Raw genomic sequence first — 115,343 nt, forward strand, 5'->3', positions numbered from 1 at the left:
GCTAACAGTCTTGCGTAGCAAGCTACGCAAGATAGTCCGCTCGACTTGCATGTATTAGGCACGCCGCCAGCGTTCGTCCTGAGCCAGGATCAAACTCTCCATAAAAGAAGTTTCAACGGCAGGGTTCCGAAGGAATCCCGAGAGTTGAAAGCTTCAGGTTACAGAGCCTTTGAGGCTCATTTCTTGCTGGTTATCGTCTTTCGACGATGCTTTGTTTCTTACGCTCAATGTTCAGTTTTCAAAGAACAATCGGTGTTGCTTGTCCCGCCTCGTTTCCGAAAGCAGGAATCTCATCATACCATGCTGAGACTTGACATGCAACTCTTTTTTTCAGCGCCCGTTTTGTCTATCTTTTTGTATAGAAGCGCGGGCGAATCTATCGTTTTCACAACAGTTATAAACAATATCACAGACTCAATGGACTTGCAACTGGAAAAATACCACATTGCCATAAAAAATAACTTGCGACAATTGCGCGCCGCCTCCGCCAACCGGACCTTCTTGCCCGAAGCCCGGTTGGCGAACACCTGCGCGCCCTCGTCTAACTCCGCCGCCTCATCGCACTCCGTCCCGCCCCGTTGCAAGCTCCAGCCGCAAGCCAGGAGCGGCGCGAGCTTCCAGCACATAATCCGCGGGTCCCTCGAACTCGCAGAAGACGGTGTCCCCTTCTCTCCTCCAGGACAGACGGATGTCGCCGCCCGCCGCAGGAATCGTTCCGGAACAGATCTCCAGCCCGCATGAACCGACTTCCGCGACGACGCGGCGACGATCGTGCTCGACCTCGCGCAAACCGAGAACGTCCCGGTACAGCCATTGAATAACATGCGAAGCAAACCCGTGGTTCAGGCTGGCCGACGTATCCTTATGCTCCCACAGCGTTCCCGTCCGCTCCGCCATATACAGAAAATACGACTCGATCTCCCGCAGCAGCCGCTCGACCTCGCCATAGCGGGACAGCAGGTCCAGCCGCAGGTAATTGCCGATAAAGGCGTTGGCCGGATAGACCGACGAATGGCTGACGGCCGCGTCCCGCTCCGGCCCGAATTCCTCCAGCAGCGTCCGCCACAGCTCGGCATCGGTATCCGGGGACGCCACTCCGAAATAAAAGGCGTAATACTGGCACACCTCCGTCGTCTCCCCGGTCGGAACCAGACATCCGTCTTTTCTCACCGCATTGTCGGTAAAAAACCGTCCCGCAAGCGCAAGCTGCCGGATCGCGGGACGCAGCCGCGCGGCCTTGTCGAGCCATATCCGCTCCCCGTACAAGCGTCCGGCCGCATCCAAAGCTCCGGCATAGAGCATGTTGATCGGAAAATTGACGTCTTGAACGAAATCGTTGGCCTTCGACCATTCCACGAAAACCCAGCCTTCCAGCTTCTCCAGCAGGCCGAACTCGTTTTCGAAGCGTTCGAAATAATTCAAGTAATCGCGGATTCGCGGCTCCATCTCCCGCACCAGAGTCCGATCGCCGTTACGTTGCCTGGCATACTCCTCCAGCTCAAGCACCAGCCAGAAGCCCCAATTCGGAATGTTCCCGTGCGGCGTCCAGTCGATATCGGCGGGATAGCACATCGGCAGCATGCCTTCCTCCACTCCGGGGAACGAATCGGGCAGCCGGAAGTTCTCGATGAAGTTCCGCTCCACCGCGGCTTCTCCCGTCAACCAGTATTCCACGCGTGCCGTAAAATAGCTGTCGCACAGCCAGCCGGCCCGCTCCCGCGACGGACAATCCATATAAATGTCGGTGACGTTCTGCTTGAAGGTTTCCCGGGCGGCTTCGAAAATGACGTTCAGCTCCCGGCTTGCGCTGCGGAAGATGGCATCGTCAACGTCCGGATTGCCAAGCTCCCGCAAGCCGGTCCCTTCGATCCGCACCGCTCCTTCGAAAGCGGCCAGCGTCAAATAACGGAACGTATACGGCTCCATGCTCTCCAACTCGTATTCGCCCGGCTCAAGCTCGTATACGATGGCGTTGACGCTTCCGCTGCGCAGCGGATCGGGCTCTCCGTTCGGGGCGAGAATTTCGTCGAACAGCAAAACCAGCTTCGTCCGCTCCGCACAGCTTGCCCGAACCCCGGGAAACCCCGTCAAATTCAGCCCCATGTCGAACGTCCGATACTCCCCGCCCGTAAGCCCGATCGGACGATCGGCCTCGTACGGCACGCCCGTCTCGCGCCGTTCGGCCGCTTCCCATGCCTGAAGCTCGTCCGACATCCCGACCTCCAGTTCGTCCTCCGGATACCCCCGCAGCTCCTGCCCGATCTCCAGCAGAGCTCCGAGACGACGGCGCTTGGCCGAAGCGTTGCGCTGCATCCGCCCCTCCGACAGCAGCCGGACCGGGATCCGCAGCTCGAAACGGGACGGATTCACGCCGCGTTCGAGCAGCCGCTTGGGCTCCGTCTCGGCGCAGGCCGCGACCTCCTCCGTCTTATCCGCCGCCAGCCGCCACCGCTGCGCGCCGGCATCCATCCGGTAATATTCGGCAAAGGTCCGCTGGTACATATAACGCTGTATCCGCTGCACCCGCTGGGGCAGGATGCGCGCTTCGAAAGCGGCCGCTCCCCCGGCTGCCGAAGTCATCGCCGCAATCTCCTCTCCGACGACAACTTCGGCTTGCAGGAACGACGGCTGATCGAGCGTATAATAGCTGTTGATATTGGCGCCGTTCACCTCGATCGCCACGACGTTGAGCGGTTCCGTCAGCAGTCCGCTCAAATCCCATTCGTCCACCCGATAGTAGCCGTGCGGACCGCGGGCCGGGCCATGGGCGACAAAACGCCCATTTACGTAACAGCGATACAGCGTCGAAGCCGCCAGCCGCAGCCGCGCCCGCTTGCCCCCGGCCGCTCCGACGACCGCCCGGAAACCGACCGTCAAATTCATTTCCCGTTCCCGGCCCGCCGGCCATACCGGACGCGCGGCAGCGAACGATACCGAGCTTTTCGTCATAAGTCCGTTCTCCTCTCCAGCTTGAGCGTTTTCCCTTCCGTATCAGCCTTTGACCGCTCCCTGTACCATGCCGGACACGATATATTTCTGCGCGGTCAGGAACAGCACGACGACCGGCAGCGCGGACAGGAGCAGATCGGCGAACACATAGTTCCAATCGCTGAAATACTGCCCGAAGAAATTGTACACCGTCAGCGGCATCGTCCATTTGCTGCTGTCCAGAAAATAGAGCGGGAGCATAATGTCGTTCCAGATGCTCAGCACCAGGAAAATGACGTTCGAGACAACGACCGGCAGCAGCAAAGGCAGCAAAATCCTTCCGTAAATCCGATAAGAGCCGCAGCCGTCGATCGCCGCCGCTTCGTCGATGTCGCGGGGAACCCCCTTAATGAAACTGCTGTACAGAAATACGCTGAATGGCATCTGCACCGCGGCGTTGACGAGCACGACTCCGAGAATCGAGCCCATCAGCCCGAGCGCCTTGAGCACCGCATACGTCGTAATGATCTGCATCGGCGCGATCAGCCCCAGCAGGAAAAAGACGTACATGAAGCCGGTCGTTCTGCCTCCCCTGCGAGCGATGACGAACGCCGCGGCGGAGGACAGGAATACCGTTATGCCGGTGGACAGGAAGGTGAGCAGCACGCTGTTTCCGAAAGCCCGTCCGAGGTCCGCCGAACGAATCACGAACGCATAGTTGTCGAAGCGCCAGTCCGACGGCAGCCGGATATTGAACAGCGAAGCTTCCGCCGACGTTTTCAGCGATCCGAACACAACCATGAGCAGAGGAACGACGATGATAAGGCTGGCCAGCACGGCAACGATCTCCAGACCCAGCAGTCCGGCCCTGTTTTTAGAGGTCACCATTACATTTCCACCTCTTTCCTGCGCAAATAATGGTTCAGCAGAAGCGTAATCGCCGCCACCATCACGGTCAGCACCAGCGACATCGCGCTCGACTTGCCGAGCAGTCCGGAGGAGAACGCCTGATAAATATAGGTGGCCAGCACCTGGGTGGAGAAGCCGGGACCGCCGTTGGTCAGCACATATACGTTGCCGAACACCTTCAGCCCGCCGATCAGATTCATCGTCACCGCGATCGTCGTGGCCGGCGCGAGCAGCGGCAGCGTCACATGGCGGAACCGCGCGAACGACGAAGCTCCGTCGATGACCGCCGCTTCATAATAGTCGCCCGGAATGCCCTGCAGCCCGGCGATGTAAATAATCATCGAGAAGCCGCTCCACTGCCAGATTTCCGTCGCGATAATAATCGACATCGCCGTATTCCCCTGTCCCAGCCAGTCGATTTCCGGATTCACGCCGAACAGCTGCAGAAACTGATCGAACAAGCCGCCCATTTGAAAGACGGAAGTGAACATGACGCCGATGACGACGATGCTCAGCATGGCGGGAAAGAAGAAAATCGAACGATAGACCGCCCTGAGCTTCAACGGTTTGATCATCAGCAGCGCCAGCAGCAGGCCGAGCAGCACCTTGAATACCGTAGTAAAGAACGCAAAGGATAGCGTATTGGTCAACGATTTCGCAAAACGTTCGTCTCCGAGCACCGATCGGAAATTGTATAGCCCGTTCAACTTCGGGTGCAGCAGCCTTTGCAGATCCCAGTCCGTAAAAGCCATGAAAATGCCGGCGATAACCGGAAGCGCAAAAAATACGAAATAAACGAGCAGGGCCGGGAACGTGAGGGAATAGCTGTATAAATTCAGTTTGCGGTTCATGTATGGCGCACCCCCTCCCGCAGCGCGGGTCAAAATCGGACGGCGCCGCCGGGCAGCGCCGTCCTGTCGTTGCATGCGAAGCGATCAGAAGCCGGGAATGCCTTTTTCCCTGCCCATCTGCTGGAAGCTCTTGTCGATATCCTGAATCATGTCGTCGGCTTTTTTGCCGAGCAGCACTTCGATGTAAGCCGGATGGAGCGCATCGCCCAACCAAGCGCCGGCGCCGACCAGATCGAAATAATCGTTCATCTGGATCGTCGATTTGCCCTGCTTCAAATAATCGTCGTACGCGGTTTGCAGAGCCGGGGGCAGGCTGCCGCCATCGACATCGCCCGCTGCGGGCAGTCCCGGGTTTTCCTTGAAGTAGAGGTCCTGATATTTCGGCTGCGACCACAAGTCGAGCCATTTTTTGACTTCGTCCACGTGCTTGCCGTTTTTCATGACGACAACGCTCCAGGAAATGTCCGCCGATACAATCTTGTCGGTATCGTTGTAAGGAACTCCGAAAAATCCGATATCCGCGTCCGGCCATTTCGTGGCAATGTCCTTAATCGCGTATTCGCCGCTGATCATCATGCCGGCTTTGCCGGTCGCAACGGCTTCCTTGGCCATATCGTACGTGGCCGTCACGTGGTTCTTGTTGACGTAGCCGTCCGTCACCAATGCCCGATAGTCGCCGAGCGCCTGCTTGAATTCGGGAATGTCGGCGAACTTTTTCTTGTTCTGCACAAGCTCCTCCCAGTTCTGCTGCGCCCGGTCGCCCAGCAGCGCGTTCGTATAGACGAGCATCGGAATTTGCGTCGTCCACGTATCCTTATTGGAGAGATAGAGCGGATCTTTGCCCGACTCCTTGATTTTGGCCAGAACGTTCAGGAAATCGCCGTAAGTCGTCGGAACCTCCAGACCGAGATCGGCAAATACTTGCTTGTTGTAAATTGCCCCGATGACGTTGCCCGGAGCGACGTACGGGAACGAGTAGATTTTGCCGTCCGCCCGGAAGGAATCGGCGTTGTTCAGCCGTGCGACCCACGGCTCGCCGCTCAGGTCCTCGAAATTGTCGCGGTAGTTAAACGTCTCGTAGCTGGCCGGCGTGTTCAGATCGACGACGTCCGGAACTTCTCCGGAAGCGATCTTGGTCAGCAGCAGGCTGTTGAACTGCGGATCGGGAACGACCTGGAACTCCACGTTGTAGTTTTCGTCCTGCTTCATCAGTTCCGCCATTTGCTTCTGCGCTTCCTTGATGCGCGCCTGCGTCGTCATGTACGTAATCGTGATCGGCTTGTCCGTCCCGGCTTCCGCTGAAGCGTTTGCATTGGAATTCGCGTTATTTTTGCCGCCGCAAGCGCTTAATGCGATTAGCGCAGCCGTTATCGTCAGCAGCAGGGTCGTGTTTCGGATTCGTTTGAATGACATTTTGTATCCCCCTTGTTGGTTATGATCCGCGGAGCAACATCGGCCGGAGTTGCAACCCCATTATAGGCCGCCCGCCCAAAGCCGAGAAATGGATAATTAGGACCCGCTTATGGATAAAAATAAAAACGGGTCAGCCGCCCTTGTAATCGGTCGGCCAAATTCCCGTTTCTTTCTTGAACACCCGACTGAAATACAACGCATCGTTAAATCCGACCAGATCCGCCACTTCCCTCACCCGCAAGTCCGGGTCCGCGGCGATCATTTCTTTCGCTTTTTCGATCCGGAGTTTGGTCAAATATTGGGACGGAGACATTCTCATATGCGTGCGGAAAAGCTTGCTGATATAAGAAGACACGAAGCCGAACGTGCGGGACAACGTCTCGTTCGTGATCGCTTCGGCGTAGTGTTCTTTCAGAAACCGCTCCACGTCGCGTACGACGGGAGGAACAAGCTCGGCGTCCCGCGACGCGAACATATTCTGGAACACGCTCAGCAGATTGGCCCGCAAGTCGTCGTAACCGCTCGCATTGGTGATCGCTTCGCGAATGTCGAACTGCAGCTCCGCCACCGGAAACGACGCCTGAAAGGGAGATTCGTAAATTTTGACGGCAAGCAAATTCAGCGCCTGCTCCAGATCGATCTGGGGCAGACGTCTGCGAGCAAATTCCGCGAACAATTCCCGCAGCCCGTCGTCGAGCCCGTCCCAGTTTTTGCGGGCCAGCTCGGAGAGCAGCACCTCCGTCATATCCGGAGCCGCGGGGCGGCCCCCCTCTCCAGCCAGGACGGGACGGCGGGATTCGCAGCGGATAAGCTTCGCCCGCTCCAGCTCGACCTGCTGGTAGAGCGCCAAGCGGGCGGCGGCATAGAACGACGCCACCTCGCGCACGCCGTCCAGCACGGGACTGGCTGTGACCGTCAAGGTCCGCTCTCCTTCGGCGAGCAGTTCCTCGCACAAGCCTTGCAGACGCGACGCAGATTCTTCGCCTTCGGCGCCGAGCAGCACGACTTTGTCCGCCCCGGACTTCCCGTCGAGTATCCAGACGTTGTCCTTCCTCTCCGCCAGACGCGACGCCCGTTCTTCCAGGCCGATTCTCTGCCAATAACCCTTGGCCGGAATCATGCTGCCCGCGGGAACGAGCGGGAACGGTCCGGCGCAAACGACTGCGGCGACGTACCGGCGGCCCGCCAGTCCGGCCGGGGGAGGCTCCGACAAATTCGCTTCGCCGCTCAGCAGTTCGAACAAATAATTGCGCCGGATTTCATCCGCCCTGGACCGTACCATTTCCTCCAGCTTGCCCAGCACCTTGCGCAGTTCCGTTCGTTCTACCGGTTTCAGCAAATAGTCGAGCGCCTGATGGCGAATCGCCTTGCGGGCGTACTCGAAGTCCTGATAGCCGCTGACGACGACTTTCGGCAGCTCGGGGTACTGCCGGTTCAGCCGGGACATCAGCTCGATGCCGTCCATGGAAGGCATGCGGATGTCGGTAAAGACGATGTCCGCCTCTTCCCGCTCCAGCCATTCCAGCGCCGCCTTGCCGTTGATGACGCAGGCCGTCACCTTGAAATCCGGCTTCTCCGCCTCGATCATCCGGGCCAGACTTCTGGCGATCGGCGGTTCGTCTTCGACAACCAGCACGCGTATACTCATTTTATCGCACCGCCTATTCGAATAATCGCGCCTCTCGGCTCGTTCGCTAGTATCCGGTATTGAAAATCGCTCTTGTACATCAGTTTAAGCCTCACAATCGTATTGACCAATCCGAGTCCGCCGAACCCCATTCCTTCGATTCCGGCGGGCAGATTGCCGATCGTATCCTGAATTTTCAGTTCCAGTTCCTCTATTGCGCGGGGAGCGAAGCCCGAGCCGTTGTCGGCCACCTCGATCGTCCACCCGGTCTCGTCCGACCGCACGGCAATGCCGATGAACCACGGCGGATCTACGGAGGCGAAAGCATGCTGAAAACAATTTTCCACGATCGGCTGAAGAATCAGCTTCGGAACTTTCACCGCGGACGACGCTTCGTCGGCTTCGATGCGGTACGAAAAATAATTTTCGTACCGTTCCTTCATCAGCTCCAAATAATTGACCGTATGCTCGAATTCGTCCTTCAGCGTCGTCTCCGCAGTTGCGTACGAGGACGCGTATCGAAGCATGCGCGAAAGCTTGCCGCACATCTCCGTCACCTTGTCGTTGCCGGCTTCCTCCGCCGTCGAGCCGATCACGGCCAGCATATTGAACAGAAAATGCGGATTCATCTGCGACTGCATCGCCAGAAAATGCGCTTTGATCTCCTGCCCGACGGATTCGTTAAGCCTGCGGAACATGGCGTCGAACGCGCGATTGAGCAGTACGAACTCGTTTTTGTTGCCGCCCGGATCAAGCTCGATCGACAGATTGTTAAGCGTAACGTCCTGCAGCGATCTTCTTAGCTGAACGAGCGGCTTGGTCAAATTGCGCGAGAGCAGGAACGTAATCGCCAGCGTCACCAGAACGAGGCTGAGCCCGGACAGCAGCACGATTTGCAGAGCTGTACGCTTGGAAGCGAACAGCTCGTCGCGCGATTGAATGAGAATCAGCCGCTGTTCGGTAAATTCGGAAGGGACGACGACGGCCACCTTCTGTCCGCCTTCGCCTCCGGGAAGCGGCAGCGAAGTCTCGAATGCCTCGCCCGGACGTTGTCCCTGCAGGCCGGCCAGCGCCCGTTCCCAGTCCGCCCCGTCCTCGGCGCGCGCCGTCGCCGCCATCATTCGTCCGTCGGCGGCAAGCAAGTACGCCTGAACGCTGCCCAGCCTCTGAAAATCGAGAATGTCGGCCAGCTTCGCGTACGGCTGCTGCACCTCGACCAGAGCGAAATTTTCTCCTGTCGTCAAGTTTTTGATCAGCCTGACCAGGGAGACGATGCGCTGCTGCCCGTTGGCCGACCAGAAGTCCTCATGCGGAGGCAGGAGCAGCTTCCGCCCCTTGAGCGGGTCGACCTGCCCGTAGATGGCGGCCAGCTCGTCCGACCGCAGGAAGGCGTGAATTTGATCGGATGTCTCCTCCAAAATGCCGGTGCTCGCGTAGTCCCCCTGCAGGTTATACACGCTTACCCGCGAGGCCGAGACGTTCGGCCCGTTGATGGCGGCCAGCAGCTTGCCGAAATCGGCGGTCGTCCTGGGGTCTTTCTCGAAATAATTGCCCTCGTCCGGGTCGCGCTTGATCCGTCCCATCGTCTGGATAATTTGCGGGTTGGACATCATTTGCAGCGCAATCTGGTCCATCCCCTGGAAGAGCGAATCGACCTGGTCGGACGTTTTCACCGCAAGCTGCTCCAGATTCCGCATGGCATCGGCTTCCGTCGTCTTCACGATATACTGATAGAAAGCGATCACCGAGCAAGAGACGATCAGCATGGCGACAATCGAATATTGCAGAAACAGCTTCTTCTGGAACGCCAGACTATTGCGCATCCGATTCTCCTTCTTTCCGCGGATCGCCGCCCGCAAGCACGGTTTTCCGGTACAGATGCGGAGCTTGTCCCTGATATTTCTTGAAAGCGCGGCTGAACACCGCCAGATCCTGATAACCCGAAGCGCCGGCGATGTCCCGAACTTGACGGCGAGTGCCGATCAGCAGCCGCTTGGCATGCTCCATGCGCAGCCGCGTCAGCGCCTCCGCGATCGGCACGCCGTAGCGCGAGCGGAAGCATTTGGTCAAATAATCGGCCGAGAAATGAAATTCGGCGGACAGCCGTTCCATTGTCGGCGATTCATGGTAATGACTCTGCAAATAGTCGTAGATTCTGTCTGCCAGCGCATGGGCGGGCAGAACGTCCCGATACGTATGGAGCTGCCGCATCTCGTGCAGGAGCCGCAAAAACCGTCCCTGCGCTGCCACCCACTGCTGCCGGCCGTAATCGTCGATCAGCTTCTCGAGCTGCCGCCGCCATTCCTCTACAGGGAAGTAGGAGGAGCGCATCGGCACGGTAAATTCGAAGCGCGGAATGCGAATGCCGTCTCCGGAATCGGCCGTTCGAATTTGCGGGTCGCCCGATGCCGTTCCCGTGCCGCCGCCGTCTTCCGCAACTTCCCAGGCCCCCTCGGGCAAAAAATGAATCCAGTAAAACGAGGTTTTCGCGGAATGGGAACGATAGCCATGATGGCGCAGGCCCGGCGTCTGAATAAACCATTGTCCCTCCGTCAACTCGTATTCGCGCCCGTCTTCGGCGAAATACAGCGCTCCTTCGACCACGAACATCGCGACGAAGGCGGGAAATATCCGCTCGACATGCCTTTCGCCGGGTTGGAATTCCGACTTGCCCGCGCTGATAAAGGACGGAAGCGGCATTCCGTCCATGCGCAGCAAAGGCTTCGCTCCGAGTGCCATCCAAGCCCCTCCATCACATCGGAAATAATCAAATAATGAATGGTTTTAGATCTTCATTGAACCTTATTATAGCTGCTATTATAAGATTCATGCAAACTCTTTCGAAATCGGATATTGCATACTATATACCCATATAAACGGAGGTATTTGATGATGAGCCAAGCTCGCGCCGACGACTATGCAACCCCTTATCGCCTCGGCAGACCCGTATTGACCGGCTCCGGCCGCCCCGGAGCGTTCGACAGCCATGCGGTGGACATCCCTTTTGTTTTTGCCCATCGCGGCCGTTTTTATATGACCTATGTCGGTTTTGACGGGCTCGGGTATCAGACGGCGCTGGCGGTCAGCGACGACCTGCTGAATTGGGAGCCGCAGGGGCTGCTGCTGCGCAGGGAAGAAAACAGCGGACGCTGGGACCGGATCGGAGCGGCCGGCACCTGGATTTTGAAGGAAACGAACGGACTCCGCGAGCTGCCGACGCTGAAAAAAGTAAACGGGCGTTACTGGATGGCGTATCATTCCTACCCGGATTTCGGCTACGAGGAAGGGGCCGCCGAAATCGGCCTGGCCTGGTGCGAGGACGAAAATCTGCTGGAGTGGCATCGCTTGGAGCAGCCCGTGCTGAGCTGGAAGGACGGCGCGGATTGGGAGAAGGGCGGACTGTACAAAATTTGCCTGTTGGAGCATGAAGGAGCTTTCTACCTGTTCTACAATGCCAAAAACATCACGTACGGAGACTGGAAGGAGCAGATCGGCGGCGCCGTCTCCCGCGATTTGCTCGGCTGGGAACGGCTTGCGCACAACCCGGTGCTGAAGGTGTCGCCGGGAAGATGGGACAGCCAGTTCGTCTCTGAGCCGTGCATCGTCAGAGACGGGGACGCATGGCTGAACTTCACCTTCGGCTTCGACGGCGTCCATGCGCAAGACGGACTCGCGTTCTCCTCCGATCTGCTGCACTGGACCAAGCATCCGGACCCGATTCTGCCCGCCGGAGAGCCGGGATCCCTGGACGAGACGCACGCGCACAAAGCGAGCGTCATCTATTGGAAAGATACGCTGTACCATTTCTACTGCGCGGTCCGGCCTTATCGCGAAGGCGATCCGACGGTGCGGGAATACAACGAATTCCGCTGCATTACCGTCGCCGCCTCCAAGCCGTTCGCCTGAGCGCGCGCGGTGTCTGCGGTCCATTGCCTGCCAAAGAGCCGGATCGGGCTATCGATCCGGCTCTTGCGATCTATGCAGCGCCCCGAACAAACGGGACAGCCCGCGGATCATTTCATTTCCCCTTCGATCCGCTTCATGAACTCTTCGGCCGCGCTGTACCCCTGCTGCTTCAAGTACCAGCTGTTGGCCGCGGCCTCGATCATGCCGGCGACGTCCCTGCCCGGCTGGAGCTGTATCTCCAGGTGGGGAATTTTGACGCCGAGATAATCGGTATATTTCTGCTCGATCTCCAGCTCGTTGTTCAGCGCTTGGTCCTTCCACGGAGACAGCTCGATGTCCAGAACGATGCGCGTCTCGTCCTGGAACGCCCGCCTGCCGTACAGGCGAACGACGTTGACCAGTCCGATGCTGCGCAGCGCGAGAAACTCCCGCGTCGTCTCGTTGTGCGTGCCGAGAATCGTTTTGGAGCTCAGCTTTTTCAGCACGACGATGTCGTCCGCGACCAGTCGATGCCCTCTGCGAATAAGCGTGTGGGCCGTCTCGCTCTTGCCGATGCCGGATTTCCCCCGCAGCAGAATGCCGATGCCCGACACGTTGATGCAGACTCCGTGAATGGCGATTTCCGGAGCCAGCGCCTGCGTCAGATAAGCGTCCAGCTTGCCGAGAAATTCCGTCGTCGCATCCGGCGTCCGCAGCAGCGGAATGCCTTCCTGCTGGCAATAGATCATTAAATACTTCAAGCCGTCCTGGTTGGCGGTAACGATAAAGCAGGGAGGATGATACTTCACCACGTTGCCGATGTGCAGCTTCCTCTCGTCCTCCGTCTGCTTGTGCAAATAGTTGATTTCCTTCCGGCCGAGCACCTGAACCCGGTTCATCGGGAAGAAATCGAAATAACCGACGAATTCAAGCCCCGGACGATGGGCTCTCGAACGCGTTACAACTCGGTCCAGGCTTTCCTCTCCGGCCAAAATCTCCAGCCTGAATTTCTCCTGCAATTGCTTCACCGTAATGGATTTCAATCGAGTCCCCCCTAACGCCTCCATTATAGCAAAAATAACCGAAGCTTCCATCATCTCCGTCCGCTTTCATAAGTTCTTGCCCGCTTTCATATCCATGAATATCGAGAAACAGGAGGTTATGGAATGAACGTTGACAAGCTCGCCCGGTATTGCCGGTTAAAAGCTCAAATCAAGCAGACGGAAGACGAACTCGAGCAGCTTCGGCGGGAGATTACGAACGAATTCTCGCAGGACGCGGAATTCAGCATCGGCGATTATACGCTGAAGATCGTTTACCAGGAAAAAAGACACTACAACGATCAGCAATTGGCCGCCGCGCTGCCCGACCCCGAGCTGTGGAAGGCGCTGTTCAAAGCCGATCCGGCCAAAATATCCGCGCTCGTCAAGACGGGACTGCTAAGCGAGAAATCGCTCGAAGGCACCTATACGACGGCCCGCACGCCCTATTTATACGTAACGCCGACGCTTCGCGAGACGCAGACGTAGAGGGTGTCTCATAAGCCAACCAAGTTGCTTAAAAAGATAATCGATGAACAAGGTGCAAGGGGGATGTACCTCCTTCCGATGCTATACGCTCCTGAAATGGGAATGATAAACCCGTCAATCGGTGATTTCAGGAGCGTATGAGGCATTCTCCAGGAGATACATCCCCCTACTTTATCTATCGATCATTTCAAGCAACTCTGCTGATGAGACAGCCCCTCCGCTTTGTCGGTGGGATTTTTAACGCTCCGACGTTATCCCTTGCGCTCAGCCGCGATTCTGTCCGCCAGCTGCGCCAGGTCCATGCCCTTCAGCGCTCCCTCGATCAGCTCCGGCAGCCGGTCCGGGGAGCAGCCGAAGCAGGGGATGCCGAGCTTGGCTAATCTCTTGGCGATTCCCTCGTCATAGGAAGGCACGCCGTCGTCGGACAGCGCGAGCAGACAGATCGCCTGCACGCCGGCCTGCCGCATCTCGCCCAGGCGCCGGATCATCTCCGCCTGGTTGCCCCCCTCGTACAGATCCGACACGAGAAGGAACAGCGTCTTCTTCGGCTCGCGAATGAAGGCTTCGCAATAAGCGAGCGACTTGTTGATGTCCGTCCCGCCCCCGAGCTGCACGCCGAACAGCATATCGACCGGATCTTCTGCGCACTGCTCCGTCAGATCGACAACCTCGGTGTCGAACACGACGACGCGGGTATCGAGCGAGGGCATGCTCGCGAAGATGGAGCCAACGATCGAAGCGTAGATGACGGAGCCCGCCATCGAGCCGCTCTGGTCGATGTCGAGAATAACCGTCCATTCCTTGCTTCTGCGGGCGCGATCATAGAAGAACACTCTGTCGGGGATCAGCAGCCCTCTTTCACTGTCGTAGTTTTTCAAGTTTTTGCGGATCGTCGTTTTCCAATCCAGCCCGCTGGCCGAAGGCAGGGGAGAATGCTGCCGCCGGTTCAGCGCCCCGGTGACGGCCCGCCTCATCTCCTGCTCCAGCCGTCTCAGGATGTCTTCAACCACCGTCTTCACCAACTGCCGCGCGGCTTCCTTGCCCTTCTCGGGAATTTGTCCCTTCAGCGCAAGCAGCGTCGCCACCATCTGAATGTCCGGCTTGACCTTGGACAGCAGCTCCGGCTCGAACAGCAGCTGGTTCAGCCCTTTGCGCTCGATGGCGTCCGACTGAATGACCGACACGATGTCGGACGGAAACAGCGAGCGGACGTCTCCCAGCCACTTGGCCAGACGCGGAGACGACTTGCCGAGCCCGGCGGACCGCGAGGAAGATCCGCTCGCGTTCCCGCCGCTGCCTCCGGCCGCTCCGTCCTTCCCGGTATCGTCATAGATCGCCGCCAGCGCCTCGTCTCTCAGCAGATCCTCGGGGTCCAGCAGGCCGCCGGGCCCGGAGGCGCCCATCGCCTCCAGCTTCTCCTCCGCCGCCGCTCCGAGAATGAGCCGCCAGCGCTTCAGCTTCTCTCGATCGAGATCGCTCATAGGCTACAAATCTCCAAAATCGAATTCGTTGAGTTCATCCAGCTTCTTCTTCTCCTCTTCACCGAGCGGCTGCAGCAGCTCCTCGCTCGTTTGTTCCGCTCCCGCTCCCCACAGGTCTCCCAGCAGCTCGGTCACAGCGGCCCGTTCCCGCGGCTCGAAGTCCGCGAACGCCCTGCGCAGGAACACCAGGGAACGGTAAAACGGTTCGTCCTCCAGCGACTGAACGTACAGATCCAACTGCTCCCACAGGGCGGCTCGAGACAGCAGCGCGTAGCGGTTGCGCATCGACAGCCCTTCGAACCAGCCGGCTCCCAGATCGGCGGGAACGCCCGGGGACAGACGGCGCGACACCTCCTGCGAGCATTCGTCCGCGGAGATTTCGTCCCGCTCCAGCAGGATGGCGAAGGCGAAGCCGGACAGCTTGGGGTTGCGGTCGTCCCGCGTGGCCAGCTCGCGCAGCCGCGCCCGCCACAGCGCTTCGTCCACTTCCTCGTAATGCTCCTGCGCGACCGCATGCAGCTGCTGAATCGCCGCGGCCATGCCTCTCGCCGCATCGTCGTTGCAATTCGCCGAATCCACCAGCAGCAAGGCGCCCCGGAGAAACAGCTGCTTCAGCAGCGGCACCAGCGATTCCGTCTCCAGACGGCGAACCGAGCCGTAACGGACGAGCGCGGACAGCTCGAACGCCGCGCCCGCGATCTGCTCGAAGTTGCCGGCTTCCGCCGCCAGCTCCTGCAGGGTCCGCGTCGACTCGGCCATCGCCTCGACTAGCCGGCACTCGCAAGATACGCGAATCAGCTTGGCCGCCTCGGCCAAATTCTCGCATTGCTGCAGCCGCTCATGAATGACGTAAGCCGCCGCAATTTGAATCGTCTCGCCCTTCAGCGTCGACTCGACCGCCTGAATTTCGGCCTCCGGCGTCCACTGCAGCGCCCAGCGCTCCGCCCAGGAGGCCGACTCCTGGCGGACCGCCTGCTTGCGCGCAAACCCGATGCCGAGAACCTCAAGCCGGTGAAGCAGCACCGAGCGGTTCAGGTCCAGGAACGCCGCATCCTCGGACTTCACCCGGCGATTCTCGCGCAGGTCCAAGTCCAAATCCTGCGCGACGGCGCTTTTGTACTTTTCCAGCTTCAGCCGCTTCAGCTCGCGGTTCAGATCGTCCTGAATCGGCGTCTGGCTGACCCCTTCGGGCAGCTTGCCGATCTCCGTTCCGACGTCGATCCGCGCGAGCGCCTCCGCGACGACCGCATAATCCCCGTTGCCCAGGCAGACGACCGCGGCGTCGCGCAGATCCTTCCAGGTCGGCCTGCTGCCTCCCTTTAAGGAAGCCAGCGCCTCGGACATCCGCACCGCTTCGATAACCGAGGCCGTCGAACGGTACGTTCCCGCTTCGCGCAGCAGCGTCGCCAGACGGGTCATATAGATCGTCGGCAGCTCCTCCGACTTGCCCCCGTTCAGACACTCCCAGAACAACTGGTAATAAGCGGGCGCCTGATTGCCCGCTCCGTAGCCGGAATGCGAGGACAGCTTGTAATACGTGTAGGGCATCAGCGTCAGGCTTGTCGGCACGGACGGCAGCTTGGCAAGCTCCGCGTCCGTCATCGCCGGAAGCGACAGGTCGACCGCCGAAGCGTGATGCGCGCCGACGATAACCACGATGCGGTCCGGCTCGTGTCCGGCCGCCATCACTTCGCGAATCCGGCGGCGCATGAACGCTTCGCGCAGCTCGTTATAGGCCAGCTCCTGCGGCGCGGACTCCCGCTCCTCCGCCTCCGTCAGCTCGCGCATGCTCGCCGAAAAGGCATGAATCGCCTGACGATAAGCTCCCTGGCTTCCGGCATGCTCGTAGTGGCGCTCCCAGTAAGCCTCGTAATCGGGCTCATCCGCCAGCTCGGCGATAGATTCGTACAGCGAATGCTGCCAGCCCGCATACGCCCTGCGCTTCTCCGCTGCGTCCTCCGCCGCGTCGTCCTCGCCGCCTTTTTCCCGCAATCCGAGCAGCGCCAGCGACCGGTCCGTCGGCAGATCAATGAACTCGCACGGCACGCCGCGCTTGTTCGCCCAGACGAAAGCCTGATACTCGGGAGAATAGGCCGCAAGCGGAAAAAGCAGCGTACGCACCGGAAGGCTGTCGGTATACGCCAGCAAAGCGACGGGCGGCTTTACGCCGCCTTTGGTCAGTTGGCCGATAAACGCGTTCGCGTCGCTCGGCCCCTCGACCAGCACGGCGGTCGGCTTGATCTCGTCGAGGTACGACCGCAGGTGATAAGCGCCCGCCGGGGACAGGTGTCTGACGCCGAAGACGCGCACCTGCTCCCCGTTCAACCGTTCAGCTCCTTGCAAGCGTTGTACAGGCTGCGCCATTCCGATCCCCGCTTTTTCATCACATTGTCGAGATACTCCTTCCAGACGAGCCGGTCCTTCTCCTCGTCCTTGACGACCGCCCCCTGCAGGCAAGCGGCGATGTCCTCGTCCGCAATCTCCCCCGTGCCGAAGCTGGCGGCCAGCGCCATGCTTCCGGTAAGCAGCGAGATCGCCTCCGCCGTCGAAATGACGCCGCTCGGCGGCTTCAGCTTCTCCTTGTTGTCGAGCGTCGCGCCGCCGCGCAGCTCGCGGAAAATCGTGACCACCTTGCGCACCGCCTCCTCGTCGGGAAGCGCGGCCTGCAGCTCGTAGCTGGCGGCGATCTCGGCGACGCGGCGGTTGACGATGTCGACCTCGGTCTCGATGCTGGAAGGCGCCGGCAGAACAATAATGTTGAACCGGCGCTTCAGCGCCGCCGACATCTCGTTGACGCCGCGGTCCCGCGTGTTGGCGGTCGCGATGACGGAGAAGCCTTTGGAAGCGGACAGCTCGCGACCGAGCTCGGGGATCGAGATCGTTTTCTCCGACAAAATGGAGATCAGCGCGTCCTGCACCTCCGAGGCGCAGCGGGAAATTTCCTCGAACCTCGCAATGCCGCCGTCCTCCATCGCCCGATAAATCGGGCTCTTGATCAGCGCCTGGTCGGAAGGCCCCTGCGCCAGCAGCATCGCGTAGTTCCAGGAATAGCGAACATGCTCCTCGCTCGTGCCCGCCGTTCCTTGTATTACCTTGGACGAGTCGCCGTAGATGGCGGCGGTCAAATTTTCCGACAGCCACGACTTGGCCGTACCCGGCTCGCCGATCAGCAGCAGCGCCCGATCGGTCAGCAAGGTGGCGATCGCCATCTCGACAAGCCGCTTGTTGCCGATATATTTCGGCCGGATCGGTACGCCGCCCGCTTCGCCGCCCGTAATGAACGTCAGCACCGCGCGCGGAGACAGCCTCCACCCCGGCGGCCTGGCTCCCGTGTCGGCAGCGGCCAGCGCCTCAAGCTCGTGGGCGTAAAGCCTCTCCGCAGATAATCTTAAGACATTCGCTGCTTGATCCATTCGATAATCCCCTTCCCGCCGCCGGAGACTTCCTCCGGCTTTCCTCTCAGCTCTTGCACAATCTCCTGCACCTGCTCCCGCACGCTCGGATAATGAAGCTTCTCGGCATGCTGCTCAAGCTTATCCGCGTAAGAGCCCGGGAGCAGTCCGAGCAGCAGACGCTGCTGCGGATACAAGTAATAGATCGTGCGTCTCTTTCCGGCCTCCAATACATGCATCAGCGTATCCGGCGCCTGCTTGCTGCCGATGTTGAACAGAGCCAGCAGAGCATGAATAATGACATCTTCGGTGAAATCCGGCTTCGCTTCGCATTTCTCCAGCAAATACTTCTCCGTCCGCTTGTCGAATTCGTCGGCCAGCCTCGTCACGACCTCCGGTTCGTCCTGCTCGACGAACAGCGCCAGCCAGCGCGGATCCAACGCGGGAATCGGCTCCTCCGGCTCCTCGCGCATCAGGCGATCCGCGATCGTCGGCAGCAGCATCTGCAGGCTTTCCGCCAGCGCTTTTCTTTTCCCCGTCAGCTTATATTTCGAGAAGCGATCGTACACCTCCGCGGGAGGCAGGCTGCGCATGGCGGCATACAGGCTGATCTCCAAATACCGCCCCCGATTGTTGTCCGCGAGCGCCACGGCAAAGCTCCGGGCGTCCTGTCCGTCGTCCGCCTTAAGACGCTCTCCCGCCGTCCGCTGCAGCCAATACGGCGCATGGGCGACAAACAGCGGGCTGGAGAACAGCTCCTTGAGCAGCTCCGTCGCTTCGGGGAACCTCCGGTCTCCGAGCGCATCGAGCACGGCCTGCACCGGAGCCCACGCCTCCTCCTTTTTCGGCTCTTCCTCCGCCAGCTCGCCGCTCACCGTTCTTGCATACGCAATGGCGCGGCGAATCAAATCGGCGTCCGCGGATATTCGGAGCGGTTCTACGGCAAGCTCGCGGTCCTTGGAGACGAGCGCCTTGTAGATTCGTTCGGATGCCGCCGGCGTGCCTATATTCGCCAGCGCCAGCAGCGCCGCGCGGCGAATCTCCTTGCGCTTCTCGCCCGCCTGAGCGAGCAGAAAGCTTTCCTGGTCGGCATAGCTTCCGAGCAGCTCGACCGCCGTTGCCCGCACCTCCGGCGAGCCTTCCTCAGCGGTTCGGAGCAGCAGCGGCTTCGCCGCCTCCCCCTGCAGCCCGTGAATAAGGCGAAGCCGGCGCGAGTCCCCTTTGCCGCCCTCCGGGCGGAAGGCGGCGAGCAGCGCCGGGAGGGCGGCCTGCCCGAATCCGGGCATGATTTTCTCCTCGACGACCTCGGGAATTTCCGCGTAGCTGTCGTCCAGCGCGGCCACCGCGGGGAGCACCAGCCGATAGTCATGAACCGAGCCTTCCTCGCAGGCCTGGCGAATGACCTCCATTCTTCCTTGGCCCTTCACGGTCAGCGCCTCGATCACCGGCTTCAGCTTGCGATAGGGCTGCATGGCGTAATCGAAAGTATCCGCGCCTTCCAGCGCAGCGGTCTCTCCCGGAACGTCCGTCCGCCCTTGGGTGAGCAGAATCGATTGCAGCAGCGCCGACAGGTCGAGCAAACGGATATCCGCTTCGTCCTGCCCGGCTTCCAGCGTCAGCTCAACGGCCTGCGCGACCCGCGCAAATACGGGCGAAGCCTCCCCCAGCTTCTTGACGGCGGGCAGCAGCTTCGTCAATCTCAGATCGCCGCGGGCCAGCTTGCTCCCGGCGATGAATAATCTTCTTGTCTCTCTGTCCAGTTCATGCAGCGTCTCTATGCTCATTCTCCGGTCCTCCCTTGCAAGCTAGTACAGCAAACGAACGACGGCTCTGTCCGTCACAACGCTGAGCGGCTGCGCGCTCAGCCTGCCGCTCTCCGCGTCGTGCCCGAACATCGCCAGCAGCGCCTGGCCCTTGACGTCGCGCCGATGCAGAAGCGGCAGCAGATGTGTCGTCGGCTGCTCCAGATAAGCGATATCCGCCAGCGGAAGCTTGTTCTCTTGTTCGTCGACCAGCGCGTACCGGCCTTCCCCGTCGACGGCGATTTCCTTGAACGCCAGCAGCAGAACCGGATGCTTGTCGGACAGCGGGTTTTTGATCTGGTTTTTCACCTGCTTGATCGCTTCGGGGAACGAACGCATCGCCGCGGACAGCGCCGAATCGTAAGCCGGCGCGTCCGGCCGCTCGAACGTCTGCGTCTCCCAGCGCACCCGGGCGTTCAGCTCGCCCGGATACACGAGCAGCTCACCGGTATGCACGACGTCGAATACGGAGTCCTCTTCCCGAATATGCTTGGCGGCGCGAAACGGCCGATAAGTGCGGGTAACGCGGATGCGTCCGGTCGCGAGCTCGATCCAGTAGCCTTCGTCGACGTATTCGCCCCGCGCCGGATCTTCGAACGAGCGGAAAGCGAGCTGCAGCAGCCGCGTATCGCCAAGCGCCAGCCCGCGCTCACGCAGCTCGGCGATCTGCCAGGCATGGCCGATCTTTTCCTCCAGCGGGGAGTCGACGTCCAGCGGCAGATCGGGATTTTCCAGCCGCGCGGTTAAATGCTCCCGGCTTTTCTTCAGCAGGGAATGCAGCAGCGTCATGCGCGACGCCGCCCGGGTATACATCGTCTCGCGCTCCCCGCCGCCGTCCAATTCGGACAGCAGTCCGCGGAATGCGATCTGGATGCCCGGTATGTAATAATTGCCGAGCTGCTTGCACTGCTCGGACAGCAGCTTGATCGTTTTCTTGTCCGCGCTTCCGAGGCCCGACTGGACGAGGCTGCGGAGCAGCTTCTCGGCGATCTCCAGCCCTTCCAGCTGCGCGGCCGTCTTCTTGACAAGCGCGGATTTGTTCGTTTTGCGCTTGGCCGGCGCGGTTCCTTCGACGTTCGCCGCTTCGCGTTTTTTCTTCTCGCGCTTTTCGGCCTTCTCCCGTTTGTCCGCAATGTCCTGCGGCACCTCGGCGACGGCGAACGGCGATCCGGAGACGTAAGCGTACATCAGGCCGAGCAGATGCTTGCAGGGAAACTGCCGGCTCGGACACGAGCAGCGAAACACCGGACTTTCGGGATTGACGAAGTCCGCCGAGCAGCGGTAAGGCTCCTTGCCGCTTCCCTTGCATTCTCCGAACAGCAGCGTGCCGTCCTCGGCGCGGCCGAGCTGCTGAAAGCTGTTTTTTCTCGCCAGCTCCTTGCCGTTCTTGATGGCGGCGGCGTTAAGCGCGAGACTGTCCACATAGGACTCGGTTAACTGATTCATAGGATCGATCCCCCGCATTGTCGTAGTCACTCGCATGATCATAGTCGTCCTTCAATAAGTTACTTCCCGATCGCCACGGAGATTTCCTCTCCGTGCGGGAAAGTTGGGAAGATGGTCGCAACTTATATAGATTCGCAACTTTGGGAGAATAGAATCGTTCAATAAGTAAAAAGCCTTATTTCGTGAGGAGACTGCGTCCGATGTACCTGAAAGAAGTCACGATCCTGCAGGATCGCTTCCCGGCCCGGGGCGGCTATCCGTTCTCCGTTCCCGCGCTCCGCGCAACCGAGAGGCTGCGCTTCGACGCGCCGGTCACGTTTTTCGTCGGGGAAAACGGCTCCGGCAAGTCCACGCTACTCGAAGCGATCGCCTGGCAGTGCGGCTTTCATACGGGAGGCGGGGGCATCAACCAGGCTTACGAGCTGGAAAGCAGCGAGGCCGCCTTCGGCCCTTATATCCGCCTTTCCTGGCTGCCGAAGGTGCGCAGCGGCTTCTTCCTGCGCGCGGAATCGTTCTTCGACTTTGCCAGCCACTTGGACCGGGAAGTCAGGGAGCAGCCCCAGTATCGCGAGCAGATCTACGCCTCCTACGGAGGAAAGTCGCTGCACGAGCAATCGCACGGCGAATCGTTCCTGAGCCTGTTCCGCAGCCGCTTCGGCAAGCAGGCGATCTATTTGCTGGACGAGCCCGAGGCCGCCTTGTCGCCCGCGCGCCAGCTGAACCTGCTCTCGATCCTCCACGGAATGCGCTCGAGCGCCCAGTTCGTGATCGCCACGCACTCGCCGATTCTGCTCGGCTTTCCGGACGCGCGCATCTATTCGTTCGACGAAGCTCCGATCGCCGGCATCGCCTACGAAGATACGCCGCATTATCAGCTGACGAGAAGATTCCTCGAAAACCGCAAAGCCGTGTTCCGCGACTTGTTCGGCGACGACTGAGCCGCCCCGTCAATCCAGCGGAATCACGACGCTGAAGCGGCTGCCCGTACCGACCGCGCTCTCCACCTCGATGGAGCCGCCCATCTGCTCGATCAGCCGCCGGGCGATCGGCAGACCGATCCCCGTTCCTTCTTCGTTCACGGGAACCTCCTTGATTCTATAGAAGGAATCGAAGATTTTCTCCAGCTTGTCGGGCGCGATGCCGTAGCCGGTATCGGAAATATGGATTTTCAGCCGGCGGTTCGCCTGCTCGTAATGAATCGAGACGCCGCCCTTCGCCTTGTTGTATTTAACCGCATTGGAGAGCAGGTTAAGCAAAATATCCTTTAATCTCTTCCGGTCGAGGGTCACCTCCAGCCCGGTCACATCCGCGGAAACCCGATGCTGCAGCGTAATTCCCTTATCCGCAGCCATCGGCTCGATCATGCCCAGGCAATCCTCCACTACGGTCAGCACGGGGGTTAATTCCATGTCCAGATGAATGACGCCGGCTTCGATTCGCGACAAGTCCAGCACATCGTTGATCAACGCGAGCAGGTGATGGCCCGCCTTCAAAATTTCCACGACGTTCTCCGCTTGGTCCTCGTTCAACTCTTCGTATTCCAGCAATTGCGCAAATCCGAGAATCGCGTTCATCGGCGTTCTCAGCTGATGGCTCATGTTGGACAGAAACTCCGATTTCGCCTTGCTGGCCAGCTCCGCTTCCTCCTTCGCCTTGACGAGCGACGCTTCCAGCTCCTTGCTCTCCGTAATATCCTTGGAGAAGACGGACACCGTCCGCACGATGCCGTCGCCGTCCCGGATCGGCGCCAGCCTTCCCAGCCTCCAGCGCCAGCCCTGCACCGTCTCGACCCGGTATTCGGCCTGCGCCGGCTTGCCGCTCTCGAATACCTGGCGCAGCACTCCCCGATACTCCTCGACCAGGCGCGCTTCCACGAAACGGGCAAACGGCAAACCGATCATCCGCTCGGGGGGAGCCGCCAGATTGCAGGCCTCGTTCGACCAAATATTGACGATGATCCCGTCCTCGTTCAAAATAATGACAACATCATCCAGTGATTGCACGATGGAGGTCAAATTGTTTTTGGCCGCTTCCGTTTCGGTGCGGACCGATTCCAGCTGTCCCATCGTATGCCGCAGCTGCTCTCCCATCTTCACGATCTGTACGGACGTATCCTGCAATTCCCGAATCGAATACGACGGGTACCGCTGCACGTAGTTTCCGTTGCTGATCTCCAGCGCCATCCTCTTCATATGGATCAACGGCTTGACAATTTCCGTCGTCATGGTCTGCAGCAGCTTGTAGAAGATCGCAATGACCAGAATATAAAACACGACCACAATCCCCAGCATCCAAATTCCGACGCTGGAGACTTGATCGCTGACTTCGTTCGCGTTTTTCGCAATGCCTGCGACTGGGGTGAACAGAATAAGTTTCCAGCCGGTATCCGGCAGCGTCGACCAGGCTACGACATGGTCTTTGCCGGATAAGGTAGTCTGGATAACGCCTTGCACCGAGTTTCCGATCCCCGTATCCTGACCGATGAATTGCTTCAAGCCCAACAACGTCTCTTCGCGAGGGGACATGGACAGGATCATGCCCTCGTTATCGATCAGCACCCCGAAGCCTTTCCAGGGCACCGCGAGATTCACGACGGGGTTCACGAAGCTCCCGATCACGATATCGACGCCGACGACCCCTTCCAGCAGATTGCCGTCGTACACCGGAGCGACTCTGGACACCGTCCATCCGTTGCCGGCGGAAGCCATGCGCGGGCTTGTCCACTTGATGCCCGTGTCCGGCGCTAACGCGGAGGCCGACCCCTGGAAGCTTCGGACTTGTCTCGCAAAGTCGGGCATGGCGGTCGGATCGAATCCGTCCGCGCCCGGATAGATCATGCTGATGGAATCCTGGGAATTGAAGTACATCTCTCCGATGGAAGGATACACGGCTTTCAGATTTTCCATTAAACCTTCCAGGGTCAACAGCCGAAATACTTTCTTAAGCTTCTCTTCCGTCATCGGGGAATCCGCCGGAATATAGATGGCCGCTCCCCCCTCGGCGCGATCCGTATAGACCTGATAATCGCCCTGGACCGACAGCTGCAGCCGTTCAAGGTACGCCGTCTCGTCCGGAGCGGGGCTTTGCAACGCTTTGGCGGTCTGTTCCCTATATATTTCCGCAACCTGCGTCGTGCTCAGCAGCTGCTTATCGATCATATCCGCTTCGTTAAGCGCCTGCCCCAGCAAGCTGAGGGTCATATCGACGCGGTCCAGATGAATATTTTGCTGCCGGGTCCATTCGTTCGCCAGGAAGAACAGAAGCATGCACAGAAATCCGAGTATCAGGAGCGGCACCAACAGCGTTTTGGAAATCGTTTTCCATACCCATTGAAACAATGAGGTTTTTTTCATACTAACCCCCACACTAAGGAGAATGAATGCCTGTGTCCGGAAAATCCTATCGGATTCTCATTGCAGAAGACAATGCGGTCAATTTGAAGCTGATTCATAAAATTCTGATCAAGCTGAAGCATCTGCCCGAAACCGCGCATAACGGCCTTGAAGTGCTCCAATCGCTGAAGCGGGGACGCTTCGATTTCGTGCTGATGGACGTTCATATGCCGCAATTGGACGGCCTGGAGACGACCCGACGGATTTTGGCGGCTTACGAGACCGCGGAGCGGCCCGTCATTATCGCCATGACGGCAAATGCCATGAAAGGAGACAGAGAGCGATGCCTGGGAGCGGGAATGGACGATTATTTAAGCAAGCCGATTATCATCAAGGAGCTGGAGGAGAAATTGAACGATTGGGGCCAGCGGCGAACGGAAAAGCTGGAGGCGGCGACAAACGATCCCTTGCGGCTTCATCGGCCTGACGAATCGATCCGGATCATGGACCTGGACAGATTGGATCTGCTGCGTTCGATTCAACCTCGCCTTTCGGAGCTTCTCGACCTGTTTCGCGTATACGTCTCTCAGAGCCGGGAGCTTGTCGCCAAGCTTCGTCTGCAATGGCTGGAAGGAAACGTCGTCGGAATGGCCGAAAGCGCGCACAGCTTAAAAGGCGCAGCCTTGAATTACGGCGCCTGGCAGGTTGCCGAATTATGCGACCGGTTGGAGCGGTCGATTCAGCGCGGCCGAGCGCTCGACCTTCCGGAGCACCTCCGTCGAATCGAGACCAGCCTGGAGCTCGCTTCCAGAGAGATGGCGGACTGGGTCCGCGCTCAAACTTGATCGATATCGCCCAAATAAACGATTCTTACCTGGTCCAAGTACGCCGCAAGCTCTTGAACGGCCTCCGCGATAATCGCCGCCTGCTCGAATGCCGCCGCCTCCGCTATTTTCTGGCCCAGTCGGCTGACGGCATCCATGCCGTACCCGCTGCCGCTCCCCTTCATGCGATGACCGATCAGTCCGATCCGCTCATAATCTCCCAGCTCAAGAGAGACGGAAATCTGGTGCAGGTCCAGATAACGGTTATCGATGTAGCCGGGAATCAGCTCCTTCAAATCCTCCTTTAGAAGAACAAGATGAACGGGCTCGACCCGAATCCGGTTCAGCAGCTCCCACAGCTTCTGATGGGAGAACGGCTTGTGCAGAAAATGATTGCAGCCGGCCCGCTCGCATCTGAGAATCTGCTCCTTGCGCGTATGAGCCGTAAGCGCAACGATATGGGCGGGCTCCCTGTGCTGGTCTTTCTCGATTCGGCGAATATCCCGGGTGGCCAAATAGCCGTCTCTGACGGGCATGACCATATCCATCAATACGACATCGTAGCTTTTGCGGGCGTACATCCGAACCGCTTCTTCGCCGTTCTCGGCAAAATCGATCCGGCAAGGGTATTCCTTCAAGAACAGCTGCAGGAGCAATTGATTGTCCCGCCCGTCCTCCGCGATCAAAATGTCCAATTGTTCCGGGTAGAGCAGTTTCATCTGTTCTCACTGCTTTCCTAGCTTTCTCTTGTTGCGAAAATCGGGTTTCGGAGCCCTCGTTTTCCCCTCGGCAGCCAGATGCCTCATTCGACACAAACCAACATCATTCTTACTAAAATGAGAATAATTATGGTAAAATAATTTCATAATCATGAAGGAGAAATAGCCATGCACAAACATAAGATTCTGATTGCAGACGATGACATGGACATTATCCTCTTATTAAGAAAAGCGCTCGAATCGGAGGGCTATCTGACCACCTATGCGTTAAACGGCAACGACGCGATCATGAAAGCGAAGGATCCCGAGTTGTCCCTTATTTTATTGGATATTGTCATGCCGGATCTGAACGGTCTTCATGTTTGTAGAAGAATTCGCGACGAAATCTCCGTCCCCCTCATCTTCCTGAGCGCCAAAGATCGCGAGATCGATATTATTATCGGCTTGGAGCTTGGCGCGGACGACTATATTACGAAGCCGTTCAGCGTGGACGAGGTGATCGCGCGCGTCAAGTCGCATCTTCGCCGGGAGACGCGAAAGAAGAAGGAGGCCGAGAGTCGTTCCCTTCTTCGATCGGGACAATTAACGATTAATAAAGATACATACGAGGTCGCGATCGACGATCTGAAAATTACGCTGTCTACGAAGGAGTTCCAAATTCTCGTCTACCTGGTCGAGAACAAAAATCGGGTATTAAGCCGCGAGCAAATCTACGAAGCCATCTGGGGCTTTAATGAAATCGGGGATCTTAATACCGTAACCGTTCATCTGAAAAATATTCGTCTGAAGATGGATCCCGAACGCCGCTTCATCAAAACCGTATGGGGCGCCGGCTATAAATTCGTAGGCTGACCGCGTCAGAGGGAGCCGAGCAGCCGCGGAATTTCCCGCAGCGGAAGCTGCCTTTGGACGGCGCCGATATCGTAAGCCACCTTGGGCATGCCGTACACGACGGACGACCGCTCGTCTTGTCCGAACGTTCTCGCCCCCTTCCGCCGCATCGCGAGCAGCCCTTTGGCCCCGTCGTAGCCCATGCCCGTCAGGATGACGCCGATCGCGCTTCCGCCCGCCTCCCTCGCGACCGACTCGAACAAAATATCCACGGACGGGCAATGTCCGTTTACTTTCTCCCCTTCCGCGCATTCCAACCTGAACGTATGTCCCGACCGCTTCACCCGCATATGCTTGTCGCCGGGCGCGACGTACGCGCATCCCGCCCTCACCTCGTCTCCCGTCCGCGCTTCCTTGACCGTTAGCTGCGTCTGCTGATGAAGGCGTTCCGCGAACATTCTCGAGAAAACGGGGGGAATGTGCTGGGCGATCACAATCCCGGGTACGGAGACGGGCAGGTTGCTCAGAATATGGAAGATCGCCTCGGTTCCCCCCGTCGAGGCCCCGATCGCAATCAGCTTGGCGGGGCCCGCTTCCGTCCCGGTCGCCCCCGGCGCTCCGGGGGCGGACGGCTCCTGCGGCGCCACCTTCGATTTCGCGGCGATTTTGACTTTGATGATCAGCTCTTGAATAAAGCGCGGCAGCGCCTGGGGAGACGCCATATTCGGCTTGGCGACGAAATCCACCGCCCCGGCGGCCAACGCATCGAACACCGCTTCGCTCACGGAACTCACGACAACGACCGGAATCGGATATTGCGGCAGCAGCCTTCGCAGGAATTCAATGCCGTTCATTCCAGGCATCTCGACGTCGCACGTCATGGCGTCGGGCCTGTGCTTCAGAATCTGGTCCCGCGCCTCGAACGGGTCGGCCGCGGAAGCGACGACAACGATGGACGGATCCAGCGCCAGCGCCCGGGCAAGCAGCTCGCGGAATACGGGCGAATCGTCCACAATCAGTATTTTAATCGGTGCGTCAGCGCGCAATCGGCTCACCTCGTCTGCTCCAAGAGCCGTTATTATAGCTTGCGATATACGGCGGGCATGACGTACTTAAACCGGGTGGAATCGCGGTTTAACGATTCGGATTGCCCGATGAACAAATACCCGCCGTATTCCGTCATCTCATACAGACGGTCGACAAGCTCCTCCTTCGTCGCATTGTCGAAGTAGATCATGACGTTGCGGCAGAAAATGACGTGAAACTTCCTCTTGAAAGGGCATCCCTTGTCCATCAAGTTGTATTTGCGATAGATGACTTGATTGCGAATACGGTCGACGAGCACGAACTGATTCGAATCGTACCGGTTGAAATACCGCGTTTTCCAGCTGTCGGGCAGCGGAGCGATCTTGTCGCTGCCGTAGATTCCTTCCTTCGCCGCATCCAATATCGCGTTCGAGATGTCCGTCGCCAGCACCCTGGTGTCCCATAACGCCCGCTCGTTTCCGAAATATTCGTCCATAATCATCGCCAGCGTATAGGGCTCTTCGCCGGAGGAGCAGGCGGCGGACCAAATTCGCAAATCGCGATCTTTGCACACGTGCTCCAGGAAGGGAAGGACGTAATCGCGAAAGTAATCGAAATGCGCCGTTTCTCTCATGAAAAACGTATGATTGGTCGTCATCTTGTCCACCAGCGTCGCCACGGCTTCCCCGGTCCGGTCGCCGACGAGGTAATTAAAATACTCCGAGAAGCTGGTCATGCCGAGCTTCGTCAGAACGGGGTACAGCCTCCCGGTCACCAGCGCCCGCTTCTCGTCCTTCAGATGAATGCCGTAGTGCGAATGAATAAAATCGGCGATTCGTTTGAATTCCTGGTCCGATATCGTAATCATGCTCTCAATATTTGCCGAACTCTTGATCGCTCAATTGAATGCGATATTTGGGAACGGCCGATTCTTCGTAGCTTTCGCCCGGAGAGCTTCTTCCCCTCAGGCTCTTCATATTCTCCAGCACTCGGATCATCTCCGGGCTAAGCGCCTCCAGGTCTGCGGCTCCGTGGGCATGAAGCTGCCTTCTCAGCCTGAAGCGGGACACCTGCTCCTTAAGCATTATCGCCTGACCGGACAGCTCCTCGCTGGCCGCCGCGCTCTCCTCCGAGGTCGCCGAATTCGTCTGCACGACCGACGAAACCTGGATGATGCCTTGATTCACCTGCGAGATGCCAATGGCCTGCTCGTTCGAGGCCGTAGCGATCTCGTGCACGAGAGTCGCCACCTGCGCAACGCCGTCGACGATCTGATTCAGCGCCGCGGCCGTCTCGTTCGCGATCCTCGTGCCGCCTTCCACTTTCCTGATCGAGCCCTCGATCATCGCCGTCGTTTCTTTCGCCGCGTTGGCCGAGCGAGCCGCCAAATTGCGAACCTCTTCCGCGACAACGGCAAAGCCTTTGCCGTGCTGCCCGGCTCTCGCCGCTTCCACCGCCGCGTTAAGCGCCAAAATATTCGTCTGGAACGCGATCTCGTCGATCACTTTAATGATTCGGGAAATATTGTTGGACGCTTCGTTGATCTCGTCCATCGCCTTGAGCATTTCCTTCATTTGCTCGTTCCCTTGCACGGCGTTCTTCTTGGCGCTCTCGGCAAGCTGGTTCGCCTGATTCGCACTGCCCGCGTTCTGCGTCGTCTGCGCGGATATTTCCTCCAGCGAAGCGGTCAGCTGCTCCACGGAGCTCGCCTGCTCGGTTGCCCCTTGCGACAGAGCGACGCTCGAATCCGACACCTGCTTCGCGCCGGCCGTCACCTGCTCGGCCGCGGAGGCGATGTTGCCCATGACGTCGTTAATGTTATTCGCCATCTTCTTGAACGCGGCCGACAATACACCCACCTCGTCCGTCGTTGCGGCTTCGATCTCGACGTCCAGATCGCCTTCCGCGAGCCGGTTGGCGGCCCCTACCAGCTTCTTCACCGGATTGCTGATCATTCGGGAGATGACGATTCCGAGCAGTACGGCGACGATCATCGCGATGACGACAATGACCAGCATAATCGTGACCGTGCTGTTCGTCGTTTGCGTATTGGCCTCCGATTCGCGTTGTCCGTCGGCGACCTTCATATCGAATAGCGTCTGAATCTGATCGTTGATGAGCAGCGCGATTTCGGTCGAATCTTCCAGCAGGTCGAAGGCTTGATCCCCCTGATTGGACAAAGCCAGACCGAGGATTTTCTCTTCTATCGGCGTGTACTCGTCCATATTCGCCTTCAGCGAAGCGAACGTCGCCTTGGCTTGATCGGACATCAGCGTTTTTTCGAATTTGGACAGGAGCGTCGGGATCTCTTCGTTAATGGCTTTGATATTGTCGGCATACTTGCCTCTGTCCGAGCTGCCGTCCTCCAGCAGAATATCCCGAAGGTTGACGCGCGAACGTTGATACAGGGTGGAAATCTTGCCGATATCGCTGCTGGCGATCCCGTAATTGATATACAGATCCGTGTAATTCTTATTGATTTTATTCAAATTGAGAATGCCGACAACGCCGACAATCCCCGCAATCAGGGCAACCAGTACAAAGCCGGAGATCAACTTCACGCCAACATTCAGATTGCCGAACGCTTTCCTCATCTCGATTCCTCCAATTGTTCGATATCCTTGTCGTTAATCAGCTTTTCGCAGTCCAGCAGCAGCTTCACTTCGTGGTTCACCTTGCCGATCCCCATAATGTACTTGTTGCCCGTCTGGTTCACTTCCGGCGGCGGGACGATCTCGGAGTCCGGAATCTCCATAACCTCCGATACGAGATCGACGATCAATCCGATCGAGATCCGCGAGATTTCGATGACGATGACGCACGTTCGGTCGTTATAGCCGACCGACGGCTTCTTGAATCTGAGCCTGACGTCCATGACGGGAATGATCTTGCCTCTTAAGTTGATGATGCCTTTAATGTAATCCGGCAGCTCCGGCACTTCGGAAATCGGCTGCAATCCGATAATCTCGGTCACGTACTTGATTTCGATCGCGTAATATTCCTGGCCCAGGGAGAAGGTCAAATACTTCCCTTTCTGCGTATCCTCCTGCGAAGCGTCCATCCATTCCGTCGCATCCATTCTCGTTGCTCCTCTCTAGGTATGTACCGGTTCCGGCTGCCAATCGTTCATCAGCCCCTCGACATCGAGGATCAGACTGATGCTTCCGTCGCCCAGCAGCGTGCAGCCCGCCAAGCCGTGAATGCTGCGCGTGTTCTTGATGTAATCCGGAAGGGCCTTCACGACGACCTGCTGCTGCCCGAGCAAGCTGTCCGCGAACACGCACATGGCGCGTTCGTCCTCCTCCAGAATAATCAGAATGCCCTCGGACATCGTCTTGACGTCCGTAGCCACGCGGTATCGTTCGTGAAGACGCAGAATAGGCAAGCATCTTCCGCGGACGACAATTACTTCGTTGCCGTCGGGATCGATAATAATGTCCTGCTCGGCCGGTCTGAACGACTCGCGGATCGCTATCGTCGGCAGCGTGTAGCAGGCCTCTCCGACCTTGATATTCATGCCGTCGATGATCGCCAGCGTAAGGGGAATTTTCAGCGTAATCGCCGTGCCGGCGTCTATCGCGCTCTCGACGGACACGGCCCCGCGGATCGCGTTCAAGTTTTTGGTGACGACATCCATTCCGACGCCTCTGCCGGAATACTCGGAGATGGTTTCCTGCGTCGAAAATCCCGGCAGGAAAATCAAGTTGTAAATTTCTTTGTCGCTCATCTCGCTTCCCGCCTTGTGCAGCAGGTCCTTCTCCGCCGCCTTCCGCAGGATGCGGGCTTTGTCGAGGCCTTTCCCGTCGTCCCTGACGACGATCTGCACCTCGCTCCCCGCCGTCTTCGCTTCCAGGGACAGCGTGCCGGCAAAGGGCTTCCCCTTCGCGGCCCGTTCCTCTCCCGTCTCGATGCCGTGATCCAGCGCGTTGCGCACCAGGTGCATCAGCGGGTCCGCGATATGCTCGATGATGTTCTTGTCCACTTCCGTCTCTTCGCCGGAAATCCGCAGCTGGATTTCCTTCCCCAGCTTACGGCTCATATCGCGCACGATGCGCTGCATCTTCTGGAAGGTGGAAGCGATCGGCACCATGCGGATCGACATGACCATATCCTGTATTTCCCCGGTAATCTTGCGCAGCTGTCTCGACGCCTTCTGGAAGCTTTCCAGTTCAAGCCCGGCGATGTCGGGATTTTGCGTAACCATCGCCTCGGCAATGACCATCTCTCCGACCAAATCCATTAGCCTGTCCAGCTTGTGGACATGTACGCTCAGCATGCTGTGCTGAAGCAGCGAGCCGTGCTCCGCAGCCTCCGGCCGATTCGACGCCGGATCGGGCCCGGACGAAGGCTCCGCGCCGTCCGGAGCTTCCTTGCTCTTCAGCTCGAAATCCTCGACATGGCTTGTCCTCATGAACGCATCGTAGATTTCCTCGTAGGCCTTCTCCGTGGTCAGCACAAGCTGCAGGCCCCGTTCTCTGATCCGCTGCGTGCTGGACTCGTGATCCTCCAGGTTTTCCGGCACGTGGGATACCTTTTCGCAAATTTCTTTCAGATTGCGCACCAGGGCGATGGCGCGCACATTTTCCATCTCGCAGCCGTCTTTATAGAACAGCACGGCCTCGTATACGCTGGCGCCCTTCGGTTCGTTCGCGGACCTTGCGGGCGCCGCGCCGGCGCCATCTTCGCCGCGCAAGCCGTCGATCCATTGCCCGATCTGCGCCGCGAGCCGGGAGCAGTCGCCGTCCGGTTGATCGCCGTTCTTTATTTTCTCGAGCTCGATCTTCAGGAAATCGATACACTCCAGCAGAAGATCGGACATCCTGACGTTATCCAGGGCCATTCCGTTCTTGGACCGAATCAGAGCAAAGAGGTCCTCGATATGATGCGCCAGAGCGGCGATATTTCCGAACAGCATCATGGCGGACGAGCCTTTGATCGTATGCATGATTCTGAATATTTCATTGACCGTATTCATCGGCAAAGCGCTCGATTTTTCGCTTTCCAGAATGATCGTCTCCAGCAATTCGATCTGCTGCGACGTCTCGAACAAGTACATCTCCAGCATTCCGTCATGGATGCTCTGATCACTCACGAATATTCCTCCTCGCGTTCGCGGCGATTCCCTTTCCTGTTTTCTTTATACAGGTCAGAAATGATAAAAAAATAAAAGATGATAAAGATTTATGAAGTTTTGCGGCCTCACGACAAAAAAGCATGCCTCCCGGTTCCGGAAGTCCGGATGGGAAGCATGCTCTCTGTCCGATTTGGAATCGCGGCCGTACGGCGGGGGCCCGGTCAGGCCGCTTCGGCTTTCTCCGCCTTGGCCGCTCTCGGCAGCAGGTTAACGATAAAGATTTTGACCAGCGCGAGCGCCAGCAGCAGGATGAAAATCGCGTGCATGCCGGCCGCCATCTGGGACGGAATATCCTCGGTCACGACCCGGTTGAACAGCATGCCGAATACGGCTACCGCCACCGTCTGCCCGAGCGTCCCCATGAAGGAGTTCGTGGAGGTGGCCACGCCGCGCATGCTGCTCGCGGCGGAATTCTGGATCGTCACGATTGCCGGAGTGCTAATGCAGCCCATGCCGAAGCCGACCAGAACGAGCAGCCCGATGATATGCCAGTAAGAGGAGCCCTCGTGCAGCGTGTACAGCCACAACGCTCCGCACGCGACGAAGATCGTTCCGAGCAGCATGAACCTTCCCGCGCCGAAGCGGAACATGTAGCGGCCCGACAGGTTCGAAGCGATCGGCCAGGCAAGCGACATCGGCATCAGCATCAATCCCGACGTCGTGGCGCTGAGTCCCATTACGTTCTGAATCCACAGCGGAATATAGATCGTTACGCCGGCGACGATGCAAAATCCGAAAAAGCCGAGCGCGTACGGAATCGTCAGCCGCCGCTCGCGGAACAGCGACAGAGGCAGCATCGGCTCCTTCGCCGCGGATTCGATAAACAGGAAAACGACCAGAAATACGACCGCTATCGCGAACAGGGCGACGATCTCGAGCGAATCCCAGGCGTATGACTCCCCGCCGGTCAGCAAAGCCAGCAGCAAACACGAGATGCTGATCGTAAACGTCAAAGCGCCCCAGTAATCGATTCTGCTCTTCGTCACCTTCTCGAACTTCTCATGCAAGAACCCGAGGACGAGGACAAAGGAGAGGACGCTGATCGGAATGTTCATATAGAAAATCCAACGCCACGTAATCGTATCGACGAAATAGCCGCCCACGAACGGACCGACCAGTCCGGCAATCGACCACATCGACGACAGCACGCCCTGCACCTTGCCCCGCTGGACGCCCGTATACATATCTCCGATAATCGTGAAAATGACGGGAGTGAGCGCGCCCGCTCCGATCCCTTGAATCGCCCGGAACCAGATCAGCTGGGTCATCGACTGCGCCGCTCCGCACAAAATGGAACCGATCAGAAACAGCGACAAGCCGATGGCAAAAATCGATTTTCTGCCGAACAAATCGGCCAGCTTGCCGAAAATCGGCGTCGTGACGCAGGTCGTCAGCGTATAGATCGAGAAAATCCAGCCGATCAGGCTCAGCCCCTGCAGGTCTTTGACAATGCTCGTCGTCGCCGTCGTCACGACCGTAGAGTCCAGCGCTCCGATAAACAGCGCCGACAGCAGCCCGATCGTAACGACGGTGCGGTTGGTTTGTTTTTGCGACATCTTGCTATCCTTCTTTCCCGCTTATCATGCTTGTTTCGGTGCTCCGGCGATCATGGGCGCCGCCCGCGGGCCGGAGTCCGACATTAAAGAGTCTACCACATTTTCCGCTCCCCGGACGACAAAAAAGAAGAGGCCGCCCCTAAGCGCTTCCTCCAGGAGAGATATCCCCCATCTTTGTCTATCGATCATCTTAGGCAGCTTTGCTTGAGGACCGGCCTCCGCTTAATGACGGGGGCTTTCCTCAATAACCTGTACCGCCTTCGTCAATTCGCGAAGAATGTCCGACTGAAGCTGCGGCTCCTGATAGATCGCTTTGATATAGGCTTCGCCGGCCTGACCGGACGTATAATGCGGCGGCAAATGATTCAGCGCCAGCAAAACGATGTCCATCTGGCACTGCTCGCAGCTGCATTTCAAAATTCCCGTTTTCACGTAATGCTCGTCGAATAAACCGCTGACGATCGGTTCCATCGCGTTAAAAATGGACAGCTCGCGCGAAAAAAACATAAGCACTCTCCCACTCGCATCCTTCCCGTCATGACGTTCGGATCGGAAACGGCCTCTCTCTGTTTCTCGTTATATCGGAAGAATGCCCGCAAATCTATAGATGTACCGCTCAAGAGAAAGCCTAGATCCGGCGGGCCGCATAAGCCTTTAAGCAGGCTTGGCAAATACAGGCTTTATTCCGCGTCCCCGGCGGGAGCAGGTCGAACAGGCCCGGAGGAAACTTCTCCCCGGCGCACCAGCAAGCGCCGGGCGGCTCGTTCGCCGCGCTCGCGCATGCGTTGCCTTGGCCGCACAGCGGACACTTGCCCGGATCGATCGCCTTCCCGTTATCCGTCCCCATATCCGCGCCTCCCTTTCGTCTGTCTCCCATTAGGATAGCAGATTTTATATTTGCCGAAATATCAAAAAAAGCCGTCCCCCGCAGCGGCGAGGAACGGCCATACCGTCAGATTCTGGCTTTCAGGAACTGCACCGCCGCCGCAATGTCCGCTTCCGGGTTCGCGCCGACCTCGCGCTCGATCGTCAGGTAGCCGCCGTAGCCGATGTCGCGAAGCGCCTGCAAATACGCGTCCCAATCGACGCCGCCCTCGCCGAGCGGCACCTCGCGGAACGAGTCGCCCGATTCGGCGTCCTGCGCGATCTTCTCGTGGTCGAGCGGGTCGAAGCCGAGCGCGCCGTAGACGAGGCGCGGGTCGACCTCGCGCAGCCGGATGCCGTCCTTCGCGTGCGTGTGCACGATGTAGTCACGCAGGTTGTAGACGCCTTGCGCCGGATCGTCGCCGGTCACCATGACCATGTTCGCCGGATCGAAATTGACGGAAACGCCTTTGGAGCTTAAGCCGTCGAGGAAGCTCTTCAGGTGCGCCGACGTTTCCGGACCGGTCTCGATCGCGAAATACGCGTTCATGCTCGTCGCGTACCGGCTCAGCTCGTCGCAAGCCAGATGCATCGCCTCGTAGACTTCGCCGTTCTTGTCGTCCGGCACGATGCCGATGTGCGTCGTGACGACGTTCGTGCCCAGCTCGACGGCCAGATCCAGAATGCGCTTGGACTTCTCGATTTTGGCCGGGTTCGCCAGCTTATCCTGAAAGCCGTGACCGCCCAGATCGCCGACAAGCGCGGAGATTTCCAGACCGAGCGACGCGATATACGATTTCCACTCTTTGCGGGCCGCGGCCGACAGATTCGCCGGGTCCATCTCGCCGGAGACGGCATAGATTTGCACGCCGTCCGCTCCTACGTGTTTCGCCTTTACCAAGCCTTCGCGCACGCCGACTCTGAAGCTGTCGACGATGACGCCGATTTTCCAAGGGGTTGCGATTCCGGACATTCCCTCTCACTCCTTCTTCAAATTTCGTTCCATATCCGCCTGGTGTTGTCCAGGGCGATTTTCGTCGCCCGCACGCAGGGCTCCATGCCTTCGAACTCGATGGACAGGTAGCCGTCGAAGCCCGATTCCTTCACGATGCGCAGCGCCCCGCGGGTGTCGAGATCGCCTTGACCGGCAATCGCGCCTCGCAGATACGCTCCGTTCGCCGATCTGAACCAGCCGTCGCCCGGGTCGGCCGTCGCCGGCCGAATATAGAAATCCTTGACGTGAACGATCGACGCCAGCTTGGCGTTGTTGCGCACGCCGGAGAGCGGATTTTCGTCGACGCAGACGAAGTTGCCGATATCTAGCGTCGTGCGGAAGTTGTCCCGCGCGACTTCGTTAACGATCGCCTGCACCCTGTCGCTCGCCTGCACGTAATAGCCGTGATTTTCGATGCTTGTCGTAATGCCGTACTGCGCCGCATAATCGGCGATCCGGCAGCAGGCCTCGGCCAGCCTCGGAAGGTCCTTCATAAATTGCCGGATGGAGCGGTCCTCGGAGTTCGCCACGTCGTGGCGCATCAGCTTGACGCCCAGCGCGGCGGCGACGTCCACCTCGCGCTTGACGCGGTCAATCTCCCGCTCGAACGCCTCGTCGTCCAGACTCGCGAAGTTCGCGCCGATCGCATAGTTGGAGATGTCGATGCCGACCGCCGCCGCCTTGCCGCGAATCGCTTCCACCAAAGCCGGCTCGGCGGTCAGATCGAGGCCGAGCGGCACAATCTCAACGTGCTCGCCGCCCAGCTCGGCCACCTTGCCGACGACGCCGACGAGATCCAGCTCGCCCTTCTCTACGGCCTGCCATAAGCTGTAAGAGCTGATCCCGAGCTTCATAGACGGACCTCCTCTCCTTTGGCCGCGGATTCGTAAATGCCGCACAAAATTTTCATGATCTCCACGCCGTCCCCGACCGGGCTGATCTGCTCCGTTCCGTTCGCGATGCAATCGACGAAGTGGTCGACCTCGTTCTGGAACGCCGCGTCTCCGGAAAACCCGGCCAAGCTGTCGGTCTGGGGCTGGATGTTCAAGATCGTATCGTGCTTCTCCGTCACGATGACAACCTCCGGATCGATCTCGAAGCTTCCTTTGTCCCCGTACAGCCGAACCATGCCTTCGTCTTTTTTCGCGTGCAGCGAATAGCTGACGTCGACCATGATCGAGGCGCCGTTCTCGAAACGGATGATCGCGCTTGCCAGGTCCTCGACCGTGTTTTTGGATGCGTCGTAATCGGCCGCTTTATAGAAGGAGAGGTGCTTGACATTGGAGCGGTTGCCCAGCTTCCGATACGTATTGGCGCTGACCGTCGTCGCCTTGGGCTTGCCCATCAAATACCAGCACAAATCGATGACGTGGACGCCGATGTCGATCAACGGACCGCCGCCCGAGCGCTCGACGTCCGCGAACCAGCCCCCCGGGTTGCCGAGCCGGCGAAGCGTCGACGCTTTGGCGTAATACAGCTCCCCGAACTCGCCCTGCTCCGCGAATTCCCGCAGCATCTTCACGTTCGGATCGTACCTGCGCACATAGCCGACCTGCAGCAGCTTGCCGGTTTCGCGCACCGCTTGCTCGACCTCGTACGCCTCTTCCATCGTGCGGCAGAGCGGCTTCTCCACGAGCACGTGCTTGCCCGCCCGCAGGGCGGCGATGCTGATCGGCGCGTGCGTATTGTTCCAGGTGCAGATGCTCACGGCGTCGATGTCCGCGTCCGCGAGCAGCTCGCGGTAGTCGGCGTACACCTTGCCCGCTCCGTACTTGTCCGCCACTTGGCGCGCCCTGGCTTCGTTCACGTCGCAGATCGCCGCGATCTCCGCGCCCGGATTGCGCGCGTACGAATTCAAATGCATCTCCGAAATCGATCCCGTACCGATGACGCCAATACGAATTTTTTGCATCAGTGCAGCACTCCCTAAGCTCACATTTGTTCTCAATTCGTATTATAATGGGATGAAAAGCCGATGCCATGCAGAAGCATGCTCATTATTTGCACGATCGTGCGGTCGGAGGGATACGATTGAAGAAACACGCCGCTTTCAAGGAACCGATGCCGATGCCCAATCCGTCCTTTCCCATTAAAGTCCATCCGCCGTCGGGCCGCAAAATCGTCAGCGGGCAGACGCTATTCGTCCCTCATTGGCACGAGCATATGGAATTTCTATTTTTCGTCTCGGGCGGCGCGACCATTGAATGCGGTTCCAACCCGGTCGTATGCCGGAGCGGCGATCTGTGCGTCGTGAACAGCAACGAACTGCACTACGGCTTCAGCACCTCGGACGATTTATCCTATTATGCGATGATCGTTGACATCTCCCTGCTTCACAGCCATGCGATGGACGCGGTGGAAACGAAATTCATTACGCCGATTATCCGCAACCGGATTTTGTTCCAGAATCTCGTCTCAAGCGACGAGGAGATGAACCGCTGCATGCGGGCCATCATCGACGAACTGCAGCAGGAGGAGCTTGGCTACGAGCTGTCCGTCAAATCCCATCTCTACCGGATGCTCTCCCTGCTCGTACGCCAATACGTCGCCACGACGTCCGAGCTCGACGAGTACCGCCACCGGCTTCGGGAGCTGGAGCGGCTGGCGCCGGTTTTCACTTATATCGACGAGCGCTACAAGGAGAAGCTGACCGTTCAGCAGCTCGCGGACATCGCCGGACTAAGCCGCTACCACTTCAGCCGGCTGTTCAAGGAGGCGACGGACAAGTCCCTGATCGAATACGTCAACATGATCCGGATCAACAAAGCCGAGAACATGCTGCGAAGCAAAAGCATGAATATATCGGAGATCGCCCTGGAGACCGGCTTCAGCGATATTTATTATTTCAGCCGGACGTTCAAGAAGCTGAAGAAGGTGTCGCCGACGGAATGGCGGAACGGCGATCTCTAGGGCGTGTATGCAAACCCGCTCAGGTGCATCTTTCACCGCCTTTTCGCCCCTTGCTTCGACCCTTTGACGTACCCCCCGGTACGCCTTCGCAAAAGTTCCTTGCAGGGAACGAAAATTCGGCCATATCTGCTGTCCTCGGAGTAGGCATACACGCCCTAGCGATCAGCTCTCTTCGGCCAGCTCGCCTTCCATCTGCCGCTTCCACTCCTCCAGCTTGCGAACGGACACGGCGTCCCTGGATTCGCCCAGAAGCAGCCGCAGCCGTTCGTACACGTCGCTCCGGTAAGGGTCGAGCTCGAGGAGCTTCCACAGCAGCCGTTCCTTCACGGACGCGTCCGCCGTCTCGGACAGCCGGTCCAGATGACGGATATACGCCGTCTTCAATTCGATTCTCCGGCTTTCCGCCCAATCGTAATGCTCGGTCTCCAGAAAATCCCCCCTGTACAGCTCCAGCAGTTCGTTCGCGTCCCCGCCGTCTCCGCCGCGCATGACGGCGTTCAGCCGTTCGGCATCGCTGGTGACGTGGTCCGCGTTCATCCAGTAGCGCTCGTCCCCGAACGCCACCATGTCCGGAAAGCCTTCCGTCCGCAGCAGATTGCGAACGTTGTACAGCGTCGTATGGAACAGCGACTTGGCGCGTTCGGAATCGACGTCGGGCCAGAGATGATCGAGAATATGGTAGCGGTAAACCGGCTTTCCGCCATGGCTCCACAAATAAGCGAACAGTTCTTTCGTCTTCCGCGTCCGCCAAGTGACGAGCCGCCCTTCTCCGCCGTACAGCTCCAGGCTCCCCATCACTCTCAGGCTCAGCTCCTGCCGCGCGGCCGCCGGCGCGCTCTCGCCCGGACCCGCTCCGCCTTCGGCCGCCGAATCCGCCCTTCTCGCCGCTCTCGTCCGCAGCGCCTCGTATCGTCCCAGCGCCTTGCGGAGACGATCCTTCGCGACCGGCTTGAGCAAATAGCCGATCGCGTTCTTCTCAAACGCCTCCAGCGCGTATTGATGGTAAGCGGTCACGAAGACGATCTCCGCTTCGGGACAGCGCGCGCTCAGCAGCTCCCCCGCGACCAGTCCGCTCGTTCCGGGCATCTCGATGTCCAGGAAGATCAGATCGGGACGCAGCTTGGCCGCTTCCTCCACCGCCAAGGATACTTTGCTATACTTTCCGACGACCTCGACATCCCCGATTTCTCTCAGCAAAATTTCCAGCACGTCGAGGGCGATCTCCTCGTCGTCGATTAACAGCGCTCTTATCATAGGCTCCCTCCCGGTATGCGAAGCTTGACTTGCGTGCCGTGTCCGACCAGACTGCGATATTCCAGCCTGCCTCCGTACAGCATCTGCAGCCGCCGATTCACGTTGCGAATGCCGACTCCCCCGCTTTTCCCTTTATCCAGGGCGTCGAGCGTATCCCCGTCCATGCCGATCCCGTCGTCTTCGACGACAATCTCTATGCCCGCGCCGAAGCGGCCGACCGTAACGGTCAACGTGCCTCCCTCGGGCTTGGGTCCGATGCCGTGCCGCACGGCGTTCTCCACGATCGGCTGCAGCGTAAGCGGCGGCAGCAGACAGCGAATTCCCTCTTCGATCCGATAACGGACCAGCAGCCGGTCGCCGAAACGAAGCTGCTCGATGGCGAGATAGGCTTTGACCAGCTCCAGCTCCCGCTCCAGTTCAACCCGTTCCCCCTGGAAGACAAAGGTGAACTTCGCCCGCAGGTAGGTTGTCAGATGATGAATCGTCTCCCGCAGCTTGTCCACGTCCTTGTAGCTGAGACCGACCAGCGCGTTCATGCTGTTGTACAGAAAATGCGGAGTAATCTGCGCCTGCAGGAAGTCCATCTCCCGGCGCACGGCCTGCTCGGACGAGCTTTTCATCGCCAGCAGCGATTGCACCCTCGCCTTCAGCTCCGCCAGCTCGAAAGGCTTCTGCAAAATATCGTTCGCTCCCGCGACGAATGACGCCACCATATCCCCCGTCTGCCCGGAGGCGGTGAGCATCAGCACCGGCAGCTCCGCCAGACCGTGCAGCTTGCGAATTTCCCGGCATACGTCGAGTCCCGAGACGCCCGGCATCATCAGATCCAGGAGCACCAGATCCGGCTTCGGATGCCCGGACAACGCCGCGAGCGCTTCCGCGCCGCCGCCGACCGCCGTATAGCCGCATGCCATCGCGCCCGCCGCATGGATCAGAATTTTCAGGTTGGAGGGCTCGTCGTCCACGATCAGCACGTGGAACCGCTGCCCCGGCTCGCGGTGCGTCGTGCCGGCCAGCGCGTAGAACGGAGTCGTCTCCGGTTCGATCGCGGCGGCGACTTCTTCCGACTCGGAATCGACGGGCAGCGTAAACGTGAACCGCGAGCCGACGCCAACCTGGGATTCGACCTCCAGCCGGCCTCCTTGAAGCTCGGTCAGCTGCTTGGAGATGCTCAAGCCGAGCCCCAGGCCGGAATTGGAGGAGGCTCGTCCTTCCTCTTCCTCGTACTGCACGAACGGCTGGAACAAGCCGGCCAGCGCCTCGGGGGGAATGCCTCTGCCGGTATCCGTCACCGATATGGCCAGTTCCTCGCCGCGGCGTTCCGCCGTCACCTCGACCCGTCCTTTTTTCGTATTGTTCAGCCCGTTTTCCATTAAATTGTGCAAAATCTGCCTGAGCCGGTTTTCGTCCGCCTTCACCAGCGGAAGCACCGGAGGCAGCGCATTGACGAGCTTCACTTCCCGGTTCGTCGAGGCGATCGTCAGCGTCTCGATGACGAAGCGGACGGACATTCCCACGTCCACGGAAGTCGGCTGAATCGTCAGCTGCCCGTGGCGAATCCGGTTCAAGTCCAGAATATCGTGCACCAGTCCCGACAGCCGGCGGCCCAGCAGGTGCAGCATGTGGATGTTGTCGCGCTGCTCTCCGCGCAGAGGCGTCTCCCGGTCGTCCAGCAGCGCTTGCGACAGGTTCACGATTCCGTGGAGCGGCGTGCGCAGCTCGTGCGACGTCTTGGCCAGAAATTCGTCCTTCTGGCGGTCGTACTGCAGCAGCTTGGCCGTCAGCCGCTCGCTTCGCCGGAACGCCGTCCGCATCCGGTCCGACATCAGGAAGGCCTGGGAGAACACGAGCAGCATCGGAGTGACGATCATGTAATACGGATTGTCCAGCGCGAAATGATAGCGGGTCTGTCCGTAAATCCAGGTGGCGATCAGGAAAAAACAGCCCATCATCATATAATAGCTGTCGTGCGGGCTGCGGCGATGATTGCGGAAGATGGCGTAAAAAATCAATCCGAAGGCTACGATCTGCAGCACGATCGCCACCTGCCAGAAGAAGGACAAATAGTGATTCGGGGCCAGCACGAACAGCACCAAATAGACGAAGCCGAAGCGGCACAGCCACAAGTACGCGGAATTGTTCTTCTCGTCCAGGTAGCGGTAGACATAAAGGCCGAAGAAAACGAAGGTCAGATAGGCGAACAGGAAAACCAGCTTTTGCAGCCAGGAGAACGGAATGTCCGGCACGAGCGCGGTCGCCAGAATCTCGTTGTCGATCAAGAAAAACAACCCCGTCGACAGGCAGAAAAAGCAGAAATGCATCAGATGCCTTTCCCGGCGCCATTGCTTAAACATCCCCGCGTAGTACAGCCCGAACACCAGCATCGTCGTCACGAGGATCATGTCGGCCAGCCGCGAATGGTCGCGGCGCTCCATCACCGCCCCGGTCGGTCCGAACTCCGGCGCCTGCACCAGTCCTCCTTCGATAAACCGGAAGCTCGCCACCTGAATGACGATTTCCACCGTTCCGTCCGCGGAGGAGGGCGCCGTTCCGAAGAAAGGAAAGTTGCTGGGGACGAATCGCTCCTCGCTCAGTGCCGGGAGGCCGTTGCCGCCCAGATCCGCGCCGTTTATGTAAATATGGCTGGACAGCCGGATTTTCTTCGCTCTCAGGCTGAACGATTCCGCTCCGTCCACCCGCACGAGCAGACGATAGGTTCCCGCCCCGTAGCCGTTTTTTCCGTCGGAGCCGAGCACGCCCTTCCAGCCCCCCGGCACGTCGACGAGCGTTCGCTTTTCCTTCAGCCGGGACGAGTCCGGGCCGCGGAAATCCTCCGGTTCCAGCAGCAGCCCTTCGTAGAACTCCCATTCCCCGCGCAGCGGAATAATCCCGCGTTCGTCGTAGTTCCAACGGGACGAGTCCAGCACTCCGCCTTTCGCTTCCGGATAATCCTTCATCGGGGTCAGCCAGTTAAACATATTGACGCAGGTCACGATTCCGAATACGAGAATCGAACCGAGCAAAAACGACAGTTGTTTGTTCATGCCTCCATCATATAACAATCCGCGAGCCGTTTCGATCCTCTTTTGCGCCGTCGGCGGCGAATTTTACTCGCTTGAAGATGAGGACTATACTGAATGGAGACGATGTTGCGGCTGTGTACGGCCGCGGCAGCGGGGAGGAAAAATAATGTCCGGAAAAATATTGATCATGACCGCCGTCGAGGCGGAAAAGGAAGCGGTGCTGAGGGGACTGCGCGGAAATCCGCTCTGCGAGGTGCAGGCCGCCGGCGTCGGGCCGGCCGCCGCGGCCGCGAGCACGGCGCTCGCCCTGGCCGGGAAGGCCGGGGATTACGGCCTCGTCGTCAGCGCCGGCATTGCCGGCGGCTTCGCCGGGGCGGCCCCGGTCGGCTCGATCGTCGTCGCCAGCGAGGCGGTCGCGGCGGATCTCGGCGCCGAGACGCCGGAGGGATTTGCCGGAGTGGACAAGCTCGGCTTCGGAACGAATCGGCTGAAGGCCGATGCCCGAATCGCTTCGCGGCTTCTCGAAGCGCTTGGGGACGCGGGAATTCCGGCCAGTCTCGGACCCGTTCTGACGCTGTCGACGGTCACCGGCTCCGCCGCGACGGCGGACGCTCTGGCCGCAAGGGTGCCGGGCGCGGCCGCCGAAGCGATGGAAGGCTACGGCGTCGCGGAAGCGGCCAGCCGCTTCGGCATCCCGTTCATCGAAATCCGCGCGATCTCGAACGCCGTCGGACCGCGCGACAGAGCCGCCTGGCGCATCGGCGACGCCCTTGCCGCCCTGGAGGCGGCCAGCACTTATCTAACGGAGGTAATCTCGTCATGAAAATCGCTTACTCGCCTTGTCCCAACGATACGTTCGTCTTTCACGCGCTCGTGCACGGCCTCGTCCCGGGAACGCCGAAGTTCGACGTGACGTACGCCGACATCGACGTGACGAACGGTCTCGCCGCCAGCTCGACGGAGCTGGATATTCTGAAAATCTCCTATGCCGCCCTGCCGTGGGCGCTTCCCGAATACAAGCTGGTGCCGTGCGGCGGCGCGCTGGGCAGAGGATGCGGACCGCTCGTGCTGCGAGCCGGAGCGGACGAATCGACCCCCGCCGACGCCGCGGCGCTGTCCGGCAAACGCGTAGCGGTGCCGAGCGAGCGTTCGACCGCTTACTTGCTGTTCCGGCTGTGGGCGGCCCGCAGCGTGCCGGGAGGCGTGGGCGAGATCGTCGTCATGCCGTTCCACGAAATTATGCCCGCCGTGCGGGACGGCCGGATCGACGCCGGGCTCGTCATCCACGAGGCGCGGTTTACTTATCGGAACTACGGCCTGTCCCAGATCGTCGATCTGGGGAACTGGTGGGAGAGCGATACCGGCCTGCCGATCCCGCTCGGCGCGATTCTGGCCCGCCGCTCCCTCGACCTGGAGCAAATCCGCGAGTGGATTCAGGCCTCCGTCGCTTATGCGTGGCAACATCCCGAAGCTTCCCGGAGCTATGTAATGGAGCACGCGCAGGAGATGGACCCGCAGGTAGCCAAAGCGCATATCGATCTGTACGTCAACGAGTTCACCTCCAGCCTGGGAGACGACGGCTTCGCCGCCGTGACCACGCTGCTGGAGAGAGCCGTCGCGGAAGGTCTCGTTCCGGAGATGGATGTGGCGGCGCTTCGTTCGTAACGAACGGGGCGCGCGGCTCCGGATAACCGTCGGAGGAGCCGCGCGCCCTTATTTTAGATGAAGCTGTTGATCAGCAGCCCCGTCGTCGGAATTTGCAAATACGATTGCATCGTCGCCTGATAAGCGGCGAACTGCTGCAGAGCCAGCATATGCTTGTTTATGAGCGCGCTGGCCGGAACGTCCTGAAATCGGGCCGCTTCCTTCTCCAGGCTTCCGGCCCATCCGCCGACCGTTCTCGCCGTTCGTTCGGGAGCCGCGCTCAGGCTCTCCCGGAACGCCTTCTCGTCCAGCCGCAGCGTGCCGTCGCCGTTAGCGCGAATGCCGATCGCGGCGTACGAATCTTTGGAGGCCGCTTCCTCGAAGCTTTGGCGAATAAGCGGATTCAGGTAGCCCCCCGCTTCCTTCAGACGGGTTAGCGTTTCGTTATAGCTGTCGACCAGCTTGCCCGCCTTGGCGACCGAATCCGTGTCGCGCCCGAGCTCTTGGGCCGACAGCCGAAGCTCGCCGGCCGCCTCCAGGAAATCGGCAATGCCCGACGCGGCCTGCTTGACGAACTGTTCGTAAGGCGACGGATAAGATCTTGTCCCCATGCCGGACGGTTGACGGTATCCGGCCTGGTGAAATGGAGAATACATATAAGGGGAAACCGGAATGACGGCTCTGCTCTCGTTGGCGACCGAGTAGATCATCGCAATCCTCCTCCTTATCGCTTTGTTTCGTTATCCATCTGATTTCACTATATCATCCGCCCTATTTTTATACAATTAACCAGATCGCAGGAAAATCAAACCCGCTAAGACGACAGGCGGCGGACAAAAAAAGGGAGTCAAATCGAGCTTCGCGGCACAATCTAATCTTTATGGCGGAAATTCGCCGATCGATCTATTATCTAGATCATTCCTATGCCTAATAATGTCTATATCCGAACATAAAAATGAATTAGAATGGATACAGGTGCGCTTAATACGTATTGGCACCCGTGTATGACTAACATGAATGCAGAGGGATGCACAATGTCAGTGGACAATGAAAACATGCAAGAATTATGGCAGCAGTTTTTCGGCCCCAATCTTGGCTATGTCCAAGAGCAGTACGACATCTACCTTCAGGACCCTGAAGCGGTAAGCCCCCAATATCGCGAGCTCTTCTCGCAATACGGCGCTCCTCCGCGCGCGGACGCCGCAACGGCGTATCCGGTTAACGCACCGCAGGCTTCCGGCGCATCGGCCCCGTTCGACGCCAACCTGCTCAAGAAAGCCATTGCAGCCGGCCAATTGGCCTGGAATATACGTTCGTTCGGCCATCTGGCCGCCGATATCGATCCGCTCGAGCTCAGCCCGAAAGCCAATACGGAAATGATCGAGCCCGCTACTTACGGACTGACCGAAGCCGACTTGAAGCAGCTTCCTCCGGATTGCGTCTGGGAAGACGCCCCTTATCCACTGCGCAACGCCTGGGAAGGCGTGCAGAAGCTGCTCGAGGTCTACACGGGCCCGATCGCCTTCGACTTCGGCCACGTCCACGTCGAAGAAGAGCGCAAATGGCTCGGCAAGCAGGCCGAATCGGTTATCCCGTCTACGAAGCTGCTCGCCTCCGAGCGCGAATCTCTGCTGCGCAAGCTGTTCGAAGCCGAGCAGTTCGAAGATTTCCTGCAGCGCACCTTTGTCGGACAGAAACGTTTTTCCGCCGAAGGCATTGAAGCGCTCGTGCCTCTGACGGATGAAATCGTACATGAACTTACCAATGCAGGCGCTCGCAATGTCGTCATGGGAATGGCGCATCGCGGTCGTCTTAACGTGCTTGCGCACGTATTGGGCAAGCCTTACAGCACCATTTTCTCGGAATTCCATCATGCGCCGAACAAACAGCTCAATCCGGCGGAAGGTTCGCTCAGCATCAATTACGGCTGGACCGGCGACGTCAAATACCATCTCGGGGCCAATCGTTCGATTACGTCCGGCGAGACGGCGGAAACCCGCATCACGCTGGCCAACAACCCGAGCCACCTGGAATACGTCAATCCGGTCGTCGGCGGCTACGCCCGCGCGGCTCAGGAGGATCGCACGAAACCCGGCTATCCGGTGCAAAATTTCGATCAGGCGGCTTCCATCCTCATTCACGGGGACGCGGCGTTTATCGGCGAAGGCATTGTGGCGGAGACGCTGAATTTCAATAACATTTACGGCTACACGTGCGGCGGAACGATTCATATTATCGCCAACAACCGCATCGGCTTTACGACGGAAAGCCAGGACTCCCGTTCGACGCATTACGCGAGCGACTTGGCCAAAGGCTTCGAAATTCCGATCGTTCACGTCAACGCGGACGAGCCGGACGCCGTGATCGCCGCGGCGCGGATGGCCAGCGAATACCGCAGACGGTTCAAGAAAGACTTTGTGATCGATCTGATCGGTTACCGCAAATACGGACACAATGAAACCGACGATCCGGAAACGACCCAGCCGCTGATTTACAAGAAGGTAAGAGCCCATGCCAACGTCGCCCGTCTATACGGCGAGAAACTGGTTCGCGAAGGCGTCCTGAGCGAGGAAGCCGTCGAACAGGTCAAGCGCGACGTGCAGAATAAGCTGAAGGACGCGTACGAGGAAATCAAAAACCGCGAAGGCAACAGCCCGGTCCGGCAATCGCATGCTCCGGAATTCTCGCTCGACGCGCCGAAGCCCGTAACGGCCGTGCCGCTGGAGAAGCTGCGCAGCATCAACCGAGATCTGCTTCAATTCCCGGAATCGTTCCATGTATACGGCAAGCTCAAGCGGATTCTCGAACGCCGCGCGGACGCGCTGAACGACGGGGAGAAGGTGGATTGGAGCCATGCCGAGACGCTGGCGTTCGCCACGATTCTGGCCGACGGCACGCCGATCCGGCTCAGCGGACAAGACGCCGAGAGAGCGACGTTCGCGCACCGCAACCTCGTGCTGCACGATACGGAAACCGGCGCGACGTTCTGCCCGCTGCACGCGATTCCGGAAGCGAAGGCCTCGTTCGCGATCCACAACAGTCCGTTGTCCGAAGCCGGCGTACTCGGCCTGGAATACGGCTATAACGTGTTCGCGCCGGAGACGATGGTCATCTGGGAAGCGCAGTTCGGCGACTTCGCCAACTCGGCGCAGGTTCTGATTGACCAATTTATTTCGGCCGGCCAGTCCAAGTGGGCCCAGCATTCCGGCTTGACGATGCTGCTGCCGCACGGTTACGAAGGCCAGGGACCGGAGCACTCCAGCGCCAGGTTCGAGCGCTTCCTCCAGCTGTGCGGGGAAGGCAACTGGACGGTCGCTTACTTGTCCAGCGCGGCCCAATATTTCCATCTGCTGCGCCGGCAGGCGTCGGTGTTGAACACGGAACACGCGCGCCCGCTCGTCCTGATGGCTCCCAAGAGCATGATCCGCAACCCTTACGTGGCTTCGTCCGCGGCCGAGCTGAGCGAGGGAACGTTCCAGACGGTGCTTGAGCAGCCCGGTCTGGGCGACCAGCCTGCCAAGGTCGAGCGTCTCGTTCTCTGCACCGGCAAGGTCGCGATCGACTTGGCCGAAGAGCTCGCCAAGACGCCGGATACGAACCGCGACTGGCTGCACGTCGTTCGCGTCGAGCAGCTGTACCCGTTCCCGAGACAGGAGCTCAAGGCGATCTTCGATCGCTTCCCGAACCTGTCCGAAGTGCTGTGGGTTCAGGAAGAGCCGAAAAACATGGGCGCATGGGGCTTCGTCGAGTCTCGCCTGCGCGAGCTTGTCGATACGGAGAACGTGTCCGTCAGCTACAACGGCCGTCCGAAGCGTTCGAGCCCGGCAAGCGGCTACCAGCAAATCCATGCGTTCGAGCAGCAATTTATTATTAACCAGGCTCTGGTTCAGAAGAAAAAAAAGAAAACCGCAGTTAAATCCGGGAGGTAACTTCAATGCATGACATTCTTGTACCGGCGATGGGCGAATCCATTACGGAAGGAACGATCTCGAAATGGCTCGTCAAAGTAGGAGACAGCGTGAAACAAGGCGATCTCCTGCTGGAGCTGGAAACCGACAAAGTCAACCTGGAAATCAGCGCCGAACAGGACGGCGTGATCGCTGAAATTCTGGCCGGTGAAGGCGATACGGTCAAGATTGGCGAACCGGTGGGCAAAATCGGCGCGGCGGGCGCCGGTGCGCCTGCGCAGGCTCCGGCAGCTGCTCCCGCTCCGGCGCAGCAAGCCGCCAGCCCGGCCCCTGCTCCGCAGCCTGCGGCTGCAGCTTCGGCTTCGGCTTCGGCAGCCCCGGCAGCCGCTTCCTCGGCCAACGACGGCGCCGCACTGGCTACGCCTGCCGCCCGCAAGCTGGCCCGCGAGAAAGGCATCGATCTGACCGCGGTGCCCGCGCGCGATCCGATCGGCCGCATTCACGCCAGCGACGTCGCTTCCGCCGGTACGGCTCCGGCTCCGAAAGCAGCCCCGGCCGCTTCGGCCGCGATCGATAAGCCGACTTCGAATTCGAACAAGCCGGAGGAACGCAAGCGCATGTCCCGCCGGCGCATGACAATCGCCAAGCGTCTGGTCGAAGCGCAGCATACGGCAGCCATGTTGACCACCTTTAACGAAGTGGACATGAGCGCGATTATGGAAATTCGCAAGCGCCGTAAAGATTCTTTCAAGGAAAAGCACGAGGTCGGCCTCGGCTTCATGTCCTTCTTCACGAAAGCCGTCGTCGGCGCGCTTAAAGCGTTCCCTCACTTGAACGCGGAAATCAGCGGCGACGATATCATCGTCAAGAAATATTACGACATCGGCATCGCGGTATCGGCGAAGGAAGGCCTGGTCGTTCCGGTCGTACGGGATGCCGACCGCCTCGGCTTCGCGGAAATCGAGCGCTCTATCGTTCAATTGGCCTCCAAGGCTCGCAATAACACGCTGGAATTGTCCGAGCTTCAAGGCGGCACGTTTACGATTACGAACGGCGGCACATTCGGTTCCCTGCTGTCGACGCCGATTCTGAACGCGCCGCAAGTCGGCATTCTCGGCATGCACAAAATCCAGCTTCGTCCCGTCGCCATCGACGCGGAGCGCATGGAGAACCGTCCGATGATGTACATCGCCCTCTCCTACGACCACAGAATCGTCGACGGAGCGGAAGCCGTGCAATTCCTCGTCAAAATCAAGGAAATGCTCGAAGATCCGGAAACGCTGCTGCTCGAGGGCTAATGCCCAATGCAAAAACGGCTGCTTCTCGTCGAATCTCGTCCTCCAGAGGACGGCTTCGGCGAAAGGCGGCCGTTTTTTTCATGCTCCCTTAATTGGGGGTCGGATTGGCGGGAGATTTCAATGGGCTCCTGTCTTCAGATTTAATGGATGTTGCGGAAGAAATTCGAGGTTAGTTTGACTGACTTGATGGGGGGAATGCGCTGCCGGCCGTTAGCCCGATATCGCTCGCTTAAGCCTGTCGATTTCCAGTTCGTTTCGGCCCGTACGCGCCGCGAGGTATTCGACGTCCTCTTTGGTAGCCAGCGTCTCGATCTTGCCGTTGATGGATTCGAGCAGGGCGACTACGTCTTCGTTCGATTCGGCTTCGATCCGATCCAGTTGAACCTTAATCTCGTCAAGTCTGCCGTCCATGCCGTCAAGTCTGCCGTCAATACCGTCAAGTCTGCCATCAATGCCGTCAATTCTGCCGTCAATGCCGTTAAGCCTGCCGTCCACAGTGTCAAATCTGTGATTGACCTCTTTGGCGAACGTTTCTTGATTTTCCTTGACGGATTTCAGCTCGGTTTGGATCGACTCCAGTATCGTTTTCAGTTCCGGGTCCATGGCTTCATTTCTCCTTTCGTTTTGGTAGCTTTATTGTAGCAAATTGGACGGGAGTCGGCACCTTTTTTTCGGTGAAAAGCGACACTCCCGCCCCTCTCCTCAACTCCTCATCGCGATTGTGTTGCCCGAGGCGTATCTGCGCAGGCCCTTGCGGAAGAGCAGCGCTCCCGCGACGGTCAACCCGGCAGCCGCTCCGACGGCCCCCGACGCGAATACCGGGTCGAAGTTCCGCAGCAGGCCGATCGGCAAGTAGCTGATAAAGCCGGCCGGAACGAGCGAAAACAGCGCGAGCTTGACGAAGCCCCGGAAGATGTCGGACGGGTACGTCGTCAGGGCGATAAAGCTGTTGAACAGCTGCTGCGTCATCCCTTCCGCGTTGCCGATCCAGAAGGCCGAACAGCCCGCGAGCACCATGACGGCGATAAACAGCATGCCGCTGATCAGCAGCCCCAGCGCGAACAACAGGATGCCGCGCGGCGACGTATCCCCGACCATCAGGTAAACGACGATGCCGAAGAGAAAATCTCCCGCCGCGGTCACCGAGCAGCGGCTGACGAGCACGCTGAGCAGCACCGGTCTCGGCTGCGACAGATAGACGTCCAGATGCCCCGTCGCCACAATGCCGGCAATCCGCGGGAAATTGCCGAACAGCATCGCCGCCCAGCCGAAGCCGCCCGTGCTGACCGCCCACAGCAGCATGACGTCGTGAAGCTCCCAGCCCTGAACGATCGGAAAGCGGCCGAAAAACAATCCCCAGAAAAACAGCCATATCGCATTGTTCACGAACATCATCCCGGCCAGCAGCAGGAAGCTGAGCCGGTACTCCATCGCCGAAGCCAGGTTAACTTTCCAGCAGGCCCACACGTACCGGACGTTGGCTTTGCACTTATCCGCCGTTGACATGCAGCTTCGTCACTCCTCTCCGGTACATCCGGTTTACCGCGAACGCCAGCAAAGCGATCCAGCCGATCTGAATCCCCAACTGCTTGACAAGCAGCGCCGGGTCGAAATGAACGGCCATTCTCGCGGGAAAATACAGCGCCGCCTGAAACGGCAGCCAGGCGCATACGCGCTGCAGCCATTCCGGCATCAGATCGATCGGCAGCAGCATGCCCCCGATCGTGAACTGCAGCTTCTGCAGAACGAAGTACAAGCCGCTCGTCTCTTCGACCCAGAAGGCGCACAGCCCGACCAGCAGAAGCAGCAGGAACGTCACCGTCAGCGCTCCCGCGCTGAGCGCCAGCAAGCCGAGCCAGCCGCCGCCGAACGAAGGGGGTCCGACGAACGGCCAGGCGATGGCGCTGCCGATCAGCAAATGGACGGCAAAACGGGTGAGCGCCTCCGACGCGAAGACGGAGAAGTGATAGCCGACGTAAGACTGCGGACGAATCAGGCGGATCGCGACGTCGCCGTTCTTCACTTCCTCCTCGATCCGGGAGCACAGCGGCGGAGCCGCCATCGTCAGTGCCTCGGTGAAGACGAGATACCAGACGATCTGCTTCAGCGTAAAGCCGGAGATCGCTTTGTCGAAATCCCCTTCGTAAGCGGCCGTCCACAGCTGGATGAAGACGAACAGGATGAACAGCAGGAAAAAGCCCCGCAGCGCAAAATCCGTCTTGTACGCGAGCTGCTGGCGAAACGCGATCGTGCCGACCGCTGTCGCCTTGCGTCCCGATGCCGCCCACCGGTTGCTCTCGCCGCCCATCTAGTCCGCCCCCTTTTTCATCCCGTAAATATGCTTGATGATTTCCTCCAAGGAAGGGTCCTCGACGTTCACGTCCGTAAAGCCGACGCGGCCGATCAACTCGCCGAGAACGCGCTCGATCGTCGTCCGCTTCAGGTCGACCGACAACCGGCAGCCCTCCTCCGTCTCCCACTGCGCTCCGGCGATATCCGGCAGCTCGGTGCGAAGCGCGTCCTCCGCCAATTTAAGCGTGACGATCTTGCGGCTGAGCACTTCCCGCTTCATGCGCTCGACCGGCTCGTCGACGAGCACGCCACCGTGATGGATGACGACGGCCCGCGAGCAGAGCGACTCCACGTCCCCCGCGTCGTGCGAGGTCAGAAATACGGTCGTTCCTTCCTCGCGGTTCCTCTCGCGAATGAGCTCGCGAATCCGCTGCTTGACGACGGCGTCCAGCCCGATCGTCGGTTCGTCCATGAACAGCAGCCGCGGCCCGTGCAGGAATGAAGCGGCGATCTCGCAGCGCATCCGCTCTCCGAGCGACAGCTTGCGTACCGGCGTATGCAAATACGGCCCGAGCTCGAAGCGTTCGATCAACTCGTCCTTGCGCCGCGCGTATTCGTCCCGCTTCAGCTCGTAGATCCGGCTGATCAGCTCGAACGTATCGATCGGCGGCAGATGGTACCACAGCTGGGATTTCTGCCCGAAGACGGCGCCGATTCGGTAAGCGAGACGCTCCCGCTCCTTCCACGGCGTCAATCCGAGCACCTCGGCCTCGCCGTAGGAAGGATGCAGAATGCCGGTCAGCATTTTGATCGTCGTCGATTTGCCGGCTCCGTTGGGACCGAGGAAAGCGACGGTCTCTCCTTCGCGCACGCTCAGATCGATGCCCCGCACCGCCTCCTTCGTCTCCCAATTCGGCTTCCACAGCGACCGAAAGCTGCCGGACAACCCGGCTTCTTTCCTTTTGACGCGAAACGTCTTCCCCAATCCCCTGGTTCGCAAAGCCACCATCGTCATCCCCCCTTAGCTCTCTGCCTCGGTAAAGCAAAAAAGACCCCAGGCCCGATCCGCCGCAACGCAGCGGAACTTGCCGAAGGTCTTTTATCCCTCGCGGTGTAACGCGGCCGAAGCCGCAGCCGGTTTCGCTCGGTTCGGCGAGCCTGGCGCTGGCGCCCTCGCTCCCGGATCCCTAGAAACCCTTCCGTTTGATGTTAGATTGTACCTTGGCTCGCAGAGAATGGCAAGACTTTTTTAACCGCATTTTTTTGACGGCTGCGTTTTGGCCCGGGCCGGAGGGCCGCAAGGTGCCGGAAGATTGCCGACGGGCGGTTTACTCGCCCGAGTACGCTGCGACGACCGCGGATTCCCGTTCCCGAAAATAGCGGACGGAATCCCCGACCAGCCGATCCAGACGCTCCGGGTCCGGCTTCCCGTACATCGCCGGGTACGGAGCGCCTCCCGGCCCGAGCGGCTCGAAGCTGGCGAAGCGCGCTCCCTGGCCGAAGCCGGCGAGATGGAGGCTCATAATGATCGTATCCAGATCGATGGAGCCTTCCCCGAGCGCGCTGCGGTTGCTGTCCGCCAGATGCAGATTGACCAGGCGCTCCCCCGCCTCCAGAATCGCTTCTCCGATATGCGCCTCTTCGGACTGCATGTGGAAGACGTCGCCGTTAATATGGGCGATGGCCGGATGGCCGACCGCTGCGATGTACCGCTTGGCGTCTGCGACCGTGTGGACAAAGCTCACTTCCGCGGAGCGGATCGGCTCGATCGCCGCTTTGACGCCGCTGCGCGCGAACCCGTCCGCCGCCAGCGCGAGCGTCTCGACGCTCCGCTCGAACTCGGTGTCGTCGTACTTGTCCGGACGGCCGACCGCCCCCGGCACGACGAGCAAATACGCCGCGCCGACGGCGGACGCGAATTCCAGCTCGCGCTGCAAATAGTCGAGCGCCGCCTGGCGATGAATCGCCCGGTTGGACGACAGATCGTTGTCCGCCGAGAACATGCCGCAAATGCCCGATACCCGTATTCCGTAGGCGTCCAGCAGCTCCGTGACTTCCCGCGCCTTGTAGCCGAGCCCCGGTCCATAATGATTGCCGTGCAATTCGATATAAGACACGCCGAACCTGTGCAGCCGCTCGACCGACTGCCGCAGCGGCTCCATGCCGAAGCCCCAATTGCTCCAGGACAGCTTCAGCGCTTCCGGACGGGGATTCGGCTGCAGCCAATCCCGAAACCTTGCGCGTATGCGCTCGTTTTTCTGTTCGAAGTTTTGCATGCGTTCTCTCTCCCCCGTTCGCGAACCGGACCGGCGGAGCCTTCCCGCCGGCCGACCCGCCGTTATTAGCCGATAGGAAATCCTTCGTCCCCGTTGGGCAGCAGCACCGACTTGGCATGCTGCAGCGCGTGCATCTCGTCGAAGGCCCGCTCCCAATCGTCCATCCCGTACACCTTCGTCATCGGCAGCGGATCGAGCGCTTGTCTGGCCATCAGCTTGAGCACGTTCTCCCATTGGTAATATTTGTGGCTGAACGAGCCCTGCAGCCTCGCCGCTTTCTGGATCAACGGATCGAGCGAGAAGCCGACCGGCTGCGGTCCCCAGCCAACCTTCGTCACCTGGCCGCCATGGCGAACCATCTCGATGCTGGACTGCAAAGTGGCGGAAATGCCGACGCAATCGACGACCAGATCGGCTCCGAAGCCGTCGCCGACCGCCATCGTCCGGGCGACGGCATCCTCCTCCTCGACGACGATAACCTCGTCGGCGCCGAATCGCTCGGCCAGCGCGAGCCGCTGCGCGTCCCGCTTCGTGCCGACGATCGCGAGATGTCCCGGGGACGCCAGCTTGGCGACTTGCAGGCACATCAGTCCGATCGGACCCGGGCCGATAATGACGACGTGATCGCCCGGACGAATGTGCGAATGGTGCGCGACCGCGTTGTAGGCGACGGCCGCCGGCTCCGTCAGCGCCGCCTGGACGGGTGACAGTCCGTCCGGCACGCGGTGGCAGATCGCCTCCCGCGTCCGCACGTACTGCGCCATGCCGCCGTCGGCCGTCGCGCCGAACGCCAGCCGGCGCGGACAGAGGTCGAATTGACCGGAACGGCAATAGACGCAAGCGTCGCAGACGTAGACCGGCGTCTCGCTGACGATGCGGTCGCCCTTCCGGAACAGCCGAACCTCCGGTCCGACGTCGACGACAACGCCCGTGAATTCGTGCCCGAGCACGAGCCGCGGCTTGACCGGAAAGCCGTTCGTGCCATGGTAGATGTGCAGATCGCTGCCGCACACCCCGACCGCCTGAACGCGCATCAGAATGTCCTTGGGTCCCAGTTCGTCCGGAGCCGGAATCGTCTCCAGCCGAACCTTCCTGCTGCCTTTCTCGTATTGGACCAGAGCCTGCATGTTCATCCCGTCTGTTCCCGCCTCTCCCTGTCGTCTTGGCCGCGTACGCCCGTTACCATCTGGCCGTAACCATTTTCTTGCGCGTATAAAATTCCACTCCGTCCGTCCCGTTCGCATACAGGTCGCCGTAGAAGGAGTTTTTCCAGCCGGAGAAAGGGAAGAACGCCATCGGCGCCGGGACGCCCACGTTCACTCCCAGCATGCCCGCGTCCACGGTCTCCCGGAACTGCCGGACATGGCTTCCGTTGGTCGTGTAGATGCACGCACCGTTGGCGAACTCGGACCGGTTGACGATCGCGATCGCCTCCTCGAGAGATTCGGCCCGCATGACGGACAGCACCGGCGCGAAAATTTCGTCCCGCCAAATTTTCATCTCCGTGCCGACATGATCGAAGATCGTCGGGCCGAGGAAGTAACCCTCGCCCTTCGCCTGCGGATCTTCGCGGCCATCCCGCAGCAGCGTCGCGCCTTCCTCCAGCCCGCTCTCGATATACCCGAGCGTTCTCGTCTTGTGCGACTCGCGAATGAGCGGACCGAGAAACGTACCCTCCTCCAAGCCGCTGCCGATCTTGATCCGATCGCTTTCCTGAAGCAGGCCGTCGATAAGCCGGTCGGCGACGTCGCCGACCGCCACGACGACGGAGCACGCCATGCAGCGTTCCCCGGCCGAGCCGAAGGAGGCGTTGACGATCTGCCGCACCGTCAGCTCCAGATCGGCGTCGGGCATGACGATGCTGTGGTTTTTCGCGCCGGCCAGCGCCTGCACCCGCTTGCCGCTCGCCGATGCGGTCCGATGCACGTATTCAGCGACGGGCTGGGAGCCGACGAACGAGATCGCTTGCACCCCGCGATGATGCAGCAGCCCGTTCACGACGTCATTCGCGCCGTGCACGAGGTTGAATACCCCGTCCGGCAGACCGGCTTCCCGCAGCAGCTCGGCCAGACGGTTCGCCAGCAGCGGCGTTCGCTCCGAAGGCTTCAGCACGAAGACGTTGCCGCAGGCGATCGCCAGCGGGAACATCCAGCAGGGCACCATCATCGGGAAGTTAAACGGTGTAATTCCGCCGACGACGCCGATCGGATACCGGTACATGCCGGACTCCAGATTCGACGCGATGTCGGGAAGCTGCCTGCCCATCATCAGGGAAGGCGCGCCGGCCGCGAACTCCACGCATTCGATGCCGCGAAGCACTTCGCCGTACGCCTCCTCGTAGCTCTTGCCGTTCTCCGTCGTGATCAGCCTGGCCAGCTCATCCCAATGCTCGACGAGCAGCTGTTGGTAACGAAACAGCAGGCGCGCCCGCTTCGGCACCGGCGTTCGGCTCCAGATCGGATAGGCGGCCGCGGCCGCCTCCACCGCCCGGTCCACGTCCGCCTGCTCCGACAGCGGAACGTAAGCGAGCACCTCGCCCGTTGCCGGCTGGTAGACCGGTTCCGTTCTCCCGCAGGCGGATTCTACCCAGCGCCCTCCGATGAAATTGCGCAGCGTCGCGCTTTTCTCTATGCTTGTGCTCATTTCTCTCCACCTCGATCGAATCCGTTAAGGATGAATGATGACTTTAATCGCGTCGGACTTTTTGTCGAGCAGCGCTTCGAAGCCGCGCTCAATGTCCTCAAGCGGGTATTCGTGGGTAATGAGCGGCTTCACGTCGATGCGGCCGTCGGCGATCATATCGAGCACGACCGGCCCCTCGAAGGAGAAGCCCGTGCAGCCTACGATCGTCACCTCGTTGAACAGCAGCGGCTGAATCGGCAGCGTCACTTCGTTGGCCGCGAAGCCGAGCGCCATGACGGTGCCCTGCATCTTCGCCGCCCGGACCGCCGTCTCGTAAGTGGAGGGCAGGCCGACCATCTCCAGCACGACGTCTGCTCCGTAGCCGTCCGTCTCTTCCTTGACCGCGGCCAGTACGTCCTCGGTGAGCGGGTTGACGACCCGATCGGCTCCGAATTTCCTGGCCAGCTCCAGCTTGGCCGGAGAAGTATCGACCGCGATGATCTTGCCGGCTCCTCTCAGCCTGGCCAACTGCACCGCCACAAGGCCGATCGCCCCGGTGCCGATCACGAGGAAACAGTCTCCCAATTGACTGTTCGAACGATTCATCACGTGGAACGCGTTGCCGACAAAGTCGAGCGTCGCTCCCTCGTCGAAGCTCAGGTTGTCCGGAAGCTTGTAGATCTGGCGCGTCGGAACCGCGATATATTCGCGCATCGCCCCGTGCGTCAGCTGCTTGCGCGCCGAGCCCAGCGTCACTCCGTTCTCGCACAGGTTCGGCCAGCCTCTCCGGCAGGCATGGCAGTGTCCGCAGTAGAGCTGGGGATTAAGCGCCACTCGATCCCCGGCTTTCCACCCGTCTACACCCGCTCCGACGGCAACGATCTCGCCCGCCGCTTCGTGACCCATAATCAGGCCCGGCGGTCTTCTGCTCCCCCCGTCGGCTTCCATGCCGTGCACGTCCGATCCGCAAATGCCGACCGCGCGAACGCGGATCAGCACTTCTCCCGAAGCCGGGCTCGGCGCTTCGCGATCCTCGATGTTAAAACGATAAGGGGCGCTGATGACTGCTGCTTTCATGGCTCTCCGTCTCCTTTTCTGCTCTTCTCTGTATTCAAGAACGGGAAGCCGATTTTACCGTCGCGATAAACGAGGTCAGCTTCTCCAATGCGTTGTCGGAACTTAAGATCGGCTCTCCCTGCACGATGAAGGAAGCCCCGGCGGCCAGCGCCTCCAGCGCGTCCTCGATGCCGAAGGTGGATACGCCGATCGGAATGCCGACCGCCGCGGCCAGCTCCTTCACGCCGTCGGCGCACTTGCGCTCCGGGTAGTGCTTCGATTCGTCGATGCCGTAATGCTTCAGCACGTAATCGACGCCCAGCGCTTCCACTTCCTTGGCACGTTGAACCAGCCGATCCGCCGGAACGGAGAACAAATCCGCGCACACCTGGATGCCGTGCTCCTTCCCGGCTCTGACGGCCTCCTTGACGCTGCCGTCGTTCATCTGCGCCAGCACGGTCGCGACCTTGGCGCCCAACCGGGCCGCCTCCGCGAAATATTTGTATACGCCGTCCTGGGCTTTAAAGTCCGCGACGACGGGAACGTCGCCGCTGAACTCGACCATCCTGCCGATGACCGGAACGCCTTCGTAGTAGATTAACGGCGTGCCGGCCTCGATCCAATCCGCCCCCGCCTGCAGAGCGATTGCCGTATATTCGCGCGCCTTGTCGACGTTAAGCGTATCGACGGCGACTTGTACCCATGGTTTCCGCATTCCTATCCCTCTCCCGTTCTTTCTATCGTTAAGACTTCTGAATTTTGCGCAAGAAATAGAGGCTGATCACCAGGATGAACAGCAGCATGACGTTGGACAGCGCCGCGGCGTATCCGGTTTTCAGAAACTCGAAGGCCTGGTGGTACACGTAAATGTTGAGCGTCTCCGTCTTGTTGCCGGGACCGCCGCCGGTCATGATGTAGATCGTGTCGAACCGTTTGATCGCGTCCATCAGCCGGAACAGCAGCGCCATGTAGATGTAAGGCTTGAGCAGCGGCAGCGTAATATACCAGAACGTCTGGAAGCGGTTCGCGCCGTCCAGCTCCGCCGACTCGTAGGGGTCGGTGGGCAGCGTCTGCAAGCCCGCGAGCAAAATCATCGTCATGAACGGCGTCGACAGCCACACGTCGGACAGAATGATCGACGGCATCGCCCAGTTCGGATCGCCGAGCCAATTCGGCCCGGCAATCCCGATTTTGCCGAGGTAGTAGTTGATAAGGCCGAGCTCCGGGTTGAACAGCATTCGCCAGACGAGGCCGACCACGATCGGCGTCGTCATCATCGGCAGCAAATACAGCGCGCGAAGAACCTTGACTCCGCGGAAGGTGCGCGCCAGCAGCAGCGCGACGGCCAAGCCGACGATCAGTTGAATGCCGACGGTGCCGAATACCTGGTACAGCGTGTTCAGGAAGGCGTTCCAGAAATAGCTGTCCTGCACGATTTCCTTGTAGTTGCCGAAGCCGACGAACGTCTTGCCGGGCTTGGACATGTTCCAGTCGAACATGCCCGTGTAGATGCTATGAAGCAGCGGGCCCATGCTCAGCACCAGCAGAATAATAAACGCGGGCGCGATCAGCAGCAGCAGGACCAGGTTGTCCCGCGACCCGAGTCTGCCGCCAAGCTTTCTTCCGGCTCCGGGGTGCTTCATCGGGTAATTAGCCATAGCGGACTATGCGCCTCCTTTCCGAAGCGGGGAATGACGCCGTCATCCCCCGCTTATTCTCTCTGCGGCGGGCGGGTTAGCTGCCGCCCATCCGCTTGGCGATCCGGTCGTTCGCTTCCTTCAGGGCGCTCTCGACGCTTGCCTGGTTGGTCGCCGCCTTGGCGATGGCCACGGACAGCGCGTCGCGAATTTCGTTGCCTTCCGGCACGAGCGGCGTATAGCCGAAGTCCGCATGGTTAAGCGCCTGCTTGTTCGCCTCGGCCCATTCCGCGTTGAAATTGTTCTTGAACGTCTCGGAATCCAGGACGGAGGTGCGAGTCGCGTCGGAACGAAGCTTCTGGTCCGCCATCTCCTGCATCACTTCCTTGCTCGTCGCCCATTTCATGAACTCCCAGGCGACGTCCTTCTTCTCCGTATCCTTCGGCATGAAGATGCCCCATGTCGGCCCGACGGTATACTCGTCGCCGATGCCTTCCAGGACGCTGTAGCCGACCTGGCCGGCCACCGTCGATTTCTCCGGATTTTCCACTTCGGGCATAAACGTGTTGACGTCGATCATCATCGCGGCTTTGCCCTGCTGGAACGCCAGCAGCGATTCGTTAAAGCCGTAGCTATGAATGCCTTTAGGAGCGTAGTTGTTCACGAGCTCGATCCACAGATTGGTCGCGTCGATCGCTTCCTGCCTGTCGAGCACCGCGTACGGAGCCGGGGCCTCGGCCAGCCAGTTGCCTCCGAGCATTTTCCAGATCATAATCCAGGAGAAGCTGTTGGCGTTCCCCTCCCTCGTCGCGCGGAGCACGATGCCGGATTGGTCCTTGTCGCGGTTCGTCAGCTTTTCCGCATACGCTTTCAATTCATCCAGATTTTTCGGCGGAGCGGTCAAGCCGGCCTCTTCGAACATTTTCTTGTTATAGTACAGGATGTTGGCTTCGCCGTTGCCGGGAAGACCGTAAATGCTGCCGTCCATCGACAGGTTTTTGGCCAGCTTCGGAATGAAATCCCCGTAGTCGAACGAAGCGTCCGTCTTGGCGGAATCGTCGAGAAACGCGTTCAGCGGCTCGATCCAATCGCCGGAAATCATCGAGGGCAAGCTTTTGTTGTTTCCCCACACGACGTCGTATTCGCCGGTTCGGGCCGACAGCGACATCTCCAGCTTCTGAAAATACGATTTTTCCGGAAGTGAATCGAAGTTGACCTTGATGCCGGTCGCCTGCTCGAATTCGGACGCTTTCTTGACCAGCTCGTCCCATGCAGGCGTTTTCAAAATCAGAACGTTGATGCTCTCTCCCTCGTAAGGCTTGTCGGACTGCCCTTCCGCCGCGCTGCCGGACGGTCCCGACGCGTTCTCCTTCGTTCCCCCGCTGCACCCCGCCAATACGATGGAGACGGCCAGCGTCGTTATTGCGGTCATTTTCCATTTGCTCATGGTTTGAACCTCCCCGTTATATGTGGCCCAACTACAAAACCTGTCGATACCGCCTTCTGCTCTCCGGCCCTCACCTCCCCGACGTACCGCGGCGCCGCTTCTATTTCACGGCTCCGCCCGTAAGTCCTTTGACCAGCCCTTTCTGGAAAATAAACGAGATGACCAGCACGGGAAGGGTGACGAATACGCCCACGGCGGCCAGCTCTCCCCAGTTAATGCCCTCGAAGGTGATGAAGCCCTGCACCATAACCGGAGCCGTCCGCGTCCCTCTGCCCGAGATGATCAGCGCATACAGAAACTCGTTCCAGGCGTTGATGAAGGTGAAGATCGCGCACGTCGCGATGCCGGGCAGCACGAGCGGCAGGTTGACTCTCATCAGCACCTTCACCCGGCTGCAGCCGTCCAGCAGCGCGGCCTCTTCGATCTCCTCCGGGATTCCCTTGAAGAAGCTGGACATCATCCACGTTACGAATGGAAGCGTGATCAGCAGATAGGTCAGCGACAGCCCCAGGTAAGTATCCAGCAGGCTGGTCTCTCGCAGCATAATGTAGAGCGGCAATATGAACATGACCGGCGAAGCCATGCGCACGAGAATGATCCACAGCCCCATCACCTTGCCCGCCGTCGACTTGGAGCGAGCCAGCGAATACCCCGACAGAACTCCGAAGTACAGCGAGATGGCCGTCGTCATGACGCTGACGATGATGCTGTTGTAGTAGCTCTTCATAAAGCTCTCGTCCGTAAAAACGTTTACAAAATTCTGAAAAGTCGGCGCGAACACCCATTTGGGCGGAATGGCGAACGCGATGACCTGCGGCTTGATGGAAGTCATGAACAGCCAGACCAGCGGCAGCAGACTGGCGATGACCAGAGCGGCTGTCAGAGTATTCAGCGAGTAATAGCGAAGCCTGCTTTCCCTCGATTCCATGTTTTCCCCTCCTCTCTGTCGTCGTTATCGAGTAATACCAATATAAAAGATGCGTTTTATTAAGTCAATATATTTTGTAAAATACTTTATCAAAATATATTTAAAAAATAGCCTTCGTTAGTTTGGCACTAACGAAGGCTATTTTTTCCATGATCGTTTGCTTTTATTAAAGGTCGAGCGTCGGCTCTTTGAAGTATTGATCGATGACGAGGAAGCAGCTGCCGAGCGGATACATCTCCTCCTCGAGCCGCCCGACGATGATGTCCAGCTCCCCCGACATGTTCTTGAAAATGTTCTTCTTCAAATGGTCGCGCAGCAGCCCGTAGTACAGCTCGCCGTCCGGACCGCCGATAACGACGGTCGTCAAGCCGAACAGCTTGACCACGTTGGCGATGCCGATCCCCAAATAGCTGCCCACCTCGTCCAAAATGCGGGAGGCCGCGGCTTCCCCGCCCAGCGAGCGGGCATGGATATCCCGGATGCCGCGGATGGATTCGGCGTCGGGATCGTCCCCAAGCAGCGCCTTGTATCTGGCGACGACGTGGGGCTCCCCCGCCATCAATTCCAGACAGCCCTTGCTGCCGCACGGGCAGGGCTCTCCGTTGATGTCGATGGTCATATGCCCGAGCAGATGCGCGTTGCCGTGAACTCCGCCGTAGAACGAACCGTTGATATGCATCGCCAGCCCGATGCCGGCGCGGATGCCCGGACGGATACCGACGTAGGCGAAATCGTCGGCGCGATCGGTCAAAAACAGCCTTTTCTCGGCCAGTGCCATCATGTGGATGTCGTTCTGCATATAGACTGGAAGCCCGAACCGCTCCTTGACCAGCTTCTTGAAGTCGACGTCCTTCCATTCGGGAATGCGCAAAATCTCCAGCGAGATGCCCTGATTCGCTTTCAGGTAGCCGAGCAGCCCGATGCCGATGCCGATAAACTGCTCCATCGGAATGCCGGACTCTCCAATCATCCTCTCCAGCGCCTCGAACATCTCCTCGATGATGCGGTTTCTGGAGAACGACCGGTCGACCGTAATGCCCTGGCTGAGGACGACCTCGCCCTTCAGATTGGAAATCGCCATGCGGATCGGGGGATATTCGAAGTCGATGCCGATCGCGAAGTAGGAGTTGGCGTTAAGCGACAGCAGGGTCGGCAGGCGGCCTCCCGTATATTCCGCGAAGCCCGACTTGAACACGATATTTTTCTCGGTCAGTTCTTTAATAATGTTAACGACCGTCGGACGGCTGAGCTTCGTCTTCTTGACGACGTCCTCGATCGTGATCGATTCTTCCGCAATGATGCAATTGAGCACCAGATGGGTGTTCGCTTTTTTCAAAATTTTCGTATTGTTTCCAGCCATCGCAATCACAAGTCCTTCTCGTAGAATAGATTAGATTTATTCTAACATAACGATGTAATTATATAAACCAATTTTACAAAATGGTTTTAGAATAGACGTCCGGCCCGCAGCGCAAAAACCCGCCTACGGAGCGGATCGTTTCCGTAGACGGGTTTGATGTACGGCTCGCAAGCGGGCCGCGGAAGGACAACAGGATGGCAATAATCCGCTCAGTCGGCTTCGACGGCCAGCGAGGCCGCGGTGTCGTAGTCGAGCTCGAGATCGGCCGCGGACAAGCTGTCCAGCAGATGCTCCTTCTTCTTGCAGCCGACGATCGGGAAGACGGGGAACGGATGGGCCAGCAAATAAGCGAGCGCGACCTGCGTCGAGGCAGCGCCGAGCTCGCGGGCCAACCGCTCGACCCGCTCCAGACGGGCGAAGTTCGTCTCGCTGTAGTACGTGCGGACGACTCCGCTGCCGGCGAATTCGGCCGCCGTATTGCGGCGATGCCGGCCGCTGAAAAATCCGTTCGCCTGCGAGCTGTACGGAATGGCGGCGATTCCGGTGCGGCGATGCCATTCGACGAATTCCCGGTCGGAGACGACCTGCGTCGGGTCCTGGATCGCGCCGGGATTGACCTCCGCCAGATTCCACAGATTCTGCACGGCGACGAAGCCGATATAGCCTTTGCCGCGGGCGTATTCGTTCGCCTGCTCGACGCGGGCGATCGTCCAGTTCGAGCAGCCGTAGTAGCGGATTTTGCCCTCGCGGACGAACTTCTCCAGCGTCTCTACGATCGTTTCGACCGGAACGCCCGGATCGTCCCGATGCAGGTAATACAGATCGATGTGATCGACGCCCAATCTGCGCAGGCTGCCTTCCACGTCGACGGTGATATCCGCGGGATTGATTCGCCGGACCGTCATCGAGTCCAGCCGCGGATGTCCCCCTTTCGTCGCGACGATCAGGTCGTTCCGGTTGCCCCGCGATTTCATCCATTTGCCAAGAAATCTTTCGCTGCTGCTGGGCTCGATGGGCAGCCAGTTCGCGTATACTTCCGCGGTATCCACGAAGTTGCCGCCCCGGTCCGTATAGAGGTTCAGCAGTTCCTCCGACTCCCGCTCCGGGACGGAGGCTCCAAGATCGGACGTTCCCAGGGAGATGACGGAAGCGGTAAGATCGGTTTGGTTAATCACTTTCAGCTTCATAGGGTAGATAACTCCTTCCTCGTCTCATGAATCGGCGTTCAGCCTTACGGTCGTCTCCGCTCCGCGGCCCGCCGCGCCCGGAACGCGCCAATCCGCGATGTCCGGCGGAACGATCGGCGTCTCCGCCGGACGGGCAAGCTGCGGCAGCCATTCGTAGGGAATGCGGTAGGCCCGGTCGACGGGATTCGACCCGCGGGCGTTCTTGTAAGGCGATATGTACTCCCATACCAGCGCGTGCTCCCGCGTCACCTCGAAGATGCGTCCGCCGCCCCCTTCGGCAATGAGCGTATTGCCGTTCGGCAGCCGCTGCGCGGAGCCCAGATACGGGCTGTAAAAGCGGTTGGCGTCCTGCGGCATCGCGTGGCCCGCTTCGGCGGGACCGTACTGCCAGACGACGGCGAAGGTGACGGGATCGAGCTCCAGCACGCGGGAATAGTCGCGCAGCGCGGTTTTCAGGCCGTCGACGGACGAGACGTGCGGAGCGCCGTATGCCGCCCAGCCGCCGTTGTCGAACAGCAGCAAATTGCCTGCGCCGGGCAGCCCCTTCGGAATCAGGTGCGGGTGATGCGCGCCGATAATCCAGCCGAGCGCGTGCCACCGCGACGATTCGTAATCGGGCCCGAGCCGCCAGACGACGGCTCCCGTCGCCCGGTCCGTAATCGCGATAACGTTGGCCTCGCGGGCGGACCAGAGAATGTTCGACGGATGGAACCGGACGTCCCCGTCGTCGTAGTGCCGGTTGGGCCCGAGCCGGGAGGCCGCGTTCATGTGCAGCCACAGGCCGGGATCGACGCCTTTGCGGCGCACGTTCGGGTTGCGCCGCATCGCACGTCTCGCTTCGGCGCCGAAACCAAGCTCGCCGACATGGTCGCTGGCAAGCCACTCCCATACGATGCGGCCGGCCCCGTCTACTTCCAGCAGCACGTCGTCCGTCAGCGGCTGGTCGGAGATCGCCGGCACGGACACGTTGCGATGGGCGAGAATCAGCGTCGTCTGCTCCTTCTCCGACTCCGGCGTCTCGCAAGGCGAATAGTAGACGGAATCGCCGCCGCGCTGATAGTCATGATGCGCCCGTGCCATCCAGCGGGCAGGCTGGCCGGGATCCTCGATATATTCGTGGCAGTCGAACTTCCAGACGATCCGTCCGTCCCAATCCGCCTCCACGACATCCGCCTGGTCCTGCATGCCGTAGCGGGAATCGCGCAGGACCGTGCTGCCCAGAACGTTTCCGCCCGGGCGCATTTTGTTCGGCTGGCCCTTCAACCCGCTCCACAGCCGGATTTCCCTGCCGTTCATATCGATCAGCAGCGCGCCGAGTTCCGGCGCCTGATAGAAAGTGTATCCGCTCCAGGCGCGCCCGGGATCGTAAAGAGTCGCGCCCGTCGGATAGCTCGTCGGTCTTCCCATGCGCATCTCCTCCGCTGCGGCGCGTCGCTTAGTAGGTCAGGAAGCGGCTCGTTCCCGGCACGGATTCGTCCTCCGGCTCCCTGCCGGCGGACGCGGCCTCCGCATTCTCCCTGGCGAGCGCGTTAATCGTCTCGGAATAATGGCCGAGATTCGCCATCATGCGGCGCAGCATCCCGAGCTGTTCGATCAGCTCCGATTCCCGGATCCCGGAAAACAGCACCTCCGTGCAGCGGGAGCCGATATTGCGATTGCGCTGCACCATCTCCCTGCCTTGCGGCGTAATATCCAGCGTAACGGTTCTTCGGTCCTCTTCCTTGCGGCGGCGGACCGCCAAGCCTTCCCGCTCCAGCTTGTCGCACAAGGCGGTGACCGCTCCGGACGTAAAGTCCAGCTCCTCCGCCAAATCTCCCAGCCGCTGCTCGCCCTCGCGAATGATTTTCTGCAGGATCAGCAGGCCCGGCAGCGCGACGCCTTCGACCGAGATCCGGTCTCTTTCCTTCACGAATCTTCGCACGACCCGGCGGAACAGCCAATCCGCCTCCTCCAGCAGCTCCGCATAGGGCCTCTCCGCGCGAAAGGGTTCCCGCTCGTCTGTCATTCTACCGATTGCCTCCCTTAGCCTGCACAACCCAAGTCCCGTACCGATTGGAGAGATTCCGCAAGCCGTTCGGGACCGCGACGGGAAACATCGCCGTCCGGCATGAAGCGGCTTACGGGACGCCCCGTTCCACCCATTATATCATTTCCCCTCTGCCGCCGCATCCGAACGGACGCCAAGCCGGCCTTCGCCGGCGGCGTTCAGCCTCCGATAACGGTTTAAAAAGCACGCGGCGGAACCCTTCCGCCGGTGCTTCTCTTGTATGTTCGCCGTCCCTTTATTCGGCTTTCAGAACCCAGTCCTCGATCGCGAAGTCGTTCTTCGCCAGCTTCTCCTCGACGAGGAAGTTTTTCGTGCCTTCCAGCAGCTTCAGGCCGTCGTCGGTAAACGCCGTATCCTTGATATCCTCGATCGGGCTCAGCTTCTTCACGATGTCGACCGTCGTCTTCTGGAAATCGGCCAGGAATTGATAGTATTCCTCCGGGTGCTGCTGCAGATCGGCCAACGCCTTCTCGCGGGCCTCGTTCCATACTTTCGGGAAATCCGGGAACTTCTTCAGATAGTCCTCGGACACGACCGTCGAGCTCGTTCCGAGCAGCTCCGGGTGGTCGGTCGAAACGTCGAGCTTGATATTGCCGCCCTCCAGCGACTTCAGCGCCGTAACTCCCGTATCGGTCATCGCGTCCACGCTGCCGTTGGCCAGCGCGGCCTGAGCGTCGGGGATCAGCATGTGCACGAGCTTGTAGTCGGACACTCCGGCATCCTTCAGCAGGCCGACGACATAACGGTGCATGAAAGAGCCTTTCTGAATCGCCAGCGTCTTGCCCTGCAGCTCCTGAATCGTCTTCGGGCCGTTCGGCCCCGCGATTACGTAACCGATCGTCCGTGTGTTGGGCTGAGAGATCAGCCTCGTCTTGGCTCCGCCCGCCCGCGCGATGATCGCCGGCGTGTCTCCGAGATTGCCGATGTCGAGCCGCCCGCTGATCAGGGATTCCGTCTGGTCCGGTCCGTTGGGGAAACCGGTGAGCTTCACTTCCTTGATGCCGTACTTTTTTAATTCGTCCTGGATGATTCCTTTGTACAGGCCCCAGCCTTCCGCGCCGGGAGCGTAGTTTTTATCGTTGAGGCCGATGTAGCCGTAGTTCAGCACCTCGGGCACGTTGCGTACCGGCTCGCCGGACGAAGCGGAAGCCCCGCCCGTCGAAGGCGCGGACGCCGGCTTCTCCTCCTTGGCTCCGCAGCCTTGCACGATTAGCGCCAGCGCGATCGCTCCCGCCAGCAGCGTCGCGGTCCACCCCCGCTTTTTCTTGCGCGTCCCGTATCCGTCTCTCTCCCTCATCTCCGCCAGCTCCTCCCAGGAAGTCAGAATCCCGATCTGACCGATAATTGATACATATAGTCGTGCTTGGATACCGGAACCCTGCCCCTGCCCCAGCCGACTTTCTCGCGATAGCCGCCCAGCAAGCCCGCTTCCTCCAATTCCTCCTCGGTCACGCCCATGACGCCTTCCGAATCGGGCGAGACGTACAGGGCGTCGACCGGACAGTACAATTCGCACATAAAGCAAGTCTGGCAATCGTCCTGCCGGGCGATGACGGGAATGCCGTCCTCGCCTTTGTCGAAGACGTTCGTCGGGCATACCGATACGCATTGATTGCAGGACACGCAGCGAGACGAGCTGACAATCTCGATCATACCGTCACCCTCTCCTTAACCGGCCGTTCCGACAAGGCGGCTTCGTCCGCCACCCGCTCCTCGCGCACCCACACCTCGTCGAGACCGCCGCTGGTCAGCCGATGGCGCTGGCCGCCGTCGATCGTCGGGAAATCCTCCCGCTTATGCATCCCCCGCGTCTCCTTGCGGGCGAGCGCCGAATGATACATCCATCTGGCCGTCGCCGTCATTGCCGCGGCTTCGCGAGCTTTGACGCCTTCCGGACTGACGGCCACTACGCTCTCTCGCTGGGCTCTCCATAAGCCGTCGAGACGTCCGAGGGAAGCGGACAGCCCTTGCTCCGTCCGGAACAGATTGCGGTCGTACGGCTTCACCTCGTCCTGCACCGCCTGCACGTATTCCTGCGTGCGGGAACGGGCCGCTTCGCCGTCCGCGGAGCCGTTCGCCAGCGACTGCGAGGACAATCCCCTGAGCGAACGGGATTTCGCCGAATCGCCCAGCTTAAGCACATATCCCGCCGCGCCTTCTCCGGCGAACGAGCCGGAAGACATCGCCCAGGCCGAGTTGTGGCTGCCGCCGCCCGTAAAGCCGCCGCAGATCAGCTCGCGCGTCGCGGCGTCTCCAGCCGCGTACAGGCCGGGCACCTTCGTCGCGCACGTCTCGTCGACGATGCGAATGCCGCCCGTGCCGCGCACCGTGCCTTCCAGCCGCAGCGTGACCGGGAACAGGTCGCGGAACGGATCGATGCCGCGGCGGTCGAACGGAAGGAAGAAATTCGTCTGCGCCACCCGCAGCAGCGGCTTAAGATCCTCCGGCGCCTGATCGAGCTTGGCGTACACCTGGCGTCCGGCCAGCAGATTGCGGGCGATGACCGAGCGGCCGCGCTTGGAGCCGGCGCCCTCGACGATCGTGCCGTCCTCGTAATAAAAGCTCGCATAGCTGTAATAGGCCGTTTTGGTTACGGAGGAGAACGTCGGGCAGATCGCGTAAGCGTTGGAAAACTCCATCCCTGACAGGTCCGCGCCCGCTTCCGCCGCGAACAGATAACCGTCGCCGGTCAGCACGTTGCAGCCGAGCGCCCTGCTCAGAAACGCGCAGCCTCCGGTCGCGATCACGACCGCTCCCGCGCGAACGCTCCAGGCTTCGCCCGTCTGCGTATTGACGCCCGCCGCGCCCCCGACGCCGTGATCGTCCGCGAGCAGTTCCAGCACCGGGCTGTGATCGAGAATTTTCACGCCGGATTTCTGCACGAGCTTGCGCATCAGCTTCATGTATTCCGGTCCTTGCAGACCGCGCTTGTGAGGATTGCCGTTGGCGTCGACCGGAAACGGGTATCCGAGATTGCCCAGCTTGTTCATATTTTCGTACGTGCGATCCAGCACCCGGTTCATCCAGCCGTGCTCCGCAAGCTGCCCGCCCATCGCATATCGGCTCGCTTTGGCCTCCTCCCGCTTATCCCGCTCGGGCTCGATGTACCAGACCCCCGTTCCGGACGGGGCCGTCGCTCCGCTGGAGCCGCAGTAGCCTTTGTCCACGAGAATGACCTTGACCCCTTTGGCCGCCGCCGAGATCGCCGCCCACGTTCCCGCCGGACCTCCGCCAATAACCAGCACGTCCGTCTCCAAGCTTAATTGTCCCTTTGCCGTTGCTAGAATTGTCATTTTCGAACAGCCTCCTTTAATTAGGTGCGTACCTTAGCCTTTAGCCCTGATAGCTGTCCCGCCAATGCAGCCATCTGCGCTCCAGCAGCCTGACGGCGGAGTCGACCAGCTTGCCTACAACCGCGAAAATCGCAATGCCGACGAAGATCACCTCAGGCTGACCGTTCTGCTTCGCCTCGTTAATGAGAAAACCGATTCCGTTCGTCGATCCGACGAATTCGGCGACGGCCAGCCCGATCCAGGAGACGGCCAGCGACAGTCTTAGTCCCACCAGAATGTTCGGCAGCGCGGCCGGCAGCACCAGCCTCAGCAGCCGCTTCGTCCGACTGAACTCCAGCGAGCGGGCGACCTCGAGCAGTTGGCCGTCGACGTTGCGGATGCCCAGGAACGTATTCACGTATAGCGGAAAAAACGAACCGCTCACGATAATCGCCACCTTGGACGTCTCGCCGAAGCCGAACCACAGGATGATCAGCGGCGCGATCGCCAGGTGCGGCACGAGCCGAAGCACCTGCAGGCTCGGGTCGAGCAAATACTCCAGCCTGCGGATCGTCGCGGTCACGATGCCGAGCGCAAGCCCCAGTCCGCCTCCGACGACGAAGCCCAATCCGGCTCTTCCCGCGCTTACGCCCAGATGATGCAGCAGTTCTCCCGAGCCCGCCAATCCGGCGAACGACTCGGCGATCGCCAGCGGCGAAGGCAGGAAATCGCGGGATATCCAGCCGAGCTCTCCTCCGATTTGCCAGGCCAGCAAAATCAACAGCGGAATAAGCGCCCCCTGCCCGAAATCCTTAAGCAGCGTCAGCCGCCAATCCGTCCGCTTGCCGGTTTCCTGCACGGGCGCCGGCGCCGAGGGGGTTTCGACAGCTTCCTTCGCGTTCTCCCTGCGGCCCGTCGGCCGTACCAGAGCTTCCACTCGATTGCCCATAGTTCTTCCTCCCACGCAGCCTGCTTGTCGGCCGCCTATCCTTTATAGCGATCCTTCCAGCGCAGCAGCCGGCTCTCGATTACGCGAATGAACGTATCGGTGGCCAGACCGGCCGCGGCGAAGACGAAAATCCCGACGAACACGACCGGCGTATCCGCGAACTGGCGAGCGTCGGACATCATATACCCGATGCCTTCCGTGGAGGCGATCAACTCCGCGACGACAAGCCCCAGCCAAGCCAGCCCCATCGATATCCTTGCTCCGAGCAGGATGCTCGGAACCGCCGCCGGCAGCACCAGCCTGACGATCTGCTTGATGCGGCTGAAGCCGAGCACCCTCGCGACCTCGAACAGCTTGTTGTCGACGTTGCGAATGCCCAGGAACGTATTGAGGTAGATGGGGAAAAATGCGCCCTTGGCGATTAACAGCACCTTGGATTGTTCTCCGATCCCGAACCAGAAGATGAATAACGGAACGACGGCGAGACTCGGAATCATGCGAATCATCTGGAAGGAAGGATCGAGCAGCTTCTCCGTCCGGCGGAACAATCCGACCGCCACGCCGAACGCCAGCCCCAATCCCCCTCCGAGGACGAACCCCGTCAGCGCCCGCCACACGCTGATCTTGAAATGGGCCCACAAATCTCCCGAAGCCGCCAGATCGACGAACGATTGCGCGATCACGGCCGGGGTAGGAAACATCAGGCTCGAGATGTAACCCAAATCTCCGAACAGCTGCCACAGCGCCAGCACGGACAGCGGCACGATAAGCGCCAAGCCCGCCAGCGTCCACTTGCCTGGCCTTTCTCCATAGCCGCGACCGGCCCGAACGACGGCTCGACCGTTCATTTCCATCCCTCCTTTTCCCAAAAATACTTTAACACTAATTTAATTATTGTTGATTAATCGAATAGTAATCCAATAATACCTACCTGTCAAGTGGGATTTTTAAAAGAAAAGCTCCCCCATGACTTGTTGACAGCCGGTAAAGAAGATGGTACGTTATTTCCATTAATCTCATCGGTATAGTAATAATTATAAGGAGGATGGTCCCATGGCTAACCCGCTGCTGGAAATAGAAGGACTCAGCAAGCGATTCGTCGGCGCCAAAGGTACGGTTACCGCTCTGCAGAACATCGATCTGTCCGTAAGGGAAGGAGAATTCATTACGATCATCGGCCCGAGCGGATGCGGCAAAAGCACGCTGCTGCGAATCGTGGCCGGGCTCGACACGCAGTATGCGGGTTCGGTCGAACTGGAAGGCTCCCCGATCGACAAGCCGGGCATCGACAAAGGCTTTATCTTCCAGGAGCATCGCTTGTTCCCGTGGCTGACGGTGGAGAAAAACATCGCTTCGGACCTGTCTCTCTCCAACAAAGAGGTGCGGCGCGATGTCGACGAATTGATCGAATTGGTGCGGCTTCAAGGCTTCGAGAAAGCCTATCCGCGGGAGCTCTCGGGAGGCATGGCGCAGCGCGTCTCCATCGCCAGGGCGCTGCTGCGCAAGCCGAAAATCCTGCTGCTCGACGAGCCGTTCGGCGCGCTGGACGCCTTCACGAGAGCGCATATGCAGGAGGTTCTGCTCGAGGTGTGGCGCAACAACCGAACGACGATGCTGTTCGTTACGCACGATATCGACGAAGCCGTGTTTCTGGGCGAGAGGGTCGTCATTCTCAAGCCGCGCCCGGGCGAGATCAGCCGGATCGTGCCCATCGAGATGGCCTATCCGCGCAAGAAGACGAGCCCGGACTTCCAGAGCGCGCGCCTGAAGGTTCTGAGCCAGTTCGAGTCGGTCGAGGAGCCGGTGTTCACGCAAGGGGCGGGCATCTGAACCGCGGCCGAACGAAAAAACGGGATTGTCCGCCGAGCGCGGGTCGTTAACGACCCGCAGCCAGGCGGCAATCCCGTTTGCGTTAACAGAGCGCTTCGATTACTGCAGATCCGGAAGCATCGGACGGTTCGCCTCCAGCATGTCGTCGACCAGCGCCTTGATCCGATCGATCGGCAGCTCCGCGGACGTATGCGGATCGAGCAGCGCGGCGTGGTAGACGTGCTCCTTCTTGCCGGTCAGCACCGCTTCCATCGCCAGCAGCTGCATGTTGACGTTCGTCCGGTTCAGAGCGGCCAACTGCGGCGGGAGCGCGCCGAACCGGGTCGGCGTAATGCCGTTGGCGTCGACCAGACACGGCACCTCCACGCACGCCTCCTCCGGCAGATTGGAGATGAGACCGCCCGTGTTGAGCACGTTGCCCGCGATCGAGAACGGCACGTTCGTCTCCATGGCTTCCATGATGTAAGAGGCGTATTCGTGCGTCCGCTCGTGCGTGATCGACCGGTCGTTCACCAGCCCGTTCATCACTTTGTCCCAATACTCCTGCCTGCTGCTGCCCCATCCCTTGTAATTTTCCGTCGGAATGTTGTAGCGCTCGAGCAGCTCCGGATAGGCGTTCTTGAGAAAATAAGGCACGTATTCGGCGCCGTGCATGCTCGACTCCGTCACGTAATAGCCGAACGTGTTCATGATCTCGTAGCGGACCATGTCGTCGTGCGGTCCCGGCCGCGCCGCCGCCCGCCGCTTGATCTCCGGATACAGGTCCTCGCCGTTCCGCGTAATGTCCAGCAGCCAGGCTTGGTGGTTGATGCCGGCGATCCGCCAGCGCACGCCCTCGGCGTCCATGCCGAGCCCTTCCAGCAGCTCCTTGGCGCACACCTGCACGCTGTGGCACAGACCGACCGTCTTGACTCCGGTCCCCCGCAGCATCGCTCCGGTCAGAATCGCCATCGGATTCGTATAGTTCAGGAACCACGCGTCCGGACACAGCTCCTCCATGTCCTTCGCGAACTCCAGCATCGGACCCGCGGTGCGCAGCGCCCGCATCAGTCCGCCGACGCCGAGCGTGTCCGCATACGTCTGCTTGATCCCGTATTTGCGCGGAATTTCGTGATCCCCGAGAATGTACGGCTCGAACGCGCCGGCCGTAATCGCGTTGACGACGTAGGTCGCGCCCTTCAGCGCCTCCCGGCGGTCGGCGTACGCCTGCACCGTCGCCCGGCCTCCGAGGTTCGCGTTCAGGTTCTGCAGCATCGTCTCCGATTCCTTGAGCCGCTGGAGATCGATGTCGTGCAGCGCGAAATGCGCGTCGGCCAAAGCCGGCGTCAGCATGCAGTCCCCGATCACGTTTTTGGCGAAGATGGTGCTGCCCGCTCCGATAAAGGCGATTTTCAGCATAGTTTCTCTCTGCTCCTTTGAGGTATGAATAGTTATCCCTTCACGCTGCCCATGACGATCCCTTCGGCAAAATGCTTCTGCAGGAACGGATACACGAGCAGCACCGGCAGCATCGCGACGAACACCTGTGCGGCCTTCGACGTGCGGTCGGATATTTCCGCCCATCTGGCGACGTCGGCCGCCGTCATCAGCGCCATGTCGCGGCCGACGATAACGGTCTGCAGGTAGCTCTGCAGCGGGTAATGCTCCGGCCTGTTCATGAGAATGAGGCCCTCGAACCATGAATTCCAGTGCGTGACGATGCAGAACAGCGTCAGCGTGGCGATGGCCGGAGCCGACAGCGGCACGGCGATGCGCCAGAGCGCCTGCCAGCGGCCCGCCCCGTCGATCTCCGCCGCCTCCTCGATCTCGTCCGGCAGCGACTTGAAGAAGTTGAGCAGCAGGATCACGTTGAACACCGGAACCGCGCCCGGCAGAATCAGCGCCCAGAACGTATCGAGGATGCCGGTCATTTTAATCGTCATAAACCACGGAATAAGGCCGCCGCTGAACAGCATCGTCAGCACGAAATACCAGGCGTACGCGTTGCGGAAGCGGAACTGCCTCCGGTCCTTGGACAGCGGATACGCGATCAGAATCGTCAGCAGCATGTTCAGCGGCATGCCGACCGCGACCCGCAGCACGGAGATGAGAAACGCATTGCCGAATTCCGGCTTCCCGATCACGAATTCGTACGATTTCAGACTGAATTCGACCGGCCACAGCGTCACTTGCCCCGCGGCCACGGCCGAGCTGGAGCTGAAGGAAATCGCCAGCACGTTCAGCAGGGGAAGCAGGCAGGCGGCGGCCACCGCCAATAAGAACAAGTAGTTGCATACGATGAACAACCGCCTGCCGAATGAAGCCCCAACCACGACGTCTCCCCCTTTCTTAGAAAATCCGGTAGCCCGTCAGCCGGTAAGCCAGCATATAGGACGCGCCGATCATGACGAACGAGACGACCGATTTGAACAGTCCGACCGCCGTCGCCACGCCGTAATTGGCGTTCTCGATGCCGATCCGGTACACCAGCGTGTCGATGATGTCGCCGGTCTCGTACACCTGCGGGCTGTACAGGTTAAAAATCTGGTCGAAGCCCGCGTTCAGCACGTTGCCGAGGCTGAGCACCGTCATCAGCACGATGATCGGCAGCAGGCCGGGCAGCGTTACGCTCAGCGTCTGCCGGATTCTGCCCGCTCCGTCCATCTCCGCCGCCTCGTACAGCGCCGGATTGATGCCCGCCAGCGCCGCCAGATAGACGATCGTGCCGTAGCCGAACTCCTTCCACGTATCGGAGACGACCATCGTAAACGGGAACCAGCCGGGATCTCCGAGAAAATAAACCGCCGGCAGCCCGAGCCAGCCCAGCAGACCGTTAACGATCCCCGTGGACGGCGATAAAATGTCGATAAGAATGCCGCTCAGGATAATCCATGACAGAAAATGCGGAAAATAGACGATCGTCTGCACGCCGCGCTTGAATAGCCGGTTTTTCGCCTCGTTCAGCAGCAGCGCGAACGTCACCGGAACGACGATGCCCGCCGCCATCTTCATCGCCGCGATCAGGAACGTATTCCCCAGCACCCGGGCGATGTCGGGCATGCGCAGCATATATTCGAAGTTCGCCCAGCCGACCCAAGGGGACAGGAACATCCCCTTGGACGGAACGAGCCGTTCGAAGGCCATCATTATGCCCGCCATCGGAACATAGCTGTAGATGAACACCAGCACGAATCCCGGCAGGATCATCAGGTGCAAAGGCAGTTCCCGGAAGCTTCTGCTTTTCATGCGTTATCCGCCTCTTCCTTGCCGAGCGCGCGGACGTCCTAGCGGGACGCCTGCCACTCGTTTACTTCCCCGGCGATCGTACCGCCGCCCAGATCGTTCCATTGCGCCGCGAAATCGTCGAACTCGTCGATCGAGCCGCTCATGATAATGCGGGTGAACGCCTGAAGCTGGAGCTTCTGCAGCGTCGCGTTGTTGTCCGTCATTCCCTGCGTCGGAGCGCCGAAGTAGGCGTCGTCCATCAGGTAACCGTTCGTTTCGTAGCCGTTGATCACGGCCAGCGAGCCTTCCTCGCCGTACATGCGCTCGTTGCCCCACAGGCCGATGTCTCCGCCCCGGTAAGCGACGATATTGTCGTAGTAGCCTTTCTCCTCCGCGTTCAGCTTCGACGGATCGTTCGAGGCGAGCGCCTGGACGACGTTCAGATGCGCGTCCAGATTTTTGCGCGGCGCCTCTCCGTAGAGCAGCGCGAAATCGAACGTAGCCAGGCCATTGGCGTCCACGTTGTAGACGTCCGGCTCCGCGGTCGCTCCCCACAGCTTCTCCAGACCGAAGTTGAGCAGCTTGACGGCGGCTTCGGGATTTGTCGCGCCCTTCTTCACGACGTAATACTTGCTGATCGCGAACGGCACCTGCGCCTTGGCCGGCTGGTCGTCCACGGAGGGCAGCGGCAGCGCCTTCCACTGCATGTCCGGATCGGCGTTCTTGGCGTCCTGCAGCCAGCCTACGTTCCAGAAGAAGCCGTAGAAGAGGCCGAGCTTGCCGGAGGTCGCGGACTCGTTCACCTTGGAGGCGTCCTTCGTGCCGAACTCCTTGTCGATCCAGCCGTTCTTGTACATCTCCTGCAGCTTGGCGAGCGCCGCCTTCGTCTCCGGCTGGACGCTTCCGTAAGCCAGCTTGCCTTCCCTGTCCTTCACCCAGATGTTCGGATAAGCGTGGAAACCGTTAAAGAAGCCCTCCATGCCGGCATAAAAGCCGAAAATATCCTTGTTGATCCCGAGGCCGTACGTATCGGCCTTGCTGTTCCCGTCCGGATCGCGGGTTACGAAAGCTTCGGCGGTCGCGACGACGTCGTCGATCGTCTTCGGCTCGGGCAGGCCCAGCTTCTCCAGCCAGTCGGTGCGCACCCACAGCACATGCGTCTGTCCGAGGCCCGAGCTCATGTTCGGAAGCGCGTACAGCTTGTCGTCGAAGGTGGCGGATTTCAGCGCGTTGCCGCCGTCCTCGTTCAGGATTTTCTTCGTCAGCTCGGAGCCGTATTGCTCGTAGACTTGCGTCAGATCCTCGACCTGTCCGTCCTGGACGAGCCGCTTGAGCTGCGACGCGTTAACCGGCATAATGTCCGGCAGATCGTCGGAGGCGATCGCGATGTTCAGCTTCTGGTCGTATTGCGCCGCCGGCGCCGTCCACTCGTAGTCGACGGTCAGGCCGAGCTCGCTCTCGTAGGCGCGCGACCAGACGTTGTTGTCGATCGCCTCTCCGTCGTTGAATTTCAGCCCTTCCGAAATTGCCCGCACGGCCGACACCCGGATCGGCGGATCGTACTTGCCCAGCGGATCGGCGGGGGCGGAAGGCGCGGCCGAAGCGCTTGGCGATCCGGCCGAGGAAGGACTCGCCTCTCCGGACGGGCTGTCGTTGCCGCCGCTGCAGGCGGACAGCAGGGTCAGCAGCAGCGCGGAAGCGGTAATTGCCGTAAAGCCTTGTTTAAATTTCATGCGAATGGCTCCCCTTTGCTCTTGTTTCGTAACTTCCTCGCCATTATAGCAAGCGGACGAAGGCGGGCGAGAGCGAGGCTTTTCCTCGTCTGGTAGGACATTCGTCCTTCCTTCTCCCGTTCGCCGAATCGTTGACCTACCGATTTCGGATGCGATTCCGCCCAGCAGAAAAGGAGCAGCCCGCTTCGTTCCGGTTCCGCTCCTCTCCCTCCGTCGGGCCGCCCGTTCCTTTCCTTCGTCAGGTCCGTCGGCTCCTCGCTTCTTCTCTCCTGCATCAAACCCGTTCCGCAAACTGTTGGCGGTATTCGGACGGAAGCAGGCCCGTCTGCTCCTTGAACATTTTGCTGAAATAGCGCTGGTCCGAGAAGCCGCATTTTTCGGCGACGATATAGACCGGATAATTGGTTTGCAGCAGCATGTCCCGCGCCGCATAGACGCTGTTGTGCTGCAAAAACTGCGTAAACGTCATCCGGGTGATATCCCGAAAGCAGGTGCTGAAGTAGCTTTTGCTCAGGTTGACGCTCTGGCTGATCTCTCCTTGCCTCTCGTGGCTGCCCGGACGTTCCGCGATGCGGTCGACGGCTTTGAGAATCGCCAGAATGACGTCCTCCGAATATTGGGAGCGGCGAAGCCAGCGCAGAATCGCCTCTCGCAGCCGCTCCAGCCATGTCGGGAGAGCGGGGACGGCCTCCGGCTGCGGATGCTCGTTCCAGGCGAACATAGGCAGCCGGATTCGCCAGCCTTCGACCGCCTGCGCCATTGCCCGTCCCAGCTCGGATGCGCCGCCGTCTCCGCCCGCCGCGCGCAGCGCTTCGGCCAACGCGGCGTAACGGGCTTCGTCCGCGATCCACATCAGGCCCGCGCCCGCCTCCTCGACGCCGCGAAGCGCCTCGACGGACAGCGCCGAAGACGGAGCGCCGGCGCGCGCGTGCTCCCTGACCGCCTTGCAGATTCGTTCCATCGCGGCGTTCAGGTCCATATCCTCCAGCTGCGTTTTCACAATATAGTCGATCGCTCCGAGACGGAGCGCTTCCTGAATATAGTCGAAGTCCTGATGGCACGTCAGAATGACAACCCTGATTCCGGGATATTCCTGCCGCAGCCGCTTGGTCAGCTCCAGGCCCGACATGCCCGGCATCGTAATATCCGCCAGCAGCAGATCGACCGGCTCGCCGCGAATGAAATCGAGCGCCTTCTCCCCGGTTCCCGCCTCTCCGACGATCTCGATGCCGTAGTCCTGCCACGGTATGGTCAGCCTCAGCCCCTTGCGGACGAGACTCTCGTCATCCACGATCAGCGCCCGGATCGTATCCATGCCGTTCCCCTCCCTTCATCTCGTCCGGCAGACGAATCGTCACGCGGGTGCCTTCGCCCGGCGCGCTCTCCATCGTCAGCTCCGCCTCTCCTCCGTAATAGACGGCAAGCATCTGCTTCACGTAGCGCAGACCGATGCCGAGCCCGGTTTTCCGGTCACCGCTGTCCTCCAGCATGTCGGCCAGACGGTCGTCGGCAATGCCTTTGCCGTTGTCGCTCACCCGCAGCAGCAGCGTCCGGTCCTCCCTGGCGATCGTCACGTCGATCGCGCCTCCCTCGTCCCCGTCGAAGCCGTGGTAAAGGGCGTTCTCCACGAGCGGCTGCAAAATAAACCGCGGGATCGGAATGTCCAGCGCTTCCCCGTCGATGTCCAAACGCACGTTAAAGGAATGGTCGTAACGGATGTTTTGCAGCTCGATGTAGTCGCGGATCGCTTCGGCTTCTTCGCGCACGGTGACGATAATCGTTTTTTTGCCGAGATTGTAATGCAGCACGCGGGTGAACACCGACACGAGCTTGGCGATATTCGCCTGTCCCTGAATGCGCGCGAGCCACTGGATCGTGTTCAGCGTATTGTGCAGGAAGTGCGGATTGATTTGCACGAGCAGCTTCTCCACCTCGAGCTGTCCTCTGCGCTTCTCCTTGTCCTCGATATCGAGAATCAGCTCCGCGATGCGCCGTCCCATCGACTGGAAGTTGTCCAGAATGCGGTCGAACTCGGGAAGCCCGGTGGCCGCCGTCTCCGCCGGCGTCTGATTGTAGCTGAACCGGGAAATTTCGCGATTGATGATTCGGATCGGCCTGTACACCATTCTCCAGATGAGCCACGCCAGGGAAATGCCGGCGAGCAGCGACAACGAAGCGAACAGGGCGAACTGCTTCAGCCACTTGTTCATCTCCCGGTCGTAATCGGATCGCGGAATGAGCTGGTACACCGTCCAGCCGTGCCGCCCCTCCGCCCGGAACGTCTGATACTGCCCGGCGGGCTGATGGAACGGCTGTCCGACGATCGTTTGCGCTGCCGCGAGATTGCTGTAGACGACGCGGCCGTCGGGGCCGGCAAGCGTATGATAGACGGGGAAAGCCCGGCCAGAATCGCCCCGCGGCTCCGTCTCGAACAACGACTCCAGCCCGCCGATCCCCGTCTCGATGTAAGCGTACAGAAATCTCCCCTGGCCGTAGTCCAATTTTCGCAGCAGGGAGAACACCGGTTGTCCGTCCTTTTCCTCCGTTGTGGAAGGGTGCGGACCGTAATACGTGAACGCTTTCTGGTTATAAAAAGGGGGCAAGTCCTCCTTGACGAACGAGATCGGACCGGTCGAGTTGGGAAACAGCAGCGGCTCCTTCAGCTCCGGCGCATAGAAAAACATGGCCGCGAGGTTCGGATTGGAGAAGTTGACGTTGGCGATGGAATCGGTAATATCGCGATACAGCATCGAACGCTCGTAGGAATCGCCGCTGGAGATGAACCGGACGACTTCGCGGCCGATCCCTCCTTCGACGTCCAGCAGCTGCGAGACGCGGGCCAGCTCCTCCAGCTTGCGCTCCAACTCGTCCCGTTCCCGCTCCGCCTTCTCCACCCATTCGGTTTCTATTTTTTCCGTCTGGACGATATAAATCCACCTGTATGAAATGTAGCCGATCAGCACGATCGGAATGACCGTGGCGACGATCAGCAGCAGCGCAAGCCTCGATCTGAGGGAACGAAACGGAAGTCGGCGCATTGCGGAATTCATGGTGCGGGCCTCCCCGGCAAGTCGAGCTATTCCTCCAATTATAACGCATGCGGCTTCGGCCGTGGTTCGGTCATTTTCTGGAATCGGGGGGAGTCTGGTTCGGAAATGCCGTCGCGGGTTTGCTGAGGGGGCCGTGCATAGCAAAAAGGCCGTTCCATGAGCCAAGCAAGCTGCTGTGAAAGATAATCGATGAACAAGGGGGGCAGGGGGATGTACCTCCTTACGATGCTATACGCTCCTGAAATCTGATGGGTAAACCCGTGATCATGTGATTTCAGGAGCGTATGAGGCATTCTCCAGGGGAGGTACATCCCCCTATCTTTGTCCATCGATCATCTCAAGCAGCCCTGCTTGTGGAACGACCTTCGCGTCGCGGATCGATCAGGCTTGCTCGCCCGATGCTCTGCCGATGGGATTGGCCAGCAGGTGTACCAGCGAGACCGGAAGATCGGCTTCCAAGGCGCCGCCCTCCATCTCGGCCTGGCCGTCCGTCGCATCGTGTTCCCGTTCGTGCCCTTCTTGTACGGTTTGATAAATTTTATACAATAGTCCCACAGTCTGGTCCTCCTTGTCGATGCGTTTATGCTAAGAATGAGGCACTTCTTTCGCGACAAGCTTGGCGAACTCGCTCCCGAACTGTTTGCACGCTTCCGCGTCTTCCGCATTGGGAGACAATTCGATTTTTAACCCCGGCAGAACGATATCCGCTCCCGCCTCCTTCAATTTGCCGATCAGCAAGTCGACCGCCGCGCCGTATTCCGGATAACAGGAATCGCACGAGCCGAACGCCGCCGCCCTGCGTCCCGTCAGCTTGATGTCGTCCATTTCTTCATAGAAATCGAGGAATTCGTCGGGCAGTTCCCCGTCTCCCCATGTATAAGCGCCGAGTACGATGCCGTCGTATCGTTCCAGCTCGGAGGCATTCGCATCCATTACGGACTTGACGACCACCTCGGCCCCTTGCGAGCGTAGACCCGATACGATCGCGTCCGCCATTTCCTCCGTATTGCCCGTTAGGCTCGCGTATATCAGAACGATGTCCGCCAATGCCGTCGTCCCCTTCCCGACTCTTTCGTCGCGTCCGCCTAAATCGGCGGCTGAATGTCGTTTTCCTATCCTCGACTTTATAGTAGTTGATAATGATTATCATTGTCAATATTATCGAAGAAAATTTATGTATTCTTATAAATAAGCCCGAACCGTTAGCTTGCGGGAGATTGTGGAGACCATGGGAGCGTGGAAAGTAGACGACGATAACCGACTTTGTAGAACATCGAACGCGGAAATGACGATTTGCGGGGGACGTTAGTCGATTCTTTAGAACATCGGACGCGGAAATGGCGATTTGTGGGGGGCGTTAGTCGATTCTTTAGAACATCGGATGCAGAAATGGCGATTTGCGGGGGACGTTAGTCGATTCTTTAGAACATCGCGGCTACGGCTGGATCACCGAAAAGGAGAAGCTTTGCGGAGACGATACAGATCTCGATAAGGTGAAACTTAACGTTCAAAAACCCCGCGAAGCCGCACGGCAATCGCGAGGTTTCCGAACACCGCACGCATAAGGCCGACCAGATCCGTACGGGACCGGATCAGATCAGAGCGATCGCAAGCAGAGTGAACAGCGACAGGGCCAGAATATCGCCGCCGAACCCGGGACCGTAACCGAAGCCGGGACCGAACCATCCCGAGATCCGCACGCCGCCGGAAGTTCTTAAATAGACGTTATTCCTGTCCACGTTCACGATCACGCCATCATAGCATTCCCCGCAACGTGTATGCACTCTGACTCTGCAGTTCATATGCCTCCTGCATACATCGTACATTTCCTCCATACTCGAAGCCTCCTGGTTGAATGTTCCTTGCTTCTATAACGTATGAATGACATTCGGCCGAAGACTGGACAAAACGCGGAATGTGCGCAATCCCATGCGGACGTGTCTTGCGGGTTCGTATGTTACAATAGCTGGACAGGAGCAGAGAAAAAAAGGAGGGGACGCGCATGGAAAAAAAACCGGATGAGCCCGTAACGGAAGACTGGGAATGGGAGGAGACCGAGGAGGATTCCGCGGAAGAGCAATTGGCCGCGGCCGCTCGGCGCAGGAGGATCCGAAACATCGTCGCCTCCCTGCTCGCGATCGCGCTGATCGGCAACGTGCTGGCGTTCTGGCCGCAGATTTACAACAGCACGACGCTGCCCTTCCTTTTTAAATCGAAAGAGCTGTCCGCGCGCGAGAACGTCCAAAGCTATAAAGAAGCCGTCGTGCTCGTCAGCACGGATAAAGGCAAAGGCACCGGCTTCCATGTGAACGGCGGATATATCGTCACCAATTATCACGTGATCGAAGGAGGCGCGTATTCCGCGGTTAAATTCCCGGGAAATGATCGAGCGTACGAGGCCAGCATCGCCGGGGCGGACCCGGATCTCGACATTGCGCTGCTGAAGGTGGAGGAGAGCGGCCAGTCGCTGCCTTCCATCCCCGTAGAACGCGAATGGAAGCCGGGCGAGCACGTCTACGTAATCGGCAATCCGCTCTATTTCACGCAGATCGTAAATGAAGGCCATGTTCTGGAGCTCGTGCCGATCCGCGGTCGGGACAAACCGGCGCTGGCGATCGACGCTCCGGTGTTCAAAGGCAACAGCGGAAGTCCCGTTATCAACGAGGAGGGACGAGCGATCGCCGTCGTCTTCGCCACGACGGAGATTGAACGGGAGGAAGGCCCGGCTCAGGCCGGTCTGGCCGTGCCGTTCGCCGATCTGGAGGAGCTGCTGAAGGCGATCGGTTACTAAAGCCCGGCATCGGGCTTGCACGCGGTTGCCGCTCCGATTCCCCGCTTGGCGGCTATATTGCGGCACCTGGCAGAGACTGCCCGGAAAATACGGATCAAGCGCTCTGGCAAGCAGGAGGGTCGATGAAAAAGAAGAAGCATCTATCTCCTGTAGAATAAAGGAGATAGATGCTTCTTGCTCCCTGCCGTCGATCCTCTTTCGACAGCGCTGCTTCAGCCGCTCAATACCCGAGCGTCTTGCGGGCCGCGGCCCACTTTTTGTTCAGCGCGTCGTAGGCGGCTTGCAGATCTTTGGCGACGATCAGCTCTTGGATGTACTTGCCGCCGTAGAAGTCGATCTCGGCTTTGTTGCCAAGCTCGTTAAATCTCGGATCGCCGGCGACTTCCTCGAGGAAGTTCGGGTTAAACGACTTGAACTCGGCCAGCTGCGGCACTTCCGGCACCGCGTTCTTGTCGACCGGCATGAAGCCGTTGGCGCCGATGTATCCGGATTCCTTCACGAAAAATTCGATGTACTTAAACGCGAGCTCCTTGTTTTTGCTGTTTTTGCTCACGCCGATGAAATAGTCCGGGCCGAGCGGCGCGTTAAGCTGGCCGTTGTTGTCGTACGGAATCGGGAAAAATCCGATATCCTCCGAAGCCGCGCCCGCGCCGATCACCTGCGGAATCGCCCAGTTGCCGAGGAAATACATCGCCGCTTTTCCGGACGCTATCTCTCCTTTGGACATTTCCCAGTTGTTCGTCGCCAGGTCTTTTTCCACCCAGCCCTCTTGTACGAATTTACGGGCAATGTTCATCAGCTGCCCCCAAGGCCCGTCTACCGTAAACAATTCGTCCTTCGTCACGAATTGATCGAAGTAGAGCATATCCCCGGCCACGAACTTGACCGATCCCTCCGACCAGTTGCCGAGCGGCCATTGCGCCCCGTAATTCATATACAGCGGAATGATGCCGGCGTCTTCGAGCTTCTGAGCCGCCTCGTAGAGCGCGTCGAGCGTCGTCGGCACTTGATCGATGCCCGCTTGCGCGAACGCCTTTTTGTTATAGATGATACCCTGCGTGTTGACGCCCGTCGCAAGCCCGTACCGGCTGCCTTCGTGCGCCTTCAAGTCCGCGAAATACATATCCTCGGTCAGCTCGTCCGGCAGCGGCTCGTAATAGTTGGCCAGCTCGCTGTTCGGCAGCGAGGCGTCCAGCATGTTGACGTCCCCGGCTTCGCCCGTCGTCAGGCGCACCTTGATATCCTGGGCGTAATTCGTCATCGCTTCGTACTCGATTTCCGCCTTCGGATACTTTTCCTTGAATTTCTCCGTATAGCGATCGAGCGTTCCGTCGTTCAGCAGATCGGTGCGATGGGTCAAAACCTTGAGTTTCCCGCCAAGCTCCTCCGCCTGGCTCGGGCTTGCGGCTTCGCTTGGACTCGGGCTTGGATTGGCGCTTGGACTCGCGCTCGGGGAATTCGACGCTCCCGAGCCTTCGTTTCCGCCGCCGCACGCGGCAAGGAGTCCGGCTGCCAGAACGAAGGTCAATCCCGTCGAAATCGCTTTTTTCATCCTCATTTGTCGTTCTACCCCCAATTTTGAAATGATTTGAGGCGGCTCGGCAATGGCGCGGATCATGTTGGCACCGCTTACATTACCTAATTATAAGCACTTTAAAAGGGATGAAAATGCACTCTATTTGTTTTTATTGTCGCTCTTTATGCTAACAAATCCCTAAAATAAGGTGACAAACGAGTCCGACAATCGTTCCAGCGCCTCCATGCAAGCCCGGGCGTTGTGGTACGGGCATTTCCACGGACCGGCCTTCATGCGTCCCCGCACCGGTTCGCCCGTCCGCGTCACCTCCCAGTGCCATTCGCCGTGCTCGTCGTCCCGGACAAAATCGCGAATGAACGCCCAGCTCGCGCCTGCCGCGTCTAGATACTTCCGTTCGCCCGACAGCCGATAGGCGTTCAGGAAACCGACCATCGCTTCGGCCTGGGTCCACCAGATCTTGGAGTCGTCGAGGCGGCCGTCTTCCCCCAGCTCGTTGAACATGCCTCCGTCTTCGTCCATGCCTTGCTCCAGCGCCGCCCGCGCCATTTCGAGCGCTTCCCTGCCGACCCGCTCCGTCCGCCGCGAATCGCCGAGCACGTCCGCGGCTTCGCACAGCAGCCAGCTTCCTTCGATGTCGTGCCCATAGGAGACGTCTCCCGTCTTCGACACCCACTCATCGTCGAAAAAGAGCCGGAAATGGTGTGTGTCCGCGTCCACGATTTTGTCCAGATGAACGTCGATCAGCTCGGCCAGCCTGGCGCACAGCCCCTCTGCCTTCCATACCCGGTACAGGTTCGTGTACGCCTCCAGCATGTGCAGATGCGTGTTCATCGACTTGCGCTCGTTCAAATCGTTGCTGCCCAGAGACAGGTCGTCCGTCTCCGTCCAATCCCGCGCCAGCGCTTCGACATAGCCAAGGCGCACGGGATCGTAGGCGTGCTTCTCCAACAACCGGTACAGCTTCTCGGCCCAGGCGAGCGCCTTCGCCGCGCCGGTCGCACGGTAGTATTCGGCCAGCGCGTAAATCGCGAAAGCCTGCCCGTACACCTGCTTCTTGTCACGTGTGGGTGCGCCGTTCACGTCGATCATCCAAAACAGGCCTCCATGCAGCGGATCGTCGAACCTCTCCAACGCCTCGTAGGCCCTGTCCGCCATCTCCAAATAGACCGGCTCCCCGTACAGACGGTAAGCCGCCGCGAACGTCCACAGAATGCGCGCGTTCAGGACCAGTCCTTTGTCCGCGTCGGGAACGCCCGTCGCATCGGCGCGAATTTCGCCGACGAAGCCGCCATGCTTGTCGTCCCGGGCATGGCGAATCCAGAACTCGAGGATGCCGCTCTTCAGCTCCCGCTCCAGCTCCGACCGCCACCGTTCGCGTTTCTCGTCCGACCTTTCCTTGCGGGCCGAATCGTCCGCATAGTATTTTCGCACGATCGCTTCCGCAGGCTTGCCGTACACACAGTAGTCGTCGTTGCGGGAGGCGTCCGCCGCGTCGTACAGCTTGGCCGGCCAGTCCCACAGCATAAAGCCCCGCACCCACGGACGACGGCGGCACGCGGAGAGCATCGCTTCGTAATACCGCGCCTGCTCTTCTCCGGAAGGAGCGCCCGGCAGCGCCCAGTCGTTCGGCTTCAAGCCGGAGCCGGTCCGGCTCGGACACCCCGCCTCCATGAAGAAAAACGGCTTGCCGTGCTTGCGCACGACCGCCTCGATCCGATCGAGCTGCGCTTCCCATTCCCCGATCGGATAATAACCGCTGGAGGAAATGACGTCGACCGCGTCCCACCATGTCAGCCGATCCTCCTGATATTTGTCGCAGTTGTATGTGACGATTCCACCGTACGCGGCACGAACGTCCGCGATCAGCTTCCGCCACTGCGCTTCCCTTGCGTCCGCCTGCACCATCTCGCAGCCGACGCACAGCATCTCGCAGCCTTCCTCCTCGGCGAGATTCGCATAATGCCCGATAAAGGCGCCGTACGACGCGAACCAATCGGCCCAGCCCGGCTCTCCCGGCACCTCGTCGGCGAAAAAGCCGATATGCGCGCGCCACGTCCCGTCCGCGCAGTTGACGACCGGCTTCAGGCAAACTTTAAGCCCCATCCCCTTGGCTCTGCGAATGGCTGCGCGCACCTCGTCGTCCGTGACGGTAGGCGCGTCGCGAAATCGGATGTCCGTCGATTGAGCCGTATTTTGCAACGCCCCGAACGCGAGCGCAACCCAGTTCACCCCGACCTCTCTCATCCGTGCCATCGAGCCTTCGGCTTCCGGTCCCGTCCACGTTCCGCGCACCCCCGTCCAGCCCCAGGTCATTCCGTTGATCGTCTCGTTCCAGGCAGACATCGTTTCTCGTCTCCTCTCCCTATCCGGCGCTTCCGGCCAAGCTTCTCCGAAATTCGCCATATGTTCCGTTACTTCGTCTGCAGCACCGGAGCCGCTCCCGTCGACTGACGGAGGACGAAGTCTCCCGACAGCAATATTTTTTCCTGCGGTCCGTCCGGATGGTCGATCCGGCGCAGCAGCGTCTCGACCGCCCGCCGGCCAAGCGCTTCCTTATTCACATGGATCGTGCTTAACGGCGGCGAGGACAGCGCCGCCTCCTCGAGATTGTCGAAGCCCGCCACCGAGCAGTCCTGCGGCACGCGTACACCCGCTTTCATCAGCGCGGTCATGGCGCAGAACGCCAGGGAATCGTTGGCGCAGACGAAAGCGGTCGGCAGCGTTCCAGCCTCCTTCAGCTCCCGCACGATCGCGTCGAGCCGCTCCGTCAATTCGGTACGATTCTCGCCTTTCAGCTCGAGCAGCTCCGAGTGCTGGTTCAGCGGAATGTCCTGCTCCTCGAGCGCCGAGCGGTAACCGAGCCAGCGGTCGAAGAAGCTGCGGGAGAAGCGGATGCTGCCGACAAACTGGAACGTCCGGTGCCCGCTGCCGAGCAAATAATTCGTCAGCCTGCGCTCGCATTCATAGTTGTTCATGAACAGCGAGTCCGACGGGATCAGCGCGTCCTCGTGGTCGACCAGCACAAACGGAATCCCCAGGCTGCGCACCTCGAGCAGCAGCTGGTTGGAGATCAGGCCGACCCCGACCAGACCGAGCACGCCGTCCGGATTGATCAGCTTCGTGAAATTGTCGGTAATCTGTTCGGTGACGATCATCATGCCGAGCCGCCGCTCCTCGAGCGCGTTCGCAATGCCGTCGATGATTCTGCCCCAATACAGCGACTGGCGATTCTGCTCCCGCACGTTCGGGATGAGCACGACGATCGTATGCTTATCGCCGGCGCGTTCCGCTTGATCCGCCGCGGCTTTCAGCGCGACCGTCTTGGCCCGCTTCTGCGAGAAATAGCCGAGCTGAGTTGCCGCGTGGATGATTTTCTCCCGCGTATCCCGGCTGACTCCGGACTTCCCGGACAGCGCCTTGGATACGGCGAATTTCGACACGCCGATATGATCGGCGATTTGCTGCATCGTTACTTTATCGGACATCGGTCTGTTCACTTCGCTTTCGCGCGTTGTTAGGATAACAAATTCTCTTTTGTTATCATAACATACAAACGTTTGTCGGCGATGTCCTTACTTGACCGCCCCGTTCGTCACGCCGGAGAAAATATACCGCTGCAGGAACAGAAACACGAGAACGGTCGGTATAAAGATGAGCAGAATACCCGCCGATATGACGTTTAACTGCGCCGCGTTCGGTCCGACGAAATCGTAAATGGCGGTGGACACGACTTTCAGCTTCCGAGACGGCATGTACAGGAACGGAATATAAAAGTCGTTGTAGATCGAGATTGTCTTCAGGATGATCAACGTCGCCGTCGCCGGGCCTAGAAGCGGAAAAATGATCGTACGGAAAATGTTGAAATAAGACGCGCCCTCGATCATCGCGCTCTCGTCCAAATCCCGCGGGATGCTTTTGATGAACTGCATGTAGATGGTAATCTGCAGCACGTCCGCGCCGATGTACAGCAGAATCGGGGCCCATATCGTATTGTACGCGCCGAGCGCCTGAACGACGCCGAACGTGGCAACCTGCGTCGTGACGAGCGGGATGACCTGGATGAATAAATACAATCCGAATATCGGCTTGCGCAGCGCGAAGTCGAAGCGGCTTAAGCAGTAAGCGACCATCGTTCCGATCAGCACGTTGCCGGCCAGCGAGAACAGCAGCACGACCGCGATATTTTGGAAGCCGAGACCGAGCCGTCCGATCTCGAACACCCGGGCAAAGTTGTCGAAGTTGAACCAGTCGTCCGGAAAAGCCAGGCCGGATTGATAATATTCCACCTGCGTCTTGAACGCGCCGACCACAACCGAATAGATCGGAAACAGCACGATCAGAGAAGCGATCCCCAGCGACAAATATTTCAGCGTTCGGACGAGTGCGGATTCGTTCCGTTCCATAATCAGTCCTCCCCCTTGAACACGAATTTGCGCTGGACGAAGATCACGATCATGACGATGAGCAGCAGCAGCACGGCCATCGCCGACGCTTTGCCGAAGTTCTGATATTTGAACGCCATATCGACCGTCTCGATGACGAACGTGGACGTTCCGTTCGCGCCGAGCATGATGATGTACGGGATGTCGAACGCTTCGAGCGCCCCGGTCAGCGTCAGAATGAGCAGAAGCTCGATGACGCGGCGGATGCTGGGCAGCGTAATAAACCGGAAGCTTTGCCCTCCGGAAGCGCCGTCGATGCTCGCCGCTTCGTACAAGTCCTCCGGAATCGACTGCAGCGCCCCGATGAAAATGACCATGGACAAGCCGAAGTATTTCCACATCGAGATAAACGCGAGCGAAACGTTGACGATGTCCGGATTGCCGAGCCACGCCTGCTGCCACGATCCGAGCCCGATCGCCTCCAGCACGACGTTCAGCGAGCCGTATTCCGCATGGTACAGGTTTTTGAACATGATCGCCGTCGCTACGCTGTGCAGCACGTACGGCAGAAACAGCAGCACGCGAAAGGCGTGCCTCCCCTTCAGCTTGCCGTTGAGCAGCACGGCGAAATACAGCGCGACCGCCGTCTGGATCAGCCCGCCGACGAAATAATAGGCGTTCGTGCGAAAGGCGCGAAACACTTCCGGATTGGAGAAAATGTCCTTGTAGTTCGTCAGGCCGATGAACTTCTGATCGAAACCGACCCCGTCCCAGTCGGTCAGGCTGAAATAAAACAGCGCTGCGGCGGGATACAGCGAGAAAGCCGCCATCAACGCCAGCGGGAGGGTCAGAAACCCGAACAGGATCATGTATTTCTGCGTTTTGTAGCTCAGGTTGAACATAGGCTTATCTGCTCCTTTCGGATGTCGTCCGAGGAAACGCTTTCAGCCTAATTATTATAGTATGGGACGCTCCGCCGTTTAAGGGAATACGTTTGTTTTCCTTGTCTTGTTTTGGGATAATTTTCACCTAACTCTGTCCCGGAACTCCTTGGGCGTGCAGCCCGTCGCTCTTTTGAACGCCTTGTTGAAATAAGCCGGGTCCGTATAGCCGACGCGCTCCCCGACCTCGTACGTCTTGAGCTCCGCCCGTTCGCGGAGCAGCGCCTTCGCCCGTTCCATGCGCACGAAAATGAGGTAGTCCGTAATCGTCTCTCCCGTCTCGGTCCTGAACAATTTGCTCAAATAGCTCGGCGTCAAATACACTTCGTCCGCGATTTTGCACAGCTCGATTTCCTCCGCGTAATGCTTGGCGATGTACGCTTTGACCGTCTCGACGACGCGGCTTTCCTGCCGCTGCTCGCGCAGGCGGCGGAACCTCTCGTGCACCGCGGCGAAAAAAGCCGCCGCACAAGCCTGCCGGTCCGCGTGCCGGCGCGGATCGAACGGCTCCTGGCCGCCGAGCAGGGCCAGAACGCCCTCGCAGCCTTCGCGAAGCTCGTCCCAGGACGGATAAGCCCGCATCCATTCGCCCCACCAGCCGACCAGCGCCTCGTTGAAGCCGTCCCAGTCCGACATCGTCAGCGCCGCGCGGCTGGCGCGGTCGAACAGCACGAACGGGTGCGCGGCCGGCTCCGGAGCTTTCGTCAGATGCAGATGATCCGCGAACGCGTGCCTGCCGGGCTCGAACCAGGCGCGATGCAGCGCCGTTTCGGCTTGCGCGGCGGCTTGGGCCAGCCGGACCGGCCCGCGGAACGGCTCGCTGGCGCCGACGCGGACATGGCGCAGGGCGGACAGCCGCTGCATCAGCGTCTGCCCCCGCTCGCGGATCGTATCGTAATGGTCGTCCGGGCGGATCGGCGCGATAACGGTAAGCGCCCCGTTCATCTCCAGCGCCCGCCATTGCCGACCGAAAACCGCGAGCGCGTCGTTCAGCTCCTTGGGAGGCGCGGGAGGCTCCGTCCTTACGCGGACAACCGCGTAAGCTTCGCGAAACAACGGATGGTCCCGCATCTCCCGCACCGCCTCCTCGCGAAGATGTCCGGGCACCGTCCCTTCGTCGGGAACGAGCAGCAGCCGCAGCCTTTTCTCGAACTCGGCCGAGCTGCGCCTTGCCTGCTCTTCGATCTCCGCATGCTTGCGCGCGAGCATCTCGGCCAGCTCCTGCGGATCGACCGGCTTGAGCAAATAATCCTCCACGCCGTAACGCATCGCCTGCTTGGCGAAGACGAAGTCGTCGAATCCGCTGATAACCGCGTATCTCATCTCCGGGTGCGCGCCCCGCAGCGCGTCGATCAGCTCGAGCCCGTTCATTCCGGGCATTTTGATGTCCGTCATGACAAGCTCCGGCACGATGCCCGCCTCGATTCTCTCCAGCAAGTCCGCCGCTCCCGAGCACACCGCCACCACCTCGTACTGCGCTCCCGCCTGCTCGACCAGCTTGGCCAATCCGCCGCGAATCCGCTCCTCGTCGTCCACCACCGCGATTTTCATGACGTCCTCTCCCTCCCGGATTTTGCTTCCGCGGGAAATCTAACCGTTACGGTCGTCCCCGCTCCCTCCTCCGCCTCCACCTGCAAGCCGAACATCTCTCCGTAGCGCAGCCTCAATCGCTCGTGCACGTTGCGCAGCCCGATTCCCCGAGGGTCCTCTTCCTCGCTGCCCGAGGACGGGCGGCTCCGCTCCGGCTCCTCCAGCTTAAGCTTCAATTGACGGAGCGCCTCTTCGCTCATGCCCGCGCCGTTATCGGAAATGACGAATCGGTGCTCAAGCCCGTTCCGTTCGCAGCGGATGCGAATGTCCATAGTCGGCTTGCCGTCCTCCAGCCCGTGGTTCACCGAATTTTCGACAATCGGCTGGAACAGCAGCTTCATTACCGGCAGCTCGCCGTCGAACGGCCCGGTGGGCAGCGACAGCGAGAACCGGTTGCCGTACCGATAGTTCAGCAGCTGGACGTACAGCTTCAGATGCTCCAGCTCCTTCGAGAGCGGAACCGTCTCCGTGCCCCCGCCGATGCCGTACCGCAGCAGCTTGCCGAGCAGGTGCGTCATATCGCTTACTTCCGTATCGTCGTTCATGACCGCGGTCATGCGGATCGACTCGAGCGTATTGTAAATAAAATGCGGATTGATCTGATTTTGCAGCGCTTTAAGCTCCGCTTCCTTATTTCGCTGGCCGGCCAAGTATACGTCGTCGATCAGCGTGCGGACGCGAAGCAGCATCCGGTTAAACGCGCTCCCGACCAAGCCGGTCTCGTCCGGCCGGCGCACCGGGAACGTCACGTCCAGATTGCCCGACTGCACGACCTTCATCAACCGAACGAGCGTGCGAAGCGGCCTCGTCAAGGCGATGATGAGCACGAGCGAGATGAGCAGCGCCAGCAGCACCGCCGCCAATGTGGTCGCCAGCGTCAGATTGCGGGTTTTCACGGCGCCTGCCATCAGCTCCCGCTCGGGTACGGTAATGATCATTTTCCACCCCGTTTCCTCCGACCGCTTGTAGATCGTCAGCATCGGCCTTCCGTCGACGACGGCGTGAAAGCTGCCCTCGAGTCCCGACGCCCGCTCCAGCAGTTCGCCATGGGGGAACGAGCGGGTCAAATACTTTTTCTCGCTGTCGAAGATGACCCGCCCCCGCTCGTCGACGATCAGCGTCGTCCCGAACGTCGTCTTGTCCAGATCCCGCACGATATTTTCAATGACCGCAATATTCGCATCGACGGCGATCGTGCCGATCGATTCGAAGGAGGTGTCGACGATCTCCCGCACAACCGTGAAGACGTAGCGCGCGTTGCTCGGCCGTCCCGACACCTCCTGCGTGCTGACGAGAATCGGGTAACCGTGCCCCTCCTGCGCCAGCTCCTTCCATTGCGGATACATCCGCTCGAGATCGCCCCGAACGCCGCCCGATTTGAGCGCGAAATAAGCGTGGCCGTACCGGTCGAACAAATAAACGGAATTGGTCCCCTGCTTGATATTGTTCATGAAGTAGATGCTGCTCTCGGCTTCGCGCTGAATTTCCAGTCTCAGCAGCTCCTCCTCCGGCAAAATGCCGTCCGCGGAAGGAGAAGCGGCCGCCTCTTGCCCGTCGTTCCCCTCCGTCTCGGCGCGCAGCGCGTAGAAAACGTTCGAACGCTTCAATCCGATGCGGATATCGTCCAAATACGAAGGGATGATCGAGATTTTCTTCATGTCCAAAATGTAATCGTCCAGCTTGGAGATCATCGCGTCGGACAATTCGGAGACGTAGGTGACCGTGTTCGCTTCGATCGAATCGGCATAACGTTCCGCCGACATATAGCCGATCAGCCCCACCGGAAGCAGCACCAGAAACAAAAAGACGATGAACAGCTTTCGCTCCATCCGTCTGGCCGGCCATTCGATCAGCTTTGCGAGCGCTCTGGCGATCGTCGTCATAGCTTCATTCCTGTTCGCTAATGGTTTTTGTTTCTATCATAGCATAATTTTATGCTAACAATTGATAGATTCCATGCAGCCCTGTTCCGAAGTTGTTCAAAATTTGATCAAATCCATGCCGTAATATAGAAGAATCAGGAATAAAAGAAAGAGTGGATCGACGAATGGGGAGGAACAAACTTCCGTATATACGGCTCTGCGAAATGCAGGGCTGTACGAAAAGGCACTATGCCAAGGGGAAGTGCAAGCTGCATTACTTTCGGAATTGGCGCAAAGGAGAGCCTGCGGAGCGGACGCGGGAGGACTCGGAAACCTCCGCCAAGCGCGGATAAGCCGGTTTTGTCGAACCCCGGCCGTCCGGGAGGCGTAAAATATCGTTGCACGCAAAAACCGGCGGTGCGATCCGCCGGCTTTGCCCTGCTCGCCGATGTATGAGTATCCGCGAATAGGGTATGATAATAATCATGTCGAACAATAGTGATTGTTCGACATTTTTTTGTTTAATAATTCCTTCTCTGTTACTCATTATAAACGACGTAATCTTTCATAACAATACATTTTTCAGCATGTTGTGCATGCTTTCGGCCACAAAATCCGGAGCGGCCTTCTTCATCAATTCTACCGTATGCAAATAGCGCTGAGTCGTATTGATCTGCACATGGCCCAGCGTTTGCTGGACTTGCTGCAGCGACGCCCCGTTCAGAAGCGCCATGGTCGCATTCGTATGGCGAAGCCAATGCGGCGTTACCGGCTTGGCAATCCCGCATTCCCTGCTCGCTTTGTTAACGATCCGCTCTACTTGCCGGGACGTAATCGGAAAAATCCGATTGTGCCGATGGGCGGACTCGGCGCCTCCGTACAGCCCCTTCCGAATGGAAGGATCGTTATGCAGCTTCCACAGCGCCTCCGGCATTTTCACCTGCCGTGTCTTGCCCCCTTTACCGTCCGCGACGGTCAGCCACACGCCGCTTTCCAGCGGGTCCGTCACAAAATCGCTCCATCTCATCTGCACCAGCTCCGAAACCCTCAGTCCCAGTATGACCATATAAAGAACCATCATCCATTCCCGTACGTTTTTGGAGCCCAGGTAAGTCAACAGCTTGGTCAGCTCGCGTTGCGTCAGAAAATGATGCCCGCTTGTAACTCGCACCTTGGGAAGGCGGATGGAGGAGGCGGGATTATGCGAGAACAATCCGATATTCGCGTCGCTTCCCCACCTGTAGAACGAGCGCAGCGGAGCGATCAGACTGGCGATGGTCGAAGCGTTAAGCGATCTGCTCGCGGACGTTCCCCGCAGCAAGGAGATTTTATACCGCTCTAAGTCGTGCCAGGTCGCTTCCCCTAACGGAGTCGTCCCGATGAACGATCGGAAACGGCGAAGCGCCCGGTCATAATTGCGAATCGTATTCGGACGATGGTATCCGGACAGAAAGCTCTGGATCATCTGCTCCTCGTCCAGACCGACCTCCTCGATCACAAGCTTGCGTTCCGCATTCATGTCATGGCCCCTTTCTATCGGTGAACTTCGAACAATCACTATTGTTCGACCTCGCTTGTAAGTGCGGCTCCGCCGCCATGGACTTAAGGAAGGAGGGCTTATCCGGTGCCGAACCTGATCCGTTCCGAATTGCATGCGTTGGGATTGCGGAAAGATCGCGCGACCTTCTCGCACAGCGTGCGGGTAGGCTTGCTGGCTCAGGCCGCGGCCAGACTGCTTGGAATGCCGGAGGATGAGGAGCGGATGTTCACCGCCGCCTGCAGCTTTCACGATATCGGCAAGGTGCTCGTTCCTCGAGAGCTGCTCGTCAAACGGCTTCCGCTGGACGAAGCGGAACGGGAGCTGATCCGCCGGCACCCGCTGTTCGGCGTTCGGGTTGTCCGGCGGCTCGGCTGGCGGGACCCGAGAATGATCGCGACCGTGCGCTCCCATCACGAGCGCTGGGACGGAACGGGTTATCCGGACGGACTTCGCGGCGAGGGCATTCCGCAATGGGCCCGCCTCTGCGCCGTCTTCGATTCCTTCGACGCCATGGTCCAGGCCCGCGCCTACAATCGGGTCAAGACAACCGCGGAGGCTGCGGACGAGCTCAGACGACAGAGCGGACTCCAATTCGACCCGGCCTCCGTCGAGCTGTTCCTCTCCATTCCGGAAATCGCGATTGAAAAAATTCGGCGTTACCGTTAAAGACACTGAACCGAAAGCAGGTCGAAAACTATGAAACCAACCGCCGCTCTCCGTCCAGGACAAACGCTGGCCAAGCCGGTGCTGAACAAAAACGGAATGGTTATGCTAGGCGCCGGAACGCAGCTGACCGACAAATATATCGAACGCTTGCGGACGCTTGGCATTACGGACATCTATGTCGAGGAAGACGCTCCCTCCCGGTCTCAAGGAACGGAGTTTTCGCCTGCCGCTTCATCCGCCTCCGCTTCGCAGGAGAGGACGGGCAGGAAGAGAAACTCCGCCGCTTCCAAAAAGGCGGTCGACGAAGCGTTCGCCCGGCTCGTCAGCAACCCGCTTATCCGTCAACAGCTGTCCGTGCCGATGCACAGCGATCGCTTCGTGCGCGTCTATCAAACCTTGCTGGGGGAACTGTCCGAGCATCGCTTCATTAAAGACAGGCTGACCTTGCTTCATATGAAGGACCCGATGCTGTTCGAGCATACGCTTAACGTCGCTACCTTGTCGGCGATTATCGGCTTCGCCAAGCATTATTCCTTCGAGCCGCTTCACGATCTGATCGTCTCGGCTCTGCTGTTCGACATCGGCATGATCCAGTTGCCCGACGAGCTGCTGACCAAGAAAGGCGTGCTGACGGATTACGACCGGGGACTCATCGAGCGACATACGACCGAAGGCTATCAAATGCTCATTCATCGCACGGACATCCCCGAAGCCGCCGCGTTGTGCGCCCTCCAGCACCACGAACGATACGACGGCTCCGGCTACCCCGCCGGCATCGGCCGTTCCCGGATTCACGAGTTCGCGCAGATTATCGCCCTGGCCGACACGTACGACGCGCTCGTGTCCCGGCGGCACCACCGCAGCTCCTATACGAAGAGGGACGCCGTCGAATTTCTGCTCGGCTCGGGAGATCGCATGTTCGATTTGTCGCTCGTCAAGCTGTTTGTCGGTCACATTTCCATCTATCCGATCGGAAGCCGCGTTGTCCTCAACAGCGGACAGACGGCGGTAATCACCTCGGTCGATTCCTCCCTTGTTCAACGTCCGATCGTCAAAATTATCCGCGAAAAAGACGGAAGCCCTGTCTCATTCCCCTATGAAATCGATCTGAGAGCACAATTCGATCTGGTCATCGTGGACACGGCCCTGTAATCACGCAAAAAGACCGTTCCGAAATCAGGAACGGTCTGTTCACCCTGTTGTTCACAAGCAAGCTGCTGAAGAACCGGTCATTTTCGGCGGCTCAGCCGCCTTGGGATACGTTCTATCCTTTAGGCCTGAAGCTTTGCGCCCCCGTCTTTCGAGCGGGTTTGCCGTTATCGATATGTCCTCGGTCAAATACACGATCATTATACCTACAATCGACTTCCTATTCAATACTTTGGTAGGAAGACTTTGGTAGGGTCCGATAGTCGGCTTCTATTTTCATGACAAATAAAAAACCACCCCGCAAAGAGTGGCCGATTCCAACAAGTCCGTCATCTTCTCGTATTATTTCTAATATCGTGCAATATTTTCAACGCTTCTCCGAAACCAATCAACAAAACGCCACTTATAAGCGACGAAAGAATCAAAGCTCCCCCATATCCCCACCTTAGCGGATGAGGATCGGGACTATAACGGTATGGAGACGCCGGATCAGTAAGCGAGAATCCAATAATGAGTCCTGCTAAAATCCCAAGAATTAATATTCCGAATCCAATTCCCTCTATTGTCCTTGCTACTTTATTTTCGCCTTGCGTGCTTCGAACCTCGGAAGATTGAGAACTGTCCAGTATTTTGTCCAAGTCGGTCTGCATATTCTAGTTTCCTCTCTTTCTTTGCGCGAGAAGGAAGGAAATAAAGAAATTAATGATCGTAAGCCATCCAATAATACTCAGTATGCCCGAACCTTCATACCATACAGTAAAATTATCGATAGCGCTCCAGTCAATCCACAAATGCGTTGCAGCGACTTGAAACAGTTGATTAAACGCAATGAAAATCGAACCTATTAAAGCAATTATTGAAGCAGGCTTCAACCGCATCTCCAATCCTCCTACATAAAATTGTAAGCCGCTCGGCCTTCTGTACTTAGACGTATCGTATCGCTTCCCTTTCTTGCCCGCCATATAAGCCCAGGGAATCATGAGAATAGTACAAAAGGCACAATAAATATATCACACCCGCCCAAAACCTGGCAATAATTGCAATACATTTTAATAGAGTTTAGGCTTAACAAACAACATTCCCTTTACTCTATTGATTAGAGTCAACAGACCCCCGAAGCAGCGTGACCTTAAACACGCTTCCCGATTCGGAACTCGTCTCCAGTTCAACGGTCCCCTGGAAAAAGCCAAGCAGATGGCGGACAATCGACAGACCCAGACCGGCGCCGCCGCTTCTTCGCGCCCGTGACGAATCGATGCGGTAGAACCGCTCAAAAATCAGCTCCCTGGACGCAGCGGATATTCCCGCCCCCGTATCCGAAACCCGAACCGCAACCCGTCCGTCTTCATGCGAAATCCGCAGCGTAACTTGTCCATTTGGCCGATTATACCGGATGGCGTTATCCAGCAGATTGCGAAAGACCAGGAACAGGAAGCCCTCTTCCCCCTTGACCAAAGCCGCACAGGGCTCCGCCAGATGCAGCGTTACCCCGTATTCGACTGCCACCGGCTCCATAAATGAAATGGCATCCGCGAGAATGTCGGCAAGCTCTACAACCTCGCGTTCGCCATGCGACCGTTCGTACGTTCCGTCAGCCAGCAGCAGCAAATCCTCCGTTAACGACTCCAATCGCGACAGCGTCCGCTCCGTCGTCGCCCTGTAATCTCTCCATTCGCCGGGGTCAATGCCCTCGTCGTCTCCGGCCACTTCAAGATTCGTGCGCAGGATGGAAAGCGGCGTTCTTAATTCATGCGCGGCCGCGGATACGAACCGAGCCTGCTGCTTAAAAGAGTGTTCCAGCCCGTCCATCATCGTATTGAATGCGATTCCGAGCTTCTTCAATTCATCGTGAAGCTGGTCAATCTCCAGTCGTTTGTGGAGGGTGCTAGACGTTATCCCCGCAGTTGTCTCGCTCATCCGTTTCACGGGCTTCAGGATAATTGCTGCGAGCCATTGCGCGCAGAGAACCATGGCCGCCAAAGCGACAAGCAAGCTTATCATTCGCCCCTGCAGCTCCGGTACAATCCTGTAAGTCGAGAAAAAAGACTCCATAGCCGCATATAGAACGATCATAACCGCCAAATAAAGAATAGCAAACAGCGTCAATCTCGATCGTAACGAAAGACGGTTCCATCGCCTCATGTCGTTTCCTCTTCCTTCCCGGCTGCGCGCAGGGTCCATTTGTACCCATAACCTTGAACGGTCTGAATATACTTTTCTCCCGCCTCCGGATCAGGGTGCGAGAGCTTTCTGCGCAAGGAATTGATGTGAACCCGAACCGTCGAGGAGAGAGGATCCGCATGAATATCCCAGACGTGCTCAAGAAGCCTTTCGGACGAAATGACCTCGCCGGGATGCAGCATCAGATACTCGAGCAACCCGAATTCTTTTCTCGTTAATGAAAGTAGAACGTTCCCGAAACGGACCTCCTTTGTTTTCGAATCCAGGGTGAACTGGTCGAACTGCAGGACATGGCTTTTCACGGACGAACTCCGTCGAAGAAGCGCCCGGATGCGGGCAAGCAATTCATTAAACGAAAAAGGTTTGCGAAGATAGTCGTCCGCGCCTGAATCGAGCCCTTCTTCCGCCTCGTCCGGATGGCTGCGCGCGGTCAGCATGAGAATAAAGACGTCGTTATGGTGCGAGGACTGGCGAATGCGATGACAAAGTGAAATGCCGTCCAGCTCCGGGAGATTGATGTCGAGGAGAATCACATCATAATCGTTGGTATCCGCCAGCTCCCACCCGGTCAGTCCGTCCGCAGCGGTGTCCACGGCATAACCTTCCCGCTTTAAACCTTTGGCCAAGGCGCGTGAAAGGTCCTCCTCATCTTCGACAATGAGGATTCGCATAGCCCCCCACTCCTTCCTTTTATGACAATAGAATAGCACACGCATTTCCGCGATGCGAGGCGAATACGGTCGCTTTCGGAGCTTCGCTTAACAAGGATTTAACAGCCCGCCCTTTATAATCAAAACAAATCTTCCTTTCCTTTGAATGGAGGAGGCTTATATAGAAGGGATAGAAGGAGGAGGTTTTTTTGTTAATTGAGGTGGTGGCGGCGGGACCGGGGTGTTCCATTTGTCAAAAGGCGCTAAAGCTGGTCAAGCAAGCAGCGGAAGAATTTCCGCAAATCGAGATTCGGGAGCTAAATGTGGTGGATCAGTTTGAACGTCTCCAGGAACTGAACATTTTCAGCGCCGGAGCGATTCTCATGAATGGGAAAACGGAATTCGTCTCTTTGCCTTCACCCGCTAAGCTCCGCGAACGAATGCATGAATTGCTGCTCAAATCCGAAAATAATCCACAAAATTAAAGGAGTAAACGAATGGAAGATTTATATCGTTTCACGATCACGGGCGGAATTTCCGCCGCTACCTACGTTCTTGTTTTTATCGTCGGAATCGTGAGCGCGGTTTTGGCCTGCTATTTGCCCGTGCTTGCCATGTTTGCGGGTTACGTCCAAAGAGGAGCAGCCGGCAATAAAAGAAAAGCCTTGATGATCGCGATCAACTTTATCTTGGGGATGGTCGTCACTTCGTTGTTGGCCGGTTTGATTATCGCGCTGCTCGGTCAACAGTTCCTGCCCTTTGTGGAGAAATACCGTTTGCTAACCTGGATTCCGCCCCTCTTCGACATAGCGGCCGGACTGCAGCTGCTTGGCGTCATTTCGTTCGCCATGCCTGCTTTCCAAAGGCCGCTCAGCCGGCCGGAGCTTCCGCAAAGCAACGCGTCCGCTTTCAAGCTGGGGATTCCATACGGACTTGTCATTTCTCCCTGCGCGATCCCGATCTTTTTTGCGCTGATCAGCTATATTGCGCTTCAGGGAAGCCCGGTTCACGGAGCGCTGCTCATGACTGCCTATTCGTTGGGAAAAGGCGTGATCCTCGTGGCCGTTGCCATATTCTCGATTTCCATTCTGCGCAAAATGGCAAAATGGGGCGGTCCCGTCAAAAAAATCGCCGGCTACTTCTCAATCGGAATCGGCATTGTGCTTCTGCTTGTCGGGTTTGCAAAATAAACGAGAGGAGAATCATTCATGTCCTTAAATCAAACGCTGGAAGAAATGAAACAACAGTTTATCGCCCATTCGCCCGCAGAAGTGCAGGCCGCGATGTTCCGTTCGATCCGGGAGCAGCAGGAGTCGGGGTTCCGGTATGGCCTGCAGGAAGGGCAGAGGGCGAAGGATTTTACGCTGCAAAACTCGACGGGCCTCTCCGTTCACTTGTACGACGAACTGGCTCAAGGACCTGTCGTTCTCACCTTCTATCGCGGAGGCTGGTGCCCTTACTGCAACTCGCAGCTGCGGGCGTACCAGAAAGTGCTGCCGGAGATTGAAGCGCTGGGCGCCAGGCTGATCGCCGTCAGCCCGCAAAGCCCGGACAACACGCTTTCCCATCAGGAGAAGGAAAACCTGCAGTTCCAGGTGCTAAGCGATACCAACGGTCTGGTGGCCGCCTTCTATAATATTTTGTACGACGTGCCGCCGTATCTTCAAGAGATGATGACGAACCTGTTCAAGCTGAATCTGGCCGAATACAACGCGACCGACCGGTGGATACTCCCCATTCCTTCCACCTTCATGATCGACGAGTCCGGCATTATCCGTTCCGCCTACGTCAACCCGGATTTTATGCAGCGCTTTGAGCCCGAGGATATTCTGGATGAACTGCGGAAGCTGTAACAAATTTTAATTACGAAAAAACCACTTTCTTTCTAGAAATTGTCCTAGGAAGGAAGTGGTTTCGTTGCGTAGCCATTCTCCAAACCAAAGTCTCAGTGTTCCAGTAAACCAATTCATCCGTCCATACACTGGAGCGACCAATCACTCGGGATATGCTTTTTTTCAGTTTACTACCACACTGTCATCACAGAGATATTTTAAGCAGTTCTTCCGCTCCTCTTCTCCCGATCCTCAAAAAAGAAAACAAAAAAATCCCTCATAAAAATCAAGGGATTTCAGCTTCTTAGTTATGGTGCGGTCGAGAGGACTCGAACCTCCACGGTATTGCTACCGCCAGCCCCTCAAGCTGGTGCGTCTGCCATTCCGCCACGACCGCATAATATAGAACGTCGTCTGAGTAAGAATAATGCCTTCTTCCTGAGAAGCACTGGTGAGCCATGTAGGACTCGAACCTACGACACCCTGATTAAAAGTCAGGTGCTCTACCAACTGAGCTAATGGCTCTCATGGTGACCCCTAGGGGATTCGAACCCCTGTTACCTCCGTGAAAGGGAGGTGTCTTAACCACTTGACCAAGGGGCCATTATCAGCCATTGTCTTCGCGCTTAACGCTACCCGTTTCAGACGACAAAAATGATTATATCTGAAACAACGACCTAAGGCAAGTCCTTTTTCGGGCAAAACGCATATTTTTTTATTTCTTTGTGGACGGCTGTCGGAGCGGCATTATCGACGATCTAAATCCGACTTGATTCGCCGTTAATAACGGGATTGCGTTCCTGCCATCCCCATCGTTTGAAGCCCCGGACAAAGGCTCCACTCCATCAAAAAGAGCCCGTCAGCGCAAGGCCAAGGGCTCTTCCCAAGTCGTCTTTTATGAATTCCATGGGTGGCGGGGAGAGAGGGATTCGAACCCTCGCACGCATGACACGTCTACTCCCTTAGCAGAGGAGCCCCTTATAGCCACTTGGGTATCTCCCCATGGCTCCCCGAACAGGACTCGAACCTGTGACAACTCGATTAACAGTCGAGTGCTCTACCAACTGAGCTATCAGGGAATGTTTCAAAAGCGACAATTAATAATTTAGCATGAGATCCAAGGGAAGTCAAGCATCCCCGCGACAATAATTTCAATTTCTTTTTTTCCGGTGACAGACCTATTTGCGCACATGAATTCATGCCTTACGGAGGGCCTTTCGGAGAGCGAAACGTTCGTAAAAAAGTGCCCTCACTTATACGTGCCGCTCGGTTAGAGAGCCATGTTCTAAAGAACCGCGTATCTCCTCCCCATTTCCGCTCAAACGGCGGACGATGTTCTAAAGAACCGCGTATCTCCTTCCCAATTCCGCTCAAACGGCGGGCGATGTTCTAAAGAATCGTACATTGGCGCATGGATGAGGTTACGACGAAACAGATGCTAAGGGATCCCGTCAGCCTGATACAAGTAAATGGGGCAGTTATCCGTCGTTCCACACTTGGGTACACTAATCGTGATCGATACCAGGGTGTTGTGAAGTCGACGCAGGGTTGACATCATCAATCTTTTCATGTTATTTATTGATTAATAAATTAAATCCTCGGAAAAGGGGAGGAAAATATCTTGAGCCCTAAAGAAGAAATCGCGGCAAGCCGGAAAGATCAGATCATGAATAGCGCAGCAGCCTTGTTCGCTTCCCAGGGCTATTACAAAACTACGACCGCGCTTGTCGCGGAAGCCGTCGGCGTCACTCAGCCTTACGTGTTTCATTTTTTCAAATCGAAAGAACAGCTGTACTTGGCGGTGCTCCAAAGAGCATACGAACGGCTCAATCGAGCCTTCTCCAACGTCGACGCTCCTCCCGAGCAGCTTGCCCAAAAAATGGGGGAAGCCTTCAACACGCTGCTTGCCGGCTACCGCAACGAGATTCTGCTGCTTATGCAATGTTTTGCGACTCCGGAGCCTGCGGTAAGGGAGTACGCGCGAAAGACGCACTCCTTGATTTACAACACGGTCAAGACGCGATTCGCAACGGCCGGCGTCCCCGACGCGGGTAAGGAAGCCAGTGTTTTCATTTCCTGCGGCCTCATCCTCGCGTTATCCGAAATTTTGGAGCTGCCGGAATTATCGCCGTGGCACAAGGGAGACCTCGATTGATCGGGGTTTTGTGTGGCTTATATTTATTTATCAATAAATAATATATGTGTAAAGTCGTTTCATTATGTGTGTGAAGTTGTCTCATAATATGCACGAAGTTATTTCAATAGGTGCATCAAGTCATTTCAATAGGTGCACGAATTCGTTTCATTACGTAGATAAAGCCATTTCAACATGCGTATGAAGCCATTTCGCAAAGCATAAGCATCATCTGCAGCCACAATTTATTTATCAATAAATAAAGAAAATCAAAGGAGAGATCCCTCTTGTTCACACCCGCACGCGTACGTCTGTTATTCGTTACGTGCATCGCCTTGTTCATGGCCATGCTCGATAATCTGGTGCTTGGAGTCGCTTTGCCCTCCATTCAGGAAGACCTCGGCTCGACGATGTCCGATCTGGAGTGGTTTATGAATGCCTACACGCTCGCATTTGCCGTGCTGCTCATTCCTTTCAGCGTGCTGGGGGATTCCATCGGGAGGAAAAAGGTGTTTCTGGCCGGGGTCGTCGTCTTTACGCTCGGCTCGCTGCTCTCCGGCCTTAGCGACTCCTCAATCGCGCTGATCCTCTCCAGAGCCCTGCAGGGCGTCGGGGGAGCCGCGGTCGTCCCGCTTAGCCTGACGCTCGTCAACAACGCGTTTCCGGTCGAGAAAAGGGCTGCCGCGATCGGTCTGTGGTCCGGAATATCCGGGCTCGGCCTCAGCATCGGACCGCTTGTCGGAGGCTTGATTATGGAAGGCGCTCCGTGGCAGGTGATTTTCTATGTGAACGTTCCGGTCGGCGTCATTGCTTTTCTGCTCGGATTAAAATGGCTCGACGAATCCCGCGGCGTGCGCAAGCCGCTTGATCCGCTCGGCGTATTATTGCTGACATCCGGTCTGTTCGGGATCGTATTCGGATTGGAGAGGGGAAATTCGTTAGGGTGGGGGACGCCGACCGTGTACGGTTCGCTTGCGCTCGGCGGCATTTTGCTCGTTCTCTTCTACTTCTGGGAGAAGTCGCGTCAAACTCCGTTTATTCGCTTCGACCTCTTCCGCAGCCGGGCATACACGTTCTATACGTTCGCAGGCTTCTGGATGAACGCGGGTGTCTTCGGCGTCATCTTCCTGCTCACCTTGTTCCTGCAGCAGGCGCAGGGCAACACGCCGCTGCAGGCAGGCGTCAAAGAAATGGCCTGGACGACGATGACGATGATCGCAGCCCCTCTGGCCGGCCTGGCGATCAGCCGGATCGGCAACCGGTCGGTGCTGCTGGGCGGCCTGCTGTTCCAGGGCGCCGCGCTCGCCTGGTTCGCATGGCTTATTCATTCGCAAGGCTTCGACGTCCCGTTTGGCCAACTGATCGGACCGATGATGCTGGCCGGTACCGGAATGGGCCTCAGCTTCACGCCGCTCTCCCACGGCCTGATCTCGTCCGTGCCGGAGAATGCGGCGGGAGAAGCCAGCGGCATGGGCAACGCCACCCGGGAGCTCGGCGGCGTATTCGGCATCGCGATCAGCGGCCTGATCTTCCAAGCGGGCGACGCCATCCGGTCGCCTCAGGATTTCGCCGACCATATCGTCCCAAGCCTAGCGGCCGGAGCGTTGATGATGGCTCTCGCGTTCTTCGGCATTGCCTTGTTCGTCCGAGGCAAGTCCGCCGCCTCGGGCGCTTCGGAGCCGCTCAAGACTAAGTCTGCGTCTCCGTCTGAAACAGTCTGAGCTTCCCTCTGCAGCGCCCGCACGCATACTTGCGAGGATCCGTGCGGCGCTTGCGGGGATAGCTCATCCCGCAGGCCGCGCATACGAGCACATATTTGACCGGCAGCCGCCTTGCCTCCGCCCCCGGAAGAGGGCGGCAGTGGCGGGTGGCTCCGACTTGAACGAGCAGGCTTTTGAAGTCCGCGTCACGATGCTGGAATCCTCTGCCCTGCAAATGCAAATGATAATGGCAAAGCTCGTGCTTGATGATCGATTCCGTCTCTTCCGCACCGTGAATTTCCAGCTGATGCGGGCTGATCTCGATGTTGTGGCTTTTCGTAAAATAACGTCCGCCGGTCGCCCGCAGTCTTCGATTAAACGAAGCTTTGTGCAGAAACGGCAGTCCGAAATATTCGAGCGACACCCGTTCGATCCAGCTTTGCAACTCCCGATCTTCCATCTTTCGTCCTCCTCGGCTCCGGCCCGGACATTCCCGTCCGGTGCTTGACCTACTTGAATTGTAGCCCCGGATTGGGCTACACTGTCAAGTAGAAATGGTGGAGGGGAGACTGCTTTACATGCCTGAAATGTCCTACGTTCTTCTGCAGCACGAGCAAGGAGCTCTCGATTTTGTCGAAATGCCCGCATCCCACGCTTATCAGCTAAGCGCCTTGAACCTGCGTCTTCATAAAGAACTGACCAAGCTGACCGCCGACAACGTGCCGAAGCTGCCGCGGGCGATCGCCGAGTTTCGCGCGCTCGAGCTGCTTGACGAGAAGCAATCGCCGATCGGAGGCTTGCAGTATGTGAACGAGCTGGAGCGCACGTTCGCCGCAATCCGCGAAGGGTCCTATCCGCTAATCGCGCTGTTGACCGAAATTCGCGCGCTTCAAGCCCAGCTGGAGCAATGGTACGAGGAAGAGGATCTGCTCTAGAAAAGCACAATTCCGATTCGGACCTGCACGGTCATCCGCCCAATCCCATATGCTAGAAATACAGCATGAGATGGGAGGAGGACGATTTTCCATGCCTCAATGGCTTTGCAATCAGCTGATGTCCGCTTTTCAGAAAAAAGACCGCAGGCAGATCCGTCTGCTGAACGATTGCTGGTTTTATTACCGCGGCAAACCCGACAAAACCAAGGACGCCAAAGATACCGCAGGCTCCACCCCATGAACGGACGAAAAAAGGATCCTCCGCCGCCGCTGCCGGCATGACGGAGAGATCCTTTTTTAGATGCGTATTAGAGATCGAATTCGTTCCATCTGACCACTTCGTCCACCGTCAGGCGAACGGACGGATGGCCTTCCTGGGCGGCTTTCCCGATGGCGATCAGCATAATCGGCACGTAACGCTCCCCGATTCCGAATTCCTCCATGAACTTCTGCGCATTGTAACCGCCCATCGGAACCGTATCGTAACCTCTTGCTCTCGCGGACAGCATGATCTGCATCGAGACGAGCCCGCCGTCGGTATGAACGATTTTACGCGCGATCTCGGGCGGCAGATTGCCGTAGATCTTCGTCGAGTTGGCGATAAACATATCCTTGGTCGCTTCCGGCATGTATCCCGCTTCGTAAGACCGATTGTAGATCGTATCCGCCAGCTTGTAGCCTTCCAAGTCGCCCAGAACGGCGATGACGGCCGAGGAATCGACGATCTGCTGCTGGTTGTTGGCGATCGGCAGCAGCTTCTGCTTGAGATCCGGCGAATCGATGACGAGGAAACGCCAAGGCTGAAGATTGGAAGAGGAGGGGGCCCGAAGCGCCTCCGCGAACAATTCGGTCAAATCCTCCCGGGAGATTTTAAAATCGGGATCGTATTGGCGGACGGAACGGCGCCCTTGGACGACTTCCGCATAGCTCGGGGTCTGTACCGCTTGTGTGGTTGACATGAATATTCCTCCGTTTTTCACGAAAATTTTAATTGTGTAAATATCAACACAGTTATAAGTTCGATAAACTGTTGCGAATAATGCACAGTATATTCCTCTTCATTTTGATTGTCAATCCCGCTCCCGGGACACGAAAAAAAACGCCCCGCGATTCCGGTCACGGCGACCGTTCGCGAGGCGTTTCGGTTACATCAGGAGCCCCACAGAGCCAAACGCTCGTTCAGCAGCTCTTGGCGAAGCTGCTCGGCTTTCTCGACTCCGGCCGCTTCGATCTCCTGCATATATTTGTCCCACAGCGCGTCGAACTGCTCCGGCTTGGCGAGAATCGCTTCCGGGATGCGCTTCCAGGTAATGTTCTTCAGCTTCTCCTCGAGAACGACGAGGTCGCTCTCGCTCGGGATCGGAATGTTCCAGAGCGCGCCCCATGGCTTCATCTTGAACTCTTCCTCCTTCGGGAAGAGATCCTTCCAGATCGTCGCGCCGTACGCCGCGAGAACTTCCTTCTCCACGTCGCTGTAATCGCTGATCAGCTGCTCCGGGAATTTCGTCGTATAGTAATTCCCCGACGGATCCTGAACGCCGTCGCCGTAATGCGCGCTCAGCAAATTATAGTTGCCGATGCCCGATTCCTTCTGGAAGTTGATCGCATCGTTCACCTTGCGATCGGCCACGTCGGCCGGAATGACGCGTTTGCCGTTCTCGACGTTGTAATGCTGGCCTTCGATTCCCCAGTTCACGAGCACCTGGCCTTCGTCGGAAGCGAGATAATCCAGGAACTTGATCGTGCGCACCGGGTCCGGGTTGTCGACCGAGATCGCGACGCCCGAGCCGCCCGTGAAGCCTGTCGGCCAGAAAGCCGTATGCTTGTACTCCTCGGACAGCGTCACCGGATAATGACCGTAGGCCTGATCGAATTTGCCTTCGGTTTTCAGCGCTTTCTGGCCGTCGTCGAAGCTCCACTTCTGGTCGATCAGGCCGAGTACGCGGCCGGTCGCGATCTTCGCCTTGTACTGGTCGTACTTCTGAACGAAGGATTCCTTGTCGAGCAGTCCTTCCGCGTTCATGTGATTCAGCCAGCGGAAATATTCCTTCTCGATCGGCCGGCGGAAGTGGTACGTCACCTCGTGCGTGTCGATGTCCACGTAATATTCGCCGTCGTCGGACCCTCCCGTCGACGCGAATGCGGGGTTCGTGACGCCGATGTACATCCGCCAGTCCTCGGCGATGAGCGACAGGCCGATGTTCGGATTCCCGTTCTCGTCTTTCGGGTGCCTTTCCAAATATGCTTTGATCGCGTTCTCGAAATCGTTGACCGTCCGAATCGTCGGATAGCCGAGCTCCTTGACGACGCGGTGCTGCAGCTGCATGCCTCCGCCCGCCTCGAAATATTGCTGGTTGATGCCGTCGTAGGACGGAATGACGTAGATGGACTGGTCGGCCTCGCTGTATTTCAGACGGTTCATCTGGCCCTCGAACAGCTTCTTCAGGTTCGGAGCGTGCTGCTCGATCAGATCCGTCAGGTCGAGCACGGCGCCCGCGTCGACGAACTTGCTGATGCTCGTCTTCGCGCTGATCAGGTCCGGATAATCGCCGCTGGAGGCGATAAGCGCCGACTTCTGCACGGCGTCGCCGACGGCGAATTCCGCCTTGAGCGAAATGCCCGTTTTTTCCTTGAGCCATTTGCCGATATCGTCTTCGTTGTTGCCCCAGTTGGGATTGACGTCTTCGCTGTAATAGGTCAGCGCCAGCGGTTCAAGCTTCTCCTCCGAAGCGGAGGCGGACGCCGTGCCCGAGCTTGACGCGCTGGGCGACGCGCTGGGGCTGGACGCCCCGTTGTCGTCGTTGCCGCATGCGGCCAGCAAGCCGGCCAGCAGGGCGGCGCTCAGGACGAGACTTGGCCATTTTTTCTTTGCTGCCATGTAGTACCCTCCTCGATATTTGTACGATTGCGATATGCGTATAACGGGACCAGCCCGCTGATACCGATTTCAAAATCTTACCCCTGACTTGACGAACGGCGGCTTAGCCAACGTTCAGCCTTTCACCGAACCGAGCGTCAAGCCTTTGACGAAGTAGCGCTGCAGGAACGGATAGACGAGCAGAATCGGCACCGAGACGAAAATCGTAATCGCCATCTTCACCGAATCCGGGGAGACGGTCGACATGACCTCCGTCATGTTCTGCGAGCGATAGTCTCCGGAGTTGTTCGTCGTGCTCTGCAGCACTTTGACAAGCTCGAATTGGAGCGTGGTCAGATGCTCGCTCGACCCGTTGTACAGGTAGGTGTCGAACCAGGCGTTCCATTGGCCGACCGCCAGGAACAGGCCGATCGTCGCCAGCGCGGGCTTCGTCATCGGGAGGATGATTCGCCAATAGATCGTGAAGTCGTTGGCTCCGTCCATTTTCGCCGACTCCTGCACCTCGTACGGAATGCCGTCCATGAACGACCGGACGACGAATACGTTAAACGCGCTGACGACGCCCGGCAGAACGTATACCGCGAACGTGTTCATCATGTTCAAATCCTTGATCAGAATGTAGAACGGAATGAGTCCGGCGGTTACGTACATCGTAATGGCCAAATACGTCGAGACGAATCGGCGTCCCTGAAAATCGCGCCGGGCAAGCGTGTAAGCCAGCATCGACGCGCTGATCAGACCCAGCGCGGAGCCGACCGCCGTGCGCAGCACCGATATTTTGAAGCCGGTTGCCAACGTGTCGTACGTGAAGATGGCTTTATAGTTTTCAAGCGTGAACGCCCGCGGGAAAATCGTGATTCCTCCGCGAACGCTGTCCGTCGCGTCGTTGAACGAAATGGCCAGCACGTTGAGAAACGGGTAGAGCGTGACGATCGACGTAACGATAAGAGCGGCATAGATGAGCGCGTCGACGATCCGGTCGGAGCCGGGGACGCCTCTGCGCGCGCTGCGTTCGGTCATGGGGTCCCCTCCTAGAATACGCTTTCCTTCGTAAATCGCTTGAACAGCCCGTTCGCCGTGAAGAGCAGGAACACCGCAACGACCGAGTTGAACATGTTGATCGCCGTAGCGAAGGAAATCCGGTTGATCTTGATGCCGTATTCCAGCGCGTACAAGTCGAGCACCTTCGAGTAATCGACGACGAGATTGTTGCCAAGCAGAAATTGCTTCTCGAAGCCGATATTGATCAGGTTCCCGATCGACAGAATCATCAGGATGATAATCGTCGGCCGGATGCCGGGCAGCGTGATATGCCACATTTGCCGCAAGCGGCTCGCTCCGTCGACTTTGGCCGCCTCGTACAGCTCCGGGACGACTCCCGCCATCGCCGCCAGGTAGATAATCGCGTTCCAGCCCGTCTCCTTCCAGACGTCGGATACGGTGACGATGCCCCAGAAGTATTGTCCCTTCGCCAGCCACTGGATCGGCTCGTCCAGCAGGCCGGTCCACACCAGGAAGTCGTTGACCGCGCCGTTGTCCGTCGACAGCATTTTCGAGACGATGCCCGCGACGACCGCCCAGGACACGAAGTGCGGCAAATAGGAAATCGTCTGCGCCGTTTTCTTGAACGCCATGTTCTTCACTTCGTTGAGCAGAAGCGCGAACGCGATCGGAATCGTAAATCCCGCGATCAGGGACATCATGCTCATCGCCAGCGTGTTGCGCATGACCAGATAAAACGTCTCGTCCTGGAAAAGCGTCCGGAAGTTGGCGAAGCCGACCCAATCCCGCTCCCACACCGAGAGCTTCGGATTGTATTTCTGGAACGCCATCAGCCATCCCCACAGCGGCAAGTAGGTGAAGACGAAGGCCCAGGCGACGAAGGGCAGCGACATCAAGTAAAGGTAGCGGTTCCGGAACGCGCGCCGAAGCGCTCCTCCCCGGACCGGCGCCACGGGCAGTGAAACGGCGGTCGAATGATCGGGCCTCGCATTCATGAGTTTCCCTCCTTGCTGTATGAATCCATCATAATGAAAACGCATTCTTACCGCTACAGCGAGGATTCGCTCAATAATCATGCCAAAATTAGAGGTCGGGCTGCTTCCGGAAAAATGAAAAAAGCCGACTCCCCGGTCCGATGACGGCCTTGGAGACGGCAGGCGCTTCCGACGCTTGTCCGGTCCCGATCCTCAGCGGGAATCGGCGGCGTTCTTGCGATAAGCGACGGGAGACAAACCGACGTATTTGCGGAATTTGGCATGAAAATAATCGACGTTCGCATAGCCGACCAGCTCCGCGACTTGATATACTTTCATTCCTTTGCGAAGCATTTCCTTCGCTTTCTCGATTCTGACCTTGTCCAGATACGTGTTGAAATAATCGCCGGTGGCGCTTTTGAACAGCTTGCCGAGGTAAGAGCTGTTGTACCCGAGCGCTTCGGCCAGCGCTTCCAGCTTCAAGTTCTCCGCGCTGTTGCGGCGGATCAGCTCGATCATTCTCTGCACCTGCATGTCCGGCCCGGCTCCGGCGAAACGAAGCTTCTCCGCCACCCGCGCGCTTATCGAGGACAACCGCGCGATCAGCAGATCGTAACGGTATTCCGCGGCCAGCGAAGCGAGCTCCGAATCGAGCGATTGCACGTAATCGCGGATTTCGGGACGGGACTGCGCCAGCTTGGACAACGTCGCCGACATTCGCGCGGCGAACCCGGTCTTGATCTCCTGCTCGGACGCGCCCGCGGCCAGCCACGCCGCGCCGAGCCGGCGCAGGGCCGCCTCGGCGGCGTCGGAATTCGCGGCGTCCAGCGCGAGGAAAAGCTTCTCCTCCGACTCGGACGCGGCGCCGGAATCCGCTTCCGCGGCGTCCGCCGGGAGCGGCGGTTCCTCGGAGACGATGCCGCCGCCCGCAAACAGAAACCGGCGCTTCATCAGCTCCCGGGCCTTCTCGTACGAACCGGCCAAGTCGGCGAGCGACGCGACCGCCCCTCCCGACGCCGCATCGAAATCCGTCTCTTCGCACGCCTCGGCGATCAGACGGTAAGCTCTGCCTCGGGCGGAAGACCGGTTCATCGTATCCTTGAGCGCGATGCCGAGATACGGCTCCGCGGAGAAGACGGCCCCCTCGTCCGTCCGATCGAACCTCTCGACGAGCCGCCGCTTGATCCCGGCGACCCTCTTGGCGTCCGGCTCGTCGCGGCCCAGCAGCTTGACGAGAAGGGCCTCGTAGGACGACCATCGCAGATCGGCCTTCTCGAAAGCAACGTCCTCCTCCCCGGTCAGCAGCTTCTGGATGGCGCTCTCCCGGCTCCATCTCTCCGCGGCCTCCGTCCGTTCCTCCCGCAGCGACTCCCCGATCCGTTCCAGATGACGGGCCAGCTCCTCCTCGTCGATCGGCTTGAGCAGATAGCCGTCGACCTTCAGCTGCAGAGCCGTCCGCGCATACTCGAAATCCGCATGGCCGCTCAGAATCAGAAACTTCGGGCACGGGCGGCATCGTTCCCGGACGGCCCGCAGCAGCTCCAGGCCGTCCATTCCCGGCATGCGGATGTCCACGATCATCAGCCCGGGCGCCGCCTCGGGCAGCTTCCGCAGCGCCTCCATCGCGTCGCCGGCCGCATCCGCGACCTGGAAGCCGTATTCCTCCCAATCGACAATCGTCCGCAGCCCCTCCCGGATCAGCGGCTCGTCATCCACGATCATCACTCTGTGCATGTTTGGTCGTCCCTTCCAATGGAATGCTGAAGCTGATGCGCGTCCCCCGGTTCTCTTCGCTCTCGATCGTCAAGCCGGAGCTTTCTCCGTAAGTCATGAGCAGCCTTTGCTGAATGTTGTGCAGGCCGATCCGTTCCGCCTCCTGGTCCTCGAGCGAGAGCAGCACCTTATCGCGCTTCCCCGCCGTCATTCCGACGCCGTCGTCCTCGACGACGACCTGCAGACGCTCGTCCTCCCGCCACGCTCTCACGACGACCGTGCCGCCGTCGACGGCTTTCTCCAGGCCGTGCACAACCGAATTTTCCACGAGCGGCTGGATCAGCAGCGGCAGGAGAACGGCCTTCTCTACGGCGGGATCGAGAACCAGCTCGTAATCGAGCCGGTCTTCGTGGCGAAACTTCTGGATTTCCAGGTAGCAGCGCAAAATCTCGAACTCTTCGGCCAGCTCGATCTCCTTCCCGGTGAGCTCCAAATTTTTGCGCATGAGCTTGCCCAGCATTTTCACCGTTCGGGAAATTTCCTTCTCGCCCTTCAAATGCGCCTTCATCCGGATGGACTCCAACGCGTTGTACAGAAAATGGGGATTGATCTGGCTGGCGAGCATCTTCAGCTTGATCTCGTTCTGCCTGCGCTCGAGCCCGCGGGTCTGTTCGTGGGAGGATCTCACCTCGTCCATCAGCTCCCGGATGCTGCCGACCATCTGATTGAACTGCCGCTTGATCTGCCCAATCTCGTCGCTGCCGTCCACGGTCAGCTCCGTATTGAAATTGCCCATCGAAACCTTGTTGATCTGCTTGCTGAATTTGAGCAGCCGATTGGTGAGAACGGTGCAGATCGAGTAGATCAGGACGAGCGCGACGACGAACACGACCGAGATGATCCGAAAGCCGAGCGCGCTGATCCGGTTCGCTTCTTTCATGATGCTCTCGACGGGGAACACGGACACGACTTTAAGCCCGCTGTAGCTGTTGTCCGGCTTTAAGGCATCGACGATGACCTTGGAGCCGACTCCGCCGACGGCAAGCTCGTATTGGCCCGGCTCCAGCGCGGCGACCTGCTCCCCCCAGGCGAGCTCGTCCAGCTTCCGGCCCGCCATGCCGGACCGGTTGGAAGCGACGACGATCCCGCGCTCGTCGGCCAGCGCGATCTCCGGCTCCTCCTGCGCCAGAATGGCGTTTAATTCGTTCGTGTTGACGTCGACCTGCAGCAATCCGAACGTGCGGGTTTTCTGAAAATAAACGCTTCGAACGAGACTGAGCATGCTGGAGGCGGAGCGCGAGTCGTTCGGGAAGTAATACCAGCCCAGCCTCCCGGTCTGGCCGATCGCCGATTCGTACCAGAACGTCCGGCGCGTCTTGTCGTCGAGCGGCGTAAATTCCCAGTTGTCGATCAGCG

At 58.9% G+C, this 115,343-nt stretch carries 99 protein-coding genes, 5 tRNA genes, 1 rRNA gene, 1 pseudogene and 1 riboswitch (1 of these 107 running past the window's edge); of the genes and pseudogenes, 21 read left to right on the plus strand and 85 right to left on the minus strand.

Annotated elements, in window-relative coordinates; all coding sequences use genetic code 11:
- The 8 genes from ACFFT4_RS13600 to ACFFT4_RS13635 form a co-directional block, all read right to left on the minus strand.
- Positions 1-105 (minus strand): 16S ribosomal RNA (locus ACFFT4_RS13600); the annotation flags it as partial.
- Positions 106-555: 450 nt separating this feature from the next.
- On the minus strand, positions 556-2,949 hold the full coding sequence (locus tag ACFFT4_RS13605; RefSeq protein WP_378048446.1) for an alpha-L-rhamnosidase-related protein: 2,394 nt from the start codon (positions 2,947-2,949) through the stop codon (positions 556-558).
- Positions 2,950-2,991: 42 nt separating this feature from the next.
- Positions 2,992-3,816 (minus strand): carbohydrate ABC transporter permease, encoded by an 825-nt coding sequence (locus ACFFT4_RS13610; protein WP_378048448.1) that lies wholly within the window; start codon positions 3,814-3,816, stop codon positions 2,992-2,994.
- A complete protein-coding gene (locus ACFFT4_RS13615) occupies positions 3,816-4,688 on the minus strand; it encodes a carbohydrate ABC transporter permease (RefSeq protein ID WP_378048450.1) in 873 nt (290 codons plus the stop codon). The genes ACFFT4_RS13610 and ACFFT4_RS13615 overlap by 1 nt, the downstream gene beginning before the upstream one ends.
- Positions 4,689-4,772: 84 nt before the next feature.
- A complete protein-coding gene (locus tag ACFFT4_RS13620; protein WP_378048452.1) occupies positions 4,773-6,101 on the minus strand; it encodes an ABC transporter substrate-binding protein in 1,329 nt (442 codons plus the stop codon).
- A gap of 130 nt (positions 6,102-6,231) precedes the next feature.
- Positions 6,232-7,749 (minus strand): response regulator, encoded by a 1,518-nt coding sequence (locus tag ACFFT4_RS13625; protein WP_378048454.1) that lies wholly within the window; start codon positions 7,747-7,749, stop codon positions 6,232-6,234.
- A complete protein-coding gene (locus ACFFT4_RS13630; RefSeq protein WP_378048456.1) occupies positions 7,746-9,551 on the minus strand; it encodes a sensor histidine kinase in 1,806 nt (601 codons plus the stop codon). The genes ACFFT4_RS13625 and ACFFT4_RS13630 overlap by 4 nt, the downstream gene beginning before the upstream one ends.
- Complete coding sequence (locus ACFFT4_RS13635) at positions 9,541-10,467, minus strand: helix-turn-helix transcriptional regulator (protein ID WP_378048457.1); 927 nt, start codon at positions 10,465-10,467, stop codon at positions 9,541-9,543. Before ACFFT4_RS13635 ends, ACFFT4_RS13630 begins: the two co-directional genes overlap by 11 nt.
- Positions 10,468-10,620: 153 nt before the next feature.
- Here ACFFT4_RS13635 and ACFFT4_RS13640 point away from each other — a divergent pair, with 153 nt between their 5' ends.
- Positions 10,621-11,634, plus strand: coding sequence for a glycoside hydrolase family protein (locus tag ACFFT4_RS13640; RefSeq protein WP_378048459.1), 1,014 nt, complete (start codon positions 10,621-10,623; stop codon positions 11,632-11,634).
- Between the two features lie 107 nt (positions 11,635-11,741).
- On the opposite strand, the gene hprK is transcribed toward ACFFT4_RS13640, so the two are convergent.
- On the minus strand, positions 11,742-12,656 hold the full coding sequence (hprK, locus tag ACFFT4_RS13645; protein WP_378048461.1) for an HPr(Ser) kinase/phosphatase: 915 nt from the start codon (positions 12,654-12,656) through the stop codon (positions 11,742-11,744).
- Between the two features lie 123 nt (positions 12,657-12,779).
- On the opposite strand from hprK, the gene ACFFT4_RS13650 reads away from it, so the two are divergent.
- Complete coding sequence (locus tag ACFFT4_RS13650) at positions 12,780-13,142, plus strand: hypothetical protein (RefSeq protein ID WP_378048462.1); 363 nt, start codon at positions 12,780-12,782, stop codon at positions 13,140-13,142.
- Between the two features lie 251 nt (positions 13,143-13,393).
- Here the strand turns inward: ACFFT4_RS13650 and ACFFT4_RS13655 are convergent, their stop codons facing one another.
- From ACFFT4_RS13655 to ACFFT4_RS13675, 5 genes are read right to left on the minus strand one after another with little or no spacing between them, the layout of a single operon-like run.
- On the minus strand, positions 13,394-14,623 hold the full coding sequence (locus ACFFT4_RS13655; protein WP_378048463.1) for a VWA domain-containing protein: 1,230 nt from the start codon (positions 14,621-14,623) through the stop codon (positions 13,394-13,396).
- A 3-nt stretch (positions 14,624-14,626) separates the two neighbouring features.
- Positions 14,627-16,987, minus strand: coding sequence for a DUF5682 family protein (locus tag ACFFT4_RS13660; protein ID WP_378048465.1), 2,361 nt, complete (start codon positions 16,985-16,987; stop codon positions 14,627-14,629).
- Complete coding sequence (locus ACFFT4_RS13665) at positions 16,945-18,036, minus strand: ATP-binding protein (RefSeq protein WP_378048467.1); 1,092 nt, start codon at positions 18,034-18,036, stop codon at positions 16,945-16,947. Before ACFFT4_RS13665 ends, ACFFT4_RS13660 begins: the two co-directional genes overlap by 43 nt.
- Entirely contained in the window at positions 18,012-19,799 is a 1,788-nt protein-coding gene (locus tag ACFFT4_RS13670) for a HEAT repeat domain-containing protein (RefSeq protein ID WP_378048469.1), read from the minus strand. The genes ACFFT4_RS13665 and ACFFT4_RS13670 overlap by 25 nt, the downstream gene beginning before the upstream one ends.
- A gap of 21 nt (positions 19,800-19,820) precedes the next feature.
- Entirely contained in the window at positions 19,821-21,263 is a 1,443-nt protein-coding gene (locus ACFFT4_RS13675; protein WP_378048471.1) for an SWIM zinc finger family protein, read from the minus strand.
- A gap of 200 nt (positions 21,264-21,463) precedes the next feature.
- Here ACFFT4_RS13675 and ACFFT4_RS13680 point away from each other — a divergent pair, with 200 nt between their 5' ends.
- Entirely contained in the window at positions 21,464-22,201 is a 738-nt protein-coding gene (locus ACFFT4_RS13680) for an AAA family ATPase (protein ID WP_378048473.1), read from the plus strand.
- A gap of 9 nt (positions 22,202-22,210) precedes the next feature.
- Here ACFFT4_RS13680 and ACFFT4_RS13685 read toward each other — a convergent pair whose 3' ends face one another.
- The gene (locus ACFFT4_RS13685) at positions 22,211-24,616 is read right to left on the minus strand and encodes a sensor histidine kinase (RefSeq protein WP_378048474.1); all 2,406 of its coding nucleotides are present in this window, start codon (positions 24,614-24,616) and stop codon (positions 22,211-22,213) included.
- A gap of 32 nt (positions 24,617-24,648) precedes the next feature.
- Here ACFFT4_RS13685 and ACFFT4_RS13690 point away from each other — a divergent pair, with 32 nt between their 5' ends.
- Complete coding sequence (locus tag ACFFT4_RS13690; protein WP_378048476.1) at positions 24,649-25,440, plus strand: response regulator; 792 nt, start codon at positions 24,649-24,651, stop codon at positions 25,438-25,440.
- Here ACFFT4_RS13690 and ACFFT4_RS13695 read toward each other — a convergent pair.
- The gene (locus ACFFT4_RS13695) at positions 25,431-26,138 is read right to left on the minus strand and encodes a response regulator (protein ID WP_378048477.1); all 708 of its coding nucleotides are present in this window, start codon (positions 26,136-26,138) and stop codon (positions 25,431-25,433) included. The two genes, ACFFT4_RS13690 and ACFFT4_RS13695, sit on opposite strands and share 10 nt — an antisense overlap.
- Before the next feature lie 168 nt (positions 26,139-26,306).
- On the opposite strand from ACFFT4_RS13695, the gene ACFFT4_RS13700 reads away from it, so the two are divergent.
- On the plus strand, positions 26,307-26,990 hold the full coding sequence (locus ACFFT4_RS13700; protein ID WP_378048478.1) for a response regulator transcription factor: 684 nt from the start codon (positions 26,307-26,309) through the stop codon (positions 26,988-26,990).
- A gap of 5 nt (positions 26,991-26,995) precedes the next feature.
- Here the strand turns inward: ACFFT4_RS13700 and ACFFT4_RS13705 are convergent, their stop codons facing one another.
- From ACFFT4_RS13705 to ACFFT4_RS13755, 11 genes are all read right to left on the minus strand, one after another.
- A complete protein-coding gene (locus ACFFT4_RS13705; protein WP_378048480.1) occupies positions 26,996-28,015 on the minus strand; it encodes a protein-glutamate methylesterase/protein-glutamine glutaminase in 1,020 nt (339 codons plus the stop codon).
- Positions 28,016-28,047: 32 nt separating this feature from the next.
- Positions 28,048-28,863: a CheR family methyltransferase gene (locus ACFFT4_RS13710; RefSeq protein ID WP_378048482.1), complete on the minus strand. Its 816-nt coding sequence runs from the start codon at positions 28,861-28,863 to the stop codon at positions 28,048-28,050.
- A gap of 4 nt (positions 28,864-28,867) precedes the next feature.
- Positions 28,868-30,589 (minus strand): methyl-accepting chemotaxis protein, encoded by a 1,722-nt coding sequence (locus ACFFT4_RS13715; protein WP_378048484.1) that lies wholly within the window; start codon positions 30,587-30,589, stop codon positions 28,868-28,870.
- Entirely contained in the window at positions 30,586-31,074 is a 489-nt protein-coding gene (locus tag ACFFT4_RS13720; RefSeq protein WP_378048485.1) for a chemotaxis protein CheW, read from the minus strand. The genes ACFFT4_RS13715 and ACFFT4_RS13720 overlap by 4 nt, the downstream gene beginning before the upstream one ends.
- 15 nt (positions 31,075-31,089) lie before the next feature.
- Positions 31,090-33,087 carry a chemotaxis protein CheA gene (locus ACFFT4_RS13725; protein WP_378048487.1) on the minus strand — a complete coding sequence of 666 codons (1,998 nt, stop codon included), beginning with the start codon at positions 33,085-33,087 and terminating at the stop codon, positions 31,090-31,092.
- Between the two features lie 203 nt (positions 33,088-33,290).
- Complete coding sequence (locus ACFFT4_RS13730; protein ID WP_378048489.1) at positions 33,291-34,685, minus strand: MDR family MFS transporter; 1,395 nt, start codon at positions 34,683-34,685, stop codon at positions 33,291-33,293.
- Positions 34,686-34,907: 222 nt separating this feature from the next.
- Positions 34,908-35,192 carry a late competence development ComFB family protein gene (locus tag ACFFT4_RS13735; protein ID WP_378048491.1) on the minus strand — a complete coding sequence of 95 codons (285 nt, stop codon included), beginning with the start codon at positions 35,190-35,192 and terminating at the stop codon, positions 34,908-34,910.
- A gap of 121 nt (positions 35,193-35,313) precedes the next feature.
- Positions 35,314-35,532, minus strand: a complete 219-nt coding sequence (locus tag ACFFT4_RS13740) for a cysteine-rich CWC family protein (protein ID WP_378048493.1) — start codon at positions 35,530-35,532, stop codon at positions 35,314-35,316.
- Between the two features lie 105 nt (positions 35,533-35,637).
- The gene (locus ACFFT4_RS13745) at positions 35,638-36,522 is read right to left on the minus strand and encodes a sugar phosphate isomerase/epimerase family protein (protein ID WP_378048495.1); all 885 of its coding nucleotides are present in this window, start codon (positions 36,520-36,522) and stop codon (positions 35,638-35,640) included.
- A gap of 17 nt (positions 36,523-36,539) precedes the next feature.
- Complete coding sequence (locus ACFFT4_RS13750) at positions 36,540-37,397, minus strand: sugar phosphate isomerase/epimerase family protein (RefSeq protein ID WP_378048497.1); 858 nt, start codon at positions 37,395-37,397, stop codon at positions 36,540-36,542.
- A complete protein-coding gene (locus tag ACFFT4_RS13755) occupies positions 37,394-38,455 on the minus strand; it encodes a Gfo/Idh/MocA family protein (RefSeq protein ID WP_378048498.1) in 1,062 nt (353 codons plus the stop codon). The genes ACFFT4_RS13750 and ACFFT4_RS13755 overlap by 4 nt, the downstream gene beginning before the upstream one ends.
- 119 nt (positions 38,456-38,574) lie before the next feature.
- Here ACFFT4_RS13755 and ACFFT4_RS13760 point away from each other — a divergent pair, with 119 nt between their 5' ends.
- On the plus strand, positions 38,575-39,453 hold the full coding sequence (locus ACFFT4_RS13760; RefSeq protein ID WP_378048499.1) for a helix-turn-helix domain-containing protein: 879 nt from the start codon (positions 38,575-38,577) through the stop codon (positions 39,451-39,453).
- Positions 39,454-39,615: 162 nt separating this feature from the next.
- On the opposite strand, the gene ACFFT4_RS13765 is transcribed toward ACFFT4_RS13760, so the two are convergent.
- Together ACFFT4_RS13765 and ACFFT4_RS13770 are read right to left on the minus strand one after the other, a co-directional pair.
- Complete coding sequence (locus ACFFT4_RS13765; protein WP_378048501.1) at positions 39,616-40,707, minus strand: response regulator; 1,092 nt, start codon at positions 40,705-40,707, stop codon at positions 39,616-39,618.
- Positions 40,704-43,751: a hybrid sensor histidine kinase/response regulator gene (locus ACFFT4_RS13770; protein WP_378048503.1), complete on the minus strand. Its 3,048-nt coding sequence runs from the start codon at positions 43,749-43,751 to the stop codon at positions 40,704-40,706. Before ACFFT4_RS13770 ends, ACFFT4_RS13765 begins: the two co-directional genes overlap by 4 nt.
- A 145-nt stretch (positions 43,752-43,896) precedes the next feature.
- Between ACFFT4_RS13770 and ACFFT4_RS13775 the strand changes: the two genes are divergently transcribed.
- On the plus strand, positions 43,897-44,553 hold the full coding sequence (locus ACFFT4_RS13775; protein ID WP_378048505.1) for a futalosine hydrolase: 657 nt from the start codon (positions 43,897-43,899) through the stop codon (positions 44,551-44,553).
- A complete protein-coding gene (locus ACFFT4_RS13780) occupies positions 44,550-45,395 on the plus strand; it encodes a 1,4-dihydroxy-6-naphtoate synthase (protein WP_378048507.1) in 846 nt (281 codons plus the stop codon). Before ACFFT4_RS13775 ends, ACFFT4_RS13780 begins: the two co-directional genes overlap by 4 nt.
- Before the next feature lie 53 nt (positions 45,396-45,448).
- Here ACFFT4_RS13780 and ACFFT4_RS13785 read toward each other — a convergent pair whose 3' ends face one another.
- The gene (locus tag ACFFT4_RS13785; protein ID WP_378048508.1) at positions 45,449-46,084 is read right to left on the minus strand and encodes a hypothetical protein; all 636 of its coding nucleotides are present in this window, start codon (positions 46,082-46,084) and stop codon (positions 45,449-45,451) included.
- Positions 46,085-46,408: 324 nt separating this feature from the next.
- Between ACFFT4_RS13785 and ACFFT4_RS13790 the strand changes: the two genes are divergently transcribed.
- Together ACFFT4_RS13790 and odhB are read left to right on the plus strand one after the other, a co-directional pair.
- Entirely contained in the window at positions 46,409-49,303 is a 2,895-nt protein-coding gene (locus ACFFT4_RS13790; protein WP_378048510.1) for a 2-oxoglutarate dehydrogenase E1 component, read from the plus strand.
- Positions 49,304-49,308: 5 nt separating this feature from the next.
- Complete coding sequence (gene odhB / locus ACFFT4_RS13795; RefSeq protein ID WP_378048511.1) at positions 49,309-50,580, plus strand: 2-oxoglutarate dehydrogenase complex dihydrolipoyllysine-residue succinyltransferase; 1,272 nt, start codon at positions 49,309-49,311, stop codon at positions 50,578-50,580.
- Between the two features lie 210 nt (positions 50,581-50,790).
- Here odhB and ACFFT4_RS13800 read toward each other — a convergent pair whose 3' ends face one another.
- From ACFFT4_RS13800 to ACFFT4_RS13900, 21 genes are all read right to left on the minus strand, one after another.
- On the minus strand, positions 50,791-51,183 hold the full coding sequence (locus ACFFT4_RS13800) for a hypothetical protein (protein ID WP_378048513.1): 393 nt from the start codon (positions 51,181-51,183) through the stop codon (positions 50,791-50,793).
- Positions 51,184-51,282: 99 nt separating this feature from the next.
- Positions 51,283-52,086 carry an ABC transporter permease gene (locus tag ACFFT4_RS13805; protein WP_378048514.1) on the minus strand — a complete coding sequence of 268 codons (804 nt, stop codon included), beginning with the start codon at positions 52,084-52,086 and terminating at the stop codon, positions 51,283-51,285.
- Positions 52,070-52,888, minus strand: a complete 819-nt coding sequence (locus ACFFT4_RS13810; protein ID WP_378048516.1) for an ABC transporter permease — start codon at positions 52,886-52,888, stop codon at positions 52,070-52,072. The genes ACFFT4_RS13805 and ACFFT4_RS13810 overlap by 17 nt, the downstream gene beginning before the upstream one ends.
- Positions 52,889-53,881, minus strand: a complete 993-nt coding sequence (locus ACFFT4_RS13815) for an ABC transporter ATP-binding protein (RefSeq protein ID WP_378048518.1) — start codon at positions 53,879-53,881, stop codon at positions 52,889-52,891.
- Positions 53,882-54,200: 319 nt separating this feature from the next.
- Positions 54,201-55,148, minus strand: a complete 948-nt coding sequence (locus ACFFT4_RS13820) for a sugar phosphate isomerase/epimerase family protein (RefSeq protein ID WP_378048520.1) — start codon at positions 55,146-55,148, stop codon at positions 54,201-54,203.
- Between the two features lie 65 nt (positions 55,149-55,213).
- Complete coding sequence (locus ACFFT4_RS13825) at positions 55,214-56,281, minus strand: zinc-binding dehydrogenase (RefSeq protein ID WP_378048521.1); 1,068 nt, start codon at positions 56,279-56,281, stop codon at positions 55,214-55,216.
- A 46-nt stretch (positions 56,282-56,327) separates the two neighbouring features.
- Positions 56,328-57,791: a CoA-acylating methylmalonate-semialdehyde dehydrogenase gene (locus ACFFT4_RS13830; protein WP_378048522.1), complete on the minus strand. Its 1,464-nt coding sequence runs from the start codon at positions 57,789-57,791 to the stop codon at positions 56,328-56,330.
- A 24-nt stretch (positions 57,792-57,815) separates the two neighbouring features.
- Positions 57,816-58,847, minus strand: coding sequence for a zinc-dependent alcohol dehydrogenase (locus ACFFT4_RS13835; RefSeq protein WP_378048523.1), 1,032 nt, complete (start codon positions 58,845-58,847; stop codon positions 57,816-57,818).
- A gap of 34 nt (positions 58,848-58,881) precedes the next feature.
- Positions 58,882-59,541 carry an orotidine 5'-phosphate decarboxylase / HUMPS family protein gene (locus ACFFT4_RS13840; RefSeq protein ID WP_378048525.1) on the minus strand — a complete coding sequence of 220 codons (660 nt, stop codon included), beginning with the start codon at positions 59,539-59,541 and terminating at the stop codon, positions 58,882-58,884.
- Positions 59,542-59,569: 28 nt separating this feature from the next.
- Positions 59,570-60,484, minus strand: a complete 915-nt coding sequence (locus tag ACFFT4_RS13845; protein WP_378048527.1) for a carbohydrate ABC transporter permease — start codon at positions 60,482-60,484, stop codon at positions 59,570-59,572.
- 76 nt (positions 60,485-60,560) lie between these two features.
- A complete protein-coding gene (locus ACFFT4_RS13850) occupies positions 60,561-61,910 on the minus strand; it encodes an ABC transporter substrate-binding protein (RefSeq protein WP_378048529.1) in 1,350 nt (449 codons plus the stop codon).
- Between the two features lie 100 nt (positions 61,911-62,010).
- Positions 62,011-62,838 carry a carbohydrate ABC transporter permease gene (locus ACFFT4_RS13855; RefSeq protein WP_378048531.1) on the minus strand — a complete coding sequence of 276 codons (828 nt, stop codon included), beginning with the start codon at positions 62,836-62,838 and terminating at the stop codon, positions 62,011-62,013.
- Positions 62,839-63,004: 166 nt separating this feature from the next.
- On the minus strand, positions 63,005-64,198 hold the full coding sequence (locus tag ACFFT4_RS13860) for an ROK family transcriptional regulator (protein ID WP_378048533.1): 1,194 nt from the start codon (positions 64,196-64,198) through the stop codon (positions 63,005-63,007).
- Positions 64,199-64,407: 209 nt separating this feature from the next.
- Positions 64,408-65,385 (minus strand): aldo/keto reductase, encoded by a 978-nt coding sequence (locus ACFFT4_RS13865; protein ID WP_378048535.1) that lies wholly within the window; start codon positions 65,383-65,385, stop codon positions 64,408-64,410.
- A gap of 24 nt (positions 65,386-65,409) precedes the next feature.
- Positions 65,410-66,792, minus strand: coding sequence for an aryl-sulfate sulfotransferase (locus tag ACFFT4_RS13870; RefSeq protein ID WP_378048536.1), 1,383 nt, complete (start codon positions 66,790-66,792; stop codon positions 65,410-65,412).
- 28 nt (positions 66,793-66,820) lie between these two features.
- Positions 66,821-67,390, minus strand: a complete 570-nt coding sequence (locus tag ACFFT4_RS13875; RefSeq protein WP_378048538.1) for a MarR family winged helix-turn-helix transcriptional regulator — start codon at positions 67,388-67,390, stop codon at positions 66,821-66,823.
- A gap of 277 nt (positions 67,391-67,667) precedes the next feature.
- Positions 67,668-68,729: an ABC transporter substrate-binding protein gene (locus ACFFT4_RS13880; protein ID WP_378048540.1), complete on the minus strand. Its 1,062-nt coding sequence runs from the start codon at positions 68,727-68,729 to the stop codon at positions 67,668-67,670.
- A 23-nt stretch (positions 68,730-68,752) separates the two neighbouring features.
- Positions 68,753-69,085 (minus strand): 4Fe-4S binding protein, encoded by a 333-nt coding sequence (locus tag ACFFT4_RS13885; protein ID WP_378048542.1) that lies wholly within the window; start codon positions 69,083-69,085, stop codon positions 68,753-68,755.
- Positions 69,082-70,725 (minus strand): FAD-dependent oxidoreductase, encoded by a 1,644-nt coding sequence (locus tag ACFFT4_RS13890; protein WP_378048544.1) that lies wholly within the window; start codon positions 70,723-70,725, stop codon positions 69,082-69,084. Before ACFFT4_RS13890 ends, ACFFT4_RS13885 begins: the two co-directional genes overlap by 4 nt.
- A gap of 40 nt (positions 70,726-70,765) precedes the next feature.
- Complete coding sequence (locus tag ACFFT4_RS13895) at positions 70,766-71,653, minus strand: ABC transporter permease (protein ID WP_378048545.1); 888 nt, start codon at positions 71,651-71,653, stop codon at positions 70,766-70,768.
- Positions 71,654-71,688: 35 nt separating this feature from the next.
- On the minus strand, positions 71,689-72,501 hold the full coding sequence (locus ACFFT4_RS13900) for an ABC transporter permease (RefSeq protein ID WP_378048547.1): 813 nt from the start codon (positions 72,499-72,501) through the stop codon (positions 71,689-71,691).
- A gap of 205 nt (positions 72,502-72,706) precedes the next feature.
- Here ACFFT4_RS13900 and ACFFT4_RS13905 point away from each other — a divergent pair, with 205 nt between their 5' ends.
- The gene (locus ACFFT4_RS13905; RefSeq protein ID WP_378048548.1) at positions 72,707-73,483 is read left to right on the plus strand and encodes an ABC transporter ATP-binding protein; all 777 of its coding nucleotides are present in this window, start codon (positions 72,707-72,709) and stop codon (positions 73,481-73,483) included.
- 99 nt (positions 73,484-73,582) lie between these two features.
- On the opposite strand, the gene ACFFT4_RS13910 is transcribed toward ACFFT4_RS13905, so the two are convergent.
- From ACFFT4_RS13910 to ACFFT4_RS13950, 9 genes are all read right to left on the minus strand, one after another.
- Positions 73,583-74,881, minus strand: coding sequence for an alpha-glucosidase/alpha-galactosidase (locus tag ACFFT4_RS13910; protein ID WP_378048550.1), 1,299 nt, complete (start codon positions 74,879-74,881; stop codon positions 73,583-73,585).
- A gap of 32 nt (positions 74,882-74,913) precedes the next feature.
- Complete coding sequence (locus ACFFT4_RS13915; protein ID WP_378048552.1) at positions 74,914-75,795, minus strand: carbohydrate ABC transporter permease; 882 nt, start codon at positions 75,793-75,795, stop codon at positions 74,914-74,916.
- A 16-nt stretch (positions 75,796-75,811) separates the two neighbouring features.
- Positions 75,812-76,708, minus strand: coding sequence for an ABC transporter permease (locus ACFFT4_RS13920; RefSeq protein ID WP_378048554.1), 897 nt, complete (start codon positions 76,706-76,708; stop codon positions 75,812-75,814).
- A 38-nt stretch (positions 76,709-76,746) separates the two neighbouring features.
- Entirely contained in the window at positions 76,747-78,420 is a 1,674-nt protein-coding gene (locus ACFFT4_RS13925; RefSeq protein ID WP_378048556.1) for an extracellular solute-binding protein, read from the minus strand.
- A 274-nt stretch (positions 78,421-78,694) separates the two neighbouring features.
- On the minus strand, positions 78,695-79,735 hold the full coding sequence (locus ACFFT4_RS13930) for a response regulator transcription factor (protein ID WP_378048557.1): 1,041 nt from the start codon (positions 79,733-79,735) through the stop codon (positions 78,695-78,697).
- On the minus strand, positions 79,704-81,470 hold the full coding sequence (locus tag ACFFT4_RS13935) for a sensor histidine kinase (protein WP_378048558.1): 1,767 nt from the start codon (positions 81,468-81,470) through the stop codon (positions 79,704-79,706). Before ACFFT4_RS13935 ends, ACFFT4_RS13930 begins: the two co-directional genes overlap by 32 nt.
- 381 nt (positions 81,471-81,851) lie before the next feature.
- Positions 81,852-82,025 carry a hypothetical protein gene (locus ACFFT4_RS13940; protein WP_378048559.1) on the minus strand — a complete coding sequence of 58 codons (174 nt, stop codon included), beginning with the start codon at positions 82,023-82,025 and terminating at the stop codon, positions 81,852-81,854.
- A gap of 30 nt (positions 82,026-82,055) precedes the next feature.
- Positions 82,056-82,517 (minus strand): flavodoxin, encoded by a 462-nt coding sequence (locus ACFFT4_RS13945; protein ID WP_378048560.1) that lies wholly within the window; start codon positions 82,515-82,517, stop codon positions 82,056-82,058.
- Between the two features lie 545 nt (positions 82,518-83,062).
- The gene (locus ACFFT4_RS13950) at positions 83,063-83,305 is read right to left on the minus strand and encodes a hypothetical protein (protein ID WP_378048561.1); all 243 of its coding nucleotides are present in this window, start codon (positions 83,303-83,305) and stop codon (positions 83,063-83,065) included.
- A 167-nt stretch (positions 83,306-83,472) separates the two neighbouring features.
- Here ACFFT4_RS13950 and ACFFT4_RS13955 point away from each other — a divergent pair, with 167 nt between their 5' ends.
- On the plus strand, positions 83,473-84,261 hold the full coding sequence (locus ACFFT4_RS13955; protein WP_378048562.1) for a S1 family peptidase: 789 nt from the start codon (positions 83,473-83,475) through the stop codon (positions 84,259-84,261).
- Between the two features lie 220 nt (positions 84,262-84,481).
- Here the strand turns inward: ACFFT4_RS13955 and ACFFT4_RS13960 are convergent, their stop codons facing one another.
- From ACFFT4_RS13960 to ACFFT4_RS14000, 9 genes and pseudogenes are all read right to left on the minus strand, one after another.
- A complete protein-coding gene (locus ACFFT4_RS13960; protein WP_378048564.1) occupies positions 84,482-85,819 on the minus strand; it encodes an ABC transporter substrate-binding protein in 1,338 nt (445 codons plus the stop codon).
- A 156-nt stretch (positions 85,820-85,975) separates the two neighbouring features.
- Positions 85,976-87,229, minus strand: coding sequence for an AGE family epimerase/isomerase (locus ACFFT4_RS13965; protein ID WP_378048695.1), 1,254 nt, complete (start codon positions 87,227-87,229; stop codon positions 85,976-85,978).
- A pseudogene (locus ACFFT4_RS13970) lies at positions 87,212-88,141 on the minus strand (glycoside hydrolase family 113); the annotation flags it as partial. The pseudogene ACFFT4_RS13970 and the gene ACFFT4_RS13965, both read right to left, overlap by 18 nt.
- Positions 88,142-88,209: 68 nt before the next feature.
- A complete protein-coding gene (locus tag ACFFT4_RS13975) occupies positions 88,210-89,283 on the minus strand; it encodes a LacI family DNA-binding transcriptional regulator (protein ID WP_378048566.1) in 1,074 nt (357 codons plus the stop codon).
- An 87-nt stretch (positions 89,284-89,370) separates the two neighbouring features.
- Positions 89,371-90,201, minus strand: a complete 831-nt coding sequence (locus ACFFT4_RS13980; RefSeq protein WP_378048568.1) for a carbohydrate ABC transporter permease — start codon at positions 90,199-90,201, stop codon at positions 89,371-89,373.
- 2 nt (positions 90,202-90,203) lie between these two features.
- Complete coding sequence (locus ACFFT4_RS13985; protein WP_378048570.1) at positions 90,204-91,082, minus strand: carbohydrate ABC transporter permease; 879 nt, start codon at positions 91,080-91,082, stop codon at positions 90,204-90,206.
- Between the two features lie 123 nt (positions 91,083-91,205).
- Entirely contained in the window at positions 91,206-92,672 is a 1,467-nt protein-coding gene (locus tag ACFFT4_RS13990) for a response regulator (RefSeq protein ID WP_378048571.1), read from the minus strand.
- Positions 92,669-94,594 (minus strand): sensor histidine kinase, encoded by a 1,926-nt coding sequence (locus tag ACFFT4_RS13995; protein ID WP_378048573.1) that lies wholly within the window; start codon positions 94,592-94,594, stop codon positions 92,669-92,671. The genes ACFFT4_RS13990 and ACFFT4_RS13995 overlap by 4 nt, the downstream gene beginning before the upstream one ends.
- Positions 94,595-95,138: 544 nt before the next feature.
- On the minus strand, positions 95,139-96,092 hold the full coding sequence (locus ACFFT4_RS14000; protein WP_378048575.1) for a tyrosine-type recombinase/integrase: 954 nt from the start codon (positions 96,090-96,092) through the stop codon (positions 95,139-95,141).
- Between the two features lie 105 nt (positions 96,093-96,197).
- On the opposite strand from ACFFT4_RS14000, the gene ACFFT4_RS14005 reads away from it, so the two are divergent.
- Together ACFFT4_RS14005 and ACFFT4_RS14010 are read left to right on the plus strand one after the other, a co-directional pair.
- A complete protein-coding gene (locus tag ACFFT4_RS14005) occupies positions 96,198-96,779 on the plus strand; it encodes an HD-GYP domain-containing protein (RefSeq protein ID WP_378048576.1) in 582 nt (193 codons plus the stop codon).
- Positions 96,780-96,809: 30 nt separating this feature from the next.
- Entirely contained in the window at positions 96,810-97,931 is a 1,122-nt protein-coding gene (locus ACFFT4_RS14010) for an HD-GYP domain-containing protein (protein WP_378048578.1), read from the plus strand.
- Between the two features lie 82 nt (positions 97,932-98,013).
- A riboswitch (cyclic di-GMP riboswitch) is annotated at positions 98,014-98,104 on the minus strand.
- Between the two features lie 153 nt (positions 98,105-98,257).
- On the opposite strand, the gene ACFFT4_RS14015 is transcribed toward ACFFT4_RS14010, so the two are convergent.
- From ACFFT4_RS14015 to ACFFT4_RS14030, 4 genes are all read right to left on the minus strand, one after another.
- Positions 98,258-98,578, minus strand: coding sequence for a hypothetical protein (locus tag ACFFT4_RS14015; RefSeq protein ID WP_378048580.1), 321 nt, complete (start codon positions 98,576-98,578; stop codon positions 98,258-98,260).
- A gap of 3 nt (positions 98,579-98,581) precedes the next feature.
- Positions 98,582-98,806, minus strand: coding sequence for a hypothetical protein (locus tag ACFFT4_RS14020; protein WP_378048582.1), 225 nt, complete (start codon positions 98,804-98,806; stop codon positions 98,582-98,584).
- A gap of 211 nt (positions 98,807-99,017) precedes the next feature.
- A complete protein-coding gene (locus ACFFT4_RS14025; protein ID WP_378048583.1) occupies positions 99,018-99,929 on the minus strand; it encodes a HAMP domain-containing sensor histidine kinase in 912 nt (303 codons plus the stop codon).
- A 137-nt stretch (positions 99,930-100,066) separates the two neighbouring features.
- On the minus strand, positions 100,067-100,825 hold the full coding sequence (locus ACFFT4_RS14030; protein ID WP_378048585.1) for a response regulator transcription factor: 759 nt from the start codon (positions 100,823-100,825) through the stop codon (positions 100,067-100,069).
- A 143-nt stretch (positions 100,826-100,968) separates the two neighbouring features.
- Here ACFFT4_RS14030 and ACFFT4_RS14035 point away from each other — a divergent pair, with 143 nt between their 5' ends.
- The 3 genes from ACFFT4_RS14035 to ACFFT4_RS14045 are packed head-to-tail and all read left to right on the plus strand — an operon-like array spanning position 100,969 to position 102,612.
- Positions 100,969-101,244 (plus strand): thioredoxin family protein, encoded by a 276-nt coding sequence (locus ACFFT4_RS14035; protein WP_378048587.1) that lies wholly within the window; start codon positions 100,969-100,971, stop codon positions 101,242-101,244.
- Between the two features lie 12 nt (positions 101,245-101,256).
- Positions 101,257-101,949: a cytochrome c biogenesis CcdA family protein gene (locus tag ACFFT4_RS14040; RefSeq protein WP_378048589.1), complete on the plus strand. Its 693-nt coding sequence runs from the start codon at positions 101,257-101,259 to the stop codon at positions 101,947-101,949.
- Between the two features lie 18 nt (positions 101,950-101,967).
- Positions 101,968-102,612 (plus strand): peroxiredoxin-like family protein, encoded by a 645-nt coding sequence (locus ACFFT4_RS14045; protein ID WP_378048590.1) that lies wholly within the window; start codon positions 101,968-101,970, stop codon positions 102,610-102,612.
- 290 nt (positions 102,613-102,902) lie between these two features.
- Here ACFFT4_RS14045 and ACFFT4_RS14050 read toward each other — a convergent pair.
- From ACFFT4_RS14050 to ACFFT4_RS14070, 5 genes are all read right to left on the minus strand, one after another.
- Positions 102,903-102,988 (minus strand) — tRNA-Leu (locus ACFFT4_RS14050).
- A gap of 52 nt (positions 102,989-103,040) precedes the next feature.
- Positions 103,041-103,116, minus strand: a tRNA-Lys gene (locus tag ACFFT4_RS14055).
- A gap of 3 nt (positions 103,117-103,119) precedes the next feature.
- A tRNA-Glu gene (locus ACFFT4_RS14060) sits at positions 103,120-103,194 on the minus strand.
- 308 nt (positions 103,195-103,502) lie between these two features.
- Positions 103,503-103,593, minus strand: a tRNA-Ser gene (locus tag ACFFT4_RS14065).
- Between the two features lies 1 nt (position 103,594).
- Positions 103,595-103,670: transfer RNA gene (locus tag ACFFT4_RS14070), tRNA-Asn, on the minus strand.
- A 542-nt stretch (positions 103,671-104,212) separates the two neighbouring features.
- Here ACFFT4_RS14070 and ACFFT4_RS14075 point away from each other — a divergent pair.
- On the plus strand, positions 104,213-104,746 hold the full coding sequence (locus ACFFT4_RS14075) for a TetR/AcrR family transcriptional regulator (RefSeq protein ID WP_378048592.1): 534 nt from the start codon (positions 104,213-104,215) through the stop codon (positions 104,744-104,746).
- A gap of 266 nt (positions 104,747-105,012) precedes the next feature.
- Positions 105,013-106,446 (plus strand): MFS transporter, encoded by a 1,434-nt coding sequence (locus ACFFT4_RS14080; protein WP_378048593.1) that lies wholly within the window; start codon positions 105,013-105,015, stop codon positions 106,444-106,446.
- On the opposite strand, the gene ACFFT4_RS14085 is transcribed toward ACFFT4_RS14080, so the two are convergent.
- Positions 106,415-106,885 (minus strand): SprT family protein, encoded by a 471-nt coding sequence (locus tag ACFFT4_RS14085; protein ID WP_378048595.1) that lies wholly within the window; start codon positions 106,883-106,885, stop codon positions 106,415-106,417. The two genes, ACFFT4_RS14080 and ACFFT4_RS14085, sit on opposite strands and share 32 nt — an antisense overlap.
- Positions 106,886-107,003: 118 nt before the next feature.
- Here ACFFT4_RS14085 and ACFFT4_RS14090 point away from each other — a divergent pair, with 118 nt between their 5' ends.
- A complete protein-coding gene (locus tag ACFFT4_RS14090) occupies positions 107,004-107,360 on the plus strand; it encodes a hydrolase/acyltransferase (protein ID WP_378048597.1) in 357 nt (118 codons plus the stop codon).
- Between the two features lie 91 nt (positions 107,361-107,451).
- On the plus strand, positions 107,452-107,601 hold the full coding sequence (gene cmpA / locus ACFFT4_RS14095) for a cortex morphogenetic protein CmpA (protein WP_378048599.1): 150 nt from the start codon (positions 107,452-107,454) through the stop codon (positions 107,599-107,601).
- 67 nt (positions 107,602-107,668) lie between these two features.
- Here cmpA and ACFFT4_RS14100 read toward each other — a convergent pair whose 3' ends face one another.
- From ACFFT4_RS14100 to ACFFT4_RS14125, 6 genes are all read right to left on the minus strand, one after another.
- Positions 107,669-108,319 carry a nitroreductase family protein gene (locus ACFFT4_RS14100; protein ID WP_378048601.1) on the minus strand — a complete coding sequence of 217 codons (651 nt, stop codon included), beginning with the start codon at positions 108,317-108,319 and terminating at the stop codon, positions 107,669-107,671.
- A 191-nt stretch (positions 108,320-108,510) separates the two neighbouring features.
- Positions 108,511-110,238 carry an ABC transporter substrate-binding protein gene (locus ACFFT4_RS14105; RefSeq protein WP_378048602.1) on the minus strand — a complete coding sequence of 576 codons (1,728 nt, stop codon included), beginning with the start codon at positions 110,236-110,238 and terminating at the stop codon, positions 108,511-108,513.
- Positions 110,239-110,352: 114 nt separating this feature from the next.
- Positions 110,353-111,258, minus strand: coding sequence for a carbohydrate ABC transporter permease (locus ACFFT4_RS14110; RefSeq protein WP_378048604.1), 906 nt, complete (start codon positions 111,256-111,258; stop codon positions 110,353-110,355).
- Between the two features lie 11 nt (positions 111,259-111,269).
- On the minus strand, positions 111,270-112,235 hold the full coding sequence (locus ACFFT4_RS14115) for an ABC transporter permease (protein WP_378048606.1): 966 nt from the start codon (positions 112,233-112,235) through the stop codon (positions 111,270-111,272).
- 192 nt (positions 112,236-112,427) lie between these two features.
- Positions 112,428-113,948 carry a response regulator transcription factor gene (locus tag ACFFT4_RS14120; protein WP_378048608.1) on the minus strand — a complete coding sequence of 507 codons (1,521 nt, stop codon included), beginning with the start codon at positions 113,946-113,948 and terminating at the stop codon, positions 112,428-112,430.
- Positions 113,923-115,343, minus strand: the 3' portion of a protein-coding gene (locus ACFFT4_RS14125) for a sensor histidine kinase (RefSeq protein ID WP_378048610.1). The gene runs 382 nt beyond the window's last position; 1,421 of the gene's 1,803 nt are visible here — the last part of the coding sequence; the start codon falls outside the window, past its right edge — the gene reads right to left on this strand; its stop codon occupies positions 113,923-113,925. The genes ACFFT4_RS14120 and ACFFT4_RS14125 overlap by 26 nt, the downstream gene beginning before the upstream one ends.

The organism is Cohnella cellulosilytica (assembly GCF_042431195.1).
GTDB classification, from domain to species: domain Bacteria; phylum Bacillota; class Bacilli; order Paenibacillales; family Paenibacillaceae; genus Cohnella; species Cohnella cellulosilytica.

What these genes read in the sequence shown, in the direction of transcription:
- ACFFT4_RS13605 (WP_378048446.1), bottom strand. Translation starts at nt 2,949, where the DNA reads ATGACGAAAAGCTCGGTATCGTTCGCTGCCGCGCGTCCGGTATGGCCG.
- ACFFT4_RS13610 (WP_378048448.1), bottom strand. Translation starts at nt 3,816, where the DNA reads ATGGTGACCTCTAAAAACAGGGCCGGACTGCTGGGTCTGGAGATCGTT.
- ACFFT4_RS13615 (WP_378048450.1), bottom strand. Translation starts at nt 4,688, where the DNA reads ATGAACCGCAAACTGAATTTATACAGCTATTCCCTCACGTTCCCGGCC.
- ACFFT4_RS13620 (WP_378048452.1), bottom strand. Translation starts at nt 6,101, where the DNA reads ATGTCATTCAAACGAATCCGAAACACGACCCTGCTGCTGACGATAACG.
- ACFFT4_RS13625 (WP_378048454.1), bottom strand. Translation starts at nt 7,749, where the DNA reads ATGAGTATACGCGTGCTGGTTGTCGAAGACGAACCGCCGATCGCCAGA.
- ACFFT4_RS13630 (WP_378048456.1), bottom strand. Translation starts at nt 9,551, where the DNA reads ATGCGCAATAGTCTGGCGTTCCAGAAGAAGCTGTTTCTGCAATATTCG.
- ACFFT4_RS13635 (WP_378048457.1), bottom strand. Translation starts at nt 10,467, where the DNA reads ATGGCACTCGGAGCGAAGCCTTTGCTGCGCATGGACGGAATGCCGCTT.
- ACFFT4_RS13640 (WP_378048459.1), top strand. Translation starts at nt 10,621, where the DNA reads ATGAGCCAAGCTCGCGCCGACGACTATGCAACCCCTTATCGCCTCGGC.
- ACFFT4_RS13650 (WP_378048462.1), top strand. Translation starts at nt 12,780, where the DNA reads ATGAACGTTGACAAGCTCGCCCGGTATTGCCGGTTAAAAGCTCAAATC.
- ACFFT4_RS13655 (WP_378048463.1), bottom strand. Translation starts at nt 14,623, where the DNA reads ATGAGCGATCTCGATCGAGAGAAGCTGAAGCGCTGGCGGCTCATTCTC.
- ACFFT4_RS13660 (WP_378048465.1), bottom strand. Translation starts at nt 16,987, where the DNA reads ATGGCGCAGCCTGTACAACGCTTGCAAGGAGCTGAACGGTTGAACGGG.
- ACFFT4_RS13665 (WP_378048467.1), bottom strand. Translation starts at nt 18,036, where the DNA reads ATGGATCAAGCAGCGAATGTCTTAAGATTATCTGCGGAGAGGCTTTAC.
- ACFFT4_RS13670 (WP_378048469.1), bottom strand. Translation starts at nt 19,799, where the DNA reads ATGAGCATAGAGACGCTGCATGAACTGGACAGAGAGACAAGAAGATTA.
- ACFFT4_RS13675 (WP_378048471.1), bottom strand. Translation starts at nt 21,263, where the DNA reads ATGAATCAGTTAACCGAGTCCTATGTGGACAGTCTCGCGCTTAACGCC.
- ACFFT4_RS13680 (WP_378048473.1), top strand. Translation starts at nt 21,464, where the DNA reads ATGTACCTGAAAGAAGTCACGATCCTGCAGGATCGCTTCCCGGCCCGG.
- ACFFT4_RS13685 (WP_378048474.1), bottom strand. Translation starts at nt 24,616, where the DNA reads ATGAAAAAAACCTCATTGTTTCAATGGGTATGGAAAACGATTTCCAAA.
- ACFFT4_RS13695 (WP_378048477.1), bottom strand. Translation starts at nt 26,138, where the DNA reads ATGAAACTGCTCTACCCGGAACAATTGGACATTTTGATCGCGGAGGAC.
- ACFFT4_RS13700 (WP_378048478.1), top strand. Translation starts at nt 26,307, where the DNA reads ATGCACAAACATAAGATTCTGATTGCAGACGATGACATGGACATTATC.
- ACFFT4_RS13710 (WP_378048482.1), bottom strand. Translation starts at nt 28,863, where the DNA reads ATGATTACGATATCGGACCAGGAATTCAAACGAATCGCCGATTTTATT.
- ACFFT4_RS13715 (WP_378048484.1), bottom strand. Translation starts at nt 30,589, where the DNA reads ATGAGGAAAGCGTTCGGCAATCTGAATGTTGGCGTGAAGTTGATCTCC.
- ACFFT4_RS13720 (WP_378048485.1), bottom strand. Translation starts at nt 31,074, where the DNA reads ATGGATGCGACGGAATGGATGGACGCTTCGCAGGAGGATACGCAGAAA.
- ACFFT4_RS13730 (WP_378048489.1), bottom strand. Translation starts at nt 34,685, where the DNA reads ATGTCGCAAAAACAAACCAACCGCACCGTCGTTACGATCGGGCTGCTG.
- ACFFT4_RS13735 (WP_378048491.1), bottom strand. Translation starts at nt 35,192, where the DNA reads ATGTTTTTTTCGCGCGAGCTGTCCATTTTTAACGCGATGGAACCGATC.
- ACFFT4_RS13740 (WP_378048493.1), bottom strand. Translation starts at nt 35,532, where the DNA reads ATGGGGACGGATAACGGGAAGGCGATCGATCCGGGCAAGTGTCCGCTG.
- ACFFT4_RS13745 (WP_378048495.1), bottom strand. Translation starts at nt 36,522, where the DNA reads ATGTCCGGAATCGCAACCCCTTGGAAAATCGGCGTCATCGTCGACAGC.
- ACFFT4_RS13750 (WP_378048497.1), bottom strand. Translation starts at nt 37,397, where the DNA reads ATGAAGCTCGGGATCAGCTCTTACAGCTTATGGCAGGCCGTAGAGAAG.
- ACFFT4_RS13755 (WP_378048498.1), bottom strand. Translation starts at nt 38,455, where the DNA reads ATGCAAAAAATTCGTATTGGCGTCATCGGTACGGGATCGATTTCGGAG.
- ACFFT4_RS13765 (WP_378048501.1), bottom strand. Translation starts at nt 40,707, where the DNA reads ATGATAAGAGCGCTGTTAATCGACGACGAGGAGATCGCCCTCGACGTG.
- ACFFT4_RS13770 (WP_378048503.1), bottom strand. Translation starts at nt 43,751, where the DNA reads ATGAACAAACAACTGTCGTTTTTGCTCGGTTCGATTCTCGTATTCGGA.
- ACFFT4_RS13775 (WP_378048505.1), top strand. Translation starts at nt 43,897, where the DNA reads ATGTCCGGAAAAATATTGATCATGACCGCCGTCGAGGCGGAAAAGGAA.
- ACFFT4_RS13780 (WP_378048507.1), top strand. Translation starts at nt 44,550, where the DNA reads ATGAAAATCGCTTACTCGCCTTGTCCCAACGATACGTTCGTCTTTCAC.
- ACFFT4_RS13785 (WP_378048508.1), bottom strand. Translation starts at nt 46,084, where the DNA reads ATGATCTACTCGGTCGCCAACGAGAGCAGAGCCGTCATTCCGGTTTCC.
- ACFFT4_RS13790 (WP_378048510.1), top strand. Translation starts at nt 46,409, where the DNA reads ATGTCAGTGGACAATGAAAACATGCAAGAATTATGGCAGCAGTTTTTC.
- odhB (WP_378048511.1), top strand. Translation starts at nt 49,309, where the DNA reads ATGCATGACATTCTTGTACCGGCGATGGGCGAATCCATTACGGAAGGA.
- ACFFT4_RS13800 (WP_378048513.1), bottom strand. Translation starts at nt 51,183, where the DNA reads ATGGACCCGGAACTGAAAACGATACTGGAGTCGATCCAAACCGAGCTG.
- ACFFT4_RS13805 (WP_378048514.1), bottom strand. Translation starts at nt 52,086, where the DNA reads ATGTCAACGGCGGATAAGTGCAAAGCCAACGTCCGGTACGTGTGGGCC.
- ACFFT4_RS13810 (WP_378048516.1), bottom strand. Translation starts at nt 52,888, where the DNA reads ATGGGCGGCGAGAGCAACCGGTGGGCGGCATCGGGACGCAAGGCGACA.
- ACFFT4_RS13815 (WP_378048518.1), bottom strand. Translation starts at nt 53,881, where the DNA reads ATGGTGGCTTTGCGAACCAGGGGATTGGGGAAGACGTTTCGCGTCAAA.
- ACFFT4_RS13820 (WP_378048520.1), bottom strand. Translation starts at nt 55,148, where the DNA reads ATGCAAAACTTCGAACAGAAAAACGAGCGCATACGCGCAAGGTTTCGG.
- ACFFT4_RS13825 (WP_378048521.1), bottom strand. Translation starts at nt 56,281, where the DNA reads ATGAACATGCAGGCTCTGGTCCAATACGAGAAAGGCAGCAGGAAGGTT.
- ACFFT4_RS13830 (WP_378048522.1), bottom strand. Translation starts at nt 57,791, where the DNA reads ATGAGCACAAGCATAGAGAAAAGCGCGACGCTGCGCAATTTCATCGGA.
- ACFFT4_RS13835 (WP_378048523.1), bottom strand. Translation starts at nt 58,847, where the DNA reads ATGAAAGCAGCAGTCATCAGCGCCCCTTATCGTTTTAACATCGAGGAT.
- ACFFT4_RS13840 (WP_378048525.1), bottom strand. Translation starts at nt 59,541, where the DNA reads ATGCGGAAACCATGGGTACAAGTCGCCGTCGATACGCTTAACGTCGAC.
- ACFFT4_RS13845 (WP_378048527.1), bottom strand. Translation starts at nt 60,484, where the DNA reads ATGGCTAATTACCCGATGAAGCACCCCGGAGCCGGAAGAAAGCTTGGC.
- ACFFT4_RS13850 (WP_378048529.1), bottom strand. Translation starts at nt 61,910, where the DNA reads ATGAGCAAATGGAAAATGACCGCAATAACGACGCTGGCCGTCTCCATC.
- ACFFT4_RS13855 (WP_378048531.1), bottom strand. Translation starts at nt 62,838, where the DNA reads ATGGAATCGAGGGAAAGCAGGCTTCGCTATTACTCGCTGAATACTCTG.
- ACFFT4_RS13860 (WP_378048533.1), bottom strand. Translation starts at nt 64,198, where the DNA reads ATGGCTGGAAACAATACGAAAATTTTGAAAAAAGCGAACACCCATCTG.
- ACFFT4_RS13865 (WP_378048535.1), bottom strand. Translation starts at nt 65,385, where the DNA reads ATGAAGCTGAAAGTGATTAACCAAACCGATCTTACCGCTTCCGTCATC.
- ACFFT4_RS13870 (WP_378048536.1), bottom strand. Translation starts at nt 66,792, where the DNA reads ATGGGAAGACCGACGAGCTATCCGACGGGCGCGACTCTTTACGATCCC.
- ACFFT4_RS13875 (WP_378048538.1), bottom strand. Translation starts at nt 67,390, where the DNA reads ATGACAGACGAGCGGGAACCCTTTCGCGCGGAGAGGCCCTATGCGGAG.
- ACFFT4_RS13880 (WP_378048540.1), bottom strand. Translation starts at nt 68,729, where the DNA reads ATGAGGGAGAGAGACGGATACGGGACGCGCAAGAAAAAGCGGGGGTGG.
- ACFFT4_RS13885 (WP_378048542.1), bottom strand. Translation starts at nt 69,085, where the DNA reads ATGATCGAGATTGTCAGCTCGTCTCGCTGCGTGTCCTGCAATCAATGC.
- ACFFT4_RS13890 (WP_378048544.1), bottom strand. Translation starts at nt 70,725, where the DNA reads ATGACAATTCTAGCAACGGCAAAGGGACAATTAAGCTTGGAGACGGAC.
- ACFFT4_RS13895 (WP_378048545.1), bottom strand. Translation starts at nt 71,653, where the DNA reads ATGGGCAATCGAGTGGAAGCTCTGGTACGGCCGACGGGCCGCAGGGAG.
- ACFFT4_RS13900 (WP_378048547.1), bottom strand. Translation starts at nt 72,501, where the DNA reads ATGAACGGTCGAGCCGTCGTTCGGGCCGGTCGCGGCTATGGAGAAAGG.
- ACFFT4_RS13905 (WP_378048548.1), top strand. Translation starts at nt 72,707, where the DNA reads ATGGCTAACCCGCTGCTGGAAATAGAAGGACTCAGCAAGCGATTCGTC.
- ACFFT4_RS13910 (WP_378048550.1), bottom strand. Translation starts at nt 74,881, where the DNA reads ATGCTGAAAATCGCCTTTATCGGAGCGGGCAGCACCATCTTCGCCAAA.
- ACFFT4_RS13920 (WP_378048554.1), bottom strand. Translation starts at nt 76,708, where the DNA reads ATGAAAAGCAGAAGCTTCCGGGAACTGCCTTTGCACCTGATGATCCTG.
- ACFFT4_RS13925 (WP_378048556.1), bottom strand. Translation starts at nt 78,420, where the DNA reads ATGAAATTTAAACAAGGCTTTACGGCAATTACCGCTTCCGCGCTGCTG.
- ACFFT4_RS13930 (WP_378048557.1), bottom strand. Translation starts at nt 79,735, where the DNA reads ATGGATACGATCCGGGCGCTGATCGTGGATGACGAGAGTCTCGTCCGC.
- ACFFT4_RS13935 (WP_378048558.1), bottom strand. Translation starts at nt 81,470, where the DNA reads ATGAATTCCGCAATGCGCCGACTTCCGTTTCGTTCCCTCAGATCGAGG.
- ACFFT4_RS13950 (WP_378048561.1), bottom strand. Translation starts at nt 83,305, where the DNA reads ATGGAGGAAATGTACGATGTATGCAGGAGGCATATGAACTGCAGAGTC.
- ACFFT4_RS13955 (WP_378048562.1), top strand. Translation starts at nt 83,473, where the DNA reads ATGGAAAAAAAACCGGATGAGCCCGTAACGGAAGACTGGGAATGGGAG.
- ACFFT4_RS13960 (WP_378048564.1), bottom strand. Translation starts at nt 85,819, where the DNA reads ATGAGGATGAAAAAAGCGATTTCGACGGGATTGACCTTCGTTCTGGCA.
- ACFFT4_RS13975 (WP_378048566.1), bottom strand. Translation starts at nt 89,283, where the DNA reads ATGTCCGATAAAGTAACGATGCAGCAAATCGCCGATCATATCGGCGTG.
- ACFFT4_RS13980 (WP_378048568.1), bottom strand. Translation starts at nt 90,201, where the DNA reads ATGGAACGGAACGAATCCGCACTCGTCCGAACGCTGAAATATTTGTCG.
- ACFFT4_RS13985 (WP_378048570.1), bottom strand. Translation starts at nt 91,082, where the DNA reads ATGTTCAACCTGAGCTACAAAACGCAGAAATACATGATCCTGTTCGGG.
- ACFFT4_RS13990 (WP_378048571.1), bottom strand. Translation starts at nt 92,672, where the DNA reads ATGAAAATCGCGGTGGTGGACGACGAGGAGCGGATTCGCGGCGGATTG.
- ACFFT4_RS13995 (WP_378048573.1), bottom strand. Translation starts at nt 94,594, where the DNA reads ATGACGACGATCGCCAGAGCGCTCGCAAAGCTGATCGAATGGCCGGCC.
- ACFFT4_RS14000 (WP_378048575.1), bottom strand. Translation starts at nt 96,092, where the DNA reads ATGAATGCGGAACGCAAGCTTGTGATCGAGGAGGTCGGTCTGGACGAG.
- ACFFT4_RS14010 (WP_378048578.1), top strand. Translation starts at nt 96,810, where the DNA reads ATGAAACCAACCGCCGCTCTCCGTCCAGGACAAACGCTGGCCAAGCCG.
- ACFFT4_RS14015 (WP_378048580.1), bottom strand. Translation starts at nt 98,578, where the DNA reads ATGCAGACCGACTTGGACAAAATACTGGACAGTTCTCAATCTTCCGAG.
- ACFFT4_RS14020 (WP_378048582.1), bottom strand. Translation starts at nt 98,806, where the DNA reads ATGCGGTTGAAGCCTGCTTCAATAATTGCTTTAATAGGTTCGATTTTC.
- ACFFT4_RS14025 (WP_378048583.1), bottom strand. Translation starts at nt 99,929, where the DNA reads ATGATAAGCTTGCTTGTCGCTTTGGCGGCCATGGTTCTCTGCGCGCAA.
- ACFFT4_RS14030 (WP_378048585.1), bottom strand. Translation starts at nt 100,825, where the DNA reads ATGCGTGTGCTATTCTATTGTCATAAAAGGAAGGAGTGGGGGGCTATG.
- ACFFT4_RS14040 (WP_378048589.1), top strand. Translation starts at nt 101,257, where the DNA reads ATGGAAGATTTATATCGTTTCACGATCACGGGCGGAATTTCCGCCGCT.
- ACFFT4_RS14045 (WP_378048590.1), top strand. Translation starts at nt 101,968, where the DNA reads ATGTCCTTAAATCAAACGCTGGAAGAAATGAAACAACAGTTTATCGCC.
- ACFFT4_RS14085 (WP_378048595.1), bottom strand. Translation starts at nt 106,885, where the DNA reads ATGGAAGATCGGGAGTTGCAAAGCTGGATCGAACGGGTGTCGCTCGAA.
- ACFFT4_RS14090 (WP_378048597.1), top strand. Translation starts at nt 107,004, where the DNA reads ATGCCTGAAATGTCCTACGTTCTTCTGCAGCACGAGCAAGGAGCTCTC.
- cmpA (WP_378048599.1), top strand. Translation starts at nt 107,452, where the DNA reads ATGCCTCAATGGCTTTGCAATCAGCTGATGTCCGCTTTTCAGAAAAAA.
- ACFFT4_RS14100 (WP_378048601.1), bottom strand. Translation starts at nt 108,319, where the DNA reads ATGTCAACCACACAAGCGGTACAGACCCCGAGCTATGCGGAAGTCGTC.
- ACFFT4_RS14105 (WP_378048602.1), bottom strand. Translation starts at nt 110,238, where the DNA reads ATGGCAGCAAAGAAAAAATGGCCAAGTCTCGTCCTGAGCGCCGCCCTG.
- ACFFT4_RS14110 (WP_378048604.1), bottom strand. Translation starts at nt 111,258, where the DNA reads ATGACCGAACGCAGCGCGCGCAGAGGCGTCCCCGGCTCCGACCGGATC.
- ACFFT4_RS14115 (WP_378048606.1), bottom strand. Translation starts at nt 112,235, where the DNA reads ATGAATGCGAGGCCCGATCATTCGACCGCCGTTTCACTGCCCGTGGCG.
- ACFFT4_RS14120 (WP_378048608.1), bottom strand. Translation starts at nt 113,948, where the DNA reads ATGCACAGAGTGATGATCGTGGATGACGAGCCGCTGATCCGGGAGGGG.